At 41.6% G+C, this 115,343-nt stretch carries 90 protein-coding genes, 2 tRNA genes, 2 rRNA genes and 2 riboswitches (2 of these 96 cut by a window edge); of the genes, 30 read left to right on the top strand and 64 right to left on the bottom strand.

Annotation, left to right across the window (positions count from 1 at the left end; genetic code table 11):
• From ACP2AF_RS00485 to metK, 18 genes are all read right to left on the bottom strand, one after another.
• Positions 1-337 carry the 5' portion of a head GIN domain-containing protein gene (locus ACP2AF_RS00485; protein WP_425234284.1) on the bottom strand. Its footprint begins 464 nt before the window's first position, so only the first 337 of its 801 coding nucleotides appear in the window; its start codon is at positions 335-337; its stop codon lies off the left edge, out of view.
• Between the two features lie 40 nt (positions 338-377).
• Positions 378-1,475 carry an acyloxyacyl hydrolase gene (locus ACP2AF_RS00480; RefSeq protein WP_425234283.1) on the bottom strand — a complete coding sequence of 366 codons (1,098 nt, stop codon included), beginning with the start codon at positions 1,473-1,475 and terminating at the stop codon, positions 378-380.
• 218 nt (positions 1,476-1,693) lie between these two features.
• Positions 1,694-2,647: a methylenetetrahydrofolate reductase [NAD(P)H] gene (metF, locus tag ACP2AF_RS00475; protein WP_425234282.1), complete on the bottom strand. Its 954-nt coding sequence runs from the start codon at positions 2,645-2,647 to the stop codon at positions 1,694-1,696.
• A 167-nt stretch (positions 2,648-2,814) separates the two neighbouring features.
• Complete coding sequence (gene metH / locus ACP2AF_RS00470; protein ID WP_425234281.1) at positions 2,815-5,505, bottom strand: methionine synthase; 2,691 nt, start codon at positions 5,503-5,505, stop codon at positions 2,815-2,817.
• On the bottom strand, positions 5,505-5,786 hold the full coding sequence (locus ACP2AF_RS00465; protein ID WP_425234280.1) for an antibiotic biosynthesis monooxygenase family protein: 282 nt from the start codon (positions 5,784-5,786) through the stop codon (positions 5,505-5,507). Before ACP2AF_RS00465 ends, metH begins: the two co-directional genes overlap by 1 nt.
• Entirely contained in the window at positions 5,783-6,793 is a 1,011-nt protein-coding gene (locus tag ACP2AF_RS00460; protein WP_425234279.1) for a homocysteine S-methyltransferase family protein, read from the bottom strand. Before ACP2AF_RS00460 ends, ACP2AF_RS00465 begins: the two co-directional genes overlap by 4 nt.
• Positions 6,794-6,876: 83 nt before the next feature.
• A riboswitch (SAM riboswitch) is annotated at positions 6,877-6,984 on the bottom strand.
• Positions 6,985-7,136: 152 nt separating this feature from the next.
• The gene (locus ACP2AF_RS00455; RefSeq protein WP_425234278.1) at positions 7,137-8,198 is read right to left on the bottom strand and encodes an NAD(P)/FAD-dependent oxidoreductase; all 1,062 of its coding nucleotides are present in this window, start codon (positions 8,196-8,198) and stop codon (positions 7,137-7,139) included.
• Positions 8,195-9,019 carry a uroporphyrinogen-III C-methyltransferase gene (gene cobA / locus ACP2AF_RS00450; RefSeq protein WP_425234277.1) on the bottom strand — a complete coding sequence of 275 codons (825 nt, stop codon included), beginning with the start codon at positions 9,017-9,019 and terminating at the stop codon, positions 8,195-8,197. Before cobA ends, ACP2AF_RS00455 begins: the two co-directional genes overlap by 4 nt.
• A gap of 7 nt (positions 9,020-9,026) precedes the next feature.
• Positions 9,027-11,117: a HEPN domain-containing protein gene (locus ACP2AF_RS00445; RefSeq protein ID WP_425234276.1), complete on the bottom strand. Its 2,091-nt coding sequence runs from the start codon at positions 11,115-11,117 to the stop codon at positions 9,027-9,029.
• A 150-nt stretch (positions 11,118-11,267) separates the two neighbouring features.
• The gene (locus ACP2AF_RS00440) at positions 11,268-12,515 is read right to left on the bottom strand and encodes a sulfate adenylyltransferase subunit 1 (RefSeq protein ID WP_425234275.1); all 1,248 of its coding nucleotides are present in this window, start codon (positions 12,513-12,515) and stop codon (positions 11,268-11,270) included.
• Between the two features lie 57 nt (positions 12,516-12,572).
• The gene (gene cysD / locus ACP2AF_RS00435) at positions 12,573-13,499 is read right to left on the bottom strand and encodes a sulfate adenylyltransferase subunit CysD (protein ID WP_425234482.1); all 927 of its coding nucleotides are present in this window, start codon (positions 13,497-13,499) and stop codon (positions 12,573-12,575) included.
• 77 nt (positions 13,500-13,576) lie between these two features.
• Complete coding sequence (locus tag ACP2AF_RS00430; RefSeq protein WP_425234274.1) at positions 13,577-14,200, bottom strand: phosphoadenosine phosphosulfate reductase family protein; 624 nt, start codon at positions 14,198-14,200, stop codon at positions 13,577-13,579.
• Positions 14,201-14,212: 12 nt separating this feature from the next.
• Entirely contained in the window at positions 14,213-14,476 is a 264-nt protein-coding gene (locus tag ACP2AF_RS00425) for a DUF2061 domain-containing protein (protein ID WP_120713504.1), read from the bottom strand.
• Positions 14,477-14,684: 208 nt separating this feature from the next.
• Positions 14,685-15,098, bottom strand: a complete 414-nt coding sequence (locus ACP2AF_RS00420; RefSeq protein WP_425234273.1) for an RrF2 family transcriptional regulator — start codon at positions 15,096-15,098, stop codon at positions 14,685-14,687.
• Between the two features lie 87 nt (positions 15,099-15,185).
• Positions 15,186-16,352, bottom strand: a complete 1,167-nt coding sequence (locus ACP2AF_RS00415) for a trans-sulfuration enzyme family protein (RefSeq protein ID WP_425234481.1) — start codon at positions 16,350-16,352, stop codon at positions 15,186-15,188.
• 23 nt (positions 16,353-16,375) lie between these two features.
• The gene (gene thrA / locus ACP2AF_RS00410; RefSeq protein WP_425234480.1) at positions 16,376-19,762 is read right to left on the bottom strand and encodes a bifunctional aspartate kinase/homoserine dehydrogenase I; all 3,387 of its coding nucleotides are present in this window, start codon (positions 19,760-19,762) and stop codon (positions 16,376-16,378) included.
• Positions 19,763-19,876: 114 nt separating this feature from the next.
• Complete coding sequence (locus ACP2AF_RS00405) at positions 19,877-21,169, bottom strand: O-acetylhomoserine aminocarboxypropyltransferase/cysteine synthase family protein (RefSeq protein ID WP_425234272.1); 1,293 nt, start codon at positions 21,167-21,169, stop codon at positions 19,877-19,879.
• A 119-nt stretch (positions 21,170-21,288) separates the two neighbouring features.
• A riboswitch (SAM riboswitch) is annotated at positions 21,289-21,424 on the bottom strand.
• 75 nt (positions 21,425-21,499) lie between these two features.
• Entirely contained in the window at positions 21,500-22,756 is a 1,257-nt protein-coding gene (gene metK, locus ACP2AF_RS00400; protein WP_425234271.1) for a methionine adenosyltransferase, read from the bottom strand.
• 377 nt (positions 22,757-23,133) lie between these two features.
• On the opposite strand from metK, the gene ACP2AF_RS00395 reads away from it, so the two are divergent.
• Positions 23,134-23,748, top strand: coding sequence for a deoxynucleoside kinase (locus tag ACP2AF_RS00395; protein WP_282162596.1), 615 nt, complete (start codon positions 23,134-23,136; stop codon positions 23,746-23,748).
• 6 nt (positions 23,749-23,754) lie between these two features.
• On the opposite strand, the gene ACP2AF_RS00390 is transcribed toward ACP2AF_RS00395, so the two are convergent.
• The gene (locus ACP2AF_RS00390; RefSeq protein WP_425234270.1) at positions 23,755-24,762 is read right to left on the bottom strand and encodes an App1 family protein; all 1,008 of its coding nucleotides are present in this window, start codon (positions 24,760-24,762) and stop codon (positions 23,755-23,757) included.
• Between the two features lie 200 nt (positions 24,763-24,962).
• Here ACP2AF_RS00390 and ACP2AF_RS00385 point away from each other — a divergent pair, with 200 nt between their 5' ends.
• The gene (locus ACP2AF_RS00385; protein WP_425234269.1) at positions 24,963-25,670 is read left to right on the top strand and encodes an energy transducer TonB; all 708 of its coding nucleotides are present in this window, start codon (positions 24,963-24,965) and stop codon (positions 25,668-25,670) included.
• A 61-nt stretch (positions 25,671-25,731) separates the two neighbouring features.
• Here ACP2AF_RS00385 and ACP2AF_RS00380 read toward each other — a convergent pair whose 3' ends face one another.
• From ACP2AF_RS00380 to ACP2AF_RS00365, 4 genes are all read right to left on the bottom strand, one after another.
• Positions 25,732-28,119 carry a sodium-translocating pyrophosphatase gene (locus tag ACP2AF_RS00380; RefSeq protein WP_425234268.1) on the bottom strand — a complete coding sequence of 796 codons (2,388 nt, stop codon included), beginning with the start codon at positions 28,117-28,119 and terminating at the stop codon, positions 25,732-25,734.
• Positions 28,120-28,239: 120 nt separating this feature from the next.
• On the bottom strand, positions 28,240-28,767 hold the full coding sequence (locus ACP2AF_RS00375; protein ID WP_425234267.1) for an inorganic diphosphatase: 528 nt from the start codon (positions 28,765-28,767) through the stop codon (positions 28,240-28,242).
• A 73-nt stretch (positions 28,768-28,840) separates the two neighbouring features.
• Positions 28,841-31,336: a DUF5686 family protein gene (locus ACP2AF_RS00370; RefSeq protein ID WP_425234266.1), complete on the bottom strand. Its 2,496-nt coding sequence runs from the start codon at positions 31,334-31,336 to the stop codon at positions 28,841-28,843.
• Between the two features lie 106 nt (positions 31,337-31,442).
• Complete coding sequence (locus tag ACP2AF_RS00365; RefSeq protein ID WP_425234265.1) at positions 31,443-32,420, bottom strand: pyruvate dehydrogenase complex E1 component subunit beta; 978 nt, start codon at positions 32,418-32,420, stop codon at positions 31,443-31,445.
• A 155-nt stretch (positions 32,421-32,575) separates the two neighbouring features.
• Between ACP2AF_RS00365 and ACP2AF_RS00360 the strand changes: the two genes are divergently transcribed.
• From ACP2AF_RS00360 to ACP2AF_RS00320, 9 genes are all read left to right on the top strand, one after another.
• Positions 32,576-33,322, top strand: coding sequence for an electron transfer flavoprotein subunit beta/FixA family protein (locus tag ACP2AF_RS00360; RefSeq protein ID WP_425234264.1), 747 nt, complete (start codon positions 32,576-32,578; stop codon positions 33,320-33,322).
• A gap of 53 nt (positions 33,323-33,375) precedes the next feature.
• Complete coding sequence (locus ACP2AF_RS00355) at positions 33,376-34,344, top strand: electron transfer flavoprotein subunit alpha/FixB family protein (RefSeq protein ID WP_425234263.1); 969 nt, start codon at positions 33,376-33,378, stop codon at positions 34,342-34,344.
• Positions 34,345-34,430: 86 nt separating this feature from the next.
• On the top strand, positions 34,431-35,063 hold the full coding sequence (locus ACP2AF_RS00350; protein ID WP_425234262.1) for a bifunctional nuclease domain-containing protein: 633 nt from the start codon (positions 34,431-34,433) through the stop codon (positions 35,061-35,063).
• A 9-nt stretch (positions 35,064-35,072) separates the two neighbouring features.
• On the top strand, positions 35,073-36,533 hold the full coding sequence (locus tag ACP2AF_RS00345; RefSeq protein ID WP_425234261.1) for a NupC/NupG family nucleoside CNT transporter: 1,461 nt from the start codon (positions 35,073-35,075) through the stop codon (positions 36,531-36,533).
• Between the two features lie 12 nt (positions 36,534-36,545).
• Positions 36,546-36,740 carry a four helix bundle protein gene (locus tag ACP2AF_RS00340; RefSeq protein ID WP_425234260.1) on the top strand — a complete coding sequence of 65 codons (195 nt, stop codon included), beginning with the start codon at positions 36,546-36,548 and terminating at the stop codon, positions 36,738-36,740.
• Positions 36,741-36,788: 48 nt separating this feature from the next.
• On the top strand, positions 36,789-37,613 hold the full coding sequence (locus tag ACP2AF_RS00335) for a thymidylate synthase (protein WP_425234259.1): 825 nt from the start codon (positions 36,789-36,791) through the stop codon (positions 37,611-37,613).
• A 71-nt stretch (positions 37,614-37,684) separates the two neighbouring features.
• Positions 37,685-38,845, top strand: a complete 1,161-nt coding sequence (gene egtB / locus ACP2AF_RS00330; protein ID WP_425234258.1) for an ergothioneine biosynthesis protein EgtB — start codon at positions 37,685-37,687, stop codon at positions 38,843-38,845.
• Positions 38,846-38,894: 49 nt separating this feature from the next.
• Positions 38,895-39,866 carry an L-histidine N(alpha)-methyltransferase gene (locus ACP2AF_RS00325; protein WP_425234257.1) on the top strand — a complete coding sequence of 324 codons (972 nt, stop codon included), beginning with the start codon at positions 38,895-38,897 and terminating at the stop codon, positions 39,864-39,866.
• A gap of 2 nt (positions 39,867-39,868) precedes the next feature.
• Positions 39,869-40,150 carry a DUF427 domain-containing protein gene (locus tag ACP2AF_RS00320; RefSeq protein WP_425234256.1) on the top strand — a complete coding sequence of 94 codons (282 nt, stop codon included), beginning with the start codon at positions 39,869-39,871 and terminating at the stop codon, positions 40,148-40,150.
• Positions 40,151-40,201: 51 nt separating this feature from the next.
• Here the strand turns inward: ACP2AF_RS00320 and ACP2AF_RS00315 are convergent, their stop codons facing one another.
• Together ACP2AF_RS00315 and ACP2AF_RS00310 are read right to left on the bottom strand one after the other, a co-directional pair.
• A complete protein-coding gene (locus tag ACP2AF_RS00315) occupies positions 40,202-40,498 on the bottom strand; it encodes an isoamylase early set domain-containing protein (RefSeq protein WP_120713523.1) in 297 nt (98 codons plus the stop codon).
• A gap of 149 nt (positions 40,499-40,647) precedes the next feature.
• Complete coding sequence (locus ACP2AF_RS00310) at positions 40,648-41,736, bottom strand: aminotransferase class V-fold PLP-dependent enzyme (protein ID WP_425234255.1); 1,089 nt, start codon at positions 41,734-41,736, stop codon at positions 40,648-40,650.
• A gap of 62 nt (positions 41,737-41,798) precedes the next feature.
• On the opposite strand from ACP2AF_RS00310, the gene ACP2AF_RS00305 reads away from it, so the two are divergent.
• Together ACP2AF_RS00305 and ACP2AF_RS00300 are read left to right on the top strand one after the other, a co-directional pair.
• On the top strand, positions 41,799-42,188 hold the full coding sequence (locus ACP2AF_RS00305; protein ID WP_425234254.1) for a 2TM domain-containing protein: 390 nt from the start codon (positions 41,799-41,801) through the stop codon (positions 42,186-42,188).
• Positions 42,185-42,685 (top strand): dihydrofolate reductase, encoded by a 501-nt coding sequence (locus ACP2AF_RS00300; protein ID WP_425234253.1) that lies wholly within the window; start codon positions 42,185-42,187, stop codon positions 42,683-42,685. Before ACP2AF_RS00305 ends, ACP2AF_RS00300 begins: the two co-directional genes overlap by 4 nt.
• Before the next feature lie 113 nt (positions 42,686-42,798).
• On the opposite strand, the gene murI is transcribed toward ACP2AF_RS00300, so the two are convergent.
• Together murI and pafA are read right to left on the bottom strand one after the other, a co-directional pair.
• On the bottom strand, positions 42,799-43,587 hold the full coding sequence (murI, locus tag ACP2AF_RS00295; protein ID WP_425234252.1) for a glutamate racemase: 789 nt from the start codon (positions 43,585-43,587) through the stop codon (positions 42,799-42,801).
• 11 nt (positions 43,588-43,598) lie between these two features.
• The gene (pafA, locus tag ACP2AF_RS00290; RefSeq protein WP_425234251.1) at positions 43,599-45,281 is read right to left on the bottom strand and encodes an alkaline phosphatase PafA; all 1,683 of its coding nucleotides are present in this window, start codon (positions 45,279-45,281) and stop codon (positions 43,599-43,601) included.
• A 112-nt stretch (positions 45,282-45,393) separates the two neighbouring features.
• On the opposite strand from pafA, the gene ACP2AF_RS00285 reads away from it, so the two are divergent.
• Both ACP2AF_RS00285 and ACP2AF_RS00280 read left to right on the top strand, forming a co-directional pair.
• Positions 45,394-46,131: an MlaE family ABC transporter permease gene (locus tag ACP2AF_RS00285; protein ID WP_425234250.1), complete on the top strand. Its 738-nt coding sequence runs from the start codon at positions 45,394-45,396 to the stop codon at positions 46,129-46,131.
• On the top strand, positions 46,131-46,898 hold the full coding sequence (locus tag ACP2AF_RS00280; protein ID WP_425234249.1) for an ABC transporter ATP-binding protein: 768 nt from the start codon (positions 46,131-46,133) through the stop codon (positions 46,896-46,898). Before ACP2AF_RS00285 ends, ACP2AF_RS00280 begins: the two co-directional genes overlap by 1 nt.
• Before the next feature lie 105 nt (positions 46,899-47,003).
• Here the strand turns inward: ACP2AF_RS00280 and ACP2AF_RS00275 are convergent, their stop codons facing one another.
• The 3 genes from ACP2AF_RS00275 to ACP2AF_RS00265 are packed head-to-tail and all read right to left on the bottom strand — an operon-like array spanning position 47,004 to position 50,159.
• Entirely contained in the window at positions 47,004-48,470 is a 1,467-nt protein-coding gene (locus ACP2AF_RS00275; RefSeq protein ID WP_425234248.1) for a DUF389 domain-containing protein, read from the bottom strand.
• Positions 48,471-48,472: 2 nt separating this feature from the next.
• A complete protein-coding gene (locus ACP2AF_RS00270) occupies positions 48,473-49,552 on the bottom strand; it encodes a mannose-1-phosphate guanylyltransferase (RefSeq protein ID WP_425234247.1) in 1,080 nt (359 codons plus the stop codon).
• A 4-nt stretch (positions 49,553-49,556) separates the two neighbouring features.
• Positions 49,557-50,159, bottom strand: a complete 603-nt coding sequence (locus tag ACP2AF_RS00265) for a SprT-like domain-containing protein (RefSeq protein WP_425234246.1) — start codon at positions 50,157-50,159, stop codon at positions 49,557-49,559.
• A gap of 163 nt (positions 50,160-50,322) precedes the next feature.
• Between ACP2AF_RS00265 and ACP2AF_RS00260 the strand changes: the two genes are divergently transcribed.
• Complete coding sequence (locus ACP2AF_RS00260; RefSeq protein WP_425234245.1) at positions 50,323-52,053, top strand: tetratricopeptide repeat protein; 1,731 nt, start codon at positions 50,323-50,325, stop codon at positions 52,051-52,053.
• A 10-nt stretch (positions 52,054-52,063) separates the two neighbouring features.
• Here the strand turns inward: ACP2AF_RS00260 and ACP2AF_RS00255 are convergent, their stop codons facing one another.
• From ACP2AF_RS00255 to porV, 6 genes are all read right to left on the bottom strand, one after another.
• Complete coding sequence (locus tag ACP2AF_RS00255; RefSeq protein WP_425234244.1) at positions 52,064-52,741, bottom strand: SDR family NAD(P)-dependent oxidoreductase; 678 nt, start codon at positions 52,739-52,741, stop codon at positions 52,064-52,066.
• Complete coding sequence (locus ACP2AF_RS00250; protein ID WP_425234243.1) at positions 52,741-53,811, bottom strand: M28 family metallopeptidase; 1,071 nt, start codon at positions 53,809-53,811, stop codon at positions 52,741-52,743. Before ACP2AF_RS00250 ends, ACP2AF_RS00255 begins: the two co-directional genes overlap by 1 nt.
• A 96-nt stretch (positions 53,812-53,907) precedes the next feature.
• Positions 53,908-55,587, bottom strand: a complete 1,680-nt coding sequence (locus ACP2AF_RS00245; RefSeq protein WP_425234242.1) for a pyruvate dehydrogenase complex dihydrolipoamide acetyltransferase — start codon at positions 55,585-55,587, stop codon at positions 53,908-53,910.
• Between the two features lie 4 nt (positions 55,588-55,591).
• On the bottom strand, positions 55,592-56,590 hold the full coding sequence (gene pdhA, locus ACP2AF_RS00240; protein ID WP_425234241.1) for a pyruvate dehydrogenase (acetyl-transferring) E1 component subunit alpha: 999 nt from the start codon (positions 56,588-56,590) through the stop codon (positions 55,592-55,594).
• Between the two features lie 191 nt (positions 56,591-56,781).
• Positions 56,782-57,264, bottom strand: a complete 483-nt coding sequence (gene cdd, locus ACP2AF_RS00235) for a cytidine deaminase (protein WP_425234240.1) — start codon at positions 57,262-57,264, stop codon at positions 56,782-56,784.
• 93 nt (positions 57,265-57,357) lie between these two features.
• Positions 57,358-58,506 (bottom strand): type IX secretion system outer membrane channel protein PorV, encoded by a 1,149-nt coding sequence (porV, locus tag ACP2AF_RS00230; protein WP_425234239.1) that lies wholly within the window; start codon positions 58,504-58,506, stop codon positions 57,358-57,360.
• 422 nt (positions 58,507-58,928) lie between these two features.
• Between porV and gldJ the strand changes: the two genes are divergently transcribed.
• Together gldJ and ACP2AF_RS00220 are read left to right on the top strand one after the other, a co-directional pair.
• Positions 58,929-60,599: a gliding motility lipoprotein GldJ gene (gldJ, locus tag ACP2AF_RS00225; RefSeq protein WP_425234479.1), complete on the top strand. Its 1,671-nt coding sequence runs from the start codon at positions 58,929-58,931 to the stop codon at positions 60,597-60,599.
• Between the two features lie 71 nt (positions 60,600-60,670).
• Entirely contained in the window at positions 60,671-61,948 is a 1,278-nt protein-coding gene (locus ACP2AF_RS00220; RefSeq protein ID WP_425234238.1) for a UDP-N-acetylmuramoyl-tripeptide--D-alanyl-D-alanine ligase, read from the top strand.
• Positions 61,949-61,991: 43 nt separating this feature from the next.
• Here ACP2AF_RS00220 and ACP2AF_RS00215 read toward each other — a convergent pair.
• Positions 61,992-62,066, bottom strand: a tRNA-Val gene (locus tag ACP2AF_RS00215).
• A gap of 208 nt (positions 62,067-62,274) precedes the next feature.
• On the opposite strand from ACP2AF_RS00215, the gene ACP2AF_RS00210 reads away from it, so the two are divergent.
• From ACP2AF_RS00210 to ACP2AF_RS00175, 8 genes are all read left to right on the top strand, one after another.
• Positions 62,275-65,490 carry a DUF1553 domain-containing protein gene (locus ACP2AF_RS00210; RefSeq protein ID WP_425234237.1) on the top strand — a complete coding sequence of 1,072 codons (3,216 nt, stop codon included), beginning with the start codon at positions 62,275-62,277 and terminating at the stop codon, positions 65,488-65,490.
• Positions 65,491-65,580: 90 nt separating this feature from the next.
• The gene (locus ACP2AF_RS00205; protein WP_425234236.1) at positions 65,581-67,044 is read left to right on the top strand and encodes a DUF1501 domain-containing protein; all 1,464 of its coding nucleotides are present in this window, start codon (positions 65,581-65,583) and stop codon (positions 67,042-67,044) included.
• 25 nt (positions 67,045-67,069) lie between these two features.
• Positions 67,070-68,131, top strand: a complete 1,062-nt coding sequence (locus tag ACP2AF_RS00200; protein WP_425234235.1) for a twin-arginine translocation signal domain-containing protein — start codon at positions 67,070-67,072, stop codon at positions 68,129-68,131.
• Between the two features lie 30 nt (positions 68,132-68,161).
• The gene (locus ACP2AF_RS00195) at positions 68,162-69,532 is read left to right on the top strand and encodes a c-type cytochrome domain-containing protein (RefSeq protein WP_425234234.1); all 1,371 of its coding nucleotides are present in this window, start codon (positions 68,162-68,164) and stop codon (positions 69,530-69,532) included.
• Positions 69,533-69,544: 12 nt separating this feature from the next.
• On the top strand, positions 69,545-70,714 hold the full coding sequence (locus ACP2AF_RS00190) for an alpha-hydroxy acid oxidase (protein WP_425234233.1): 1,170 nt from the start codon (positions 69,545-69,547) through the stop codon (positions 70,712-70,714).
• 87 nt (positions 70,715-70,801) lie between these two features.
• Complete coding sequence (locus ACP2AF_RS00185) at positions 70,802-71,785, top strand: carbohydrate kinase family protein (RefSeq protein WP_425234232.1); 984 nt, start codon at positions 70,802-70,804, stop codon at positions 71,783-71,785.
• A gap of 600 nt (positions 71,786-72,385) precedes the next feature.
• Complete coding sequence (locus ACP2AF_RS00180; RefSeq protein ID WP_425234231.1) at positions 72,386-75,520, top strand: SusC/RagA family TonB-linked outer membrane protein; 3,135 nt, start codon at positions 72,386-72,388, stop codon at positions 75,518-75,520.
• Positions 75,521-75,555: 35 nt separating this feature from the next.
• Positions 75,556-77,193, top strand: coding sequence for a RagB/SusD family nutrient uptake outer membrane protein (locus tag ACP2AF_RS00175; RefSeq protein ID WP_425234230.1), 1,638 nt, complete (start codon positions 75,556-75,558; stop codon positions 77,191-77,193).
• A 120-nt stretch (positions 77,194-77,313) separates the two neighbouring features.
• Here ACP2AF_RS00175 and ACP2AF_RS00170 read toward each other — a convergent pair whose 3' ends face one another.
• The 10 genes from ACP2AF_RS00170 to ACP2AF_RS00125 form a co-directional block, all read right to left on the bottom strand.
• Positions 77,314-78,342 (bottom strand): substrate-binding domain-containing protein, encoded by a 1,029-nt coding sequence (locus tag ACP2AF_RS00170; protein ID WP_425234229.1) that lies wholly within the window; start codon positions 78,340-78,342, stop codon positions 77,314-77,316.
• A gap of 76 nt (positions 78,343-78,418) precedes the next feature.
• Positions 78,419-79,024 carry a 3-keto-disaccharide hydrolase gene (locus ACP2AF_RS00165; protein ID WP_425234228.1) on the bottom strand — a complete coding sequence of 202 codons (606 nt, stop codon included), beginning with the start codon at positions 79,022-79,024 and terminating at the stop codon, positions 78,419-78,421.
• 25 nt (positions 79,025-79,049) lie between these two features.
• Entirely contained in the window at positions 79,050-80,105 is a 1,056-nt protein-coding gene (locus ACP2AF_RS00160; RefSeq protein WP_425234227.1) for a PmoA family protein, read from the bottom strand.
• A 44-nt stretch (positions 80,106-80,149) separates the two neighbouring features.
• Positions 80,150-81,508, bottom strand: coding sequence for a Gfo/Idh/MocA family protein (locus ACP2AF_RS00155; protein WP_425234226.1), 1,359 nt, complete (start codon positions 81,506-81,508; stop codon positions 80,150-80,152).
• A 19-nt stretch (positions 81,509-81,527) separates the two neighbouring features.
• Positions 81,528-82,901, bottom strand: a complete 1,374-nt coding sequence (locus ACP2AF_RS00150; RefSeq protein WP_425234225.1) for a 3-keto-disaccharide hydrolase — start codon at positions 82,899-82,901, stop codon at positions 81,528-81,530.
• Positions 82,902-83,209: 308 nt separating this feature from the next.
• Positions 83,210-85,036 (bottom strand): pyruvate kinase, encoded by a 1,827-nt coding sequence (locus ACP2AF_RS00145; protein WP_425234224.1) that lies wholly within the window; start codon positions 85,034-85,036, stop codon positions 83,210-83,212.
• A gap of 413 nt (positions 85,037-85,449) precedes the next feature.
• Positions 85,450-86,865, bottom strand: a complete 1,416-nt coding sequence (locus tag ACP2AF_RS00140; RefSeq protein ID WP_425234223.1) for a purine-cytosine permease family protein — start codon at positions 86,863-86,865, stop codon at positions 85,450-85,452.
• Positions 86,866-87,225: 360 nt separating this feature from the next.
• Positions 87,226-88,593 (bottom strand): FGGY-family carbohydrate kinase, encoded by a 1,368-nt coding sequence (locus ACP2AF_RS00135; protein ID WP_425234222.1) that lies wholly within the window; start codon positions 88,591-88,593, stop codon positions 87,226-87,228.
• Positions 88,594-88,599: 6 nt separating this feature from the next.
• Complete coding sequence (locus tag ACP2AF_RS00130) at positions 88,600-89,880, bottom strand: sugar isomerase (RefSeq protein ID WP_425234221.1); 1,281 nt, start codon at positions 89,878-89,880, stop codon at positions 88,600-88,602.
• A gap of 83 nt (positions 89,881-89,963) precedes the next feature.
• Positions 89,964-92,069 carry a bifunctional aldolase/short-chain dehydrogenase gene (locus ACP2AF_RS00125; protein ID WP_425234220.1) on the bottom strand — a complete coding sequence of 702 codons (2,106 nt, stop codon included), beginning with the start codon at positions 92,067-92,069 and terminating at the stop codon, positions 89,964-89,966.
• A gap of 449 nt (positions 92,070-92,518) precedes the next feature.
• On the opposite strand from ACP2AF_RS00125, the gene ACP2AF_RS00120 reads away from it, so the two are divergent.
• Positions 92,519-93,955: a sulfatase family protein gene (locus ACP2AF_RS00120; RefSeq protein WP_425234219.1), complete on the top strand. Its 1,437-nt coding sequence runs from the start codon at positions 92,519-92,521 to the stop codon at positions 93,953-93,955.
• Positions 93,956-94,022: 67 nt separating this feature from the next.
• Here ACP2AF_RS00120 and ACP2AF_RS00115 read toward each other — a convergent pair.
• From ACP2AF_RS00115 to ACP2AF_RS00085, 7 genes are all read right to left on the bottom strand, one after another.
• Positions 94,023-94,097: transfer RNA gene (locus ACP2AF_RS00115), tRNA-Val, on the bottom strand.
• A gap of 97 nt (positions 94,098-94,194) precedes the next feature.
• Entirely contained in the window at positions 94,195-95,406 is a 1,212-nt protein-coding gene (locus ACP2AF_RS00110) for a bifunctional folylpolyglutamate synthase/dihydrofolate synthase (RefSeq protein WP_425234218.1), read from the bottom strand.
• On the bottom strand, positions 95,407-96,309 hold the full coding sequence (locus tag ACP2AF_RS00105; RefSeq protein ID WP_425234217.1) for an energy transducer TonB: 903 nt from the start codon (positions 96,307-96,309) through the stop codon (positions 95,407-95,409).
• The gene (locus ACP2AF_RS00100; protein WP_120713659.1) at positions 96,309-96,695 is read right to left on the bottom strand and encodes an ExbD/TolR family protein; all 387 of its coding nucleotides are present in this window, start codon (positions 96,693-96,695) and stop codon (positions 96,309-96,311) included. The genes ACP2AF_RS00105 and ACP2AF_RS00100 overlap by 1 nt, the downstream gene beginning before the upstream one ends.
• Positions 96,696-96,704: 9 nt before the next feature.
• Positions 96,705-97,397 carry a MotA/TolQ/ExbB proton channel family protein gene (locus ACP2AF_RS00095; protein ID WP_120713660.1) on the bottom strand — a complete coding sequence of 231 codons (693 nt, stop codon included), beginning with the start codon at positions 97,395-97,397 and terminating at the stop codon, positions 96,705-96,707.
• A gap of 52 nt (positions 97,398-97,449) precedes the next feature.
• Positions 97,450-98,787, bottom strand: a complete 1,338-nt coding sequence (gene nhaD / locus ACP2AF_RS00090; RefSeq protein WP_425234216.1) for a sodium:proton antiporter NhaD — start codon at positions 98,785-98,787, stop codon at positions 97,450-97,452.
• Between the two features lie 16 nt (positions 98,788-98,803).
• Positions 98,804-100,036, bottom strand: coding sequence for a Glu/Leu/Phe/Val dehydrogenase dimerization domain-containing protein (locus tag ACP2AF_RS00085; RefSeq protein WP_425234215.1), 1,233 nt, complete (start codon positions 100,034-100,036; stop codon positions 98,804-98,806).
• A 281-nt stretch (positions 100,037-100,317) separates the two neighbouring features.
• On the opposite strand from ACP2AF_RS00085, the gene ACP2AF_RS00080 reads away from it, so the two are divergent.
• The 3 genes from ACP2AF_RS00080 to ACP2AF_RS00070 all read left to right on the top strand — a co-directional run bounded on the left by ACP2AF_RS00080 (position 100,318) and on the right by ACP2AF_RS00070 (position 107,859).
• Positions 100,318-101,460 carry an acyl-CoA dehydrogenase family protein gene (locus ACP2AF_RS00080; protein WP_425234214.1) on the top strand — a complete coding sequence of 381 codons (1,143 nt, stop codon included), beginning with the start codon at positions 100,318-100,320 and terminating at the stop codon, positions 101,458-101,460.
• A 415-nt stretch (positions 101,461-101,875) separates the two neighbouring features.
• Complete coding sequence (gene gltB / locus ACP2AF_RS00075; RefSeq protein ID WP_425234213.1) at positions 101,876-106,384, top strand: glutamate synthase large subunit; 4,509 nt, start codon at positions 101,876-101,878, stop codon at positions 106,382-106,384.
• 8 nt (positions 106,385-106,392) lie between these two features.
• Positions 106,393-107,859 (top strand): glutamate synthase subunit beta, encoded by a 1,467-nt coding sequence (locus ACP2AF_RS00070; RefSeq protein ID WP_425234212.1) that lies wholly within the window; start codon positions 106,393-106,395, stop codon positions 107,857-107,859.
• Between the two features lie 131 nt (positions 107,860-107,990).
• Here ACP2AF_RS00070 and ACP2AF_RS00065 read toward each other — a convergent pair whose 3' ends face one another.
• From ACP2AF_RS00065 to ACP2AF_RS00020, 10 genes are all read right to left on the bottom strand, one after another.
• Positions 107,991-108,128, bottom strand: a complete 138-nt coding sequence (locus ACP2AF_RS00065; protein ID WP_425234211.1) for a hypothetical protein — start codon at positions 108,126-108,128, stop codon at positions 107,991-107,993.
• A 1-nt stretch (position 108,129) separates the two neighbouring features.
• A complete protein-coding gene (locus ACP2AF_RS00060; protein ID WP_425234210.1) occupies positions 108,130-109,605 on the bottom strand; it encodes a sodium:solute symporter family protein in 1,476 nt (491 codons plus the stop codon).
• Positions 109,602-110,360, bottom strand: a complete 759-nt coding sequence (locus ACP2AF_RS00055; RefSeq protein WP_425234209.1) for a creatininase family protein — start codon at positions 110,358-110,360, stop codon at positions 109,602-109,604. Before ACP2AF_RS00055 ends, ACP2AF_RS00060 begins: the two co-directional genes overlap by 4 nt.
• 4 nt (positions 110,361-110,364) lie before the next feature.
• Positions 110,365-111,243 carry a RidA family protein gene (locus ACP2AF_RS00050; RefSeq protein ID WP_425234208.1) on the bottom strand — a complete coding sequence of 293 codons (879 nt, stop codon included), beginning with the start codon at positions 111,241-111,243 and terminating at the stop codon, positions 110,365-110,367.
• Entirely contained in the window at positions 111,240-112,373 is a 1,134-nt protein-coding gene (locus tag ACP2AF_RS00045; protein WP_425234207.1) for a mandelate racemase/muconate lactonizing enzyme family protein, read from the bottom strand. Before ACP2AF_RS00045 ends, ACP2AF_RS00050 begins: the two co-directional genes overlap by 4 nt.
• Before the next feature lie 2 nt (positions 112,374-112,375).
• Positions 112,376-113,179, bottom strand: a complete 804-nt coding sequence (locus ACP2AF_RS00040) for an SDR family NAD(P)-dependent oxidoreductase (RefSeq protein ID WP_425234206.1) — start codon at positions 113,177-113,179, stop codon at positions 112,376-112,378.
• A 45-nt stretch (positions 113,180-113,224) separates the two neighbouring features.
• A complete protein-coding gene (locus ACP2AF_RS00035; protein ID WP_425234205.1) occupies positions 113,225-113,965 on the bottom strand; it encodes an SDR family NAD(P)-dependent oxidoreductase in 741 nt (246 codons plus the stop codon).
• A 21-nt stretch (positions 113,966-113,986) separates the two neighbouring features.
• Positions 113,987-114,676, bottom strand: coding sequence for an RraA family protein (locus ACP2AF_RS00030; RefSeq protein ID WP_425234204.1), 690 nt, complete (start codon positions 114,674-114,676; stop codon positions 113,987-113,989).
• 249 nt (positions 114,677-114,925) lie between these two features.
• A 5S ribosomal RNA gene (gene rrf, locus ACP2AF_RS00025) occupies positions 114,926-115,037 on the bottom strand.
• A 125-nt stretch (positions 115,038-115,162) separates the two neighbouring features.
• Positions 115,163-115,343, bottom strand: a 23S ribosomal RNA gene (locus tag ACP2AF_RS00020); it runs 2,663 nt beyond the window's last position.

The following is a 115,343-nucleotide window of genomic DNA, read 5'->3' as shown; positions in this document are numbered from 1 at the left end:
CTCGAAAAAAGTTACATCCGTTTTCATTGCGCAATAGTAATCGGTCGCCTTCCAAGGTGGCCGTCACCTCTTCCCTAAGAAATTCACCGGTTTCTATTTCTACCTTTTGGGTATCACCTTGCTTTACTACCACATTTACATTTTCAAAAACGGTAATTTTAGAAAAGTTGGGAAGCATAACTTCTTCTCGGATAATATCACCAGCATTTTGAAGACAATCTGGAACGTTTTCCGAATTACAGGCAGATTGAAATGCACAGAATACCAAAACTGGCAATAGCCTCAAACGGTATTTTATACTACCTAAAAATCCCAGATTCCAAATTTTTAATTTCAAAACTTTGGTTTTTGCATCTCTTTATTCTGCACTTCGCACTTTACAATCTAATCCCTACTCCAAATTCCAATGCTTCGGCCTTGGCTCCATGGGATTTTAGGGTTAATGCGCCAAAAACTTTTCTTCCAAAATAACGTTTTAGGCCTATTCGATTGTACATACGTCCCTCAAAATCGAAAGGATAATATATATAATATCCCAATTGGGCTACAACGGACATTTTATTGATAAAAAGCTCATGTCCCAAAAACAATCCTGCCCTTTTATAATCCGTATTTTCCTCTACTCCCATTTCTGGAAAGGAAGTACTCTGGAATCGAATCAATTCCTTAAGGAAATTGGAAAAGAAGATATCCGCCCCGAATTGGACGGCACTCTTTCTCCCAAGTCGTTTATCCGCATAACCAGAAAAAATAAGGAATCCATATTGGCCCAAATCGATAACATCGCTTTCATTAAGTCCCATACGAAATGCAACATTATAGCGAATAGGTTCCGTAACTTTCTCTTTTTCCCTTCTGATGTACTCTACTTCTCCATCATCACCCAAGGTATATGTAAGTCCGGCATTAAAGGCCAAGGTATTGGTGGAGGTATTAGGTGCCCTAAAATTGGCATTGGAATAATGTACAAGGGAAATCCCTGCCTTAAAACCCAACCGCTTAAATATGTTTTCCTTATTATAATTCAACATTAGGTACGTGGAGCTTAACAAGTGGGATCCGTAGGCATTGTTGCGAAAGTTTTGATTTTTATCGTAGGGGTTGGTATTGTAGACAATACCCTGTCCTATCCGAAGCTGTAAATTCCGCTTGAAAAAATAGAAGTTATAGTGGGCATATAAGCCAAAATTCTCACCCAAAGTACTATTGTTCATATTTTGGTACACGAAGGAGTACCCGATGTCCGGATAGTTGTACAGTTGCTGCCATTCTTTATCGCCAAAGGTTTTTTGATTGAATCCGACAATAAAGCCCGTGGGATGCTCGGTTATTAAATGGGTAATATCAGGATTATGTAGGAGGATAGAACCATAAAACGGGTCAATATCCAAAGTAAATCTTTTAGGACTATCCGTATCTTGGGCGAACGAAAATGAGGCCAAAATCAAAAAAATGGGGATTAACCTTTGGTTCATGGAATGTAAAGGTAACCACGAAATAGGAAATACGAAATTAGAAGTGGGAAATACACTCCACAAAAGGCGAAGTGCGAAGTTGGAAGTACTAAAACAAATTTAAAACTGGCACGAAACTAAAGAAGTAGGCGGTGAGCAGTTGCAATAGTAAATTTCAAAACCTCAGGATCAAATCTAACATCCAACATCCAACATCTAACATCCAACATCTAACAGACCTAAAACACCGCCTTTGCGATTGCTTTTATATTGTCCGATTTTCCCATGGAGTAATAATGTAATACCGGAACGCCCGCCGCTTTTAGTTCCTTGGACTGTTCTATAGCCCATTCTATGCCAACTTGCCGTACCGCCTTATTGTCCTTACAGGCCTCCACGGCATCAATAAGATCCTGTGGCAAATCTATTCGGAATATTGGTGGTAATAGCTGCAAATGCCTTTTTACCGCAATGGGTTTAATTCCGGGAATTATTGGGACATCAATACCTATTGCCCTAGCTTGCTTAACAAATTCAAAATACTTTTTGTTGTCAAAAAACATCTGGGTTACCACATAATCCGCCCCGGCATCCACTTTTTCCTTTAAACGTTTCAAATCGGTTTTTAGGGATGGGGCTTCCAAATGTTTTTCAGGATAACCGGCTGCACCAATGCAGAAATCGGCGCAATGATCCGTTTCCACAACTTCATGGAGGTATTCCCCACAGTTTAGGTTTTGAATCTGTCTAATCAGATCAATCGCATAGGGATGACCACCTTTGGTAGGCTCAAAATATTTTTCCTCTTTCATGGCATCTCCTCGCAATGCCATTACATTATCTATCCCCAGATAGTGACAATCTACCAAAAGGTATTCCGTTTCCTCTTTGGTAAACCCTCCACAAAGCACATGAGGAACCGTATCCACGTCGTATTTATGTTTTATTGAGGCACAAATACCAACGGTACCTGGACGCATGCGGGTAAGTTTTTTATCCAACAGTCCATCACGATCAATGTATACATATTCTTCTCTAGAAGTGGTTACGTCTATAAATGGGGGTTCAAATTCCATTAATGGATCAATGTTGTTGTATAGTTCTTGAATGCTCCTCCCTTTTACCGGGGGTATGATTTCAAATGAAAATAGAGTGTTTCCATTTGCTTTTTTGATATGATCTGTGACTTTCATTCTATTTGGTTGTCTCCCTTAACGCTCGGTTACATGACTTTTTTGGGGCAGCGAGTAAAGGGTTGTTAATTCTATTTAGTTTCTGCTATATTTGGTTTTGGAGCTCCGCTGTCCCAAGACAGGGCAAAGATTCCGCTACAAGCTTACAGTGCAATATTATTTTTATATCAATCATCTGCTATGTTAGGTGCTAGCCATTTGCTTGCTTCTTCAAATGATATCTCCTTTCGTTCGGCAAAATCCTTAACTTGATCCTCCTTTATTTTTCCAAGTCCAAAATATCTTGCTTCTGAATGCCCAAAATAATATCCGCTGACCGATGCCGCCGGCCACATGGCCAAGCTTTCCGTTAACTTTACGCCGATATTTTTCTCAACTTCCAATAATTTCCAAATCGTTAATTTTTCCAGATGATCCGGACAGGCCGGATAACCCGGTGCAGGGCGTATCCCCTTATACGATTCTTTAATCAATTCCTCGTTGCTCAAATTTTCGTCATTTGCATAACCCCAATATTGGGTTCTTACTTCCTTGTGCAAGTATTCCGCAAAAGCCTCCGCCAAACGATCGGCTAGTGCTTTCACCATTATTGAACTATAATCGTCATGCTCTTTTTCATATGCAGCAGCCAGTTCCGAAGTACCGAATCCGGTACTTACACAAAAACAACCCATGTAATCTTGTTTACCGATTTCTTTAGGAGCAATAAAATCGGATAAAGCAAAATTAGGGACACCGGCCCGCTTTTTTAATTGTTGCCGCAATGTTCTAAAAATAAATTTTCCGTCCTTGGCCAATACTTCAATATCATCAGTATTGATGGTATTCGCAGGAAACAATCCGAAAATCGCTTTTGCTTTTAACAACTTTTCGTTTACAATTTTTCCCAACATTTCCTGGGCATCTTCAAATAACTCAGTTGCTTGTTGACCAACAACATCGTCAGTTAAAATATTTGGATACTTTCCGTGTAAATCCCAACTTCTGAAAAATGGTGTCCAATCGATATAATCTATTAAAAGGGACAAATCCAAGTTCTCGATAGTCTGTGTGCCCTTATGGTTAGGTTCAATCAATTCGGTTTCCGTCCAATCAATTTGGAACTTATTGTCCCGTGCTCCCTTTAGGGTCAAATACTCTTTTTGCTTGGTGCGTTTTAGAAATTTATCCCGGAATTCCTCATAATCTTCCTTAATACCATTCTTATAGGTTTGCGAAGTTTCCTTTTGAAGCAAATCACCCACAACAGTAACGGCACGTGATGCGTCGTTGACGTGTACCACTGCATTCTTGTATTGCGGATCTATTTTTACAGCCGTATGTGCTTTGCTGGTTGTGGCTCCTCCAATCAACAAAGGAACCTTAAAATCCTGACGTTCCATTTCCTTGGCAAGATGAACCATTTCATCCAGTGACGGCGTAATCAATCCACTTAATCCTATTACATCGACCCTTTCTTCAATAGCAGTCTTAATTATCTTCTCCGGAGGTACCATTACCCCTAAATCCACTATTTCATAGTTGTTACAGGCCAAAACTACACTTACAATATTCTTCCCGATATCGTGCACATCGCCTTTGACTGTCGCCATTAATATTTTTCCGGCTGAATTGGAATTCCCAACTTGAGGGTTTTTTAATTTCTCTTCCTCAATAAATGGAAGAAGGTAAGCAACAGCCTTTTTCATAACCCTTGCCGATTTTACCACCTGAGGCAAGAACATTTTTCCGCTCCCGAAAAGATCGCCGACCACGTTCATTCCAGTCATCAAATGACCTTCAATGACTTCAATAGGTTTATTGACACTTTGCCGTGCAGCTTCCACGTCTGCTTCAATATATTGGTCAATTCCCTTTACCAAGGCACGTGTAATCCTTTCCTGTAAGGGCTCCTCCCGCCATGATAGGTCTACCTTGCTTTCCTTGGCCTTGCCAACAACAGTTTCGGCAAAATCCAACAAACGTTCCGTGGCATCATCCCTTCGGTTCAAAATGACATCTTCCACGTGCTCCAATAAGTCTTTGGGAATATCATCATAGACCTCCAACATGGTGGGATTTACAATACCCATGTTCATCCCGGATTTTATGGCATGGTATAGGAACACAGAGTGCATGGCCTCTCTAACCGGGTTATTGCCTCGAAACGAAAACGAAACGTTGCTCACTCCTCCGCTAACGCTGCAATGGGGTAGGTTTTCCCGAACCCATTTGGTAGCTTCGATGAAATCCAATGCATTACGTTTGTGTTCGTCCATTCCCGTAGCGACTGGGAATATATTGAGGTCAAAAATGATATCTTCCGGGGGAAAAGCCACCTCATTTACTAAAATATCGTACGATCGCTTGGAAATCTCGATACGGCGGTCATAATTATCGGCCTGTCCTACTTCATCAAAAGCCATTACGATAACAGCCGCTCCATAACGTTTTATCAACTTTGCATGCTGAATAAACTCAGCCTCGCCTTCCTTTAGGCTAATGGAATTCACCACGCATTTTCCCTGAACTACCTGTAGGCCAGCTTCTATGATATCCCATTTAGAACTATCTATCATAATGGGTACGCGAGCAATATCAGGTTCGGCAACTATCAGATTGAGGAACTTAACCATGGCCTCCTTCCCATCGATAAGTCCGTCATCCATATTGATGTCTATAATCTGGGCACCGCCTTCCACCTGATCTCGAGCCACATCCAAGGCTTCTTCAAACTTCTCCTCTTTTATCAATCGAAGAAACTTCTTGGAACCAGCCACATTGGTTCGCTCCCCCACATTAATGAAATTGCTTTCCGGAGTTACTACTAGTGGTTCAAGACCTGATAGTTTAAGATATTTTGGTTTTGTTTCTGTCATTAATAATAATGTAATACTTCTGGAAAAGGTTCATAAAAATGATGCAAAAGTTTACTCCATTCTTGATAATCCGAAGATTGCCGAAAGTCAACCTCATGATTTTTTAAAGTTTCCCAATTCACCAATAATATATATTGATCTTCTATTTCAATACATTTTTTAAGCTCATGCGAGCCATACCCTTTTGTTTTGGCAATTAGCCGAGCGGCTTGAGCAAAACTTTGTTCAAATTCTTCAGACAAACCTTGCCTAATATTCAAAACAGCCACTTCTAAAATCATAGGGTCACGGATTCTACTTTCAGCTTTCTAGGGCTATACTCTTTTACCAACTCGGCAATTGCCGATATGTGCTCCGGGGTGGTTCCACAACATCCGCCCACAATATTTACAAGTCTTTTTTCCACATATTCCTTAATCTGGGCGGCCATTTGTTCCGGGGATTCATCATACTCACCAAAAGCATTGGGTAGACCAGCATTGGGATGAGCGGAAATAAAGTGTTCCGATCTATTAGAAACAACTTCAAGGTGAGGCACCAATTGACTGGCTCCCAAGGCACAATTGAACCCAACGGATAAGATTGGAATGTGCGAAACGGAGATTAAAAAAGCTTCGGCAGTCTGTCCGGATAATGTTCTTCCGGAAGCATCGGTAATAGTTCCGCTTACCATAATGGGAACTTCTATCTTTCGTTCTTCCTTTACTTCTTCTATGGCAAACAGAGCTGCCTTGGCATTGAGCGTATCAAAAATAGTCTCCACCAAAAGAATATCCGATCCACCGTCCAACAATGCCTCCACTTGTTCTTTATAGGCAAGTCGAAGTTCGTCAAAGGAAATCGCTCGAAATCCGGGATCATTTACGTCCGGGGACATACTGGCCGTTTTGTTCGTAGGACCAATACTCCCTGCAACGAAACGAGGCTTATGTGGTTCTGAACTGGTAAATTCTTCGGCTACTTTTTTCGCAATTTTGGCCGACTCATAGTTGAGCTCATAGACCAAATCTTCCATATGGTAATCAGCCATGGCAATAGTAGTACCGGAAAACGTATTGGTCTCCACAATATCGGCTCCAGCTGCAAAGTATTTTCGATGAACTTCGGCAATGGCTTCAGGCTGGGTCAAGGACAATAAATCATTATTGCCTTGTAATGGATGTTTCCAATCCTTAAAACGCTGTCCCCGAAAATCCGGTTCGGTAAACTTATAACGTTGGAGCATTGTACCCATAGCCCCGTCCAATACCAGAATGCGCTCCTTAAGTATGTCTTGAATTTTTTTCATATCGACTCTTATGTGCAATACTAAAAAATCGCACAGATTTAATGTTAGCAAGGAAAGGGAATGTTAGGCGAAAACTTTGATCCTTGTTATCTGTCACTTCGTGATAGAGTGATAGAATGTAGCACCTTCTTTACAGGAAAGGGTTGCTAAGGTTTCATAGGGTCTAGTCCCTCCACCTTTCTTGATAACGACTTCAATTTTTTAATGAACTGATACAAAGTAACGTCAAGGGACCCTTAAATGCAAACAATCCCGTGTTTTTTTAACATAAAGCCTTAACGAAAAACCCTCGAACAAATTTTGTCAGAGGGTCGGAAATTCATTTATGAACAGAAAATCGGTATTACAGTATACTCTGCACTACTTCTCTTTTGGCCTCCTTTTTGGTACCATCAAAACCTTGAACTCCACCTACAGTGGTATACTTCATTACATAACGTTTATCTGGATTTACAATCTGATAAGCGTATTGGCACATGACGGCAGCCTCATGAAAGCCAGATAGGATCAGTTTTAATTTGCCCTCATAGGTATTGACATCACCGATCGCAAATACCCCCGGAATGTTGGTCTGGTAGTCCTTAGCGTTATTTACTTTAATAGCATTTTTCTCAATTTCAAGGCCCCAATCTCCTATGGGCCCTAACTTTGGTGAAAGGCCGAACAAAGGGATAAAATTATCAGTCTCCACGTAGGTTTCGCCCTTGGCCACATCATTATGTTTTATGACTACAGCTTCTAAGTGCTCATCTCCGTACAGTTTTTTTACTTCGGCTTCCGTATAGAGTTTTATTTTTCCCAATTTGGCTAACTCCGAAGCCTTTTCGACGGAATCCAGAGCTCCTCGGAATTCATTCCTGCGGTGTACCAATGAAACTTCAGAGGCTACATCGGCCAAGAAAATGGCCCAATCCAATGCAGAATCACCACCACCGGCAATGACTACTTTTTTATTGCGATATACTTCAGGATCCTTAACCATGTAGGCAACGCCCTTGTCCTCAAAATCCAAAATGTTCTCAATTGGGGGTTTGCGGGGCTCAAAAGATCCCAATCCACCCGCAATAACAACTACCGGCGCCTGATGTTTTGTTCCTTTGTTAGTGGTTACAATAAAGGAACCATCCTCTTGTTTATCCAAAGTCTCCGCTCGTTCCCCCAGAGTAAATCCGGGAGCAAAGGGTTTAACTTGTTCCATAAGGTTATCCACCAATTGTCCAGCCAAAATTTCCGGAAAAGCCGGAATATCGTAAATGGGTTTTTTTGGATAAATTTCCGAACACTGGCCCCCTGGTTGTGGCAACGCATCGATTAGATGCGTCTTAAGCTTCAACAATCCGGCTTCGAATACCGTGAATAGTCCTGTGGGACCTGCTCCTATAATAATAATATCTGTTTTGATCATACTTCTAAACTTAATTCGTTTACATTACTTAGGACAACTTTTTGAATGGATGTCCTATGATTTACAACTTCACCAATGATAATAATGGCGGGATTGGCCAATTTCTCTTCACGAACTACGTCTTCAATAGTATCGATTGTTCCTATGCCAATTTTTTCATCTTTTCGTGTTCCATTTTGGATAATTGCTACAGGAGTTTCCGATTTTCCCTCCTTTTTAAAAAGTGTAACGATTTCAGGGAGTTTGGACATCCCCATTAAAATAACTACCGTTGCACTGGATTTTGCAGCCAGATGTACATCTTGGGACAGTTTATGTTCTTTAGTGGTCCCAGTGATTACCCAAAAACTTTCAGCTGAATTTCGCTTTGTAACCGGTATATCCTGCGCTGCCGGCACGGAAATACAGGAGGAAATTCCAGGTATCATAGCTGTTTGTATACCATGGTTTGTAGCATATTCCATCTCCTCCGCACCCCGACCAAAAACAAAAGGGTCGCCTCCTTTTAATCGTACCACATGCCCATAGGTTCTGGCCCGAGTAACGATCAATTCATTTATCTGTTCCTGTTGATAGGCATAACATCCCTTGCGTTTTCCTACAAAAATATGTTCTGCCTTTGGGGCATATTCCAATAATTCAGGATTTACCAATGCGTCGTATAGAACTACATCCGCCGTACCCAAAGCTTTAACTGCTTTTAAAGTGATAAGCTCCGAGTCCCCGGGACCCGCACCTATCACAGTGAAAAAGGGCTGTCCTTTCCTAAAGGAAGAAATTTTGGTATAGCCCTTTTTTGATATGTTGTTTTCCAAATTCATTTTTTTGCTATACTTCGGCAAGTTCCAATTCCCTAAACTTCTCTACCGCTTTCAAAAATCCTTTGGCATCTTCCAAATAACTTTTGGCAAAGGCTTTGGAAGGCTCCTTTTGATTCAATTGTAAAACTAGTTCCTCAAATCCCTTGCCCAAATCAATTCTTCCGGATGCTACAAATTTTTCATCAAAATCCTTAATGATACCAGCATGGGTATTGACCTTGACATTCTCAGCCGTAAGCAGAGCTTTTGCTGAATTGACCATGGAGGAATAAGAATAGTAGATACTTGCCGCCCATTTCCCCTCATTAAAAGTGTCTCCAGCACTTTGGATTTTCTCTTCACTCTCAAAAAGTAAAGTAGCGATCAAATCAATGACTACTCCTGCACATTCTCCAATGCCGATAGCCTTTTTGTAACGCTCCGTTGTTCCCCAATCGATGAAATCCTCCGGGGCAAGGTTATCTATCTCGGTCAAGGGTTTTAGAAAGTCATAGAAATATATTTGTCCCTTCTCTTCATAATAATCGGCATACGCAGCCCCATTGCCATTGGTGTTATAATCATCTAGAATCAACCTGAGCGCCTGTGGGCCTCTTTTGCTGGGTATTTTAATCACTTTGTCCGCAAAACGGGCATTGCCATTACCGTCATTTCCACCGCCTAACAACACTTGCAAAGCAGGTGCAACCAATTTATCCTTGGTACGGATGCTCATGCCTTGAAATCCGATGTTTGCCATATTATGTTGTCCACAGGCATTCATACAGCCACTGATCTTAATGACCACATCCGGATTCTGAATATAATTGGGATACTCTTTTTTTATTACTCTTTCCAGCTCTTCGGCTATACCCGTACTGCTTGCAATGCCTAAATTACAGGTATCCGTTCCGGGGCAAGCCGTGATATCCGCAGCCTTATTGTAACCAGCTTCCGTAAACCCTAATTTTTCCAACTCAGAGTAGAAAAATGGTATTGATTCTTCCTTTACATAAGGAATCAGAATATTTTGACGAAGTGATAACCGTATTTCGCCAGCAGCATAATTTTCAACCAAATCTGCCAACAACCTTGCTTTATCCGTATAAAAATCACCTAACAATACCTTAATACCAATAGCCACATGGCCTTCTTGTTTTTGAGGAACCAAATTGGTAGACTTCCATTTTTCAAAGGCTTCTTTATCTTTAATCGCTGCCTCTGGAACCGATTTTTCCGAAACTACGATCTTTGGGTAAGATTCCGCATCAATAGGATACAATATATGGGGAACAGCTTTTTGTTCCGATTGCAGCAACTTCTTAAATCCGTCCAGGCCGATATCCTTTAATAAGAATTTCATCCGTGCCTTGGCCCTACTTTTACGTTCACCGTAACGATCAAAAACCCGGATTACACCATCCATTAGCGGGATGATTTTATCAGATGGAAGAAACTCGAACAATACATCACCATGTCTTGGCTGAGAGCCCAATCCACCGCCAATCAAAACTTTGAAACCTCGAACCCCGTCTTGAATTTTTGCAATAAAACCAAGGTCGTGCATATAGGAAAGCCCTGTATCGGCATCACTAGCCGAAAAGGAAACCTTGAACTTACGTCCCATTTCCTGACCTATGGGGTTCCTAAGAAAATACTCGAACAGGGCATGGGCGTATGGAGAAACATCAAATGGTTCGTCAACATCTATTCCTGCAGTTTCACTAGCCGTAACATTCCGTACCGTATTCCCACAGGCCTCTCGTAGTGTAACATCATCTCTTTCTAGCTCCGCCCATAGCTCAGGCGTACGTTCCAAATCCACATAGTGTATTTGAATATCCTGCCGGGTCGTAATATGCAAACGACCTCTGGAATACTCATCCGAAACATCGGATATCCTACGCAATTGATCGGAAGTTACCTTTCCATAGGGCAGTTTAATACGTACCATCTGGACGCCCTGCTGCCTTTGGCCATAAACTCCCCGTGCCAATCGGAGACTTCGGAACTTCTCTTCATCCAGGTTCCCTTCCTTGAACTCCCGAATCTTTCTTTCCAGTTCTATAATATCCTTTTCTACTACTGGATTCTCTATTTCAGTTCTAAAGCTTTGCATATTTTCGAATTCTGATGTTTATCTATTCTAATTTGAATTTATTTCTATTTTGCCTATAGGATTTATAGGAATTAAAACTGCTTTCATTAAGATTTCACAATAAACCCCTCCCATAGAAATTTCCTTTCTAATCAGGAAAAAATCAGCTTTTTAATTAATAAACCCTACCCCGGCGGTATTATTGGTCCGGGTATCTAGCAAGATAAACGAACCGTTGGTCCTATGTGCCTTGAAAGCATCATAAAATATTGGTCTGTTCAATCTAAACTTTACTCGGGCAATGTCATTCATCCCCAGTGCTGTCACTCCTTCTTCTATCCCGGAATAGTCCGGAAGAATTTTGTGTTCGATACTGTCCACTTTTGCCAGCACCTTGTTTATACCATGCTGAACAATATATTTACCCCCGGCCGATAACTTCTCGGAATCCATCCATGAAACCGTTGCGGTAAATTGCTTATCAATAGTAGGTAAATCACCGACCTTTACCAACATATCTCCTCTGCTTACGTTTACTTCATCTTCCAATGTAATGGTCACCGAGGAACGTCTTGGCGCAGTTTTGTATTTCTTATCATAAAAATAAATGCCCTTGATTCTGGATTTGGTCATCGAGGGCAAAATGACTACCTCATCACCAACACTTAGTTCCCCTCCGTAAACTTTACCCGCAAATCCTCGAAAATCATGGAAATCATCCGTTTTGGGCCGAATAACATATTGCACCGGAAAACGTGGTGTCCCTATGTTATAAATATCCTGCAAGTCCAACTCCTCCAAATGCTCCAAAAGTGTCTGTCCGTCATACCACGGGGTATTCTCGGAATGATTCACAACATTATCACCTTTAAGGGCACTTACTGGAATAAAAGTTATTTTCTGATCTGCATAATCCCTTTTTTCCATCAGTTGCTCAAAATCGGACTTAATCTGATTGTATCTTTCTTCCGAAAAATCGACCAAATCCATTTTGTTTATAGCGACTACAACATCTTTTACCCGCAACAAATTGTTGATGAAGAAGTGTCGATTGGTCTGCTCTATAACTCCTTTACGAGCATCGATCAAAATAATGGCTGCTTGTGAAGTGGAAGCACCCGTTACCATGTTCCGTGTATACTCCACATGCCCAGGTGTATCCGCAATGATGTAGCTTTTAGATGCCGTGGAAAAATAGATATGAGCCACATCTATGGTTATGCCCTGCTCACGTTCCGCTACGAGGCCGTCCGTTGCCAGGGAAAAATCCAGATAATCATAACCTTTTAGCTTACTGGTCTTTTCTATGGCTTCCAGCTTATCGTCCGTTAATGATTTGGTGTCGTACAACAATCTTCCGATCAAGGTACTCTTACCGTCATCTACACTTCCTGCTGTTGCTATTTTTAGTACTTCCATTTTATAGTTAATAGTCTATAGTTACCTATATATGAATACAATGAACTAAAGACAATTTTAAAAATATCCTTGTTGTTTTCTCTTTTCCATTGCTGCTTCGGATCTCTTATCATCTATACGAGCTCCTCTTTCGGAAATCTTGGAATCCCGTATTTCCGATACCACTTTATCGATGGTGTCCGCATATGATTCCACGGCCGCCGTACAACTCATGTCTCCAACAGTCCTAAAACGAACCATCCGTTCCTCTACCATTTCATCCTCGGCACGAAAGACCACATCATCCTCGGCAGACCAAATAAGTCCATCCCTTAAAAAAGTATTGCGCTTATGCGCAAAATAAATGGATGGAATTTCGATGTTCTCCTTTTGGATATAGCTCCAAACATCCAGTTCGGTCCAGTTACTTATAGGAAACACCCGAACGTTCTGCCCCATTTCAATCTGACCATTTAGCATGTCGAACAATTCTGGGCGCTGGTTTTTTTCGTCCCATTGGCCAAAATCGTCGCGAACGGAGAAAATACGTTCTTTGGCGCGTGCTTTTTCCTCATCCCTTCGGGCACCACCAATACAGGCATCGAACTTAAATTCCTCAATGGCGTCTAAAAGTGTTGTGGTCTGTAAAATATTGCGACTTGCGTACTTCCCGGTCTCCTCTACCACTTTACCTTGATCAATGGAGTCCTGCACATTACGTACTATCAATTCCACCCCCAATTCCTTGACCAATCTATCACGAAATTCAATAGTTTCCGGGAAATTGTGTCCTGTGTCTATGTGCATTAATGGAAAAGGAATCTTTGCGGGCCAGAAAGCTTTCTGTGCCAAGCGCACCAAAGTAATGGAGTCCTTTCCACCTGAAAACAACAATACGGGGCGTTCAAATTGGGCGGCCACTTCCCGCATAATGTATATGGCCTCATGTTCCAGGGCATTTGCATTGGGCCTATCCCCATTCTCAAATGTTCCCGTAGATTGTATTTCTTCTAGTACTGTTTCCAAATTATTTTTTTTAGAGACCTCTTGATTGTGACAGAGGTAGCATTTACATATTTTAGTTAGGTATGCAATCCACATTCTCGGTTTTCCAAAACCTTGGTAGGATCAAAATATTTATGTTCGTTGGGTAAATTTCTTTCCTCCAAATAGGCATCTAGTTGGGTATCGCTCCAATAATGAAAGGGACTGACCTTCAAGACCCCGTCCTTACTTAAACTTAGAATATCCAGACTATCCCTAAGTGCCGTTTGTCCCTTTCTCAAATTCGTAAACCACACATCAGGTTTATGTGCCTCCATAGCCCTGCGGAAAGGTTCCAATTTTACTTGCTCGGTGAATTCATGGTGTTTTGGATCGTCTATTTGAGGAATTCCCATAATAACGTCCCGATGTGCCGAAGTCTGTTTTGGAACGTATAAATCAATATGAAGTTTAAGTCTATCTATCAATTCCACCGCATGTTTATAGGTATTTGGCGTGTTATACCCAGTATCGCACCAGATTACGGGAATGTTATCCTTTACCTCGGAAACGGCATTAAGAATGGCAACTTCATAAGGACGAAAATTGGTGGTCACCACTGGCCTCTCGGCATTTTTAATGGCCCAGGAAATAATTTCTTCTGGGGGAATGCCTTTAAATTGCACATTAAGATTCTTTATTTGTTGTTGCGTAAAAGCCATAATTCTTTAAAATTACTTACCCCAACCGATCCGGTTCCAAATCCTTTCATGAAAAAAGTACAAAAACATTTTGGTCACAAAGTCAATAGAGGCAATAGATGCCGCCAATACTACCTTTCCTGTGAACAGGTATGAGACCAAAAGGGTATCTAAAGTACCAATCACACGCCAACTTATAGCCTTTGCAATACTTCGAATCGGTTTCTCCGATTTTTTGTCCTCCTTATAGTTGCTTTTGGTGGACTTTTTATCTAATATCAATTGATCTGCAATCATGAAAAAAACTGTTTTCGAATTAGTCTAGTGATTTAATAGGAATTCAAAAATAAGATTATTTCCTTAACTAAGACGTTAAAAGTTGCTAAATATTACTTTTACCCTATCGATTTAGTAGATTATTTGTTATTTACTTCATATATTGAAGATATTCAGATCATTTTATGGAAGTTTTGAGAATTTAAAATGAAGAGATACTGGTTTTCCTTTATTCTAAAAGAATATCTGCAAGGGTATTGTTTCGGTATACTTCCAGATTGGCATCCCTTACCTGCAACATCAGTTTATTTACAGAGCAAGCATTCTCATCCGGGCAATCCGAACATTTTTCATAAAAATTAAGGCTAACACAAGGAACCATGGCAATGGGGCCTTCTAGAATTCGCATTACATCGGTCATCAGAATTTCAGAAGGCTTTTTAATCAAATAATAACCTCCTCCTTTGCCTTTTTTAGAACCCAAAAACCCTGTCTTTCGCAAAGTGAGCAAAATACTTTCCAAAAACTTCTGTGAAATGTTCTCCTGTTTCGCTATTTCGGCAATCTGAACCGGATTATTGTCCCGTTGGGATGCCAAATATGCCAATGCTTTTAGTCCGTATTTGGTTTTTTTGGAGAGCATTGTACGAAGATAGGGAAAATTAACATTTTGGAATTTCCTGGGTCTAACTGGGTTAAGGCCAAAGAAGAAGTCAATTTATCCTTAGTTTTATCCCAATGCTTGATCAATATCGGAAATGATATCGTCTATGTGCTCCAATCCAACGGATATTCGGACCATACCATCCGTAATCCCTGTTTCCAATCGCTCTTCACTAGAGAGTTTGCTATGGGTGGTAGAAGCTGGATGGGTAATTATACTTCTAGAATCTCCCAGATTAGCGGACAACGATAGTAATTCAATAGCATCAAAAAACTTTCGACCTGCTCTTAATCCTCCATTAACTTCAAAGGCCACAACACACCCCCCTGCTTTCATCTGCTTTTTTGCCAATTCATGATTAGGATGCGATTTTAGAAAGGGATACTTCACCCAATTCACTTTTTCGTGTCCTTCCAAAAATTCCGCTAGTTGCAATGCATTGGAACAATGCCGATCTACCCTTACCGCCAAGGTTTCCAAACTTTTAGACAATACCCACGCATTGAAAGGGGAAAGGGCCGGACCGGTTATTCTTGAGAATTGATAAATCCTATCTATAAATTCCTTTTTTCCAACCGTTATCCCGGCCATCACCCTTCCCTGACCGTCCATAAGTTTGGTGCCGGAATGAATGACCAAATCCGCCCCAAATTGAATGGGGCGCTGTAAATAAGGTGTAGCAAAGCAATTATCTATAACAAATATGAGATTATGTTTTTTGGCAATATCCCCCAATACTTCCAAATCCAAAATATCCACCCCTGGATTCGTCGGTGATTCGGCATATATCAGTTTAGTCCTTGGGGTAATCAATTTTTCAACCTGATCCAATTCATCAAACTTGAAATAGCTATGGTCTATGTTCCATCTTGGGAAAAAATTAGTGAAGAGGGAATGGGTTGATCCAAAAATACTTCGAGCAGAAAGAATATGGTCTCCACTATTCAGCAAAGCGGCAAAAGTAGAAAAGACGGCTGCCATACCGGATGCAAAAGCAAAACCGTCCTCGGCCCCTTCCATCTGGCATACTTTATCTATAAACTCCGATGAATTTGGATTGGAATATCTAGAGTAGATATTCCTATCCTTTTCCTCCGCAAAGGAGGCCCTCATGTCCTCTGCATCCTCAAAAACAAAACTTGAGGTCAAGTATATAGGATTGGAATGCTCCAGAAATTGTGAACGCTCTATCTGTGTTCGGATAGCAGTGGTCTCAAATTTTTTTCCCTTCATTTTAGCAACTCTCATTCATTGGTTCATCCTTTTTCGGCAATGCGCAAAATATCTCCAAAAACCCCCCTTGCCGTAACCGCGGCACCAGCTCCGGCACCTTGTATCACCAGCGGGTGTTTCCCATAGGACTCCGTATAGATTTCTATGATGGAATCGGAACCTTTAACCTGGCCCAGGGCGCTCTCCTTGGGAACGGAAATCAGTTTTACATCCAAAATGCCTTTTTCTTTCTGCAAGTCTCCGTGCAAATCCCCAACATAACGAAGTACGTGGCCTGGTTTCTGATTTTTCTTTATTTCATTGAATTTATCATCCAACACATCCAAATTCTTTAGAAACTCTTCTACAGTTCCTTTTTGCAATACCGTAGGAATTAGATTTTGGATCTTGATATCCGAGAACTCATTGCTCAATTCCAGTTCCCGTGCCAAAATCAGGAGTTTTCTACCAACATCGTTGCCTGAAAGGTCCTCCCTTGGATCAGGTTCAGTAAAGCCCTTATGAATGGCGTCTTTTAGGATTTTCGAAAATGGGGCTTTAACATCAGAAAATGTATTAAAAATATAACTCAAGGAACCCGAAAAAACTCCTTTGATCCTGGTAATGTTTTCCCCGGATAAGTGCAGTAATTTTATGGTGTCAATGAGCGGGAGGCCGGCACCTACATTGGTCTCATATAAATACTGTTTTTGATTTTTATCCAGTTCTTCACGCAACAATTGATAATAATCGAATCCGAGCGTATTTGCTATTTTGTTGGATGAAACCAAATCGAATCCATTGTCCACAAAATCGAAATAATTCGCTACAAAATCCTCACTTGCCGTATTGTCAATAGCAATCAAATTTTCTAAATGGTTTTTTTTGGCGAATTCGAAAACATCGGACAGTACATATTTTTGACCTTTTTCCTTAACTGTTGTCTTCCAATTTTTTGGCGTACCACTTTTGCTTAATAGAATCTTTCTGGAATTGGCTACGGCAAAGACATTTAAATCAATCCCTTTTCGTTCCTCGATTTTTTTGGCAGATTTCAGAATCTGATCGATCAAGGTTCCCCCGACATTGCCATGTCCAAAAATGGCCAGATTAACTTTTTTACTGATTCCAAAAACTTGACCATGCATTACATTTAGGGCTTTGTTCAAGTCCTGTTTTTTCACAACCAGGCTTACATTCTTTCCAGAAACAGTATTGTTGAACAGAAGCGGGACAATTTGGTTTTTTATCAGTGCATTGTAAGGCTTGTGGAATGTACTTAGATCCTGCCCCACAATGGAGACAACGGAAACATCATCAACCACGGTAATCGTATTGATATCCTTGGACTTGTAATCGCTCTTGAACTCTTCATCCAAAGCCTTCTTGGCCCTTTGCGCCTTATTCCTTTTAACCACTAGACCAATACCTCTTTCTGAAGATCCCTGGGAAATGATACTTACATTAACATTATGCTGTTCCAAGGTTTTGAAGATACGTGCATCTATCCCTATTTTTCCCAAAAGACCCCTACCTTCTAAATTGATAAGTGAAACATCCTCTATTACGGAAAGCGATTTAATCCCTTCCTTGCTAGATTTGGCACTGATCAGCGTTCCCTCATTATCATCGTTGTACGTATTGAGAATACGTAGCGGGATATTTTTTTCAATTAATGGAATAATAGTTTTGGCGTGCAAAATTGTAGCTCCAAAATTGGCCAATTCATTGGCCTCGGAATAGGAAAGGTTGGCAATTCGTCTGGCTTCCGGAACCAAATCCGGGTTGGCGGTAAAAATTCCGTCAACATGTGTATAATTCTGAAGTTCCTCCGCATCCAAAAAATTGGCAAGCAATGCAGCGGTATAATTACTTCCGTTCCTTCCTAAAGTGGTAGTCTCGCCATCAACAGTTGATGCGATAAAACCTGTAATAATAGGTACACTCCCGTAATCCAATTCAGAAAACCGAAGAAGCACGTTTTCCCTTGAGACATCTTCCAATAATTTAGCGTCACCAAAGGTGTCATCTGTCTTTATTAAAGATCTGGAATCAAGCAATTGTGCATCCACTCCCTTGCCAATGAGCAACTTAGTTATCAATTTGGCGGATATTAATTCTCCATACGCCAATACCTCATCTTTAATTTTGGCACTATAGTCCCCCAGAAGTGAAACTCCTTCGAACAATTTGGCCAATTCCTTAAATTCAGAGGATAAATTTACATTGGCAAATGTGTGTTTTTGGTATTTCTCAAAAGCTTCAAAATCCTTATGGTAATCTATATTGTTGGCAGCCTTCTCCAAAATAGTTTCTAATTGATCCGTGGCTTTTTCCCTTGCGGAGAGTACCACGGCGACGTTTTCACCGGCTTTTACTTTAGAGGAGATAATTTCCAATACACGTCCCAAACCTTCACCATTACTCAGGGACTTACCGCCAAACTTGAGGATTTTGATTTTTTTTGATTTGCCATTCTTGCTAAAGATTCCATGGAGCAGTTTTTGCATCTGTTCGAACTCTATCAAAAAAGCATCATGTCCGTGAAGCGATTGTACTTCTCCATAGGTAACATTACTATTAGCCTGGGCCAAACGCTTAAACGTCTCCTTATTCTCCTTGGCCGTAAAGAACAGATCGGAATCCACCCCGATGATATGGATGTTGGTCTCACTGTTCTCCAATTCTTTGAAGGCCTTCTCATCGTTACGGGTAATATCTATGGTCTTCAACAACTGGTTCATCAACTTATAGGCCGATAATTGAAATCGTTCCTGTAGTTTTTTTCCGTGGTGCATTAACCAGCTCTCCACATTAAAGACCTGAAGCTCTTCATTCGTACTTCGTTGAAACCGCTCTTTGAAGGACTCTGGAGTACGGTAGCAAAGCATAGCGTGCATACGTGCGTCATGCACGGGTTGCTTGGAGTTCACCAAAAACTGCTCTTGAATCTGGCAATTGGCAATAAGCCAGTCCGTAGATTTCCAATCGGAAGCAACAGGGATTAGATGCTCAGTAATGCTAGGGTCTATGGCAGCCATTTCCCAAGCGATACCGCCACCCAATGAACCACCGATAATTGCATACAGTTTCTTTATTTTGAGCTGCTCAAGGCCCATTAGGAACATTTGGGCAACATCCCCAGCCACGAAGTCCTTGTAATTGTCAATTACAAATCCGTCATAACCGTTTCCCGGAATGTTGAATGAAAGTATGGTATAGGTGAGCGTGTCAATACATTTTCCTTCCCCTATAAGAGCGGACCACCAACCACCATCGCCGGTTACATTGGAATTGCCCGTAAGTGCATGGTTGACCAAAACAACCGGTGCCTCGTGCAATGGCTTTCCAAACACCTGATAGGATAGTTGAATCTCCTGGGAGACACCGCTGAGGGTAGTGAATGTATTTAACTTTAAATGCTTTAGCATAGGAGATCTGGTAGTTACTATTTGGGTATCCATTTTAGAAATTTAGGAACCTCAGTCCCAATAAATTGTAGCACCTTCCATTTTATCAGGAAGATGCTACAATCCGTTCAATATTTAAGCTAAGACCGATTCATCAATAGCCGTAAAGGCCTGTTCCAAATCTGCTTTTAAATCATCCAAATCTTCTAATCCAACGGACAATCGAATCAAATCCTTGGTAACTCCGGTAGATTCTTGTGCAGTATCATCCAGCTGTTGATGGGTTGTACTGGCCGGATGGATAATGAGGGACTTTGTATCCCCGATATTGGCCAATAGGGAGAACAATTTTGTTTCATCAACAACTTTTTTGGCCGATTCGAATCCCCCCTTTACTCCAAAAGTTAGGATTCCACTTTTGCCCTTGGGAAGATATTCCTCGGCCAAGGAATTATACTTGCTCGATTTAAGTCCAGGATAATTTACCCAACTCACTTCTTTTCTATCCTCTAACCATTGGGCCAAAGCCAAGGCATTTTCACTATGTTGTTTCATTCGAACCGATAAGGTTTCCAGCCCTTGAAGAATCTGAAAGGCATTAAATGGGCTTAATGCCCCACCATAATCACGCAATCCCTCTATTCTAGCCTTGATAATGAATGCTATAGGGCCAACGGCATCATGATAAATTAAACCGTGATATCCCGCGGAAGGTTCCGTAAATTCCGGAAAATTTCCATTGGCCCAATCAAATGTCCCGGCGTCGATAATTGCACCGCCCAGGGCCGTTCCGTTTCCGTTTATATATTTTGTCAATGAATGGATTACGATATTTGCTCCGTGTTCAATAGGTTTCAATAATGCCGGAGTCGCCACGGTATTATCAACAATAAAAGGGATTTTGGCTTTCTTTGCTTCAGCAGAAATTGCCTTTAGATCCAACACGTCCAATTTTGGGTTTCCAAGTGATTCCACAAAAATGGCCCTTGTATTATCTTGTATTGCTTTCCCAAAGTTAGTGGGGTCCGAGGGATCAACGAAGGTTGTTGTTATTCCCAATCGGGGCAAGGTAACGCTTAAAAGGTTATAGGTACCTCCGTATAAACTGTTGGAAGCCACAATATGATTTCCGGTTTTCAACAACACGAGAAGCGTATTGGCAATAGCTGCCGTACCCGAAGCCGTTACCAAACCCGCCACACCACCTTCCAAAGCTGCTAGACGTTGCTCCAAAATATCATTGGTCGGATTATTTATCCTTGTATAAATATTTCCAAATTCCGCCAAGCCAAAAAGATTTGCCGCATGGTCGGAATCATTGAATACGTAGGCTGTACTCTGATAAATGGGAACAGCCCTTGTACCGCCGTTAATTGTTGTGTCATGTCCAGCATGTAATGCATTGGTCGAAAACTTTTGATCGCTCATGATTTTAATTTTTTTAGTTATTATTAGGTCAAATTACAACACTAAAATCCATTGCCAATTTTGCAATTGGATGCCATCAAAGAGTTAAGAAGAAAGAAAAATTACGGAAGTAATTATTCGAGTTATCTGCCAAGATGCCGAAACATGTTCTGCACAGGTAGAATTTAGCACCTTCTTTGTTGCGAATAGTATTTGGGGAACAAAGGGTTGCTAAGGCTTCAAAGGGTCTATTCCCTCCACCTTTCTTGATAACTTTTCAATACGTGTTTGAACTTTTGAAACACAAATATAAGGAGGGACGTTTGGATTTTCCTAATATTTAAATAAAAATTATAAATCGAAAGCCAATTTTATCTCTTCAATCTTATCCAATTTTTCCCATGTAAACAGTTCTACCTCCTTTTCTACCCTACCACTATAGGGCGATTCGAAGATTTTGGTTACCGTTTTAGGCTGTTTACCCATATGCCCATAGGCTGCGGATTCCAAATAAATCGGGTTCCTTAGCTTTAGCCTATCCTCTATGGCAAATGGACGCATGTCAAACAAATGGGATACTTTTTCCGCGATTTCCCCGTCCGTTAAATCAATGTTGGCGGTGCCATAGGTTTCCACGAATATTGAGGTAGGTTCTACTACCCCAATGGCATAGCTTACTTGTACCAAAATTTCATCCGCAACACCGGCAGCCACCAAGTTCTTTGCGGCATGTCTAGCGGCATAGGCTGCACTTCGATCCACTTTGCTAGGGTCTTTACCACTAAATGCACCACCTCCATGGGCGCCTTTTCCACCATAGGTATCCACAATAATCTTTCTTCCCGTTAATCCAGTGTCACCATGTGGTCCTCCAATGACAAACTTTCCGGTCGGGTTTATGTGATATTGTATTTGTCCATCGAACAGTGTCTGTATTTCCTTTGGTAATTGACCTTTTACCTCCGGTATTACAATTTGGATGATATCCTCCTTTATTTTCGCTAACATTTTATCATCATCTCCATCAAAAGCGTCATGTTGCGTGGAAACAACAATGGTATCTATCCGTTGTGGTACATTTTCATCCGAATATTCAATAGTCACCTGTGCTTTAGCATCCGGGCGTAAATAGGAAATCTCTTTACCTTCCCTTCTGAAATCAGCCAGCACTTGCAATATTTTATGAGAAATGTCCAATGCAAGGGGCATATAGTTTTCAGTTTCCTTGGTTGCATAGCCAAACATCATTCCTTGATCCCCCGCACCCTGCTCTTCCTTTGTCTCCCTATCAACACCTTGATTAATATCCTGTGATTGTTCATGAATAAGGGAAATTACTCCACATGAATCCCCACTAAATTGGTATTCTCCTTTGGTATAACCAATTGTATTGATAACCTCTCGTGCAATATTCTGCACGTCCAAATAAGTATGACTTTTAACTTCTCCCGCCAAAACTACTTGGCCTGTGGTGACCAAAGTTTCACAAGCTACCTTGCTTTCTGGATCAAAAGCCAAAAAATTATCCAACAATGCATCACTAATTTGATCCGCAACCTTATCGGGGTGCCCTTCACTAACGGACTCCGAAGTAAATAAATATGACATGTATATAATCTTAAGTAAGAGGAGAGATGATTGTAACCATGCCAGAAGACATAAAAACCTATACTAAGGTATTTTTCTGTTTTAGCATTTTTACCCCTAAAACAAGTTTAGGATCTGGAGGTTGCAATCAGTCAAATCTTTCCTCATTGTTTGCGAATGCGAAAATAGTAAAATTGTTTTGTCCGAATGACAATCGACTAAGGAATTGCAAAAAAAAACGTTAAACTGCAAGTTGTAAGCTTAATATGAAACAACGGCACCAATTGGGTTGTTAATTTCAAAGGGCATTTCAACAACGATTTCTTTTTCAAACCTTTTATACTTTGTATATTGTGAGGCGTTACCCTTTAAAAAGCCTAACCGAAATCGCGATCTAAATGCACATTGCAGTAGCAGGAAACATAGGTGCCGGAAAGACTACCTTAACCAAATTATTAGCCAAACACTACAAATGGGAAGCCCATTTTGAAGATGTAGTGGACAATCCCTATCTGGACGATTTTTACACCCAAATGGAAAGATGGAGCTTCAACCTCCAAATTTATTTCCTAAACCACAGGTATAGGCAAATTTTAAAAATCAGGGAAAGTGGCAAAAAAGTAATCCAAGACCGTACCATTTATGAGGATGCTTATATTTTTGCACCCAACCTACACGCAATGGGCTTGATGACAAATCGCGATTTCACCAATTATCAGAGTCTTTTCGAGTTGATGGAAAGCTTAGTGCAGCCCCCAGAGCTCCTTATTTACCTCCGTAGCTCCATTCCTAATTTGGTAGAACAGATACACAAACGCGGACGTGAATATGAAAACTCAATTTCCATTGACTACCTCAGCAGACTCAATGAAAGATACGAGGCTTGGGTACATGGCTATGAGAAGGGAAACCTACTTATTATTAATGTTGACCAGCTTAATTTTGTGGATAATCCAGAAGATCTAGGACACGTAATCAATAAAATTGATGCGGAAATCAACGGATTGTTCTAGAGTTCATTATTTAATGAATCCTTTCTGACGCGCGTGCGTCACGGCCTCCTCACTTTTACGGACTACAAGTGCGGGTGTATCCTTGTAATTTTCAAGTAATTCGCCAATACGTTGCATTCTCTTTTTATCGGGTACACTTTGAAGGTAGATAGCCATAATACGGTTAGGATAGCTCTGGGCGATATTAATATAGATATCAGCATCACGCTCACCGCTATCACCAATTAAGATAAATCTAAGATTCGGATATGTCTCAAGAATATTTGTAATCTCTTTTTGCTTTTGGGGCATACGGGATTTCGATTTCCGATAACCAAAACTGGACATCCTTCGTAAAATAATTGGGCCCTTGGGAAAATTGTTGGCCCTAAGAAATAATTCCAAGTACCTGTACAAATTCCATGGACTATGGCTCACATAAAAAATAGGATTCGCGTTTTTTCCCGATTCTCCCCGATGTAGAAGATGATAAAAGCCGGCAGCACCTTCCAGAGGCTTTCTATGGATGGCATTCCTAAAAACTGTATTCAAAACAACACGCCATTTTAAAGATGAAACCACACCTGTGTGAAGAATGGTATCATCAATATCACTGACAACCCCAAAATCAGCATTTTTGGAAGGAATCAACATTTCCCCCGGAAACTGGTTCTGATGCAATATTTCTCTTTTCAGGTCAGTATCGGAATAGGATATCCTATAGCTGAGCCACCCCTCATCATTGGCCAAATGTCTTAAATTTTCCAAGGTTTCGTCAATAAGGTAATAGCCCTCATTATCTGTCCTTCCACTAATTATTCTTTTATCAGTAAGCGTTATGGTCATTGACGTATTACGGATTTCATCAGTCTCAAAGCGCTTGTAAGTGTTCCACAATAGGCTTAGGAATCCTTTTTCAGAAAGATCTATTTCCTCATCTTCCAACGCCCTGCCCCTTGTGTATAGATGCTCGTTAGTACCATAGGTCTGGAAGGTGATAATCTGAAGCTTGTCCTTTTTTATGAACGGGACCATAGCTCAAAAATAAGTAATATCCGTTCGGCTTAAAACTTATTCACAAGCAAATATGAGGGATGAGCACTATTCTCTGGGATTGAATTCTTACAAAGTCTGGAAACAAAAGTTCATTTCACTCGATCAAAGGTAGCTTTCACGCATTGGTCCTTTTAAAGGTAATGTCAGGGAAGTAGATTTAGGGAAACTTAAAATGGAATATGATGAAGCCAAAAAAGAACCCAAAAATTGATTTAAACAAAGACAGGGCAATGTATTTTGTAGCCGGTCTCACCCTAATTTTATTATTAACCTACATAGCTTTGGAATGGAAGAGTTATGATAAAATTGACTATGGCTTGGAAGCAATGAACATAGAAGATGAACTTATGGAAGAAGTACCCTTAACGATACACTTTACACCTCCACCCCCTCCAACCGCTGTGACTCCAGATATTATAGAGATTGTCAAAAATGATAAACCAATTGAAGATATCATCATCGAGTCAACAGAAAGCAATGAATATAAAGAAATCATTGAAGTCAAAGATGTGCCGTATGAAGAAATAGAAGAGGATATTCCCATTCCCATATCAGTCGTCGAAGTTGTTCCCATCTTTCCAGGTTGCGAACAAGAAAAAGACAAAAGAGCATGCTTTAATAGAATGATTCTAAAACATGTTAGAAAGACTTTTCGATATCCTGAAATCTCCCAAGAAATGGGAGTACAAGGAAAGGTATATATGAACTTTGTTATTCAAAAAGATGGAAGTATAGGAGAAGTAAAAATTGCGAGAAGTCCGGATAAAAACTTAGGCATGGAAGCCACACGAATTATTGATAAATTGCCAAAGATGACCCCTGGAAAACAAGCTGGAAGAGCAGTAAGAGTGCCTTTTAGTATTCCTATTACTTTTAAATTGCAATAGTAGCCAACAAAAAGGGCAAACCGTTAAGGTTTGCCCTTTTTGTTTTAATATGGGGTAAGTGTTATTTCTCTGCGTCTACCTTTTCAACCGTAATCTTGGTGCTTTTCCCATCTGATTCGACAGTTCCATTTTCCAAATCTTCCAATTGGGCTTCTACCTCGGCCTGAGTTCCTGTAAATGCTTTTTCCTCAGTAACCTTTTCGCCATTTACCACAGTAGTATAGGCAATGGTTGCTTCCGCTAAATCCGCACGTTCTGCGCTCATTTCCAATTTTATTTCCTTGGTATCCGTCTGGGCCGCCATTCCACTAACATTGAGTGCAATACTTGGTGCAATGACCAAGGCCACAACGGACATTAACTTCAAAAGAATGTTCAAAGACGGTCCTGAAGTATCCTTAAAAGGGTCACCGACCGTATCTCCGACAACAGCTGCTTTGTGGGCGTCGGTCCCCTTACGTCCTTGCTCTTCGATCATTTTTTTGGCGTTATCCCAAGCACCACCGGCGTTGGATTGAAAAATCGCCATCAATACCCCGGCCGTGGTTACTCCTGCTAAAAGGCCACCCAACATTTCCGCTCCGCCAATAAATCCAACAGCAACGGGAACAGCTATAGCCAAAAGACCTGGTAATACCATTTCCTTAATGGAAGCTGTCGTAGAAATAGCGACACACTTTTCATATTCGGCAAGGCCATCGGCCTTATCGAAAATAGCACGTTGCTCCGGAGTAGCTTTGGACATATCGGAATTCACGGCGCGCATTACTTCCAAGGCTGCCTTTAATTGAGGAATATCCCTAAACTGACGACGTACCTCTTCTATCATCGCCATGGCGGCGCGACCGACCGCATTCATGGAAAGGGCCGAGAATACAAAAGGAAGCATTCCTCCTACTAGGAGGCCTGCCATTACCGTAGGCTTTGAAACATCAATGGCCGTTACGTTGGCTGTTTGCATAAAGGCCGCGAACAGCGCTAGTGCCGTCAACGCAGCTGATGCAATGGCAAAACCCTTACCTATGGCAGCTGTAGTATTTCCAACAGCATCCAACTTATCTGTACGTTCACGGACCTCCCCTGGCAATTCGGCCATTTCTGCTATTCCACCTGCATTATCGGAAATTGGCCCATAAGCGTCAACGGCCAACTGGATTCCCGTATTGGCCAACATCCCAACCGCGGCTATGGCAATACCATATAAACCCGCAAAATGATGTGATACCAAAATAGCACCGGCAATCAACAAAATAGGGAACATTGTGGACATCATCCCTACGCCCAAGCCAGAAATTATATTGGTGGCCGCCCCAGTCTCGGATTGTCTTACAATAGCATTAACCGGTTTTGTTCCAGTCCCGGTGTAATATTCCGTGACCTTCCCTACGGCAAGGCCAGCAATTAATCCTGCAAGGACTGCCAAGAAAACACCCATCGATGTATATTCACTTCCTCCAAAAGTCCAACTTTCGGGAAGCATTTGTGTAATAATAAAATAAGAAGCTACCAACATAAGACCAGCAGAGCCAAATTCCCCTATGTTCAAAGCCGTCTGCGGATTTCCTCCGTCCTTTACCTTGACAAAGAAAGTACCAATAATGGACATTATGATTCCTACCGCTGCCAAAACCAATGGAAGATAAACAGCGCCCAAACCGTCAAAAGCACCAGCAAACGCCGGAATTTGGGTAAATGCCGCACCCAATACCATAGTACCGATAATTGAACCTACATATGATTCAAAAAGGTCAGCTCCCATACCCGCAACATCACCTACGTTATCACCTACATTATCCGCAATAGTAGCCGGATTAAGAGGATGATCTTCTGGAATTCCGGCTTCAACTTTTCCTACCAAATCAGCGCCAACATCGGCGGCCTTTGTATAAATACCTCCGCCTACACGAGCAAACAGGGCAATTGAGGACGCTCCCAAGGAGAACCCCGAAAGTACGTTCAGAACTTCACCGATCTCCCATCCTTGTCCACTATAAGCCATAAAAAGGGCACTTAGACCCAGAACACCCAAACCTACAACTCCCAATCCCATAACGGCTCCACCGGCAAAAGCAACCTCAAGGGCCTTCCCCAACGAAGTTCGGGCGGCCTGTGTAGTTCTTACATTTGCTTTTGTTGCGACTCGCATCCCTATGAATCCCGCTAAAGCGGAACAGATGGCACCAACTATAAAGGAAATGGCGACCATTCCATTAGAACCTTCCTCACTGCTTCCCTTAAAGAAAAGAAGTACGGCGACCGCAGCTACAAAAATCGCAAGAATTTTGTATTCAGCCTTAAGGAATGACATAGCTCCATCCGCTATATTTTTAGCGATTCGTGCCATTTTGGCGTCGCCAACCTCTTGTTTGGAGACCCACATATTTTTAATAAACACAAATAATAAGGCCAACACGCCAAAAACAGGCAAAAACTTTACGATTAATTCCATCTTGTTTAGTTGTTTATAATTTTTTAGAACGGGGGCAAAAGTAGTAAAATAGAACAGAATAAAAAAGCAATATCTTCTAACGGATATTGCTATTATTTAAGGAGTTATAAAGTGTAGTTTTCATTTAATGCTGACCTCCTTGGTAGGAACATCACTTTTTGTAAATCTGTTGATGCATTTGGCCACGATGTCCTTAGCTTGATCCACATTACCCCAACCGCCTACATCTACTTTTTTCTTCTCTAAATCTTTATAGACCTTAAAAAAATGTTCAATTTCCTTTATTAAGTGGGGATTTAAGTCGCTCAAGTCTTTGGTTTTGTTCCCAATGGGATCGGAAATGGGAACACAAATAACTTTTTCATCAGGGCCCTTTTCATCGGCCATATGGAATACACCAATGGGTTTGACCTCCATCACACATCCTGGAAAAGTAGGTTCTGTAACCAAAACCAGGACATCCAAGGGATCCCCGTCCAAAGCCAAGGTTTCTGGTATGAAGCCATAATCCGCAGGATACATCATTGAGGAAAATATCATTCTGTCATATCGGATTTTTTTAAGCTCAAAATCATATTCATATTTGTTGCGGCTTCCCTTGGGAATTTCAATCAATACATCAAAAGAAGATACTTCTTCGGCTTTCATAACAATATTAGTTTTAGACTTACAAAATTAAGCAAATGGATTTCCTCTGGGAGTGTTAAAGATCAAAGGAATTTTAGAAATTAAACCCAAAAGTCCCGGTAACGCTAAAAGGTCGTGCATTGGGACTGTCCAAATAATTTCCTCGAAAATTAAAATCGATCCTAAAAATCTTAAAGATATTCCCTATTCCTACGGAATACTCATAGTATATTTTTTCGCTGGGCGCCCGTAATGGGATATTCGTCGGGGCGCTAAGGGCTATATTTTCATCGGACAGCTCTCCCCAGACTCCGCGTAAGCCCACAATCTCCCTTAGGTTCCATTTTCGTAACAAGGGTATTCTAGAAAACAAGCGTCCATTAAAATTATGCTCCAAATGAACCGATGCATAGGTATCGGTCACAAATTCATAAAAATCCAAATTGGGAAAAGTATTATATATGGAGAACAAAGTTTGATTACCGGGTACAACGTTTAGCAATCCCAAGGGAACCTCTCCAAATGTCTTCCCTATTTCAATAGTACTGAACAATCTTCCAAACCCTCCCAATTGCCAAGGCTGGGTATACGAAAATTGAATTTTACTATAATTGAAATCGCTCTCCAAAAAACCATCGATTCCTCGAGTATAGTTCAGGAGCAAAGTGCTATAGTTATCGTTGATGTCCTTACGTTCCACCCCATAACCTATGGTTCTTTTCCCCGGAGTGTAAATAAGCAAGGTGCTCAAATCAAACTGTTTGATTTCCGATGAAATTCCTGTTGGGGATTCGATATCCACGTATTCCAAACTAAAGGCGTCCGGCAATGCCGAGCTCAATGTTCGGAAAGAACTGCCTAGGCGTATCCTAAAATTGGTCAAAGGTTCTATTTCCAGATTAAACGTACTCAGATTAATATTCGTTAACCTGTCGTTGGCACCTACCGTAAAAATAGCGGACGATGCCACGCTTCTGCCCAATACATCGTTGGTGGAGGTAAGACTGATGCCCAGTTGTTCAATATCCCTTCTATTTCCGCCCGAAATTATCAACCTACTTTTCTTGTCCAATAAAAACTTGGCCGAGAATCCGTGCTTTACTTTTTTGTCCGAGAAACCATAGGCCATATATCCTTCCAAGCGCCATGGGTCGTTCTGACCAAAATAGGTACGCGCACCTCCCCTTAATCTAAAACCTTCCGCATCGTTAAAACCAAAAATGCTGTATACATCCCCAATATCAAGATTCCATTTATCAATTTCGATATATCCAGATCCCAATACACTCACCAGATTATAGTAGGTCTTAAACTTGGGAACCGTTTTCAAGGTGTCCAATAGTTGATAAATGCCTTTTTCATCCTTATTAAGGGCCTCTAGCCTGCTATTTTTCCAAAATACACTGTCGCGGTCCAAAATTTGTGGGTCAAAAGGATTGCCCTCAGCTCTGTAAAAACTCTTTGGCTTTGAAATATCAAATACATAATTGTCGTAAACCGTCGTTCGCTTTCCATAAATTCCACGGGATTCCTCTTTTTTCTGAAAACTAAAATCACTTAGCATATAATCCCGTTTTAATAAGAATACGGAATCGTTTACAACATCAAAATCCTGTTCAATGTAGATTTCCTTTACCCAATTGATATTGGCGCTTTTGGTGACCTCCAGATTTATATTTTTTATGGCATAGGTAGAATCGTTTACCCAAAAATCTCCCTTAAAGGTAAGCTCGTTCTTCCTTCTGGGATAGTATACAATATTGTAACACCATTTATCTTCTATAAAGGCACTATCCCGAAGGACATAGTTATAAGTGTCCACACCTGTTCTTGATAGAGGACTGGTGAAGCTCTTATCAAAGAACTTTAGGTAATTGTCGTAAATATCATAGTTCTGATAGAGATCCTTTACAAATGCGATGATGGCCTGATTGTTATCAAAGCCCGAATTTTTATTTCCCAGGACCACTTCCTTTTCTTCGTCCAATAGATTATCACCATGGACCTTGGAAAATGTTTCGTTCAAAAAAATAGGAAGATAGGTCTTACCTGTAATGCGGGAGGTATCCAAATCCTTAAAAACAAATTCCAACCCTCTAAAAATCTTGCTTTGCATAAGGGTACTGTCTATGGTGTTGAGGTCAAATTCTACCTTTTCGTATTTATCATATTGGTATTGCTTGAATTTTCGAACACCATTTTCCCGTTTCTTGGCCCAAATCTTTTTCAGTATCTCTACGGCGGGATTGTTCTTTTTTGACTGTTTCCCGGAATACACCACTACCTCATCCAATTGTTCCGTGGATTCCTTTAAAACAACTTCCATATTGTAACTGACCTTAGAAGTCAAAGGAATCTCCTGTGTGTCATACCCGATAAAGGATACAATTAAAACATCATGATCATTATCGGACTCCATATAAAAACGACCATTGTCATTGGTAATGGTTCCTTCGGAAGAGTTCTTGAACAGCACATTGGCAAATGCTACAGGTTTTCCGGAATCGTCTAGGACAACACCCCCGACTTTGGTTTGTGAAATAACGACAAAGGAAAAAAGAAAGAGTAGTAGGAAAAGGTTTTTTTTCATGCAGTGAAGTATTCTCAACTGTTCCGTAAGCAAATAGCGTACCAATAAAAAAGCTTCGCCGGCCTTTGGTCGGAGAAGCTAATATACCTTTACATTATGGTTTACCTTATTTATATAACACTTTTTTAACGGCCTCGATGACGTCCTGGTGATTGGGTATCCATTCTTCCAACAAAACTGGTGAGTATGGTGCCGGAGTATCTGCAGTATTAATTTTTACAATTGGGGCGTCCAAGTAATCAAAAATGTTGGACTGCACTTGATAGGTAATCTCCGTGGCCACATTGCCAAAAGGCCAGGCCTCTTCAAGTACGACCAATCTATTGGTTTTTTTCACAGATTTAAAAATGGCTTCGGAATCCATGGGCTTAACCGTTCTCAAATCGATGATTTCACAGCTGATATTCTCTTTAGCAAGTTCATCGGCGGCTTTATCCGCTTCCTTTATGATTTTTCCAAACGAAACTATAGTTACATCAGTTCCTTCCCTTCTAATATCAGCCACTCCTAACGGAATGGTATATTCACCCTCCGGCACTTCTCCTTTATCCCCATACATCTGTTCGGACTCCATAAAAATAACAGGGTCATCGTCTCGTATTGCCGATTTCAGTAACCCCTTTGCATCATTTGGATTGGAAGGCACTACAACCTTAAGACCAGGACAGTTCGCGTACCAGCTTTCAAAAGCCTGGGAATGCGTAGCTGCCAATTGCCCAGCGGAAGCCGTAGGTCCCCGAAAAACAATTGGGCAACTGAATTGACCTCCCGACATTTGCCTGATTTTCGCAGCGTTATTGATTATTTGATCTATCCCCACCAGCGCAAAATTAAACGTCATGAATTCAATAATGGGCCTGTTTCCATTCATGGCAGATCCTACTCCTACCCCTGCAAAGCCAAGCTCCGAAATAGGTGTATCTATAACCCGATCAGGACCAAACTCATCCAGCATGCCTTTAGATGCCTTGTAAGCACCATTGTATTCTGCAACTTCTTCGCCCATTAAATAAATAGATTCGTCCCTGCGCATCTCCTCGGACATGGCTTCTGCTATAGCTTGCCTAAACTGTAATGTTTTCATTAAGTCAAATTTCAAATGCAAGCAAAAATAGGAAAATATATGGCAAACAAGGGAACTAAGGAATCAAAAAAAGAAGTAAATATTTACTATGCGCGCATAGTAAATTAGGAAATTAATATGTATCTTCGTCCCCACATTTAAAATGCTCTTTGCGAATGAAAATTTTAGTCTGTATTAGTAATGTTCCGGACACTACTTCCAAGATAAACTTTACGGAAGATGACACCAAATTCGATACCAATGGGGTCCAGTTTGTAATTAATCCGAATGATGAATTTGGGTTAACACGAGCCATGTGGTTCAAGGAAAAGCAAGGAGCCACAATTCATGTTGTGACTGTCGGGGAGGTTTCTGTGGAACCTACACTAAGAAAGGCATTGGCCATAGGAGCGGATGAAGCTATACGTATAAATACAATTCCTACGGATGGCCTGTTCGTTGCCCAACAATTGACAGAGGTAGTTAAAAATGGGCAGTATGACTTGATTATAGCCGGTAGGGAATCCATCGATTATAATGGGGGGATGGTACCGGGTATCCTTGCCACTTTATTGGATATAAACTTTGTAAACACCTGTATAGGTTTGGAAATTGAAGGAGAAGCCGTCACCGCTATTCGGGAAATAGATGGTGGCAAAGAAACATTGGCCACGACCCTGCCCTTGGTAGTGGGAGGACAAAAGGGATTGGTTGAGGAAAGTGAACTTAGAATCCCCAACATGCGAGGAATTATGATGGCCAGAAAAAAGGTTTTAAATGTGGTAGAACCTATAGATGCCATAAGAGGCACTGAAGATGCTAAATTTGAAAAACCTGCTCCCAAAGGTGCCGTAAAGCTTGTAGATTCAGATAAAATTGAAGAGTTGATAGATTTATTGCATAATGAGGCCAAGGTAATCTAAATGGTATATCCGTCATTGGAAATGGAGTTTAAGAATTGAAATTTGAAGAAAATATGTCAGTTTTAGTATATACCGAATCAGAGAACGGAAAGTTCAAAAAAAATGCCTTTGAGGTAGCTTCTTACGCAAAAGAGATAGCAAGTCAACTAGGCACTACGGCAATAGCCCTAACATTTAATGTACAGGATGATGAAATTTTGGGCGAATACGGAATTTCCAAAGCGTTGAAGGTCTCTAAAGATCAGCTCACTACATTCAATGCAAGGGCATTTGCGGATACTATTTCCCAAGCCGTGGAAAAGGAAAAGGCCAAAGTTGTAATTGTTAGTTCCAGTGCGGACACCAAGTTTATGGCTCCTATATTGGCCGCCGAGCTCAAGGCCGGATATGTGCCTAACGTAGTTGCATCCCCAGAAAATACGGAGCCCTTTACGGTAAGGAGGACGGCCTTTAGTAATAAGGGCTTTGCCCATACACAAATCAATACGGATATTAAAATTGTAGGCGTATCCAACAACGCATTTGGACAGCATGAAAACAAAGTGGCTATTGAAATAGAGGATTTCAATCCCAATATAGATGATTCAAGCTTTTTGGTGAAATCCATTGAGGTGGATAAGGTAGTAGGGAAGGCAACCATTGCAGATGCAGACATTGTGGTTTCCGGTGGCAGAGGGCTAAAAGGTCCTGAAAATTGGGGAATGATAGAGGAGCTGGCCGAAGTTCTCGGCGCCGCTACGGCGTGTTCCAAACCCGTATCCGATATGGGATGGAGACCCCATGGAGAACATGTAGGCCAAACCGGCAAGCCAGTGGCCAGCAATTTATATCTTGCCATTGGAATTTCAGGGGCCATACAACATTTGGCCGGAGTTAGTGCTTCCAAGACCAAAGTGGTTATCAATACAGACCCTGAAGCTCCATTTTTTAGGGCAGCGGACTATGGAATAGTCGGGGACGCCTTTGAAGTAGTTCCCAAACTCATCGAAAAATTAAAGGATTTTAAGGCGCAAAACACTTAATTTTTGTTAATTTGTGACCCTTAAAGGGCTGTTCAAAACTAGGTTGCCCCTTTGTTTGAACAGCCTTTTATGGCTTAATGACCATTATGAGTCTAGTTCGGTTAAAAATAAAGGGAATATCATATAGCCAGACACAAAATGGGGCTTACGCCCTAATTTTGAATGAAGTTGAAGGTGATCGTAAACTGCCCATTGTTATTGGTGCCTTCGAGGCACAATCCATTGCCATAGCTTTGGAAAAGGAAATAAAACCTCCAAGGCCCCTAACACATGATCTTTTTAAAAATTTTGCCGATCGGTTTGATATTGTAGTAAAACAGGTCATTATCCACAAGTTGGTAGATGGTGTATTCTATTCCAGTATTATTTGCGAGCGAGATAAAATAGAGGAGATTATAGATGCACGTACCAGTGATGCCATTGCGCTCGCACTGCGATTTAATGCGCCAATATTCACCTACAAGACCATTTTGGACAAGGCAGGTATTTTCCTGAAATTCTCGTCCAAGGATAAGGAAAAGGACGAGAATGATGATAGTATTATGGTGGATGAAATCCTACAGGAAGGGGAAACTGTGGAAATAGATACTAGTGCTTCCGAGGCCTACAAAGAACTTAGCTTGGAAGAACTGCACAAGGAGCTAGATAAAGCTGTAGCCAATGAAGATTACGAGAAGGCGGCCAAGCTACGGGATGAAATTTCCAAAAGGAACCGATAAAACCCTTCCATGAGAAAAAGTTGTTGGGTACTTCTGTTGGTCTGTCTCTACACTTTCCCTTCATTTGCCCAACACTTTGCTAACCAAGATACAATAACTACGGTTTTGGACATCACTCTTGTGAATGATGTTGTGTCTAAGAAAACCGTTGATATCATATCCAATCAGGGATTCACTTTACATAGTCTTTGGCGGGGCATATTAGGAATGTCCGTTGTAATCCTTATTGCTTTTGTTTTTAGTGCCAACAGAAGGGCCATTAAATGGAAAACCGTCGGAATCGGCATCTCATTGCAATTATTAATCGCCGTAGGTGTATTAAAAGTACCTTTTATTCAAATTGTATTTGAACAAATTGGAAAGGTTTTCATAAAGATATTGGAATTCACCAAAGTAGGTAGCAAATTCCTTTTTGAAGGTCTAGTGGTGGATACCAATACCTTTGGCTATATTTTCGCGTTCCAGGTTTTGCCCACTATTATCTTCTTTTCCGCATTGACTTCATTGCTGTTTTACCTAGGCATTATTCAGAGAATTGTTCAAGCCTTGGCTTGGCTATTGACCAAAAGCTTCGGGATTTCGGGAGCAGAAAGTTTAAGTGTTGCCGGCAACATTTTCTTGGGCCAGACAGAAGCTCCATTATTGATTAAGGCCTATTTGGATCGAATGAACAAATCGGAGATACTTTTGGTCATGATTGGTGGCATGGCAACAGTGGCCGGAGCCGTATTAGGGGCTTATATTGACTTCTTGGGAGGTGAAAGCGAGGTTTTAAAGCTCTTGTTCGCCAAACATTTACTAGCCGCCTCGGTCATGGCCGCACCCGGGGCCATAGTGGTTTCCAAAATACTCTATCCGCAGACCGAAGCCGTAAATACGGATGTTAGAGTCTCATCTGAAAGAATTGGCTCCAATCTGTTGGACGCTATAGCGAATGGAACTACGGAAGGTCTTAGGCTAGCAGTAAATGTCGGAGCCATGTTATTGGTTTTCTTGGCTGTAATAGCAATGATAAATGGTATTTTGGCGTGGACCGGTCAAATTGGTTCGCTTAATAGCTGGATAGCCCTAAATACGATATATGAAAAGCTTTCCTTGGAAGCCATACTAGGAACCATATTTGCACCTCTTATGTGGCTTATCGGCGTAGCGAAAGAAGATATTATGCTAATGGGGCAACTTTTAGGCATAAAATTGGCGGCGAGTGAATTTGTAGGTTATGCCCAATTGACCGAACTAAAGGATATGGCCAACAGCACACACTTCACGTTTAACAAATCTGTGATAATGGCGACCTATATGCTATGTGGGTTTGCCAATTTTGCATCCATTGGTATCCAAATCGGGGGAATCGGTTCTCTTGCGCCAGGACAACGCAAAACACTTTCTGAATTTGGGTTACGGGCCGTTCTGGGGGGCACTTTGGCCTCCCTTCTATCAGCGACTATGGCCGGAATGATTTTGGGATAGAGAAAGTGAAGGATGTGCCAACTATTCCCAAAAAGATTTCATCATTTTCTACAAATAAGCTTAGGTTCTTTATTCGAATTAGAAACTCACATAATCCTTTGTAGGGATTTACAATTTGTAGGAGAAAAGGAATCGACCCAGATTATTAAAAAAGTTCAAACGTTACAGAAACGAGTAGCATCGTTAATAAAATATAATAAAACCTAAACCTCTGCACTTGACCCTTTTTCCTTTACCCTTTATCTTTACCCCACTATGAAACAATACCACGATTTACTAGAATACGTTCTGGAAAACGGAAATGAAAAGCAGGATAGGACAGGAACCGGAACCCTAAGTGTGTTTGGTTACCAGATGCGATTTGACTTGACCGAGGGTTTCCCCATGGTCACTACCAAAAAATTACATTTGAAATCCATTGTACACGAGCTCCTTTGGTTTCTTAAGGGCGATACCAATATTGGATATCTTCAAGAAAACGGGGTTCGCATCTGGAACGAATGGGCCGATGAAAATGGAGATTTGGGTCCGGTCTATGGCCACCAGTGGCGCAATTGGAACAACGAGGAAATAGACCAAATAAAGGAAGTTGTCCACTCGTTAAAAAATAACCCGGATAGTCGGCGTATGCTGGTCTCTGCCTGGAACCCCAGTGTATTGCCGGATACGTCAAAATCATTTTCAGAAAATGTGGCCCATGGCAAGGCGGCCTTGCCCCCATGTCATGCTTTCTTTCAATTCTATGTGGCCAACGGAAAATTGTCCTGCCAGCTCTACCAACGCAGTGCAGACATTTTTTTGGGGGTACCTTTTAACATAGCATCCTACGCCTTGTTTACCCTTATGATTGCCCAAGTTTGTGGTTATGAACCCGGTGAATTTGTCCATACTTTTGGAGACGCCCATATTTACACCAATCATATGGAACAGGTATCGCTCCAATTAAGCCGGGAACCGCGTCCCTTGCCTAAAATGCTTTTGAACCCAGAGGTTAAGGACCTCTTCAATTTTACCTTTGAGGACTTTACCTTACTGGATTATAATCCACATCCACATATTAGGGGAGCGGTAGCCGTTTAGAAGTGATTTTTATCTGAATGACGGCAAAGGCAAAACATCTTATTTTGTATCTTTAGCCTTATTCATTTACTATGCTACTCACCGATTCGCTTCTGGATTTTTTTCTAGAAACCCGAAAATATACAGAAACTCTTTGTGCACCTCTTGAAATCGAGGATTATGTGGTACAACCCATAGTGGATGTTTCCCCGCCCAAATGGCATTTGGGCCATTCTACTTGGTTCTTTGAGGAATTTATCCTAAAGCCTTATGCAAAGGACTACCAAATTTTTGATGACGATTTTGCTTTCGTCTTCAATAGCTATTATGAAACCGTGGGAAAACGGGTGATTCGTTCAGATAGAGGCAATCTCTCAAGGCCATCTGTAGAAAAAGTGTATGCCTATCGCACTTATGTGACCCAAGCCATAAAGGATTTGTTTGAAGAACATGAGGATTCGAAATTGTATGGTTTACTTGAAATCGGTATCCATCATGAAAAGCAACATCAGGAACTCCTATTGACCGATATCAAATACATTTTAGGAAATAACCCATTACTTCCGGTATATTCGGCCCATTTGGAAGAGCATAAGACAGCAGTGCATACAAAGGAATGGATTCCTATTGAAGAGGGCATTTATGAAATAGGCCATAACACCAATGGCTTCTGTTATGATAACGAATTGGGAAGGCATAAGGTTTACTTGCATCCTTACCAAATATCCAATGTATTGACCACTAATTCTGAGTACTTGGAATTCATGGAGGCCGGGGGATATAAAAAATTTGACCTTTGGCATGCCGAGGGCTGGGACTGGGTAAACCAAAATACTATTTTCGCTCCCCTTTATTGGCATAAAGTAGATGGTGAATGGCATCAGTATACCCTTAACGGGCTACAAAAAGTAGATTTAAATGCGCCCGTGACCCATATCTCCTATTTCGAAGCCTTTGCTTTTGCCCAATTTAAAGGCTGTAGACTACCAACAGAATTTGAATGGGAAGTTGCCCAGGAGTGTTTTCCCTGGGGAAACCGTTGGGAATGGACAGAAAGTGCCTATCTGCCCTATCCAAATTACCAAAAGGCGGACGGTGCACTAGGCGAGTATAATGGGAAATTCATGGTAAACCAAAAGGTGCTTCGCGGAGGTTCGGTCGCTACACCCAAAAACCATACACGGCCTACGTATCGTAATTTTTTCCATCCCCAACTGCGATGGCAATTCACGGGTCTGCGATTGGCAAAATAATCTTCTAACTTCAATGTAGGGTATCCCCTCTAATTTCGACTTAGGCTACATGCAACATCAAACAAATACTATTTTCGAAACACTATTCGAGGAGGAGGTCTATCAAGGCTTAACCGATTTTCCAAAGCATTTGTCCTCCAAATATTTTTATGATGCCCAGGGAGACAAACTGTTCCAGGACATCATGAACATGCCCGAATATTATTTGACGGACTCCGAATTTGAAATTCTTGACACCCACAAGGATAGAATTGCCGAATGGTTTTCTTCGGAAAAAGGTAGATTTAACCTCATAGAACTGGGTGCGGGTGATGGCAAAAAGACTAAAATCCTATTGAAGCATTTGGTCAAGAACAACGTTAGTTTCACTTACAAACCGATCGACATCAGTCAAAATGTTTTGAATCAGCTAGAAAAATCTTTACATGAGGAACTGCCCGGGCTTAACATAGAGCCCAGACAAGGTACCTATTTTGAAACTTTAGCGGACATCAATTCCGATAACGGAGCAAGAAAGGTCATTCTTTTTTTAGGCTCCAATATTGGTAATCTCCTACATCCGCAAGCCATTGATTTTTTAAAAAGTGTTCAGAATTTGATGAATGAGGATGATCTTTTTTTTGTTGGTTTTGACCAAAAAAAGAATCCTCAAACCATCTTGGACGCTTATAATGACAAGGCCGGAATTACCGAAGCCTTTAACAAGAATGTTTTAGCCCGAATAAACCGGGAATTAAGGGCCAATTTCGATTTGGAGAAGTTTTTGCATTGGGAAGTGTATGACCCTGAGACGGGAACGGCCAAAAGTTATTTGGTTTCCAAGGAACAACAATCCGTATGTATTGATAAATTAAATTTAAAAATTGATTTTAAGCCTTGGGAAACCATTCATACGGAGATATCACAAAAATATGATGACGAGGTCGTTAATTGGCTGGCGGAAAAGGCCGGGTTACAAATTGTGACGCAATTCAGCGACCAAGGCAATCTTTATAAAGACTACTTATTTAAAAAGGAATAATCGTGAAAGCTATTTGGAATAACATCGTAATTGCGGAAAGTGACGAAACCATAGTGGTAGAGAATAATCATTATTTCCCTCCACAAAGCATAAAAAAGGAATTCTTTAAGGAAAGTGAAACCCACACCACTTGCCCTTGGAAAGGGGAAGCTTCGTACTATACTATAAATGTTGACGGCTCGGAAAACAAGGACGCGGCTTGGTACTACCCAGAAGTAAGCGAACTGGCGAAATCTATAAAAGGGCATGTGGCCTTTTGGAAAGGTGTGGCCATTACAAAATAAAAAAGGCAGGGAAACATAACGTTTTCCTGCCTTTCATAAATCAGTTTTTTACTAGACCTCCAAAACAGGATTCTCCGATCCGGCAAAATCGTTCCATTGGAAACGATCAGCCTCTGTTTCGTTTACGTAGTTGCCATCTACCAAGTACTTAAATTCATAAGCATTTTCCTTTGGCAAATCAAAAGTACCTTTAAAGGTACCGTTCTTTAATTTTTTTAATGTACTTCCCTTAGGATTCCAGTTGTTGAAATCTCCAACAACGGCTACTTTTTTAGCATCTTCTGCCGGTACGGTAAAGGTCACTTTACAAATCGGCTTGGTCTTTAGGTATTGTTTTGCAATTGCCATGATATTCTGTTTTTAAATTTGGCGCAAAACTAATGCAATAAAATGCTCATTTACAATGATTAAAATCATTTTTATCATTTTCGTAATATTTTAATAACATTTAATCGAGTTCTACAAAAAAGAGATAATAATTTTTAGAAGAACAAATCCTATACCCTTGTTTTTAAGACATTTATGACTGCGTCTATATCGTTTTCGTTGTTGTAGAAGTGAAAACTCAACCGTATTCCACCCCCTCTTTGGGAGCAAATGATATTGTTATTCGCCAATTCTTGAAAGCATTTTTCGTCCCCTGGAATGTTAAGGATGTTTCCATGGCTTTTCCTCTGAGGCATAAATGCCTTTAACAAGCCTAGGTTATTAAGTTTCTGCATTGCCTTTTTTCGAAGTTGTCGATTCCGGTCTTCAATAGTATTCATCCCAACTCTTTTCATGAATTCCAGGGAAAACTTTAAACTCCCAAAATTGAAGGTATCCAAGTGGCCCGGTTCCAGATGTTTTACAAATTCAATATTTTCTTTTTTGGACATATCGCCATTTACGGAATTAAACCCTGCAGATCTCAATGAAAATAATTCCTTCGCCTTATCCTTGAACAGGAAAAAACCGTTTCCATATCCGGATAATAGCCATTTATATGTGCTTGCACCGAGGATATCGATTGCGGACGCCTCAAAATCAAAATCTGTTGTGCCCAAGAATTGTGTGCCATCGGCAATTATATAGAGATTGGGGAATTCCTTTTTTAGGTTTTTCAAAAAATCCAAATCAATTTGAATTCCATTTAACCATTGTACTACACTTAAAGCCAGTATGGAAACCTTTCCGGACTTTACCTTTTTATAGATTTCCTCTTCCAAATACTGATTTATCTTTACATAATCTACGGTAAATCCCCTTTGTTCAAAGGGCCAGTTTACGGATGGGTAGTCTTCCTCTAACAGCAGCACCCCATGCTTTTTGTCCAATCCATCCAATAAGAGGTTCATACCCAATGAGAAATTTGGTGTCAGCGCCACATTGTTTGTCTTACAATTAAAAAAGCGTGCGACCGTTTGGCGTGTTTCTGGGATAAGGCTGAGCATAGCCCTGGTTTTCATTTCACTTCCCCTCTGAAAAAAAGCACGGTCATGTGCCTGTCGCCAATATACCAGACTTTGGGACAATAGTCCTGAGGAGGCTGTATTTAAATAAACACAGGTGTCCAATAAAGGGAATTCTTTGCGTATATTCTCCATAACCTAAACACTTCGGATACACCACAATTACTGTATCTTTGTGGTTAAAGATAGCCATTCGCATGTTTTCCAAGAATAAAAATGATACACATTTGAATCCGGAACAACACGAACTTTTGGAAACGGCACAGAACCGGATAAAACAAAAGAAACGCTTGTATACGCATTTTGTGGTTTTTTTGATCGGCAGTGTTTTTTTGGTCTTGATCAATAAAATCCTAAAATATTGGGAGGAATACGACTGGTTTGTATGGGCTATCACCTTTTGGGCATTTTTGTTTGTCCTGCATCTCTTCAATGTTTTTGTGACCCAAAGATTTATGGGACGGGATTGGGAGCGAAGACAACGTGAAAAATTGGTCGTTAAACAGAAGGAACGGATTGCCGAATTACAAAAGGAAATAGAGACGGATTTTCCACTTGCCAAAATCAATAAAAAAAAAGAACCGTGAATACCATCGCAATGATAGCCGCTATGGGTGAGGACAGGTCTTTGGGGAAGGACAATGACCTATTGTGGCATCTTCCGGATGACTTTAAACGTTTTAAAAATCTTACCTCGGGACATAGTATAATTATGGGTCGAAAGACTTTTGAGAGTTTCCCCAAACCTTTGCCCAACCGATTGCATATTATTGTTACCAGGGATAAAAATTATGAGGTAGCTCACAAAGATTGTACTACGGTTCACAGCATGGAAGAGGCCATTGATTTGGTTAAAAAAGACCGGCTTTCCTTTATTATTGGTGGAGGTGAAGTATATAAACAAGGTGAAGAGTTCGCCAACAAATTGGAATTAACGCTAATCCACGCTGCATTTAATGATGCGGACACTTTTTTCCCAGAAATAGATGAAAGCATCTGGAAATTGACCGCTGAGGAATACCATCCCAAAGACGCCAAACACAAGTTTGATTTTACGTATTTGACTTATGTTAGGAATCAGTAGTTTATAGTTTTCCCAAATCGCAAAATGACCCCAGATTTATCGAGCATATTGCTTACAGTTCCGTAGAACAAGTGTTTTTTTAATCCACTATTAACAAAAGAGCCCAAGTCATTCTAAAAATCCATATAGGAAACCTCGATTTCAGCATCCGTATTATGGAGCAAGTTCCTAAGGACAGTGTTATCGATATTACTGTAAAATTGATGTTTTACCTGGCTGCTGTGAGGGTTCAGCAAATCACGTTCCAATAAAATCGCTTTGGTTTGTCGGGCCACCGCCTCCCCGGAATCGATTATCCTAACCTGCTCTGGGAGCAATTCCCTTAATAGGGGAATCAGATAAGGGTAGTGGCTACAACCGAGCACCAAATAATCGATTCCCTTATCCAACATGGGGTCAAGGTATTTCTTAAGCAAACTTCTGGCTTTTGGCGTCTGGAGCTCCCCTTTTTCTATGAGTTCCACTAATCCCGTACCCTCTTGTTCCAATACCTGAATGCCATAGGCATGGTTCTCCGAAGTACTATGGAAAAGACTGCTGGCCAATGTCCCCTTTGTAGCCAAAACACCCACCGTTTTGGATTTTGAGTTCAAGGCGGCCGGCTTTATGGCGGGTTCAATACCTATGAACGGAACATCATAGTGACCCCTTAAATGGGTAATAGCATTTGTAGTTGCCGTATTGCACGCCACAACAATTAATTTACACCCTTTTTGCAACAAGAATTCCGTATTCTTTCGGCTCAACAGGACGATTTCCTTGCTGGGTTTTTCGCCATAGGGTGCATTTTTACTATCGGCGAGATACAAGGTATCTTCATTAGGAAGCAGTTTTTGAATTTCCTTCCAAATGGAAGTCCCCCCCACTCCGGAATCAAAAATACCTATTGGATTATCCTTCATTTTACGACTGATTACTCCAAGACCTTTGCAATGGGCTTTCCCGTACTCCCATTGGGAAAGGCAATTCCAAGCATAACGGCCAAAGTGGGGGCTATATCAGAAATTTCGGTCCGTTTTACGGTGCTTCCATTTTTAATCCCTTTACCGTAAAACAATAGTGGTACATGGGTATCATAAATCTGGGGAGAGCCATGTGTAGAGCCTTTTCTCGGAGAACCAATGTGACCTGGTTTCAATACAATAAGGATATCTCCCGATCGCTTCTGATGATACCCATTTTGCAGTATATAGGGAATTCCTCGGGAATACTCGTTCTGCCACATTTGATAAGCTGTGTATACACGATCAACAGGTCCATAACCCAATAATTCCTGGGCAATGGTCTCTTGAACTTCTTTGAGATCCAAATCCAAATTTGCAATAATCTTATGGTCTAAAAAAAACTGGTTGTTGGAAAAGTTTTTGACTATGTCACTTGTTCCGTAGGTAAACTCCAAAAATCGCTCAAAATCGGCTTTTAAATTGTCCCATCCCAAATAACCCGCCGGAATTTTTTGATCTATTAAATAGGAAGGCACGTCTATAGCGCCATGATCAGCTGTTAAAAAAACAGTATATTCCCCTTTTCCAACATTCTCGTCCAAAGCCTTAAAAATTCGAATCAAATCCTGGTCCAATCTTAAATAGGTATCCTGTACCTCCTTGGAATTCACTCCATATTTATGTCCGACATAATCTGTACTGGAAAAACTGACTGCCAAAAAATCCGTGATGATATCCCCCCCCAGATTTTCTTGTTCCAATGCCTCTATGGCAAAATCGGCCGTAATGCTATTCCCGTAGGGAGTGGATTTTATAATCTCAAAGTCTTTGTTCTTATCCAATAGGTTCGGTGTACTATGAGGAAAAATGGGAGCGGTTTCATCCTCAAATAAGCCTTCATGGTTCGTATTATCCAGACCACTTTCCATGTAAAGATTCATATCCTTTAAAGCAGTCCATGGTTTTTTATAGCTTTGAGCCTTACCGGATGCATTGAAATCATTCACCCATTTTGGAAGTTGTGCCATATAATAAGAGCTACTGATCCATTTGCCCTCATCGCCACCGTAAAACCAATACGCGGCATTTGCCGTATGGCCGCCGGGGAGGACGGCTCCCCTATCCTTTAAGGCAATGGCAATGGTCTTTCCCCGCATTTGGGTATGTAAGCGCAATTCATCCGTTATTGTACTGACATTCATCCGGTGAGGAGACATTTGTCCGGCATCTGACGTTGTGCCAACGGAGATATAATTTGCGTCACCGGCACAATACACATTTGTTCCAGATTCCTTATCGTACCATTCATTCCCAATAATACCATGTGTTGCTGGGGTAGTTCCCGTATAAACCGATGTATGACCCGGCCCGGTACTAGTTGGTGCATAATTAAAATGATTGTTCTTACAATTGAACCCTTCTTCTATCATCCGCTTAAAACCACCTTCCTCAAAATGGTTCCAAAATCGGGTAAGGTAATCATAACGCATTTGATCTACCACTATGCCTACAACAAGCCTTGGTGCGGTTCGCAGCTCTACCTGTTGCTTCTGCTTGGGAGGCACTTTGGATTTTCTTTGACCAAGAGCCGAAGCGGATATAAAAACAACCCAAAGAATACATAAAATTAGAAGGTTTTTTTTCAGAAGCATACCCATATTTTTCAGAAAACAAAAGTATGTAAAATACATTTTAAAACTTTAAATGCAGGTTAAATGAATTCCTTTATTGTTATTTTTACCGTAGGAAGTCTATTTTTAATCCATGAATTATATAGCATCGATCGGCAGTTATGCGATTATGGTAAAGGAGGTTTTTAAGAAACCAACAAAGTGGAGCATAATGAAGTCGTTGATCTTAAAGGAAATAGACGAACTTATCTATGGATCTCTGGGTATTCTCATTTTTATCTCGTTTTTTATAGGTGGGGTGGTGGCCATACAGACGGCCTTGAACATTACCAGTGAAATTATTCCCAAATACCTAGTAGGTTTTGCTACTCGGCAATCCATTATATTGGAATTTGCCCCCACTTTTTGTTCGATAATCATGGCCGGAAAGGTGGGTTCCTATATTACCTCTAGTATCGGCACCATGCGAGTAACCGAGCAAATTGATGCACTTGAAGTCATGGGTGTCAATGCACTAAATTATCTGGTATTCCCGAAGATTATTGCTATGTTATTTTACCCTTTTATTATAGCCATATCTATGTATGTCGGAATTTTGGGCGGTTGGGTAGCCGGAGTATTTGGGGGGTTTAGCACTAGTGCGGATTTTGTCGAAGGCCTACAGTTGGATTTTAATTCCTTCCATGTTACCTACTCCTTTATTAAAACCCTAGTTTTCGCATTTATATTGGCTACTATACCTTCCTTTCACGGATTTTACATGAAAGGCGGTGCCTTGGAAGTAGGTAAAGCGGCCACAACCTCCTTCGTTTGGACGAGTGTGGTAATCATCATACTAAATTACATCCTAACTCAACTCCTACTGGGCTAATGATCGAAGTGGACAACATACACAAATCTTTTGGCGATGCCAATGTCCTTAAGGGTATAACTACTTGTTTTGACAAGGGAAAGACCAACCTTATTATAGGCCAAAGTGGCTCCGGAAAGACTGTTTTCATAAAGTGCCTATTGGGGCTCTTTGCCCCGGAGAAAGGTACCATAAGTTATGATGGCAAGATATATTCCGAATTATCGGGTAGTGAACAGCGAAATCTTAGACAGGAAATGGGCATGGTATTCCAGGGAAGCGCCCTCTTTGATTCCATGACCGTGGAAGGTAATGTACGGTTCCCTTTGGAAATGTTTACGAAACAGTCCGTTTCCGAAATGCAAGATCGTGTGGATTTTGTGTTGAAGCGGGTAAATCTAATTGATGCCCATCATAAATATCCTTCCGAAATTTCCGGTGGAATGCAAAAAAGAGTGGCCATTGCCCGGGCCATTGTCATGAATCCTAAATATCTGTTCTGTGATGAGCCTAATTCCGGGCTTGATCCAAAAACAGCCATATTAATAGATAATCTTATCCAAGAAATCACCCAAGAATACAATATCACCACGGTAATAAACTCACATGATATGAATTCCGTTATGGAAATCGGGGAGAAAATCATTTTCCTGAAAAATGGTTTCAAAGAATGGGAAGGCACCAACAAGGAAATTTTTAAGACGGATAATGAGGCCGTTACCAATTTTGTGTACTCCTCAGAGCTTTTTAAAAAGGTACGGCAAATGTATATTGAGGAACGAAACTAGCCCACACTAGTTTTCGCAAAAAAGTGAATTCAACTTCCTGAAAATCCTAAAATTCTTGGTTTATCTCGATGACGGTATCCTAGAAGCACCGCTGTCCTGTTGAAATCAATCTTGTGTCTCCTTCAAACGAATGTTTTTATTTTTCAAACGCAACTTCAACCAATCCGTAAGTTTTTTGGTATCCTTTGTCTTTTGATTGGAAGAAATACCTTGTTTCCATTTCACCTCAAAAACAGGAATCGTATCCGTTTTGTTGAAGTCCGTTGTTATCAAGTACGAAAATCCCATTGCGGAAAGGTTTTCATAGTTGGTCTTTGCTTCCGTACTAATTTCGCGAAAGGGTATTTGTTGGGTTGCGGACTGTTTTAAACGATTTACTTCCGATTCCAATAATTGTATTTTCTCGTCCTTACCCAATAAAGCCTCTTTTTGGGATTCGTACAGTTCGTTTACATATTTTAACTGATCGAAGTCATCATTTTTGGAACCTTGAATAATTCGTAGTTCACAGTTTTGCAATTTTGAAAATTCGTTCTTTTGGGAATTCCAGGTAGCTATTATATTGTCCGGCACGGTCTCGTTGCCCATAAATACCAACTCAATGGAAGGGTTTTCTCCATGATTGAATTCTATATCGGAGAAATCCTCCAAAAAACGACCTTCGCCTGAAAATTGGTAAGGCGCTATTTTTTCACTGATAAATTGATTGGCTTGATTTCGAAATAATGACTCTTGAAAGACATCGTAAAATGTGAATCCTGCCGGTACCATAACCAAAATGGCGATGATGGAGGCAACTCGGGAAACCAATCTACGCCTTTTGGAATTTACATACCGAACCATTGGAAAACGTAGTAGTTTCAATACTAGAAAAGTGGCCAATGCAATAAAAATCGTATTAATTATAAAAAGATACATAGCACCCCAGGCGTATTGCCAGTTGCCAATGGCCAAGCCAAAACCAACGGTACATAAAGGAGGCATAAGGGCCGTGGCTATGGCTACCCCAAAAATTACAGAAGCAATGGTCCCTTTCTTTGCACGGGCGATAACCAATGCAAGACCACCAAAAAAAGCGATCAATACGTCCCTAATATCAGGAGCGGTCCTAGCCAAAAGTTCCGATGATTCGTCTCGAAGTGGAAAAAATCTAAAAAACAAATATGCCGTGAGTACACTTAGGACCACCATAACGGCAAAATTCTTGAGCGAACGCCTTAATGTATCTATATCATTAATGGCAACGGACATACCAATCCCTAAAATAGGTCCCATTAAAGGGGAAATTAACATGGCTCCGATAACTACTGCCGTAGAATTGGCATTAAGGCCTACGGAAGCAATAAAAATAGAACAGATCAAAATCCATGAGGTGTGTCCTTTAAAAGGAATGTCGGCAATAATAGCTTCCTTGGTAGCACCTTGATCCGTATTGCTACGGATATCCAACAATTCAAAAAGGAATTTTTTGGTACTGCCCAATAATCCTTGAAAATCCTTTCTTACATCCTCACCACTGTCATGCGGTTTTTCCGCGGAGTTGCTATTTTCTTGGTTGAGATTATTATTCATTCTTATGCATATTTATCCCCGAAAGTATCCTTTACCTTAGATAACACTTTTTTGATATCTTGTTCTTTGGATTTGGGATAAATCAACAGTACTTCTTTTTTATCTACAACAATATAATCCTTTAATCCGTCTACCACAACAATCTTTCCTTTTGGAGAGCGGATCATATTCCCCGAGGCATCTTCGCATACCACTTGACAATTCACAAGCGCATTGTTATTGTCATCCTTATCTAGCTTGTCGAATAGCGAACCCCAAGTACCCAAGTCGTTCCAATCAAAGGAGGCCGGTAGTACATAAATTGCATTGGAACGCTCTAAAATAGCATAATCAATGGAGATATTTTCGGCTTTTATGTAATTATTGGCAATAAAACTTTTTTCATCAGCAGTATTATAACAATGCATTCCCTCAAAAAACAGTTCATACTGCGAAGGTTGGTGCTCCTGAAAAGCATTGATTATGGTATTCACACTCCAAATAAAAATTCCCGCGTTCCACAGAAAATTCCCTTGGGCCAGAAATTCCTTAGCGGTTTCATAATCCGGTTTTTCACGGAATTGATGGACTTTTTTTAATTTCCCCTCGGCCTCTTTTTCATACTCTATATAACCAAATCCCGTATTTGGAAAAGTAGGTATAATTCCCAATGTACAGAGCACGGCTTCTTTTTCGCACTTATCAAAACATGCAATGACATCCTCGGCAAAGGCTTCATCATCCTCTATCCAATGGTCACTGGGAGCTACTATCATAACAGCATTGGGATTCATCTTTTGAATCTTTAAGGCGGCATATAATATGCAAGGGGCGGTATTGCGCATGGCCGGTTCCAATACCACTTGTTCCTGTTTTACCATGGGCAGTTGCTCCAACACCAGATTATTATACCGTTCATTGGTGAGAACAAGTATATTCTCCGTTGGCACAAATGTGTTGAGACGTTTAAAGGTTTTTTGGATAAGGGTATCCCCTGTACCCAACATATCATGGAATTGTTTGGGATAGGAAGATGTGCTAATCGGCCAAAACCGAGACCCCACTCCTCCCGCCATTAAGACGGCATAATAGTTTGTATTCATAGTATCAATCTGTAATCAATTCTACCTCGGCATTAGGTTGAAATAAATATAATTTGCCAGTATCTATTTCCACACATTCATAACGTTTTACACGTTTATTCCCTTTTTTAAACAATTTGCCGTTATAGATGCGAAAAATGCTCCCTAAAGGTAATTGAAAAATGTAGGTTTTATCTGCATGTCCAATATCGAATTGTTTTAGTGCCAAAGATAAATGGGCATCCGTATCGCTACTTGCCTTGGGATTCTTAAAATGTTTGGCCAATATGGGCAATAACTTGGAAGGGAAAATCTCAGGACGAATAAAGGGCAACATCAAATATTGGAAAGTTCGCTTCCACTCCAGCCCATGAGGTTTTATTCGTCTGCCATACTTTTCAAAAGCTACCAAATGGGCAATCTCATGAATCAAGGTAATCAAGAAGCGGTAAGGGTTTAAGGTAGCATTTATGGTGATTTGGTGCAATCCATTGGGCAGTCTCCTATAATCACCATGCCGGGTAACCCTATGGTTTGTAATCTTGAGGTGAACCCCAGTTTTCTGGATAAGCTGCAGACAAGGGGTTACGGCCCGTTCCGGCAGATATTTTTTAAGGGTTTTATCCATTGGGACAAAAATAGGAATTTTCTATTGACATCTCTTCAAAACAAAAATTCAACAAATTTTTCCTATCTTTAAAAGCCTGAGATACAGAGCTTTTAAAGCAGTTCTCCCCGGAAAGGATTATACATCCAATTTATTACAGCAATTTAAATATACTACCATTACCATGAAAAAAAGACAGATCATGTTTTTGGGTGCAATGGGCGTTTTAGCAATTGCCACTTTCATTTTTTCAGAAACAAAGCAGGAAAACGAACCGGTTCCACAAATGGCTTCGATGAACTTTATAAAGTGTACCGTTGCCAAATTTATGTTGAGTGCCGTAGACACTACCCAACAGATTGCCCCACTTTTTGAAAATTTGGGAAATCACAGTTTTGACATTTCCACCTCTGTAGCCCAGGCACAGGAATTTTTTGATCAGGGGCTGCGCCTAACCTATGCCTTTAACCATGCCGAGGCCCATCGTTCCTTCATGGAAGCTGCACGTTTGGATCCCAACGCGGCCATGGCCTTTTGGGGACAGGCTTATGCACTTGGCCCTAATATCAATGATGCCCTGCCTGATGATGAGCGAAAAACGAAGGCCTTTGAGGCGTTGCTCCATGCACAAAAATTAGCCAGCAGGGTAAGCTCAAAAGAACAGGAACTCATTTCAGCTTTGGCCTCCCGTTACAGTGCCGATTTAATGGAAGATATCGTCGGATTGAACAAGGACTATATGAACGCCATGGCCAAGGTAGCCGAGAGGTTTCCCCAAGATGCCGATATCCAAACCTTATATGCAGCCTCCATTATGAACACCATGCCCTGGAACTATTGGGATGTCGATGGAAATCCCGCCCCAAATACCCTAAGGGGAAAAGCCGCTTTGGAAAAGGCCATCAACATTAATGCTGATCATCCTGGAGCACATCATTATTATATCCATATGGTAGAGCTGCCCAAACCTGATCTGGCAATTCCTAGTGCGGACAAATTGGGTGGACTCATGCCGGCGGCAGGGCACCTCGTACATATGCCCTCACATATTTACATTCGTGTTGGTCGGTATCTCGATGCGGTAAAATCAAACCAAAAAGCTATACTTGCAGATGAGGATTATATCTCCCAATGTTATTCACAAGGGATGTATCCTTTGGGATATTATCCACACAACCTACATTTTTTATGGTCCGCTGCCAGTTTACTTGGGAACAGCAAAATGGCCATCGAAGCCGCCCAAAAAACTGCAGAGAAGGTTCCTATTTCCGAATTACGGACCTTACCTTTCCTACAGGATTTTGCATCGACCCCACTTTTGGCCTATACCCGATTTGGGAAATGGAATGAGGTATTAACCATTCCCAATCAAGGGGACGATTACAAACATCTAAAATTGATATGGCATTACGCCCGTGGAATAGCTTTTCTGAGAAAGAACAACTTAAAAGAGGCCAAAGAGGAGTTACAGGCCATTGCGATTATGAAGGAAGACCCTGAACTTGAGAATGTAATCGCGAATTACACCAACCCAACTTCAAGTATTGCCAAGGTAGCCCATGCAGTAGTAGCCGGTGAAGTTGCCTTGTACGAGGGAAACGTTTCAAAGGCCATTGAACAGCTTGAAAAGGCTGTAGTACTGGAAGACCAGCTGATATATAGTGAACCTTCCCCGTGGCATATTCCATCGCGTCAGACCTTGGGGGCCGCTTTGATTAAGGCAGAAAAGTATAAAGAGGCCGAGAAAATCTACAAAGAAGACCTGAAGGAACTCAGGCAAAATGGGTGGTCATTGATGGGGCTATATCAAAGTCTAAAGGCCCAAGGCGAAATGGATGAGGCAGGCAAAATAAAAGAAGAATTTGAAAATGCCTGGAAACATGCCGATTTGGAAATTGAGAACTCCATTTTATAAAGTAAAAAACTTATGGGGTACTATTGCTCACCTGCAGCAATTTCCCATTATAGAGCTTATGCCCCATCAAGGCAAATTCTTTAATATAGGTAGCCATTTCAAGAGCAGTAGTCGGGGCTTGATACCCTGGAAAAGCTTCTTCCAACATTTCCGTTTGTACAGCACCCAATGCTAAAACATTAAAGGAGGGGCCCGTTTCCTTATATTCCTCTGCCCAAAGTTCGGTCAAGGTAATCAATGCTCCTTTACTGGAACTATAGGCAGACAATCCAGGAAATTTTACACTACCCTGTACGCCACCCATGGAACTGATGTTTATCACATGCCCATTTTTAGGCATCATGGGGAGAACGATTTTCACAATTTCCGCTACTCCAAAGACATTCACCTTGTATACCTCCCTAAATTCCTGAACCGTGGTCTCCAAAAATGGTTTGTTCAACAGCATCCCGGCGTTGTTGACGAGAAGATCAACAGTATCCCATTCTTTTAAAAAATTATTTAATTTTTTCAAGTCGCTCTCCTGGCAAAGATCAAAAGGGAATGCAGAAATATTGGGATGAGCCAAATCAAGGATAGGCTTTGCATTTCGGGAAAGAGCCAAAACCTGATGCCCTTCATCTGCAAATAATCGGGCCAGTTCAAAACCAATACCCCGACTACATCCGGTAATGATAACATTTGCCATTAGTTGTATTTTATTTCCTTCAAAGGTGTATTGGCCACTCCCTCCACAACCGGTATAAACTGATTTACCAAATAGGCCATGTGTTCAAAATCCATAAGATCAGCCTCGTCCCCAACTTTATGATACTGATCAAAATTGGTAAAATCAAAAGTACAAAAGGTATGTGCGGGTACATTGAACGCTTCATAAAAAGGATAGTTGTCGGACCGTTGGAACAAACCGAATTTTTGGGCAGTAGGCAAAAACCCGACCAATTCCTGTCCCGCATAGGCATTGCATACTTGGGCAAGATTGGATTTTTCATACCCGCTGGCATAGGTCAGATATTCCTTATCCAACAAGGGAACACCAACCATTTCATAATTAAGGACCAGATAGAGATTTAAGTTTTGTGCCTTCAGCTTTTCGGCCAGATGTTTTGACCCCAAAAGTCCCTTTTCCTCGGCACTGAAAAGCACAAACATAATACTTCGTTTATTGGTTCTGGCATTTCCAAAATAACGGGCCAATTCCAAAACCGTAGTGGTCCCAGAAGCATTGTCGTTCGCACCATTGGCTATAGAATCACCACCCTCCGGTTCAATTCTTCCTATGTGATCATAATGTGCTCCGATAAGGATAAATTCATTTTTCAGCGCGGTATCGTTCCCTTCTAACCAGCCCACTATATTATATGATGGTTTACTGAAATTGGACAAGGTATCCCTATACGAATCAAAATAAGGAGCAATTTTGTTTTGGGTAAATATGCCTTCAATAAATTGTGCTGCCTTTTCTATTCCCTCGCTTCCCGAATCCCGTCCTTCCAGTTCATCCGAGGCTAAAAAATTTAATATCCCCTTTACCCGGGTATCATCCGAAAATTGAAGTTTTGAGGTGGATGATTTGGAATTTGTTCTTTTAGTCGATTCCGTTGCGGAAGTAGATTTGATGTCAGTTGGTGAAACGGCTACACTTTCATTTGAAACTTCTGATGTTTTTGGAATGTTATCGGCATCGATCTGTTTGAGTTTTGTAGCACCACAACCCATTAAAATCGACAAGATAAGTATTCGGAAGAAATATTTCATAACAACTAATTTTGTTCCTAAAGATAAAAAAGCACCCGCAAAAAAGGGGTGCTTTAATTATTTTAAAAAATCTCCTTCAAAAAGAAGGTTTTCAAATTATGCCAACATCGTGACCGGATTCTCCAAATAGGAACGTAGGGTTAACAAATATTGTGCCCCCGTAGCACCATCTACCGTCCTATGATCACAGGCCAAAGTGACCTTCATCGTGTTCCCTACTACTATTTCCCCATTTTTGACCACCGGTTTTTGAACTATGGCACCAACGGAAAGAATCGCCGAATTGGGTTGATTGATAATGGAGGTAAATTCCACAATTCCAAACATTCCCAAATTGGAAACTGTAAAAGTACTTCCTTCCATTTCTGCCGGAGTCAATTTTTTGTTTCTGGCCCTGCCCGCCAAATCCTTAACTGATGCCCCAATTTGGGTGAGGCTCATTTGATCGGTAAATTTGAGCACAGGGACAACCAAGCCTTCATCCACCGCAACGGCTACGCCAATATGCACATGATGTTTGTAGATTATAGTATCCCCTCCCCATGTTGTATTGACCTGTGGGTGCTTTTTCAGTGCCATGGCGCAGGCCTTGACCACCATATCATTGAAAGAGACCTTAGTATCCGGTAAATCATTGATTTGTTTTCTTGAGGCTATCGCATTGTCCATATCCACCTCAATAGTCAAATAGTAATGGGGCGCCGAAAATTTGGACTCCCCTAAGCGCTTGGCAATAACCTTACGCATCTGTGAGTTTTTGACTTCTTCGCTACTTTCCTCCCCTACTGGAAGATTAATAGGTGTTATGGCCTGTTTCACCGGAACTTCTTCGGACGTACTTGTTGTTGGTTGGGTGGCAGGCTTTGGAGCTTCTGAAGGTTTGTAATTTTCAATGTCCCGCTTAACTATTCGCCCATGATCTCCACTTCCATTTACATCGTTTAGGTTTATTCCTTTTTCCTGAGCCATTTTTTTGGCCAAAGGTGACACAAAAATACGCTGACCATCAGCAACGGTTTTTGTTTCTGTGGTGGTCTCTACCTTTGATTCCGAAACCGTTTCTTCTTTTTTATCCGACTTTGACTCATCGTTTGCAACTGCAATGGAAGGCTTGGCATTTAAAACTGCATCTACATTAGTCCCTTCAGGACCAATAACGGCCAATACCTCATCAACAGGGGCGGAACCTCCTTCTTCAATCCCAATATGCAACAGCGTACCGGAGTAAAACGATTCAAATTCCATAGTGGCCTTGTCCGTTTCAATTTCGGCCAAAATATCGCCTTCTTCCACGGTGTCACCTACTTTTTTCAACCAAGTAGCAACAGTACCTTCCTCCATGGTATCACTCAAACGGGGCATTTTAATAATTTCGACCCCCTCCGGTATTTCCGCAGAAACCTCCGTAGTAGAGCTGGCTTGTCCATCATCTTCTGAAATTTCATCCGTTGCGGCACCCTTGGAAGCCTCGCCAGAAGAGGAGCTTTCCTCCACAGCGGCGGGGGAAGCGCCGTTCAAAAGTCCTGAAATGTCCTCACCATCATCACCAATAATGGCCAAAAGGGTATCCACGGGAGCTCCATCTCCTTCTTGGATACCTATATGCAATAATGTCCCCTCGTGAAACGACTCGAATTCCATAGTAGCCTTGTCCGTCTCTATCTCGGCAAGTATGTCACCTTCCTCTACTTTGTCACCAACCTTTTTTAACCATTTGGCCACGGTACCTTCTTCCATGGTATCGCTCAAACGGGGCATATTTATTACTTCTGCCATTTAACTATAGTTTATGTTGTACAAATGGATAGTCTTCCTGTTCGTAGACCATATCATATAATTGATTTACAGGCGGGTATTCCGATTCCTCTGCAAATTTTTCACATTCCTTAACCTTGTCCTTTACCCGCTTATCAATCTCCTTGATCTGATCTTCCGAAGCATAGTTTTTTTCCTTGATAACATCCAGAACTTGGGTAATGGGATCTATCTTTTTATATTCCTCAACCTCATCTTTGGTTCGATAGTGTTGTGCATCGGACATGGAATGTCCTCTATACCTATAGGTCTTCATTTCCAAAAAGGTAGGCCCACCTCCACTTCTGGCCCTTTCGATGGCCTTGTTCATTTCCTTAGCCACCGTAACGGGGTCCATTCCATCAACGGGACCACAGGGCATCTCATAACCCAATCCAAGCTTCCATATTTCCGTACTATGGGATGTGCGTGCCACCGAAGTACCCATGGCATAACCGTTGTTCTCGCAAACGAAGACCACCGGAAGTTGCCATAGCATGGCCAAATTAAAACTTTCGTGCAAAGAGCCCTGCCTTACTGCGCCATCGCCCATGTAGCACAAGGTTACGGCATCTCGTTTAAAATACTTATCAGCAAAGGCCAATCCCGCTCCTAGAGGTATTTGTCCTCCCACAATTCCATGACCGCCATAAAACCGATGCTCTTTGGAGAAAATATGCATTGACCCCCCCATTCCTTTTGACGTACCGGTAACTTTTCCATAGAGTTCGGCCATGACTTTTTTAGGGTCAACGCCCATGCCAATAGGCTGCACATGGTTTCGATAGGCCGTAATCATCTTATCCTTGGTAAGATCCATAGCGTGTAAAGCTCCAGCCAATACCGCCTCTTGCCCATTGTACAAATGAAGAAACCCCCTGACCTTTTGTTGGATATAAACAGCTGCAAGTTTATCCTCAAATTTCCTCCAAAAAAGCATGTCCTCATACCATTTCAGATAGGTTTCCTTAGTTATTTTTTCCATCAACTGATTTTTTTATTGAAATTCCAATCAATCAAATCCCAATTTTTTAGAAAATAATTGGAGTATTGAAAGAAAAACAAAAATACACATATAAATGAATGGATAAAAAAAATTGAAGTAAAAGGCAATTGCTATTGGATACCTAGAAATTTCCATGACCCAGACTTCAATTTATCGGAAAAAATGAATTCTTATAAAAAGGAAGTATCGAAAGCCAGGGGAAGAATATCAGCGATAGAGGCGCACCTTATAATTTGTCCTACTTCACCCATTAAAAAAAGTTCAATTGGGCTCTTCTGTCGTACTTCATATTCCGATATGGATTGTCTACAATTTCCACATGGAGCCACAGGTTTATCCACGGTGTGTCTTTTTGAGGCTGCCGATATGGCTATGGACCTGATGGTCTCCCCGGGGTATTTGGCCCCAGCTTGAAATACCGCAACCCTTTCTGCACATAGGCCGGAAGGAAAAGAGGCATTTTCTTGATTATTGCCAATCACCACTTTTCCATTCTCCAATAGAACCGCTGCACCGACCTGAAAATTGGAATAAGGTGCGTAGGCATTTTTCCGAGCCTCTACCGCCTTTTTTATCAATTCTTTACGCTCTGGGGAAAGTTCATTAAGGGAGTTGAACACCTGCAATTCAAAACACACTTTTTGCTTTTTCATAGGTAAGGGTTGATATGGACTTCCAATAAAATTAACAAAACCCGCACAAAGGCAGGTTTTGTCATATTACTTTTATGTAATGAAAACTAATTTTTAATCGTTAAGGTACTCCTCGCCTAAGTTGAAGGTAAGTGAAAACCGCAAGGTGTTTTCCAATGGATTTCGTACTTGGGAAGTGGAGAATAGATAAGACAAATCTATCTGGGCAGCTTTAAACCGGAATCCCGCACCCAATGTAAAGAACTTTCTAGAACCTTTCTCCTCGCTTTCGTTAAAGTATCCCGTTCGTACCATAAACGCATTCTGATATACGTATTCGGCACCCAAGGCCCACGTAAACTCTTTAAGTTCCTCGCTAAAACCGTCCGGAGCATCACCAAACGATTCAAAAACGCCATTAAAAAACCCGATATTCTGGTACTCGTCGTTATCGTCCGAATCTACATCGCCATCGCCATCAAAATCCCGAGGTGTAGGAACCAAAAGTTTGTTGAATTCTGAAGTAAGCCCTATTACATTATCCTGATCTAGGATGAAGTCAAATCCAAAACCAAACTTTAGATTGGTAGGCAAAAAGTTTTCCTGTCCACCCTCATCGTATTGTATCTTGCCTCCCAAATTGGAAATATTGAAACCAGCTCTCCAACGTCCATCAAACTTATCATATGCAATTTCCCTTGATCGATAAAACCCCGCAATATCAACTGCAAATGAGCTAGCCGCTTGCGAGTCCACGTCTCCTTGTTGGGGCAGTCTTAGATTGGAACGTATAAATCTACCGCCCACTGCCATGGAAAACGTAGGGCTCAGTTTTAAGGAATATGATCCATCCAAAGCCAGTTCATTGGGTTTGGCCAAAGTTCCAGGGTCATTGGCAAACTGCCTTAGTTCTATCTCGCCAAGAGTGAAATAGCGCAAACTAAGGGCAAAGGCACTTTGGTCACTTATTTTGTTATAAAAACTAGCGTTCAAAAGGGATATGTCGGTTATTATACTTTCCAAGTAAGGAGTATAACTTAAACCAATACCCATTTTACGTTCTGCAAAGGCAAATTTTGCAGGGTTCCATTGCTGGGAAAAAGCGTCCGTAGAAGTGGCCACCCCAATATCCCCCATACCTGCTGACCGAGCATCTGCAGCAATGGTCAAAAAAGGAACCGCAGTGGTAATAACCCTTTGGTCTTGCTGGGCCCACGTTTTACAAACAATTGCAAACATTACTAGTAAGGCTAATTTTTTCATCTCTTAACAATCTGATTTTATTAATAATTTGCCCCTGACCTAAATAAACTTTCACATCGTATTCACATTTAAACGGGGTTTTTAAAAATATCTTGTATGGAAAGGAAAGAATTTTAGGTTTGATTTATACTATCCCCTCAGTTTTCCCAAAGGGCATCAATGGTTTCCATCAAACCTATCAGAATATCCCGTATCACGAAAAAGAATAACAAAGTCCATACTATAACAAACATTACTTCGTTATGGTTTTAGAAAATGCTTGCGGCTCGTGGGTCACACTTTCGAAAATATTTTTTTAGTGATAAAATATTATGTGCAAAACCTCGTTTTATTAGCCAAAAAGCAACCATTTTAATAAATCAAAAGACCTGTTGATATTGCTTTACGGCGATTTAACAAATTGAACTCAAGTCCTAATTATGATGAAAAAACAGTTTTTAAAAATTGTACTTTCCTTTGCGGTAATCGCAGGAGGCTTTACGGCTACTAGTTGTAAAAAATCCTCGTCCTCCTCCAAAAATGTATCAAGAGCTACAGGCTGGAAGATAAACGCCAAGGAAGGCGGTTTCCAATACAATACGGATTTTAAGGAGCAAGAAACCGCTCCAGGTCTTGTTTTTGTTGAAGGAGGTACTTTTACCAAAGGAAAAGTTCAGGATGATGTAATGCATGATTGGAACAATACACCTACTTCCCAGCATGTTCAATCCTTTTATATGGATGAGACCGAAGTAACCAATGTTATGTACTTGGAATATCTGGATTATTTAAAGAGTGTCTATCCTCCGGAGAATCCAAAATATTCCAATATTTATACCGGAGCACTTCCAGATACCTTGGTATGGAGAAATAGGTTGGGATTCAATGAGACGATGACGAACAACTATTTGCGACACCCCGCTTATGCGGAATACCCTGTTGTAGGTGTAAATTGGATACAGGCCACGCAATTTGCAGAGTGGCGAACAGACCGTGTTAATGAAATCATGCTGGAAAGGGAAGGCTATTTGGCAAAGGATGCAAAATATCAAGCTGTAACCGGCGAAGTGGAAGGTACTTTTAGCACCGAAGCTTACCTCAACAGGCCAGAATCCGTTTACAATGGACAAATTGATTCGTTACAGGGCAATAAGAAAAAAGATAGTGTTGCAAACTACGCTAAAAGAAGTAGCGGTGTAATCATGCCCGAATATCGTTTGCCAACAGAAACAGAATGGGAATATGCCGCCCAGGCGAACCAAGGTTCCAGGGAATATAACAACTACCGAGGAAGAAAAAAATATCCTTGGGAAGGTGACTATACGCGAAATGGACAACGAGTTGGTCGTGGCGATCAATTGGCCAATTTCAAACAAGGTAAGGGCGATTACGGCGGAATTGCCGGATGGTCCGATGATGGTGCCGACATCACTGCAGAAGTGAAGTCTTACAAGCCCAATGACCTTGGTCTATATGACATGGCCGGTAATGTAGCCGAATGGGTATCCGATGTATATAGACCTATTGTGGATGACGAAGTGAGCGACTTTAACTATTACAGGGGGAACATCTACATGAAAACAGCTATTGGTGAGGATGGAAAAGTAAACATATTAAGAGATTCCATTGTTTATGATACGTTGCCTAACGGTAAAATAGTAGCCGTAAACCTACCTGGAGAGATTGCCATGGTTCCTGTTGATGAAAAAGAAACCTATCTAAGAACCAATTTCTCGAAGAGTGATAACAGAGGGTACCGAGATGGAGACCCAGGTTCTTCCCGATTCTTTGATCGATTTAGTGATGAAGAGCAGGAAGAAGATGGCAAAAAAATGTACAACTCTCCCAAGCACAAAGTAGAAAGGGATTCTAGTGGAAATCTTATCCGCCAGTATGATACGTCCAATAACAGAACTACATTGATCAATGACGAGGTTCGTGTATACAAAGGGGGTTCCTGGAGAGATCGGGCCTATTGGTTAGATCCAGCCCAGCGAAGGTATTTGCCACAATATATGGCCACGGATTACATCGGTTTTAGATGTGCGATGTCCAGAGTTGGATCAAAGTCCAAAACAAAGAACAAGACCCCAAGAGGCAAAAAAGTGAAGTAAAACAGCATAGAAGCATAAAATTCATATAAAAGTCCCGGCAATTGTGCCGGGACTTTTTTTATCTTCGATTTATGCAAATAAAAGACCTACACCAACACTTTCTTGATTTTCCCAGTGTATCAACAGATACGCGAAAAATAAGTGAAGATTGTATCTTCTTCGCCTTAAAAGGAGATAATTTCAATGGTAATACATATGCGGAAGAGGCCCTTGAAAAAGGAGCTGCATTCGTTGTAGTCGATGAAAAGGAATACGCAGTATCCAATAGATATATTTTGGTAGATGAGGTCTTGAAAACGTTGCAAGACCTGGCCACATATCATCGAAACTACTGTTCGGCCAAGGTTATAGGTTTAACAGGGAGCAACGGCAAGACCACGACCAAGGAATTGATACATGCCGTGCTTTCCAAAAAATATAGGACCATAGCTACGCAAGGCAACCTTAATAACCATATTGGAGTGCCATTGACTTTACTTTCCATACAAGAAGACACTGAAATTGCCATTGTGGAGATGGGTGCCAACCATCAAAAAGAAATTGCTTTTTTGAGCGGGATAGCCCAACCGGATTTTGGGTATATCACAAATTTTGGAAAGGCGCACCTAGAAGGTTTTGGTGGTGTGGAAGGTGTCATAAAAGGAAAAAGTGAATTATACGATTACTTGCTGGCGAACCATAAATCGATTTTCCTGAATGCCGACGATCCTATTCAACTGGAAAAACTGGGAGGTTATATCCAAAAATATGGCTTTAGTACGGAGAAGCAAGCATATTATAAAATTGAATTCTTAGGTGCCGACCCCTTTGTACAATTGAAGGTAGAGGATATGGTAATCAATTCACGGTTGATAGGAAGCTACAACTTTACCAATTGTGCCATTGCCATTTGTATGGGCAAATACTTTAATGTAGGCCTTCCGGCCATAAAGGTGGCTATTGAAGCCTACATCCCACAAAATAATCGCTCCCAGATTATAGAAAAACAAGGATCGACCATTATTTTGGATGCCTACAATGCCAATCCCACGAGCATGAAGGCGGCCCTTGAAAGTTTTGAAGCGACGAACAAGAGTCCAAAAATTGTCCTTTTAGGAGATATGTTCGAATTGGGAGAAGCAGCTGATGAGGAACATCAAAAAATTGTAGATATCGTTTTGGAAATGGACTTAGAACATGCCTATTTTATTGGGGAGCATTTTCGAACTACCCAAACCCCCTTTCAGAAATTCAATTCGGTCGATGAAATAACCGGGTTCCTAAAAAGCAATCCATTGCCCAAAAATAGTACGCTTCTCATTAAAGGGTCAAGAGGAATGGCATTAGAACGTTTGTTGGATTTCATTTAATAAAAAGATAGCTACTCTCCAAGTATGCAGAACTACCACTATGTGGGTCATATTGGATTCGAACCAATGACCTCTGCCCTGTCAAGGCAGCGCTCTAAACCAACTGAGCTAATGACCCTTTTAACGCCCGCCAAAGGTAAAACATATTTCGAATACGCAAAACCTAAAAACAGTGCATATTCTGTACTAAATCTTAGTATAAATCACATTTCTATACATACAGCACAATATTTGCTCAAAATGACAAAAGATATGATCAACTCATGGTAAATACGCAAGAATTCAATTAAAATAATGTATTTTTAGTGGTTGATATGAGAGGTGTTATGTTGATTTTTAGAATTTTCCCCCTGTGTTTTATATTGATTCTAACGTCTTGTTCCATTGACGTTCCAGAAGACGTGGAAGAAGCATACGCCAAGCTCCCCGAGACTATTGATTTTAACTTTCACGTTAGACCAATTTTATCCGATCGCTGTTACGCCTGCCATGGTCCGGATGAGGCTTCTAGAAAGGCCGATCTCAGGTTGGATTTGGAAGAGGAGGCGTTCCATAAACTCAATAGTGGCAACTACGCATTTGTTTCCGGAAAACCGGGGAAAAGCGAAAGTATTGAAAGGATATTGAGTAATGACCCAGAAATTACAATGCCACCTCCGGAATCCCATTTGTCCCTTTCGGCCAGTGAAAAGGCAATGATTATCAAATGGATAGAACAAGGTGCGGAGTGGAAACCGCACTGGGCATTCGCCAAACCCGAAAAGCCCAATTTACCCAATACCAATGGTGTTTCTTGGCCCGCCCATAATGCCATTGACGCATTTGTGCAGCAAAAATTACAGCTTGAAGGTTTTGATCCATCCCCAGAAACCGAAAAGGAACGTTTGCTACGCAGGGTTACTATGGACCTTACTGGATTACCTCCTACAATTGAAGAAATCGATGCTTTCCTTAAAGATACTGATCCAAATGCCTATGAAAAAATAGTCGATCGATTGCTCGCCTCCGATGCCAATGCCGAACGTCTTGCCCTGGATTGGATGGATATTTCCCGTTATGCCGATTCCCATGGACTACATGCCGATGGTTGGCGGTTGATGTGGCCTTGGCGCGATTGGGTCATCAATGCCTTCAAGGAAAATATGCCCTATGACCAGTTTGTTACCTGGCAATTGGCCGGTGACCTATTCCCTAATGCAACCAGGGAACAAAAATTGGCAACCGCTTTTAACCGTAATCATCCGATGACCGCCGAAGGCGGGGCTATTGAAGAGGAATTTCGTCTCAACTATGTCTGGGATCGTACAGAAACCGTAGGCACAGCACTCTTGGGACTCACTGTGGCCTGTGCCCGTTGCCATGACCATAAATTCGATCCCATTTCTCAAAAGGATTATTTTCAAATGACCGCCTTTTTCAATAATGTAAAGGAATTGGGAATGACCGGTGATGATGGTAACTATGGACCTATGCTCTCACTACCTGATGCCGAGACGGAAAAAAAATTGGCTTCCCTTGAAAAATCCATAAGGGAAAAAGAAGACGAGTTAAAGCTGACTAAAAAGGAGTTGGCGGATTTGGATACCTACATGAAAAAATTACCCAAGAATTTCAAACAAAAAGGAATTCTCGGATATTTTCCCTTCGAAAAATTGACAAAGAACGGGGGAAACAAAAAAGGATATATCGTTGATGGAAATCCTAAGGTGACCTCCCGAGAAGCACCCAAAATCACAAAAGGCAAAAAAGGAAAAGCGTTTGAATTTACAGGCGAATATGACGAAGTACATTTAAATAACATTCCCAATTTTGAGTGGACCGATGAATTCTCGATGGGTCTTTGGCTCAACACTACCAAAAGGGAAACAGGGAAAACCCAGACTCTATTGGGCACTTCCGGTGAAAAGAACAGTTTTTGGCGCGGTTGGGATTTTTATCTGGATAGCCTTAATCACCTTAACGTCAGATTAATACATTCTCTTCCACACAACTATATTCATGTTAGGTCCAAAGATTCAATTTTGAAAAATGAATGGCGACATGTGGTTTTCACCTATGACGGTTCTGGCAAGGCAAAAGGATTGCAGTTGTTCATGGATGGAAAAAAAGTAGAGACCACGGCACCCTATAATCGATTATACAAATCCATCAAAACTGTGCAATCCGCTACTCATGTTGTTTTCAATAGACCGGTACGGGTGGCCAAGAGCTATCGGTCTTTTACGGGGGAAAACGGAATCTTTAAAGGTAGATTGGATGATGTTTATGTATACTCCAGGCAACTCACGCCTCCGGAAATAGCCCAATTGGCCATGGAGGATGGCACTTCCGGAACGCCGGATAAGGAATGGGCAGCTGCATATTGGATTGATCAGACGCCCCAAGTCGAGAAAATTGAAAAACAGCTCAAAACGCTTAGAGGGCAATGGCTTTCACATATGATACCTGTAATGGAGGTAATGGTAATGGAGGAAATGCCCAAAGAAAGGCCAGCTTTTGTGTATAACCGTGGCGATTATACACAACCTATTTATCCGGTGGTAGCTACCACTCCGGAAGTTTTGCCCGAATTTTCCAAGGATTATCCAAAAAATCGATTGGGATTGGCCCAATGGATTTTTTCCGAGGACAATCCGCTAACGGCCAGGGTAACGGTAAATCGATATTGGCAAATGTTATTTGGGAAAGGACTGGTGAGTACTCCGGAGGATTTTGGGGTTCAGGGAGCCTTGCCCTCGCATCCCCAATTATTGGATTGGTTAGCGACCACTTTCGTAGAAAACAATTGGGACGTGAAAGCGTTACTCAAAACCATGGTCATGTCCCATACGTATAGACAATCCTCAGAGGTTTCGCCTGAAATGCGGGAAAAAGACCCAAATAATATTTATCTGGCTCGGACAAATAGTTACCGACTACCCGCAGAAATGATCAGGGACAATGCTTTGGCCGCCAGTGGACTTTTGGTCCAACAAGTGGGTGGCAAAAGTGTTAAGCCTTATCAACCAAAAGGTCTTTGGATCGAAAAGAACAGTTTTTCGCATATTTTATTGAACTACAAGGAGTCCGATGGGGACAGTCTTTATCGTAGAGGCTTGTATACCTTTATTAGAAGGACTGCACCACATCCTGCAATGACCGCTTTTGATGCCCCATCCAGGGAAGTCTGCACGGTGAAACGTGAAAACACGAATACTCCTTTGCAAGCTTTGGTTTTGATGAACGATACACAATTTGTAGAAGCTTCAAAAGTATTGGCAGCGCGAATGCAAAAGGAAGGTGGGGTTTCCTTGGAGGATCAAATTGCCTATGGATTTCGGTTGGCCGTAAGTCGCCCTCCAAAAAAGCGAGAGACCGCAATTTTAAAGGAATTATTTGAGGCCCAATCCAAAAAATATAAAGCCCATCCGAAAGAGGCCCTTGAGCTTTTATCCGTGGGAAGAAAAAAATTGGACGATTCATTGGATAAAAATAAGACGGCAGCTTTGACCATGGTAGCCAATACCATTCTTAATCATGACGAGGCCTATATGAAGCGATAAAATACCAAGTTTAAATGTTGATTTTAAGCCTTATTGCTTTTTTAGACTTGACACTTGAGTTTGAAACTTGATTTAAAAAATTTGTAAAATATGTGTACCCATAATCATAATAAAAACTATACACGACGAGATTTTTTGACCAAGACTACTCTGGGAATGGGGGCACTTTCAATGGCCTCCATGTTGGATCCCATGGGAATGTTCGCAAAAGACAAACCTTTGGAACATCTTTCCGGAAATGGTGGAGGCGTTCTCGGTCAGCCACATTTCCCTCCCAAGGTGAAACGGGTCATTTATCTTTTTCAAAGTGGTGCACCCTCACAGTTGGACTTATTTGACTATAAACCTCTGTTGAATAAAATGAACGGGCAAGATCTGCCCGAAAGTGTACAACAAGGGCAACGGCTTACCGGAATGTCTTCAGGCCAGGCCTCCTTACCCATTGCAGGTACTATTTTTGATTTTAAACAACATGGGCAAAGTGGAGCGTGGATGAGCAATTTAATGCCACATACCTCAAAAGTGGTAGACGATCTCTGTTTTATCAAATCGATGTATACCGAAGCCATAAACCATGATCCGGCCATTACTTTCTTGCAAACGGGATCACAATTGCCAGGAAGGCCCTCCATCGGTTCTTGGGTGAGCTATGGCCTTGGATCGGATAACAAAAACCTCCCTGAATTTGTGGTGCTTGTTACCAAAGATAAATATGGGCAACCTTTATATTCCAGATTATGGGGAAACGGGTTTTTACCTTCTCAGCATCAAGGGGTTCAGTTTAGGGCCGGAAAAGATCCTGTTCTTTATTTGACAAACCCTCCCGGAATTGATGGGAAAAGTAGGCGTGAACAATTGGATCATCTCCAGAAACTAGAAAAAATAAACCATGAGGATGTTGGTGATCCAGAGATTCTAGCACGTATGGCACAATATGAAATGGCCTTCCGCATGCAGACATCCGTTCCGGAAATCATGGATACCAAGGACGAACCGGATTACATTTATGATATGTATGGCGAGGATAGTCGTAAACCCGGTACTTTCGCCGCCAATTGTATTTTAGCGAGACGATTGGCCGAACGCGATGTAAAGTTCATCCAATTATATCACCAAGGATGGGATCAGCATGGCAATCTGCCCAGTGCCATTAAGGTACAGTGCAAGGATACCGATCAGGCTACCGCGGCCCTGATTACCGATTTAAAGCAACGCGGTATGTTGGAGGACACCTTGGTTATCTGGGGCGGAGAATTTGGCCGAACCAATTATTCCCAAGGGCAGTTGACGGCAACCAACTTTGGTCGGGACCATCATCCAAAATGCTTTACTATTTTTATGGCAGGTGCCGGAATAAAAAAAGGGATTACCTTAGGGGCAACTGATGATTTCGGTTACAATGTGGTACAACGACCCGTTCATGTGCATGACTTTCAGGCCACCTTAATGCATTTGTTAGGAGTAAATCATGAAAAATTGACCTTTAAGTTTCAAGGAAGAAGATATCGATTGACCGACGTACATGGCGAGGTCGTCAATGAAATACTGGCATAAAGACAAGGATACTAAACAGAAGAAAATGAAAACAAGCAATACCAAGCGAAGGGACTTTTTAAAAAAAACGGCACTTGCCACAGGTGCTGGTATAGTGGCCCCTAGTTTTACTTTTGGGATTACCCATTCGACCAAGAATTTAGGAGATACCGTAGGGCACGGAAAATTTAAATATCGTGTAGATAAGGAATGGGGCGTTCAAGACCCTTCCAAAATACCGGTAAACGATTGCCATGAAATGGCAATGGACAGCAAGGGACGCATTTTTATGACCACTACCGGCGCTAACAATAATAACATCTTAATCTACGATACTTCTGGTAAAGTACTGGATTCATGGGGGACGGACTTTCCAGGTGCTCACGGATTATCCATAGCGGGCGAAGGGAGCGATCAGTTCCTGCTTATTACCGATCCGGAAACCCATAGTGTTCATAAAACGGATTTAAACGGTAAAATTCTCATGACCTTGAAACGACCCAAAGAAGTTTCCGGGTATACCCAAGACGACCAATTTAAACCTACTGAGACTACCGTATTGCCCAATGGGGATTTTTATGTCGCTGACGGCTATGGCGAAAACTACATCATTCAATATAACGCCGATGGGGAGTATATTAGACATTTTGGTGGAAAGGGAGAAGGGGATTTAAAATTCAATTGCTGTCACGGTATTACCGTAGATTCCAGACAGGCCAATAACCCTACTTTGTTGATTACTTCGCGTGCCAGTCAGGAATTCAAACGATTCTCTATGGAAGGTCAACATTTGGAGACCATTTCATTACCGGGATGCTCCATTTGCCGACCGGTTATCCATGGTGAAAATATTTATTTTGCGGTAATCGTTACGAAAACTTGGGATAACTATGACGGCATGATTGCGGTATTGGATAGGAACAATAGAGTAGTATCGTTTCCGGGGGGAAGCTTACCCCAATATAATGGCGACACCTTAGTGGAACCGGAATATGATGGCAAGACCTTCCGAAATCCACATGATGTTTTAGTGGATAGTGATGGTAATCTCTATGTACCCCAATGGGCCTCGGGAAAAACCTATCCCGTAAAGCTTCATCGTGTGTAATCGTTTATTGCCAACATTAATTATTTCTTTATGATCGCATTGGAATTTTCTACGTTTTTAGGTCGTTTTCATCCCTTATTCGTGCATTTGCCTATCGGTTTTTTGTTCTTGGCCATTGTATTGGAATGGTATGAGAAGTTCAAAAAAACTGAAAAACAAAGTCGCCTTGTACCCATCGCCTGGTTTTTAGGGGGAGTAAGTGCCGCAGGAGCCGCTTTAAGCGGATGGCTCCTTGCGGATACCGGATTATACGAAGAAGATCAACTGTTTGCACATAGATGGTTGGGCATTGCCCTCGTAGTTGTTTCCTTCGTAGGCTGGTGGATTAAAAGCAGGCCCGAAAAGCATACCAAGCTTATCCATAATGGTTTCAACATTTTGTTACTGGCCCTACTTTTCATAGAAGGCCATAAAGGAGGAAACCTTACGCATGGGGATGAGTATTTGGTAGAATACGCCCCGGAATCCATTCAAGGAATACTGGGTGTTTCCAAAGCAAAGGACTCCCTTCCGGAATTGAGCAATCCCGATTCCGTATTGGTGTATCATGATTTAATAGCCCCTATTTTCGAATCAAAGTGTGTTGCCTGTCATAGTGATGAGGTACGAAGAGGCGGCCTCAACATGGCATCCGCCGATTCATTACAGATCGGTGGTGACGATGGGCCGGTAATCTCCCAGGGTAATCCAGGTGAAAGCGAGCTCTTTAGAAGAATTACACTTCCTCAGAAGAATATAAAATTCATGCCTCCTACCAAAAATGTATTGACATATGATGAAATAAAGACAGTGGAATGGTGGATTGAACAGGGAGCTTCTTTTGAAGATCCGGTATCAGCCTTGGAGGTAGCCGAAAATATGAAACCTGTGTTGCTTCGGCGCTATGGTCTCAATACGGAACCTAGGCCTTGGTATGAAACTGTACAGCTGCCCCCTTTGGATAGTACACAAATATCGGCTCTTCGAGAAAGTGGGTTCACCGTAAAATCCTTGGGAGCGGAGAACCAGTTATTGGATATCAAATTCTCCGGTACGGATTTGACCCAAGGCCAATTGGCAGAACTTGAAAAAGTAAAAGATTATATTACTTGGCTTTCCTTGGCTCGGACCAATGTAAAAAACGATTGGCTGTCCATAGTATCCCAATTTCCAAACCTCACCCGACTCCAGCTGGAAAAGACAACTATTTCTGATGAAGGTGTGGCACATCTCTCGGGTCTAAAACATTTGGAGGCACTTAATCTCTATGGCACCAATGTAACTGATTCCTGTTTGGCCGACATTCAAAAATTGGAAGGCCTCAAAAGGGTTTACTTATGGGGAACCAAGGTCACTCAAGCCAATGCCAAATCTTTGCAAGAGGGCAAAGAAACCTTGGAGGTGATAATTGGCGAAAGCTAGATTTTTCAATTCATGACAAAGAATAAAAAGGAAATACAATACCACTCACAATATCCTTCGGTAGAGGATTTACGGGCAAAAGCCCAAAAAAGAATTCCCCGCTTCGCTTTTGAGTATCTGGATGGTGGTTGCAATGAGGATATTAATCTACATAAAAATACATCGGACATTCGGGATGTTGAGCTCCTTCCCTATTACCTCACCGCCCATACCGAATCCAAAATGAAAACTGAGCTTTTTGGTCATATCTATGATGCGCCTTTTGGTGTAGCACCTGTTGGCTTGCAGGGCCTTATGTGGCCAAACTCCCCTGAAATATTAGCCAAGGCCGCCTTTGAACATAATATTCCTTTTATATTGAGTACCGTTAGTACCAGCAGCATAGAACGAATTTCAGAGCTCACCGAAGGACAGGCCTGGTTTCAATTATACCATCCTGCGGAAACCTCGGTCCGTAATGATATCTTAAAAAGAGCTGAAGCTGCCGGATGTCCTGTCTTGGTAATTTTATGCGATGTTCCCACCTTTGGTTTTCGTCCAAGGGATATACGGAATGGTCTGGCCATGCCTCCTAAAATGTCCGTCAATAATATTCTCCAAATATTGGGTAAGCCACAATGGGCCTATAATACCTTACGTTACGGGCAGCCCAATTTTGAAACCTTGAGGCCCTATATGCCAAAAAACCTGAATTTAAAGCAATTAGGAAAGTTTATGGACCAAACCTTTTCGGGAAGGTTGAATGAAGAGCGTATCAAACCTATTCGAGATATGTGGAAGGGCAAATTGGTACTGAAAGGTGTTGCCAATGAAGCCGATGCCGAAAAAGCGGTGGGACTGGGATTGGATGGAATTATTGTTTCCAACCATGGTGGAAGACAACTGGATGCGGGAGAATCCACGATAAAACCATTGACCCGCATTGCGAAAGGTTATGGAGATAAAATTAAAGTAATGATGGACAGCGGCCTTCGCTCAGGTCCGGATATTGCACGTACCATGGCCTGTGGTGCGGAATTTACCTTTATGGGCCGTTCCTTTATGTACGGTGTCGCCGCGTTGGGCAAACAGGGAGGGGACCATACTATTTCACTTCTCAAAACTCAGTTACAACAAGTTATGGAACAAATTTGTTGTGAAGATGTAAAGGATTTTCCAAAGCACTTGATTTCGAAATCCTAACCTATTCGTAGATACCATGAAGTAGACACGCAATTCATCAAGATTTTCATTATATTTAGATATCTCGCTTTTATTTAAAATCTGTATATGTCCAAGTATAATGTTGCTGTTTTAGGTCCAATTCCAAGAGATCACATTACCACACATCATGGAGAGGTTATTGAAAAATATGGTTGTGCTACCCATACGGCCATTGGCCTCTCCAAATTATTAGGTGATAGCGGCACGGTATTCCCCGTTTCGCATGTACGTAAAAAAGATGAAAAAGCGATAAAGGAAATATTGGCGGAATACCCAAATATCAATACGGATCATATCACTTCCGATCAGGACCAAGGCGATGTCATAAGCTTAAAATTCGTAGACCAAAATAATCGCTTGGAAAGACAAACCGGGTTTATGAACCCGATAATTCCTGAAGATGTTGAGCACCTTTTGCATTGTGATGTTTTTGTCTGTGTGCCCATTACTGACTATGAGGTTCCTTTGGAGACTTTAAAATATATCAAGGAAAATAGTAAGAGCACTTTAATATTTGATGCCCATGGTCCTACTAATACGGTAACCATTACTGGGGACAGATTGATCAAATTTTGGGTAGATCGTGATCAATGGCTTCCTTACATAGATGTACTTAAAATGAATCTGGAAGAATCAAAATGTTGTTGGTTCGAAAAAGAGTATGCCCCAGAAAGTCTCGTCCACATCAATGACGAGAATACGGATCACCTTCCAGGCTTTGCCCGGCATGCGCTAAACCACGGCATAAAATCATTGATAGTGACACTGGATTCCAAAGGTGGCGCCGTATTCTTTAAAGAGGATGGGGAAGTAAAACAAGAAATCGTCAAATCTATACGTGTAGAACATGTTGTGGATACCACCGGTTGTGGCGATTCCTTTGCCGGCGGGCTTGGATTCGGTCTTCTGGAAAATCCTACAGATTATGCAAAAGCTGCCAAATATGCCAATGCGTTGGGTGCTCAACGTACCCAAGGAAGGGATTTCAGTGTCTTTAAGTCCAAAAAGGAGACCGACCAAATGATTCTGGATAATTACGGCAATATTTGATTGGTTTTCTTAGTAGCTTTTGATTGATCTCAGATAAGAGTAGTCGCCCGCTAAAAGTTGATTTAGCCTCCAACACCAACCTAAAATTGTTCTAACAACAAGTAAAAAAGCTATAAACGACTATTCCTATTAATGTCCCGGTCTAAAACCCTGTAAAAAGCAATCTTCCAAAAGAGTATTTTCCAGAATTATCAAATAGCGGTTGGGTTCATTTGTAATTATGCAACAAACTGAATCAAATTTGACAATATTCTACTTTTTTTTGTCAATAATCTACGTGTTAATTTTTTTATAAAAAAATGAATCCCTATATTCGGTAACGTTAACGCAAAACATGTGTACGTTAACGATTGTGCGAAAAATCATATAATTATAACGTATTGACAATCGGCCGTTCTCATAAACGGACTTTGAAAAGAGGACACGTTTTAGTGCAAAAAAAACAACCGAACAACAATCACCATGGTATACAGAAACAAAAGCCCTTAAAATCCACCCACTTAAACAACTTTCCAACAGGAGGGTTTGATTTGAATAAATTCAAAAGAAAAAACTAAAATCTCTTCAACCAAAAAAGAAACAACTAACAATACATATGATATGAAAAAACTACTCTCAAAAAAACCATTGCTCCCGGCAAGAAGTTTTTTGTCCTTATTTATATGTTGCCTTATGGGCACATATTCAATGTTTGCCGACAACATCTCTGGCAAAATGAGCAATTCCATTGAAGTTCTCCAATCCACCGTAACGGGTGTTGTCTACGATGAAAATGGAAGCCCGTTACCTGGTGCAAGTGTTGTAATTAAGGGGACCACAACCGGTGTTGTAACCGGTTTTGATGGGGATTATTCCATTAATGCTGCTGCGGATGCAGTTTTGGTATTCGGTTATGTGGGATATAGTTCACAAGAAATAACTGTCAATGGAAGGTCTACCATAAACGTTAATATGGAAATCGACGCCTCTCAATTGGATGAAGTGGTCGTTGTTGGATATGGTACCCAAAAGAAAGGTGAAGTAACGGGTTCCATATCTACTATCGGGGCCGAATCCATCGAAAAAATTCAAACCGCCAGTAGTATTGATGCTATTAAAGGTCAGGTTGCCGGTGTTGATATTCAGGCTAATGGTGGACGGCCAGGTGAAAATTCAACAGTACGTATACGTGGTCGCCGATCTATTTCGGCCTCCAACGACCCATTATATGTTATTGATGGAATTCCCCAAATAAGTGGTAACGCAGCGGTGGCCGACATCAATCCACAGGATATTGAAACCATGAACGTACTTAAGGATGCAGCCGCAACGGCTATTTATGGCTCCAGGGGTGCCAACGGTGTTATCCTTATTACTACAAAAAGAGGGCGTGTAGGCGATACCAAAGTAAGTTATAGCAGTCACTATGGCATTACCTCCGCAACCCGTTTGGTCGATATGATGAACGGAGAAGAATTTGCCGCTCTAAAACGGGAATCCAGAAGAATAGGTGCAACGGATGCAGACCGATGGAACGGTCCTCTCGCACCGGACGAGGATGTTTTTGACGACCCCATTGAGTTGGAATCGTTAGCGCTAGGAAGGTCCACAGATTATTTGGACCTGGTACTTGATAATGGGTGGCAAACCAACCATCAAGTTAGTGTTAGTGGCGGTTCCGAAAAGACAACCTTCAATACATCGGTCGGTTATTTCAACGAGCAAGGAATCATTAGCAACATGGATTTTGAACGTTTTACGGGAAGGATCAATCTGGATCACAGAATCAATGATATCTTCAAAGTGGGGATGTCGTTTACAGTTTCCCATTCCATTCAAAATTTTGGATCCAATGCCGTTATGGGAGAAGCCCTGGCCAACAATCCGTTAGGCGTTCCATTTGATGAGAATGGAGATCCTATATTTCTGCCCACCAATGACGGTATTAGAACCAATCCATTGAGCGAATTGGTAGATGGGGCTTTTGTTGATGAACGAAAAGTCACCCGTATTTTTGCTCCGGTTTATTTGGATATTAACATTGCGAAAGGGTTAAAATGGACCACTAACTTCGGTCCTGATATTCGTTACAGAAGAAGAGGTGAGTTTAGGGGTAGTTTTACCAATGACAATCGCGGCGGCCCAGGAGATGCAGAAGTTGAAAACCTTCAAAACTTTGGGTATACCTTGGAGAATATTTTGAACTTCAATAAAACTTTCAATGAAAAGCATAATTTAGGAGTCACCCTACTACAAAGTATTCAGAGTTCTAGGGAAGAAACTTATAAAGGAGAGGTTGCGAATATACCCTATGAAGAGCAATTATTCTATAATATGTCTACGGCATCCGTCAGGGGTAATATCGACTCGGATCTGGAAGAATGGACTTTGGCCTCATTTATGGGAAGGGTAAACTACGATTATAAAGGAAAGTACCTCTTTCAAGCCTCACTCCGTGCTGACGGTTCTTCGCGTTTGGCTGAAGGTAGAAAATGGAATTACTTTCCAGGCGTCTCTGCTGGCTGGCGAATTTCCCAAGAAGATTTTTTAATAAATAGTAATACAATTTCAGATCTGAAGTTAAGGGTCTCTTACGGAGAGGTAGGGAATACTTCGGTTAACCCATATCAAACACAAGGTACATTATCTTCTACCGATTATGCCTATGGGGAAGCCTTGGCCTTAGGTTTCTCACTTAGTGATATCCCGAACAGCGACTTAGGTTGGGAGGTTTCAAAGACCATAAGTGCCGGTGTCGACTTCGGATTGCTGAACAATCGAATTACGGGTTCCTTGGATTATTACTCGACTAAGACAGAGGATCTTTTGTTGGATAGGACCCTACCCCCCTCCTCCGGATATTCGAGTGTGTTCCAGAATGTGGGCTCTACAGCCACAAAGGGATTTGAGTTCAGCGTTAATGGGGATGTCATCAATAATCCAGGTGGCTTCAACTGGAATGTTGGTTTCAATATTGCCACCTATACGGAAGAGATTACCGACCTCCCATTAAGGGATGAGAATGGTAATCCACTCGATGATATTGGTAACAAATGGTTCATTGGCCAACCGGTAAATGTCTTCTTTGATTACGAGAAAATAGGAATTTATCAAGCCAATGAAGTTGACCTTGCCGCCAATGCCGAGGGTAAGGTACCCGGGGAAATAAAGCTACGAGATCAAAATGGCGATGGGGTGATTACAGATGCCGACCGAATAATTTTGGGAACAGATATCCCCGATTACTATGGGGGAATCACCAATACCTTTAATTACAAAGGTTGGGATCTAAGTTTTTTCTTTTATTTCCGTCAGGGGCAAATGATCCGTTCCCGTTTTCATGATAGTAATAATGCATTATTTGGCCGCTATAATAACTTGGATGTTGACTTCTGGACTATAGATAACCCAACGAACGAGGCTCCTCGCCCGAATGAAAATCAAGAAAGACCTAAGAATGGTTCCACCTTGACCTATTTTGATGGTAGTTATCTTAAACTCAGAAACTTGACTCTGGGGTATAACTTCCCGAGTTCTTTGACCGAAAAGCTTAACATTTCCAACTTGAGGTTGTTCGTTGCAGGCCAAAATCTCTGGTTTCTGTCGGATTATGAAACCTTTGATCCAGAGGTCTCCGAAGAGGATGATTTGACGCGAAATGATGACGGCGAGATTACGGCAAGAGGTCAAGGTGTCTCAAGTAGCACCGTACCCAGTAACAGAATGTGGTCAATAGGACTAAATGTAACTTTTTGATAAAAAATGGTATGGTTAAAGAAGATAAATTTAATATGATGAAAAGAAAAAAATATACAATCTTGCTTTTAGCGCTGTTATTTGTAGCGCAGTCTTGCGATGATTATTTGGAAGAGGAACTGATATCGGATGTCTCCGCAGGAACCTATTATACTACCGAAGCCGGTTTGGAAGATGCCGTTGATGCTACCTACGCATGGCTGAAGGGGTTTTATGGCCCTGAACGAGGATTTACCATGACCACTTTTGGTACCGATATCTTTACCAACGGTGCCGATGGCGGTCATAAAAGGGTAAATTTCTATGACCAATCCTTTGATGCCACAGAAAGCTATGTGAACGATATGTGGCGAGATTGGTACCGGGGCATCAATCAAGCAAATGCAGTAATTGAACGATCTGCCGAGGTAGAAATGGACGAGACCCAAAAAACCATTTGGATAGCAGAAACCAGATGGTTACGTGCCTTTTATTACTATGATGTAGTAAGAACTTATGGTGACGCTCATTTGAGCTTGGAAGAAACCGTTGGTGTGGAAGTTGAGGCCAACAAGACAGCCGCTTCCGAGATATATGCACAGGCCATTATACCTGACCTTGAATTTGCCATCGCCAACTTGCCCGATACACAAGATGAATACGGTAGGGCCACAAAACCTGCTGCGGAATTTTTGTTGGGCAAAGTATTGTTAAGACGCGCCCAAACATCCTTTGCCGCTGGCGATGATTCAAGCAGGGCAGAAACATTATTTAGCAATGTTATCAATAATTATGGCTTTGAACTACTGCCCGATTATGCCGATCTATGGGATATCAACAATCAGGAGAATTCGGAAATTGTCTGGAATTTGACCATTGCCAAATCTTTGGTAGATGAAGGCATTGATAGTGAGGGGCATAGAGGACATCTCTACTTTTTGATGGAGTACGATGTACGTAGGGGAATGACCCGGGATATTGCCAATGGAAGGCCTTGGAAAAGGTTTAGGCCTACCCCATTTTTGTTGGGACTTTGGGATCGTACTGTGGATACACGATATGACAAAGGTTTTAAGCACGTTTGGTTCGCCAATAAGGAAGTTTCCGACGAAAGGGGAAATTTAGCAATCGGCGATACCGCCCTATTTATTCCCGGTCCCGGCAGGGATATAGAATGGCCACAGGCCAGAAAGGATGCGGCACCTTATGTTGTATATACTGCGGATGACTATACGGAACGTATTTTCCCTTCAATGAATAAATGGATTGACCCTACACGGCCCGATCGTCAAAAAACACAAGGACAACGTGATGTTGTACTTATGCGTTTGGCAGATGCCTATCTACTGCGGGCCGAGGCAAGGCTGCTTCAGAATAACATGGCCGGCGCAGCAGATGACATTAACGTTGTTCGAACAAGGGCAGCTGTTCCGGGGCAAGAGGCTGCAATGCAAATTACCGCCGGAGATGTAGATATGGATTTTCTGTTGGATGAGCGCGCTAGGGAACTTTTTGGCGAACACGCCCGTTGGTGGGATCTGACACGTACCGGAAAATTGGTGGAACGTGTACGGTTACATAATATTGAAGGTGGCCCGAACATACAAGACTACCATGTTTTAAGGCCGATTGGTCAAGATCAAATTGATAGAACCGTGGGTGGTTATCCGCAAAATCCCGGTTATCCACAATAACAATCTTACTTGTTTGGTTTAGTTTGAGTTAGTTTAGTTCACCCTCCTGTTTATCATAATTAAATGGGAGGGTTTTTTAGTATTTCTCTGCTGGATATCCAAGATAGGATAATGTCGGAATCAAAGGGTAGCATTCTCCTTGACAATGATTTCTACAGGAATATCAAGATTTAGCTCGGACCTATCCTGCTTAGTAATAAAGTTAAAAAGGCTTTTTATGGCAGCATAACCCTGGTATTTGGGTTGTTGGTTGATTAAGAAATTGATTTTATCTTCCTTTAAGTATTCCAAATTTTGTTTATTTAGATCGAAACCAACAATGAAGGTATTTTTAACTTGGTACTGTTCCAATATCTTGGGTAGCAAATGCGATTTTGAGTTTGTCACAAACATTCCCTTTGGGTTGTCCTTCCCGAACCAATCCTCCATTTCAGCCGTTACTTTAAATTCGTCGTTCAAGGAGTAGTTAATCGTATGAATCGTTACCCTCTCGTTAATGGTATTAAAAAATTCCCTAAACCCCTGTTCTCGCTGTATATTATTGGCATGAATACCCCTGTCATTTAACATATTGATTACGAAATAATCACCTTTAGCGCCTACAAGACCATGAAGCAATCTTCCGGCCACCCTACCCGCTTTATGCGAGTCCTGGCGAATGAAACAGGCAGGTCCTTTTAGTTCAATTTCGGTATCTAAGAAGACTATGGGAATCTCCCTTCCCTCAGCGCGTTTAAGCAACGAATTGCTTTCCTTTTTAAAGAATGGTACCGTTACTATGGCATCATAATCCTTTAGGAAAATCTGTTCGGCCAGATTATTGAAAGAAGACGAATCCAAGAACAAATAATTGTCCACCGCTACTCCTAATTCTTTCAATTCCTGAACTGCCAGCTCGATACCTTTTTTTGGGAGTTTCCAATAATTCCATTTATTTTTTGCCTCGGGAATCAATATGGCAAATTTTATCTTTTTAACCGAGGCTAATTTTAATCGACTGGCTGTTGTATTCTTTGTATAGCCGATTTCCTTGATAACCTTTCTTACTCTTTTTTCGGTCTCTTTGGAAACGCCTTTTCTATTGTGCAATACACGATCTACCGTCCCTATCGACACGTTTGCAAGTTCAGCAATTTTCTTTATTCCCATACTTCCCTAAGGAATTAGTTGGTTTGGTAATCTTTTGATATACAATGTTTTACATAAAATAGCAATATTAAAATAGTTACAATTCAGCTATTGAAATATTCTTGAATTGTATGGTCATATCACTTCCCGGATGCAGTTGAAGACCAACAGGACCTTTTAAATTGGCTTCTTCAAGAATGTAATTCATTACTTCTTCTCCATTGAGCCATACTTTATAGGAATTGCCAATAGTCATGGCTTTTATGGTATTCCAGCCATCCATTCTCAAAAGTTCCTTAATGCCGGCGGCCTCTACCGGATATCCTGATTTGGGTACGTAAGGGGAACCCGTCATATCTCTTTTCAAAGAGCCCGATATACCGATTTGAATTTGTACGTTCTTCTCATCGTCTCCTCTCATAAAAATACCCGAGTCAATAGTACCTTCTCCGAATTTAAAGTCCAATTGAACAACAAAATCCTCGTATTCCTTCTTCGTCCATAATATGGAACCTTTTTGATCAGGGTCACTTTTTGCCCAAAGCGCGTCGCCATCAATTGCCCACCACACATTATTGTCGGGTACTTGCCATTGCTTTAGATCCCTACCATCAAATAGGGTCTCCATTTTGTAGTCGGTACCTTGTCCGAAATTCATGACTACGAACATCAATGTGCAAATCAGGGAATACATGGACTTCATTTTTCTAAATTTTTAAAATTTAAGATTACTTGGTATTGAACTCATCAAATGAAGTATTTAAGGCATTGTTGGTCAACTTGGAACCATTATGAATTAAAATGCGATAATTAAAAGTTACCGATTCATTTTTGTCCAATTTGAAATTTAAGGTTTCCTTCCCCTCAGAAAAAATAGCCTGTCCCAAAGGATTGGCGGCAAAAAGTCCGTATCCTCTGGCATGCCAGTAGGTGGGGTATCCTATATTTCTCTTATGGTCCAGTATAGTGATGGATACGGTTTCGCCCTCGATCTCGCTTTCCAATTTAACCCATTTGTTACGCGTGCCCCAGACATCATTTCCTGTTAAACCTTCGCTGCTAAAATAGTTGCCATTTATACCTTCATTATTCAAGGCTTCTACTTCCGTTATGTTTCCCGAAGCATCCGTATAGAGTGCCGGTTTATCAGAAACCAATTCTAGTTCTCGTGCTACGCGAATGCCAATCATTCCTTCCTTGTTATCTTTAAAGGAAACATCCTTCAAGGCATTTAGGGTTGTAGAACGGTCTATGATTCTGGTGTTCTCTTTTTCGGAAAATGTAAACTCCGTTATCTCCTCCATCAAATCAATATCTTCTGGCGAACGCCAAATCGCTTTTATTTTCAAGATTCCCTTATCTTCATCACTTTGCAGAATTTCCTGATGGTAAATTGTACCATACTGGTGTTTTTTCTCCTCAGGAATTGCATAGGAATTGTTCCAAAAATCCAATCCGTTTACATCCCCATAGTTTAACCAGTGCCCTGCATGATGTGGATGGTCAACACGCTCATTGGGTCTTGGATCATAGGGAAAGCCCCGGGTAACCGTTTTGCCACTTTTGGTGATGAGCGGGTACAAAATCGGTTTGGGAGTTTGTCCGTCATAAATATAGCTCGTGAACGGCTTACCATTAATCGTAATATCTATTTTCCTGTTTGCATCATCCTTTGTAAATTTCACTTCAGATAATTCTTGTACCTCCTCTTCGGATATCGTGTTATTGGTAGTAGCTGTATTTTTTACCTCCTTACAAGAAATCAGCAAAAATATAAAGGGCATGTAATAACTAAATATTCGCTTAAATAGACTCAACATATCTTCTATTAATATTTGAACACCTTTCCACCGGCCAGAACATCCTGATTCTTTTCATCGAAAGTGGCCTTTAAACCGGTTCGCAAGGCGGCCGTGGTCATGATGTTGGCAATGGAATGATTGTAGCCTGCCTCCACCGGACCATTGGTCGTCTTACGGCTTCGGACACATTCCATCCAATTTAACATGTGCAACGAGGTCATATTATCAGCTCCGGTATTGGCAGATGTCACTACTTTTGGTGCATTCTCGGAAAGATTGAAGCCTTTTAGTTTGTTCGGCTTCATTCCCATAGCACTTGCGTGCCTTTGGGACAATCCTCCATTGTCACTCACTTTGTTTGTATCCAGATTCAATTCTCCTGCATTGGAATAATAGATCTCCTTGGTACCGCCGGCTGAATTCGTAAAGCGGGAGGAATAGGTAACCTGGAAGCCTGAACTTGAATCGTCGGAGGGACCATAATCGAAGACCGCCGACATCGTATCGAAGTTTTTCCGCCCATCCTTCCATAAGTAAATACCACCATTGGCGGCTACGCTTCTTGGATGGTCCAAACCAGAAAACCAATGCACCGTATCAATCTGGTGGGACATCCATTGACCAGGAATTCCCGAAGAATACGGCCAGAACAGACGATATTCCAAATATTTTCTCGGATCCCATTCCGCTGGAGGCCGATTCATTTGATAGCGTTTCCAATCCGTATCGGATTCCTTTATTTCGCTGGTTAATTTCGGCAAACGCCATCTACCTGGTTGATTTACGTTCCAGGTCATTTCGACCATTACGATATCCCCAAACTTACCGGATTTTATAAAATCCGAAGCAGCATGATAATTGGCACCGCTACGTCTCTGCGACCCGATTTGAAAAACGATTCCGGAATCCTTCACAGCCTTCATCCCTATACGGGCATCTTCCATGGTTTCTGCAAAGGGTTTTTCACAGTATACGTCCTTTTTAGCATTGGCCGCCTGTACCGTGTGAAGTGCATGTTGAAAATCAGCGGTAGAAATAATTGTTGCGTCGATTTTGTTCTTATCATACATTTCCTCATTATTCCGCCATTGCTCTACTTTGTTTCCTGTCTTCTCCTTTATATAGGCCGCTCCTTCGTCACGTCGTCTGTTCCATATGTCGGATACCCCTACAATTTCGAAATTCTGCGCCTTGCTGTGCCCGTCAAAAGCAGGTATCAAGGCACCCTTGGCCCTGTTCGAAAATCCCACAATACCCACACGGACACGGTCGTTGGCACCAATTATTCTTTTATAGCTCTTGGCACTTATAGAGCCGGCACCCAAAATGATTCCACTTGAAGCTAAAGTTGTTTTCTGTATAAAATTTCGTCTTGTCCTATTCATGATCGGTTGATTTTTTTTGTTAAAATTCTCGTATTTTGATGCTCCTAAAGGAAACCTCATCCCCATGGTCCTGTAGTAAAATAAGCCCTTCGGGAATGCGACCGAAATTATCCCATTTTTCATATTTACTTTTTTCCACCAGCGCCTTGAACATTTGACTAAAGCGATCGAACTCCACAACCTTAATCTGGTTCAACCAATGCTCAACATGGCCTCCCTTGACCACAATTCGGGCATTGTTCCATTTACCCACACCCTTAAAATTTTTGCCTCGGGAACTGTCGGTATTCTCGGCCCGTATTAAATCATATAGTGAACCTACCGTCCGGTTACCATTCTTTCCTTGTTTGGCGTCAGGGTGCGCTTTGTCATCCAGCACCTGAAATTCCATGCCGATTGCCGAACCTTCTCCCTTATTAAGCTCGGAATCCACAAAGTATTTGATGCCGCTATTGGCGCCTTCGGAAATCTTAAAATCAACACTCAGTTCAAAATCCTTAAAGGAATCTTCCGTCACAATATCACCGCCATTTCTAGATTCCGCTCCACCTGAGGCAAGTACAGTAAGAGCGCCGTTTTTTATTTCCCAGCCTTTTTCAGGAAATTTATCCAGCTTGGCTCCTCTCCATCCCTTGGTAGTTTTTCCGTCCCATAACAAACGCCAGCCCTTGCGTTTATCGCTATCAGTAAGTTGATTGACCAAGTAACTGATTTCGGGTACATCTGAATCAACTTCCTTTCTTGAGTCTTCCAGAGCAGTCGTCTTAATCTTTATGTTTTTCCACTTCACGATTTTACCTTCCAAGCTTTCGTCACGGATACTATGAACTTGAAAGGCGATAAAACCTTCAGCAGTAGTGTCGTCCACCAAATTGGCACATTGAATATCATTGACCCATGTACGAATGGTATTGCCAATAGCCTCTATCCTATAATGGTTCCATTGACCGGGGACAAAGGCATTCCGCCCTTTTGGATTTCTTGAGAGTGGATAAAGCCATCCACTTCTGGCCTCATCGTAAACCCCCCCTGCCCATTTTCTTGAGCTTGTTTCAATTTCGCATTGATAACCGTGTACCCTTCCTTTATTGTAATCCGGCAAACTTAAACTTCGGAATTGAACCCCGGAGTTCAATCCATTTTCAACAAATACGTCGAACTCCAATATGAAATCACCGTATGTTTTTTTCGTCGCCATAAAACTGTTGGGAGTATCCAGCTTGGAAGTTCCGATAAGCTGTCCGTCCTTAATTTCATATTTGGCATTTCCATTGAGCTGTTCGAAATTTTTTAGGTCTTTCCCATTAAATAACATTTCCCAATTGTCCTGGGCCGAAAGGGAAATTCCTGTAAAAAGAATAATTGATAGCAGTAGATTGTTTGCTTTTTTCATACGTGTTTCTTTTGTAAGCTTTTGATTATTTGTTATGTTGGTCTAAGGTTAAAAAACAACAACCGTTAACGTTAACGAATGTAAAAAATATTTTAGCTTTTAGCAAGATTAAACCGTATTCTTTAATCACTTAGAATCTCAGGAGCCTTTTTAAATGTATTTGCTCTAACTAAGATGATGCAAATTGTATCCTAACCTCCTTGCCAACTTTGACCGGTATGCTGGAATAAACTTGTGTATTAGAAGTCAAAGCCATTGCTCCTTAGGATATAAGGTCAACACCATGAGTCTTTACCTTCTTGTAAAGCCTAGATTTGCACAGTTCCGAGTTTCGGCAGCATCGACTCATTTTTGTGTTGTGAAGATTCCATCTTGGAGAGTATGACATTCAGTAAAGAAATGGCCTCGGTAATATAAGGTCCTTTGTTCAGCATTACACATTCCGCTTTAAGCGCTGTTGTGGCATCCGTTATTTCAGAACGTGAGGGCAAACCACTTTTAGCCAAATTTTCCAATACCTGTGTGGCCCAGATTACCGGAACGTGGGCAGCACCACAAATGGACAACATCTCCCATTGAATTTGGCCAATGTTCTCCCAGCCGGTCTCAATAGCCAAATCTCCCCGGGCTATCATCACCCCAATATTCTCCGTTTTCATGGCCTCCAAAAGAATGGGCACTAAATTCTCAAACCCAAATTGTGTTTCAATTTTCAAAATGACGCCTAATTTTTCCAACACACCCAGTTTATCCAATTCCATGTAGAGCTGTTCAACATCCCCTGGTCCATTGACGAACGAGAAATTTACGATGTCCGCATTTTTGGCTACAAAAACGAGGTCTTCCCTATCTTTAGCGGTTAACCCTGAAAATCCCAATCGGGTATCGGGAAAATTAATGCCCTTTTCAGCGCGAAGTTTAGACCCATTCTCTTTTGCCAAAGTAATTTTAACTTTAAAAAGGTTTTCATTCACCTCGGTTATGGTTCCCGCAATTTTGCCGTCATCAAAAAAAATGCGGTCTCCTTCATGGATATATTCAAATACTTCGGGCATTTGACATGAAATGGTAGCTGGCTTGGTCATTACTCCATCACTTGATAATTCCGCCGGACGACCCAATTTATGTTCTTTATGTATCCATAATTCATCTCCTATCCTTAGCGTAAGGGCATTTTCTTTGGGTGGTATCTCGCCAACTATCAATTCCAATGTTTCATCCAAAGTGCCAATAAGGACCAAATCAGGTTCAAAATAGATGGTTTGCATTGTTTCGACCTCTACTTTATCTCCGCTACAATCTGTTACTATCAGTTGTCGGCGCTTGGATCGAGCATCTACCAAAGAGAGTACCTGGTCAACTTTCAGCGTTTTCAAATCACCCGATTTGATAGGCAAAACATCTGGTGAGTACACGTATTCCGATTCTGGGACCAGTATCAATTTACCAGGCTCTATGACCTTCCCGAGGTTGTCTTTTTTTGGTTTACAGCGCAATACCCGCGGTCCTGGAAGAATTTTTCCCGTCCGTATTTTGGGCCCTGCCAAATCCATGGCAATTTTAACCTCTTTGTCTAGTTCTCCAGCAGCTTTTTTGATATTTAAAATTATTTTTGACCACACTTCCGGTGAGTCATGGGCACAATTGATTCGGGCGCAGTCCATGCCCTTTTCCAACATCCGTTTTACCATTTGGTAATTCTCGGCGGCCTCTTTGGGCTGGGTTACCATTATTCGCACCCTCCTGTCTTTACCTGCTATCCCCAATAAGTTTTTAGTATTTGATTTCAACAGTTTCTCCCCTTTTTTTATGGACCATTGTTTTTTTAGAGCATCTTTTTGATTTTCTTCAACTGCCAGTCCCAATAGATAGCGGATAGTAAGTACACTTGCCTTGATATGGCCTTCCGCATGGGCAAAACGGGTAAGGCCTAAATTCTTAAGTTGTTTTTGCATTGCCCTGACATCAAAACTTCTAAATGAGATATAGTTTATGAGGTTTTGCGCACTTTTTTCATGATAGGGGTGAACGTTTTCTACGGTTTCCTTTAAACGTTCTTCATCTTCTATCATTGAGCCGATTATAGCATCCAATTGCTCGATTATCCCAAATATGTTCTCTTTTTTTATTTTCATCCGCCGATGCTTTCAATAAAGATTAATGTCAAGCAAAAAATTTTAAATCAACAGGTCAAAAAACCGATAAGGTTTTAGGAATCCCAAAAGTTAATTAATCCATTTGAAAAATGGTTGTTTTATGTTAAAAATGGGAATTAAATTGTGATTGTCCCATGGAAGTGGGACTTAAATTACTGGGAAATAAATGTTCATGTTTTTTGGGAATATATAAGGCCACGAAGAACAAAAACATAGAACCGAAGGACTATAAACAAAACTGCCCAAAGCTAATCACCCAAATAAAAAGTACTGCCTTGTAATATTTGATATTCGCATCCTTATGCTATGCGCAGGCCCCATTATTCCAAGTATTCCAAATGTTACAAAAAAAATTCTCCCCTCTTTCTTTAGCATCGTTTTCCAAAATACCGCTAATTAATCTTCTTCTTAAACGATTTACTAAATACCAAAAACAACACGCCGCAAAGCAACCATGCCGGTAAGGTTACAAATGACAAAAAAACATCGAGCTGAAGGGATATAAAATAAAAAAGTCCAAAGCTGATCGCCCAAGAATAAAGAACAGCCTTGTTGTATTTCACATTCGCAACTTCTGCATAGTTTTTTACGATGCCGGCTTGTCTATGAAAGAAATGTTCAAAGACGATTACGGCACCGAAAGGAGCCAGAATGAAACCGTAAAGTGCTACAAAACCTAATAGTTTCATCGCAAATGCTGGAAATAGTCCCGCTACGGTAGCAACTGTGCCAGCGATAATGGTTACCCAGAAAGTTGAGACCTTGGGCATAATGGCCTGGAAGGCCAATCCGGCCCTATAGATGGTTGGGTTGGCCGTTGTCCAACCTGCAAGTACAACGGCTATGATACCAAAGATTCCAATAGCATTATGGGCCAACGGGCCTGGTGCTACTGGTGGAGCTTCTCCGTTGGACAATAAGGCTTGTGCTTCGGGAGATTTCAAATATACCGCATACAACAATGCTGCGGCTATCCATGCCATATAGTGGCCAACATACATTCCGGCTGCAGTCGTCCAACCTGAATTGGCATTTTTGGCAAACCGGAATACAGATAAGTCGGACATGCCTACATGCATTGCTGCATTGGCAAACCAAGACCAGATAACGACATGCCAAAAAGTATATTTTATTTGCCCAGGAAACGGCTCCGACCCTTCGCCCCAAATATTCCAAAAATCGGAAAAGCTTGTGACACCCAATTGGTTTAGGGCAACTACACCGCAAGCTACAAACGCCAAAACGATGGCCGGAGACATCCAATTCGCCGCTCTGGATACGGTATCATATCCTTTTGAGGCTATTAAAGAAATAACCGCTCCGATCAATATAACAATGATTACCCAGGTCATTCCATTTGGCATGGTGTCAGTCAACTTTGGCATTTCCATATCAAAGGGTATTCCTACGGCTGTCGCCGAAACCGTAATCATAGCTCCCGCAAGAAAGCAAAATAGGATTCCATTGGCCAAATTGTAACCGATTACCAATTTTTTCCCACAGATTCTTTCCAACTGGTAATAAAGTGTCAACCTGTTCTTAACAGCAATTTCAGCTGTTAAAAAGCGCCAGCTTAATACGGCCAAAAGATTGCCCAATAATAATCCAATAATCAAGTCAAAGGCACTTACCCCGGCGGTTAAAAACAACGGCCCGATCATAAATTCAGTTCCCGCTGCATGTTCTCCTGCATACATGCCCAAAAAACTCTTCCAACTTTTTAATTTTGAATGTGGTACCGGCTCTCTCTCAAATTCCCCTCCGGTTAGCTCTTCTGTAACTTCTTCCTCTACGCTTACTTGACTCATCTGCTTGGTTTTTGGCGGTTAGTATATTAAATGTTGGGGTAAATCGGTTACGCTTTCACAACACAGCTGTTCCATTGCCTGTTGCAATTGCGTTTTTAGTTTAGTTTGAACCTTTGTTCTCAAATCTTCGATTGAAGGATACCTTGTATCAAAATTTATAGCCATTTTATCTGTATTACGATAAAAACTTTTCTCTTAAAGCTTCAACTTCGTCTCGCCTATTGGAACCACATCTCCTAGGGTATTGCTTAGAACTAGCGATTTAGTACTAAATTTATTTTGGTTCCCATATGGCCCAATACATTTTTTTTGAAATCTATACTGTATGGTCAATCGGTACTATCATTGCAAACTATTCCATTAACTGAATGGCGCATGCTTTTTGAGTGCATAATTTTCTTTCAAAAAATTAGGTTTCAATTTTGAATTTGAAATTACAATGGCCGCACCCAAAGCAGAACCTAAGGAAGAATCCGTCGTACTAAGTTTCATGTTCCCCAATTGTTGCGATAGTAGTTGAATATAGACCTCATTATTGCTAAAGCCCCCGTCAATGTAAAGTCGTTCGATGATTTTATCTTCAAGAACCGCCTTGATACTTTTTACTTGCAAAAGGACCAATTCCAGAATCAATTGATGATAGGCATGTTCGAATTTATCGTACGGTATCGAGGTTTCTTCAGGCACATTTTCGGCAGTTATACTTGACCATTTGAACATAGGCACGAAGTCTTTGTTAATTTCAAAAAAAACGTGCTGGTCGAATTTCACTGTTTTGTGGTAATCATCGGAAACACCAAAATAGTCGGACAACACCTTTACTTTAATCTTATATTCATTCCCAAGGAACAGTCTAGAAACCTTAACCGGGCTTCCATCGATTCGCATATTAAACAAGTTGTCATTCTCAACATCCTTTAAAGTAAGCATTCCTTTGTTAAAGGGATTGATCGAGATGCTCCAAGTACCAGTTGATAGGAGTAAAAAAGGGTTGCTCAAACTTCGAATATAGGGTAGTAATGCCGAAGAACTGTCATGAATACCCACACCAATTTGAATGCTCTTACCCTTATAATTTATGGTTGTTGTTTTTCCAGATGAAACAATAGGGGGTAATTTCTCTTCTATCCCCTCTTGATAAACCCATGAATGATAGTCGTTCTTTTCATAATCCCAAAGTAGGGTATGGCAACCTATGCTTGTGTATTCGCTCACGGGGATTCCGGTAAAAAAATAACTTAGGTACTGCGGAAGATGAAGGGAATATTTTATTTTTTTGAAAACCTCTTTCTTTTCATATTTAAGCCAATACAAATGCATGCCGGTGTTCAACATGCCCAATTTGGGAGACCCGGTTACTCTTGAAAGTTCGTTCTCAGAACCATATGCTTTGTAAAAAGAATCATAAACTTCCCCTTTTAAAGGCTTCATGTAATTGTAAAGGGGAGTAAGTACTTTACCATCTTCGTCAATATGGACCAAACTTGCTCCATAACATGAAAAATTCAAAGCTGTTATATCATATTCCGCAGCATTGATTATTTTATCAAATACCATTCTTGACCAATTTTCTAATGCTTTCAGATTTTCAGTAGGATATCCATCCTCGTCCAAGATTTCTTCAAAACGAATATATTCACGATACACTTCTTGAAAATTCCTGTCAAAAAGAAAGAACTTCTTGTTGGTTCTTCCGATATCGAAAATTGCAGTAACTTTTTTTTTCATTAAATTTTATAATCCCGAAGCAACCGAGTTGGTCCCTCTTTCCTTTATAAGATTTTTTCGAATGTTCAACGAGCGATAGGATTCTAAAGGACGAAGGGCACCATAAAGATCGAGACGAGCCTTTTGTATCAAGGGTCTTACATCAGTTCTATACGCGTCTTGAAGTAGCTCCTGACACTTGACCACGTCATGATTTACTTGCGCTTCACGTAGCAAATTTTGGTCTACTAAAAGGGCCTTGGCATAAGCCTCTTGAATAGCTTCCAAAGACTGCATGAGGTCTTCAAGCGGGTCTTTGGTATTATGGCTGGCATCGATCATCCACGCAGGATATGGATTTTGAGGATTGTTTTCCATCCCATAGACCAATTCATTGAAAATGAGGAAAAGCGCATAAGGTTTTATACTGCCGACCGTTAGGTCGTCATCGCCGTATTTACTATCGTTAAAATGAAACCCGCCAAGTTTTCCCTTTAACATTAAGGTAGAAACTATCTGCTCAATATTGGTGTTGGGAAGATGATGGCCCAAATCCACCAAGGTATAGGCCTTATCGCCACATTCATTGGCCAGCATAAAAGAAGTACCCCAATCTTGGATAACCGTACTATAAAAATTGGGTTCATAAGGCTTGTATTCGATGAAAAGCTTCCAGTCATCAGGAAGTTCACCATAAATATCCTTTAGGCTATTTTGTATATTCGTTAAAGCAGTTTGAAAATTAGCTTGACCTGGGAAATTGGTCCCGTCTGCAAGCCATACCGTTAAACTCTTTGAACCCAGCTTATCCCCTATTTTTATTACATCTATGTTATGTGCAATAGCCTGTTCTCGAATTACTTTGCTTGTATTGCTCAAGGATCCGAACTTATAACTCTCCCTGGCATTTTCTTGATCTTGAAAGGTATTTGAGTTTACGGCATCGAAGGTAACCCCATGGGAGTTAGCCACTTCTTTGATAGCATTATAATCGTTGGGAACGTCCCAAGGAATGTGCAATGATATGGCCCCTGCAGTCCGCGTCAGTGCATGTAGAATGCCCACATCATCTATTTTTTGCTCAAGATTCGAAGGCTCTCCCTGAAAGCTAAAACGACCGAACCTTGTACCTCCGGCCCCTAATGCCCAACTGGGTATAGCGACCTGGAAATCCGACAATTTGTTGATTATTGAATCAATTTCATATCCCTTTCTTGAAAGTAGACTTGACAAAAAATCAAAATGCTTAGTATGTTCCGCAATATATTTTTGATTGGTATCCTGAATTTGATTTTTGTCTATTCTCATCGGACTGAACTTTTGGCTGTGAAATAAACTTCCACGGGCCTAGAGGTCCGTAGAAGTCCTGAAATAAAAACTAACTCAAACAACTATCGTACAAATGCATTGGCCATTCCGCCGTCCACATTGATTATATTTCCTGTAGTCTTGTTTAAAATCCCAACACAGGCAAAGACTCCGTTGGCGATATCCTCTGGATAAATAATTTCATTGAGCAGATTTCGTTTGGCATAATGTGCTGGAAGTTCCTCAACCGTAATTCCATAAGCTTTTGCACGGCCCTCTGCCCAATCACCTTCCCAAATCTTACTCCCGACGATAACCCCATCGGGATTCACGATATTCACACGAATTTTATCGCCTCCCAGCTCTGCGGCCAACAAACGGGCCATATGTTGCTGTGCGGCTTTGGCCGTACCGTAACCTACATTATTAGGGCCTGCTACCAGTCCATTTTTGCTAGCTATGCTTACAAAATTACCGCCCAAACCTTGTTTGCGCATAATAGCCACGGCCTGTTTGGCCAATTCAAATTGCCCTTTGACCAATACGTTTTGCAGAATTTCCCAATCCTTTTGGGTGGTCTCTTCCAGTGGTTTTGAAATTGCCAGTCCAGCACTGTGTACCACGATATCGACACCGCCAAATTCAACACATGCTTTCTTGTAGGCATCCACAATAGAATTGGCTTTGGTTACATCACATATGGCGTAACTCGCCGTGTCCCTAGAATAGGTGTCCATAGCTTCTTTAAGCCTATCTTCCGCTATATCGGTCAATACCACATTGGCACCTTCTTCCGCCAATTTATCGGCGATTGCCTTCCCTATGCCACCACCAGCCCCTGTAACCAATGCCACTTTTCTTGATAAAGGTCTTTCCTTGGGCATACGCTGCAATTTTGCTTCTTCCAAAAGCCAATATTCGATGTCAAAAGCTTCTTGCCTTGGCAATGACGTATATTCGGAAATGGCTTCCGCGCCCCGCATCACATTAATTGCATTTACGTAAAATTCATTTGCAACCCGGGTGGTCTGTTTATTCTTTGCAAAGCTGAACATTCCTACACCTGGATAGATAATAATAACGGGATTGGCATCACGGACCGAAGGACTATTGTCGCGTTTATGTTTATCATAGTATTCTTGATACTCCCTTCTATATGCCTTAAAAGCCGGTTCCAATTTTTTACGTATTTCCTCGATATTGGAAAGGTCTTCTTCGGCATCCAATTGAAGTACCAATGGTTGAATCTTGGTTCTTAAAAAGTGATCTGGACATGAAGTACCCATGGGTGCCAACCGCTCCAAATCGTGGCTGTTTATGTATTCAAGGACCACATCGTTATCGTTAAAATGACCTATCATTTTCTTTTCGGAAGAACATAGCCCTCTTAACATGGGCATCAACTGGGCAGCTTTTTCCATGCGCTCCTCCTTGGGAAGACTTTTGACCTTCTGCCCCCCAAAAACGTTACCTTTCTCCTTAATTTTAGTCTCTATATATTCAGAAGCCATTTCAATGACTTCCAAACTGTTTACATAACATTCGTAAGAAGTGTTGCCCCAAGTAAATAAACCATGGCTTCCCAAAACTATCCCACGGATACCGGGATTATCGTGCAAACATTTTTCCAATTGAAGCCCAAGATCAAAACCCGGTCTTTGCCAAGGTACCCACCCCATGGTATTGCCCCATATCTCCTTGGTAACTTTTTCGCTATCCTTTGCGGCAGCTACGGCAATAAGAGCATCCGGATGTAAATGGTCAATATGTTTAAATGGAAGCAATCCATGCAAGGGCGTATCGATTGAAGGGGCCTTGCTTTCCAAATCATATATGCAATGATTGAACAGACCTACCATACGATCTTCATCCGGAAGTCCCCCATATACATTTTTAAGATTTCTTAAACGCTCGGTATACAGCCCGGCAATTCCAGCCTTGGTCAATGTGCCAATATCACCTCCCGAACCTTTTATCCACATAACCTCAACCTCTTCGTCGGTCAGCGGGTCTTTTTCTATTGTTTTACAACTTGTATTTCCCCCACCATAGTTAGTAATTCTAAGGTCTGCCCCTAAAATATTAGATCGGTATAGGAAAAGTTCTACTTGGTCATCACCTAATAAATCAGCTTTCTTCTCGTCCCATAGATAGTCTACAAATTTGAAATCCTTGGTCAAGTTATTCATATATATTAAACGTTAATTTTTTAACTGCGGCTTAATTAAAATAGAGAATCAATGTTGCCATCCTGTACTGTACTGTTCTAAGTATACAAAACTGCTCGGTCTACAATATACTTTTAATTATCAATTTAAATGCCTTAATTTCATTCCCTAATTAATGCTAAAATAACCAAATGTAGAACTACACACTTTATGGATATGTTCAATTATATAAAGATTGATGAAAATTCTAGGGTTTCAAAATATAGACATATAGTAGATACCATTATCAATCATATTTCAAAGGGAATTTTAAAAATTGATGATAAATTTCCATCAATCATTAGTTTATTGAATAATATTTACTTTTTTGGAATATCGAAGAAAAGCCCATGAAAATGGACGGCTAATTATGGCCATTTAGTCGGTGACCTTATATACATGAGGACCATACAGCCAAAAAACCAAACTTTATGAAATATATTCCGTTCTATATCCTTTTAGGAATTGTTCTTTATGCTTGCAAACCAAACCATATTCCATCCGAAGAACCCGCTTCAAAAATTAGACCCAACGTCCTGATTTTGCTTACAGATCAATGGCGAGCACAGGCCACTGGCTATGCTGGGGACCCCAACGTGAAAACGCCCTACTTGGATAGTTTGGCCGCAATGAGCGTCAACTTCACTAATGCGGTCTCTGGGATGCCAGTCTGTTCGCCTTTTAGGGCTTCCCTATTGACTGGGCAAAGACCCCTGACCCATGGTGTATTTATGAATGATGTACAGTTGGATTCCAATGCCGTAACCATGGGCAAGATTTTTTCAAAGGCGGGATACATCACTGGATATATTGGTAAATGGCATTTGGACGGTCATGGCCGTTTACAGTTTATTCCGCCTGGAGCAAGAAGACAGGGCTTTGACTTTTGGAGGGGCAACGAGTGCACCCATGACTATAATAAATCATTGTATTATATGGGTAATAATCCTACTAGAAAGACTTGGCAGGGTTATGACGCTTTTAGTCAGACAGATGAAGCAATTCGCTACATGAAAGCCAAAGAGAAATCCGACAATCCTTTTTTGATGGTCGTTTCCTATGGAACTCCACATGCTCCTTATCATTCAGCACCGGAGGAATATAGAAATCGCTTTGACCCTGATAAAATCATCCTCCATGAAAATGTACCTGATAGCTTAAAAATGAAGGCAAAAAAAGATTTAGCAGGTTATTACGCTCATATTTCCGCATTGGACGATATGGTGGGAAAGGTAATAAAGAATTTAAAGGAATCCGGTCAGCTGGAAAATACGATACTAGTGTTTACTTCAGATCATGGAGATCTTTTAGGGTCTCATGGGGCCTATAAAAAACAACAACCTTATGAGGAATCCGCTCGTGTGCCTATGTTATTTCACATACCCAAGAATTTAGACATTACTACTGGCGAAAGGGAGGCCTTAATGAACTCGGAGGATATACTGCCCACGATTTTAGGTTTGTGCAATATCCCAATTCCCTACTCTGTGGAAGGCATCAACTATAGGCCCTATTTGGAAGGCAAAGCGCAGGTAGGGGATGCCACTTTGCTGACATGTGTACAACCGTTCGGTCAATGGAACAAAGTTGAACACGGCGGCAGGGAATATAGGGCCATCAAGACCAAACGGTACACCTTTGCCCGGGATTTGAAAGGTCCTTGGTTGCTATTCGACAATACGAGCGACCCTTATCAAATAGACAACCTTATTGGCAATGCCCAATTTGCTTCCCTACAAAACGATTTGGATAGACAACTTTCAGAACGATTAAGGGAAACCAGGGATGAATTTCTTCCCGGGATGGACTATATAAAAAAGTGGGGATATCCTGTTGATGAAACGGGTACTGTTCCCTACACGCATTAAATAAGGATATCTCAATTTCTAAAAACAAAAAAGCCTCCGATTTCTCGGAGGCCTTATGTTCACGGGGTGGGCCCTACTGGATTCGAACCAGTGACCCCCTGCTTGTAAGGCAGGTGCTCTGAACCAACTGAGCTAAGAGCCCTATAAAGATTTTTGCCATACCACTATAACAATAGCTTTCAGGCGGGTGCAAATATACTATAGTTTTTTTGTCGGCCAAAAGAAAAAATACGAAAAAATCAAACCACCTCGGCTACGGTAAATGTACTTCCCCCAACGAAGATAAAATCCATGTTAGAGGCATGGAGCAGTGCACTTTTTAAGGCTTCGGAAACAGAGCCATACATTTTACCCTTTAGCCCAAATCGAGAAGCTTGGTCCTTCAAAATAGAGGCATCCAATCCTCTGGGAATACTGGGTTTGGCAAAATAATATCTTGCATCATTGGGGAAAAGTGGAAGAACGGTTTCCAGATTCTTCTCCTTTACAAAGCCAAGCACAATATATAATTTATCAAAATTCTGTTGTTTTACTTGATCAAGAACAATGGAGAGTCCTTCACGATTATGTGCCGTGTCACATACTACCCTTGGGTTTTGTTGTAGCACTTGCCATCTCCCCAACAATCCGGTATTTTCTACGACATTTTCAAACCCTTTTTGAATATGTTTCTCCTCAATCTTAAAACCTTTAAGCTCCCTTAAAACGGCCACCACACCTTTGGCATTTTTAGATTGGTAATTGCCCGGAAGGGATGTCCCGTATTCTTCCTGTATTCTTTGATTCGCAAATACAACATTTGTATTACGTTCCAATGCGGTTAATTCAAATACAGAGGCTATTTCCTGTTGATATTCGCTAACAACCACCGGAACTCCTTCCTTAATGATTCCGGCCTTCTCCATAGCAATTTTTGTTAAGGTATCTCCAAGTATGTCCGCATGGTCCATCCCAATGTTGGTAATCAAAGAAACCTCCGGCACTATGATGTTAGTGGAATCCAACCGTCCTCCCAAACCTACTTCGATTATGGCAATATCCACCTTGTTTTGAGCAAAATATTGGAAAGCCATTCCAACGGACATTTCAAAAAACGAGAACTTGTGCTTTTCAAAAAAAAGTTTGTTCTCGTTTACAAAATCGACGACAAATCGTTTATGAATCGTTTCTCCATTGATTCTGATCCGTTCCCCAAAATCTTTGAGATGTGGTGATGTATACAATCCAACTTTATAGCCGGCCTCTTGTAGAATGGAAGCCAACATATGGCTACTACTACCTTTCCCATTGGTTCCGGCGATATGGATACTCTTGAATTTTTTTTCGGGATGATTTAGATGGGCCGCAAGGGCCTTGATATTATCCAATTTCCCATTGAAGGCCACTTTACCTTTTTGTTGGTACATGGGTAGTTGGGCGAACATCCAATCCAAGGTTTCCGCATAAGTCACTTATTCTCCTAATTTGAAGTTGACCACCACAAAACCGATTTGTTGGCTTGGAGCATTGGAATCCAGGTTCCATTTGTGTTTAAAAGCTGTCTTTCTGGCTGGATCCAATAGACAAGGGTCATTATTGGTAGTTCCTTTTACGCCTGGAGTAGCACTTACTACATTACCATTTCTATCCACAACAATTTTAACGACTACCCTCCCCTCCTGGTTACAGTTCTGTTTTTCCTTGCCCTTGCTGACCAGAGATCTTCCATTAAGTCCGTAACCTCCTGTGCCGCTACCAGAACCCGGACTTCCATAATAACTTGTAGCATAGGGATCACCATCCGGTGAGCCTTTGTCACCGGCTCTATTATCATCCCCTTCCGAGCCGGAAGCATTGCCATCGGATTTATTGATGCCGCCGATAAGCTCGTCCAATTTTTTCTTCTTGGCCTCACGTTCTTTCTGGGCCCTTTCCTCGGCCTCACGTTTCTCGCGGGCTATCCGCTCGGCTTCAGCCTTGGCTTTTTTAGCAGCTTCATCCGCCTTTCGCTTTGCTTCCTGTGCCTTTTTTATTTTGATGGATTCCTCATTTTCCTGGGTAAGGACCTTTTCGGCAACCGGCTCCTTTTCCACTACCTCTTCTTCCACTACCTCTTCCGGCACCGCGGTTTCTTGAACTTCTTCAGGCTCATTGGGAGGTTCCGGGATATCAACAGGTTCCGATCTGATTTTTTCTTTGGGTTGCTGGTTGCCCATTCCAAAATCCATTGTCCCGAAATTTACGGAAATACCATTTTCAATGGGAGGGTCCATGTAGGTTAGGCCTATATAGAACAATATAAGCAGTAACACACTTAACAACAAAGTGGTAAGCGTGAATGATTTTTTCTTGTGTCTCGTATCTAAAAATGACATTAATTGGGTCGCACGGCCAGAATAACTTTATAGTTATTTCGGTTCGCAATGTCCATAACGTTCACTGCCTCTCGAATAGCTACACTTTCTTCCGCCCTAAGGATGATAGTCGGTTTCTCCTGTCCTTCCAGTGCCTTTTTTAATTCAATTTCAATATATTCTCCGTTAATTCTTTCGTTGTTCACAAAATACTGCAGGTTTTTATCGATACTTACCGAAACGTTTTGTGTGTTTGTCGACTTCCCCTTGGCCTTGGGCAAAAGTAAATCCAGCGCATTGGGTGAATTGGCGGTAAGCATGAAAAAGATAAGCAAAAGGAAAACAATGTCCGTCATGGAGGACATGCTAAAATCAGGGCTTACCTTATTTCTTCCTTTCAATTTCATAGTCCCGGATTAAAGCGGTTCGTTCAACAAATCCAAAAATTCCACTGCATTGGCTTCCATTTTATGAACCACCTTATCCGTCCTGTTCACCAAATGGTTATACCCAATATAAGCTATAATCCCTACGATAAGTCCTGCTACGGTAGTTGTCATGGCCGTATAAATTCCTGAGGCCAAGGAGCCCATTTCAGCTTGACCCCCGCTGCTGGCCATTTCATGGAATGCCAAAATCATACCAATAACCGTTCCCAGGAAACCTATCATCGGTGCCGCACCGGCCACTGTGGCCAGAATACTTACATTCTTCTCTAGCTTGTAAACCTCCAAAGTACCTGCATTTTCAATAGCGGTGTTTATATCGTCCAAAGGTTTTCCGATACGGGAAACTCCCTTCTCGGTAAGTCTGGCAACCGGTGAATCGGTCTGGGCACATAAAATCTTGGCAGCTTCCAATTTACCGCTAGTGACATGGTCCCGAATCTGATTCATGAAGTTTTTGTCGATTTTGGATGCAGCCTTTATAGCGAACAGTCGTTCAAAATAAATGTAGCATGCTACAAATAGAAGTACAAATAGTACGGAGATAATGACGACACTACCTGTACCTCCGTTTAATATCAGATCCATTACGGAAAGTGTCTTCTCCTCGGATACCACCTCTCCCATTTCTGGATCCTGAGCAAGTTTCAGAAACAATAACATAAATTTCTTAAGTGTTTAGATTTGCCATAATAACGGCATTTTATCGATAAAATTATCCGTGAAGTACAAAATCACGCAATAAAATAAATACGACGGCTCCAGCCAAAAATCCAGCCAACGCCAACCATGCAATTTTTCTTAAATACCAGAAGAAATCTATTTTCTCCATACCCATGGCAACTACTCCCGCCGCGGAGCCAATAATTAACATACTACCGCCTGTTCCCGCGGAGTAGGCGATGAAATGCCAAAGTGGACTGTCCAACCCCTCAGAGAACATTCCCATACTGGCGGCCACCAAAGGTACATTATCGATTACTGCAGATCCTACGCCCAAGAGCATTACAACAATATCGGTATTGGGTATGGCCTGATTCATACTTTCAGCATAATGAAACAACAAACCTAGGGATTCCAAAGCGGCAACGGCCAACAATATTCCCAAAAAGAATAGGATACTGGGCAACTCTATTTTTGAAAGTGCCTTGTGGACCGGACTATGATGGGCCGCCTCATGATGTCCTTCATCCGTTGCAGAACTGATACTGAACTTGGCATTACTGTAGATTTCGGCAAAAGTAGCCACGACCGCCAATGAAAGCATCATACCCACATAGGGGGGCAAATGGGTAATTGTCTTAAAGAAAGGGACAAAAACTATGGAACCTAACCCTAAATATAACATGGTAGGGCCAAATTTTGATTTTGGTGTTTCCATTTGATTAATGTCAGTCTCAATATTACCCTGAAAGGCTTTGAATCTGCCCGCAATAAGTGTTGGCACAAGCATACAGATAATGGAGGGTAAAAGCACATGGATTACCAACTGCGCCGCGGAAACCTTGTCCGCTATCCACAACATGGTGGTAGTTACATCCCCAATGGGTGACCATGCCCCTCCTGCATTGGCATTTATGATTATTAAACCTGCGAACCAAAGGCGAGTTTCCCGATCCTTGATCACTTTTTGCAGAATGGTAACCAACACAATGGTTGCCGTTAGGTTGTCAATAATGGCTGACAGTATAAAAGCCAAAATGGAAAATAGCCATAATAGTTTGCGCTTGCTTCGAGTCTTTATATACCCCTTTATGGTGGCAAACCCATCAAAATAATCAATAATCTCAACAATGGTCATAGCGCCCAAAAGGAAGACCAGTATTTCAGCAGTTTTTCCCAGATGATGGAGCAACATCTCATCCAAGTGACTGGGCTCCAACTCCTTGAGCTCGGCATTTACCTCAAATACAGGCATATGTGTCAAAGCAATGATAGCCCATAATATGGCCATCATGGCCAAAGCCGGTATTAACTTATCAATTTTAAGGTTGTGTTCTAAGGTAATGGCAAGGTAGCCTACAAGAAATACGATAATAATTATGGTCTCCATACTCGGTCGGTTTTAGTTATACTAGCTGTTTCAATGCAATTTCAAATCCCGTTCTGCTCAAATTTATTTTTGAAGGATTCTGCTTAAAGATATTCAAAATTGCCTTTCTAATGGTATTGGAAGTATCATTAAATATCAATTCATCATTTATTCCCACTCTTTTCTCCATAAAGTAGGCAAAAACACGGGCCATACCGCAATTGGATATAAAATCCGGAATAAGGCTGACCCTGCCATCTGTATATTCCATTATGGGGCCAAAGAAAATCTCTTTGTCCGCAAAAGGAACATTGGCCCCGCAGGAAATGACCTCTAGACCAGTGTCCATCATTTTAGCAATCTGTGCTTTGGTGATCAACCGGGACGCCGCACATGGGGCAAATATTTCGGTGGGCAGCTCCCATATGCTTTCCTTTACCTCATCAAAAGGAATCATTTGGTTTGCAGGAGCCATGAGGTTATTCCCTTTTTTATTCAGAAAAAAATGTTTGATCTCGTCAAAAGTAAATCCCTTCTCGTTGATTATGCCTCCCGTCCTATCCAATATGCCCACAATCTTTGCGCCCATTTGGGAAAGATAGAAAGCCGCAGCTCCCCCAACATTGCCAAAGCCTTGCACCACAGCTCGTTTCCCCATAACATTCCCTCCAAAAATATCATAATAGTGACGAATGGCCTCGGCCACCCCAAAACCTGTGATCATATCCGCTACCGTATATTTTCGGGAGGTATCGGGAGAATATCTGTCACTTTCAAGGGGTTTTATGACCCCGAGCCGCAATTGTCCTATCCTATTGATCTTATCCGCCTCGGTAGGTCTAAAATGACCATTGAACACTCCCTCTTGTGGATGCCAAACTCCGGCATCTTCGGTTATTGGAATCACCTCGTGGGTTTCATCTACATTGAGGTCCCCACCTGTACCATAATAACTTTTAAGTAAAGGGGATACCGCATGGTACCATCTTTTCAACACCCCTTTTTTTCTCGGATCGTTCGGATTGAAATTTATGCCTGATTTTGCCCCACCTATCGGGGGACCTGAAATCGTGAATTTCACTTCCATGGTTTTGGCCAGGGAGAGGACTTCGTTCATATCAAGTCCCTCACGCATGCGCGTTCCCCCACCAGCGGCCCCACCCCTAAGTGAGTTTATGACCGTCCATCCTTCGGCCTCAGTTTCAGGGTCTTTCCAATTAAAAACGATTTCAGGCCGTTTATTTTCATATTCTTGAAGTAGTTCTTTCATTACTATTGATTTAAAATTGTATGTGACTTAGAATACATGTACTACGTAATACTTCTCATTATTCTGCTGTTCCCTTAGGATGTAGCTAATGTTGTCTCATACTATTTTGCTTAAATCAGTTTGAAAGATGACCGGTAACAAATATAAAAATTTGGCATCGGTTTTGACATGTTTTACAGTTCCTTATCACAAAAATTAACCGTATAGAAAATAGCTCGTAAACCTATTCTGCATTAAGCTCCGTAATCTTATCTTTGTTACAGAAAAATAAGTGACTTTTTATGGATTTTACCTTATCCGAGGAACAATTGATGATACGGCAGGCAGCCCGAGATTTTTCCCGGAACGAACTACTTCCTGGAGTAATTGAACGTGACGAAGCGCAAAAATTTCCGACAGCACAAATAAAAAAAATGGGGGAAATGGGGTTCATGGGTATGATGGTAGACCCTAAATATGGTGGCAGTGGATTGGACACCATATCCTATGCCATTGCCATGGAAGAATTTTCAAAAGTGGATTCGTCGGCATCCGTAGTGGTTTCCGTAAATAATTCCTTGGTCTGTTGGGGACTGGAAACCTTTGGCAACGAGTCCCAAAAAGAAAAGTATTTAAAGCGACTGGCAACGGGTGAGATTATTGGGGCATTTTGCCTTTCCGAACCAGAAGCGGGTAGCGATGCCACCTCACAAAGGACTACGGCTCTTGACCAGGGGGATCACTACATACTTAACGGCACCAAAAATTGGATTACCAACGGTAGCACAGCGGAAGTTTATTTGGTAATAGCGCAAACAGATAAAGAAAAAGGGCACAAAGGCATCAATGCCTTAATCGTGGAAAAGGGAATGAAGGGTTTTGAAATAGGGCCCAAGGAAAATAAATTGGGGATTCGAGGAAGTGATACCCACTCCCTTATTTTTAATGACGTAATTGTACCAAAAGAAAATCGAATCGGCGAAGATGGCTTTGGCTTCAAGTTTGCCATGAAAACTCTGGCCGGTGGTAGAATCGGAATCGCCGCACAGGCTTTGGGCATTGCTGCGGGTGCATATGAACTGGCACTAAAATACTCCAAGGAACGTAAAGCGTTTGGAACGGAGATATCCAATCATCAGGCCATCGCCTTTAAATTGGCGGACATGCATACACAAATAGAGGCGGCCCGACATTTGGTGTACAAGGCAGCATGGGACAAAGATCAAGGGAACAATTATGACCTTTCCGGTGCAATGGCCAAATTGTATGCCTCCCAAGTGGCTATGGAAACAACGGTTGAAGCGGTTCAAATACACGGAGGTAATGGTTTTGTAAAGGATTACCATGTAGAACGGTTAATGCGGGACGCAAAGATTACGCAGATTTATGAAGGCACTTCCGAAATTCAAAAAATTGTTATTTCAAGGGATATTGTAAGGAATTGAAATATAAACAAATCAGGCCATGCTTACCCACCTTAACGAATAAGGGGCTTATTTTGTTTTATTCCAACATTCAAAGTGTTGCCCCTCTAAAAACATAGGGGTCATTTGTTATAAATTCCCAAAACAGGATGACTTACCCTATAAAATCTTTTCAAAGCCTTTTTCGATTTCTTAAATTTGTCATTCTAATAAATTAAACCGACCAAAAATTCGTTTTTGAATATTTTTAAGCATTTTATTCTAATTGTTGAATTTTATTTTGTCTTTTTTTTGATTCAATACAAATAATTCATCAATAATGCTATTTTTGAATAAATGCCATAATGTTTGAAACCTGCCATTTCAAACAAGTACATCTACTAAAAGGTGTACTAAATTGTATAGGCCCCTTAACAAACAAACTAAATTGTACCAGATGAAATTGAAGAAACAAGGGTTATACCTACCGGAATTTGAACATGACAACTGTGGCGCGGGCTTCATCTGTAGCCTTAAGGGAAAGAAATCCAATGACATTATTCATAAGGCCCTTGAGATACTGGATAAATTGGAACATAGAGGTGCGGTAAGTGCCGATGGAAAGACAGGTGACGGAGCGGGTATCCTTATAGACATTCCCCATGATTTCTTTAAGGATGTTTGCAATTTTGATCTTCCTGAGCCTGGGGAATATGCCGTGAGTAATGTTTTTTTGCCCCAAAAAGAAAACCAGCGCAATTTCTGTATTTCGGTCCTAGAGGAAAACATCAAAAAACAAGGACTCAATTTGTTGGGTTGGCGCAACGTTCCGGTCAATAAGTCCGTACCCGGGCGCATTGCCATGGAAACAGAGCCTTTTGTAAAACAGATTTTTGTCGGAAAAGAAACTGCGGAGCAAACCTATTTTGACTTTAATATTAAGCTTTTCATTGCGCGTAAGGTCACCGAACATACCATCATTGAATCCAAACTTTCTGAGAGTAAATTCTTTTACATACCTAGTCTCTCCACAAAAATCATCATTTTTAAGGGACTATTGATGCCCAAAGACATCAGTTTGTATTACAAGGACCTAATGAATCCTAAAGTAGTAACCAGATTGGCCTTGGTACACCAAAGGTTTTCTACCAATACTTTCCCAACCTGGGATTTGGCACAACCTTTCCGTTATATGTGCCATAATGGTGAAATCAATACCCTACGCGGCAATGTTTCAAGGATGCGTTCAAGGGAGAGTCTACTTCAAAGTGATTTGTTCGGCCCGCAAATAAAGGAAATACTTCCTATAATCCTTCCGGGAAAATCGGATTCTGCGACCATGGATATGGTCGTTGAGCTTTTGCTCATGACAGGCAGGTCATTGCCAGAGGTAATGATGATGTTGGTTCCCGAAGCTTGGGAAAAAAATTCCGAAATGTCCGAGGCCAAACGTGCCTTTTATGAATACAATTCCTGTGTAATGGAACCTTGGGACGGACCTGCTTCCATTCCATTTACAGATGGAAATTACATCGGTGCAGTTTTGGATAGGAACGGATTGAGACCTTCTCGGTATTCAGTGACCAAGGATGGATATGTTGTGATGTCCTCGGAAACTGGAGTCGTCCAATTGGAGCCGGAAAATATAGAATATCACGGTAGGCTAGAGCCTGGTAAGATGTTCTTAGTGAACATGGAAGAGGGAAGAATAGTAAATGATGAAGAAATAAAGGAAGAAATTGCCCAAAGACATCCCTATAAGAAATGGTTGGACAATAATTTGGTGCATTTAAGGGATATCCCCTACAATGATTGCCCCTTATTCTTGGGCGAAGCAACTTTGGAAAAGCGGAAATCCGCCTTTGGATATACCTTGGAAGACATTAACACCATAATCCTACCTATGGGAAAGAATGCCAAGGAGCCCATTGGTTCCATGGGTTCGGATACTCCCATAGCGGTACTTTCGGAACGTCCCCAGTTGCTTTACAACTATTTTAAACAGCTTTTCGCACAGGTTACCAATCCTCCTTTGGATGGTATTCGTGAGGAATTGATTACGGATATCAGCCTCACCCTGGGCATGGACTACAACATTTTCGACATTACGGAATATCACTGCAGAAAACTAAAAATCCAGAACCCCGTGATTTCCAAGGAAGATCTGGACAAAATAAAGAATTACGATTCCAGTCCGGATTATAAAGTAGTTTCCATACCCATTTTGTATGAGGTTCAAAAAGGTCATAATGGTCTTGAGGATGCATTACAATCCATTTTGGAGCAGGCCTCCAAGGCCATAGATGAAGGGGCCAACATCATTATTCTTTCCGATAGGTATGTTAGTGCAGAAAATGCACCAATTCCCGCCTTACTTGCCTGTTCCTATGTAAATAGTGGACTCCAAAGGTTGGGCAAACGCTCTAAACTCAGTATTATCATCGAATCCGCAGAACCTAGGGAAGTGCATCACTTTTGTCTTTTGTTCGGATTTGGGGCAAGTGCAATAAACCCATATTTGGTAAATGAGATTATTGGGGAACAGATTGAAGAAAATGATATCACCGAATTCACTTTCGAAGAAGCCATTGCCAATTATAACAAGGCTATCGGCAAGGGAATCTTAAAAGTGATGAACAAAATAGGTATCTCTACTTTGAATTCATACCGGGGTTCGCAATTGTTTGAGTGCATTGGCATAAATACCAAAGTAGTTGACAAATATTTCCCCAATACGCCCACTCGAATTCAGGGTATCGGATTGTACGAGATTGAAAAAGAAATTGCGAAGAGGCATAATAAGGCATTTAGCAAAAAAGAAGTGGCAGCGACTCTAGACCTGGAAATTGGTGGGGAATATCGTTGGAGAAGGGATGGCGAGAAACATATGTTCAATCCATTATCCATTGCCAAGCTCCAAAAAGCAGTTCGTAACAACGAGGCCAATACGTATAAGGAATTCTCCGAAATGGTGAATGAGCAGTCAAAAAATCTAATGACCATTCGAGGGTTATTTGAATTTTCCAATTTTGACCCTATTCCCTTAGAGGAAGTTGAACCTTGGACGGAAATCGTTAAGCGTTTTAAGACCGGGGCCATGTCCTACGGGTCTATAAGCAAAGAAGCCCACGAAAACCTGGCCATAGCCATGAATCGCATCGGAGGGAAGAGCAATTCTGGCGAAGGTGGGGAAGACGCCGAACGGTTTTATAGAAACGCTACAGGGGATTGGCGTAACAGTGCCATAAAACAAGTAGCTTCCGGGAGGTTCGGGGTAACCTCCAACTACCTTACAAGCGCACAGGAAATACAGATTAAAATGGCTCAAGGTGCCAAGCCTGGCGAAGGCGGGCAACTTCCTGGCCCAAAAGTAAATCCTGCTATAGCAAAAACAAGGAACTCCACACCTTATGTTGGATTAATTTCACCTCCCCCGCATCACGATATTTATTCCATTGAAGATCTGTCTCAATTGATTTTCGACTTAAAATCCGCCAACAGAAAAGCACGGGTCAACGTAAAATTGGTTTCCGAAGTTGGTGTAGGAACCGTGGCAGCAGGCGTTTCAAAGGCAAAAGCTGATGTGGTACTTATTTCCGGGTTCGATGGAGGTACAGGAGCCTCGCCTTTGACTTCCTTGAAACATGCCGGACTCCCATGGGAGTTGGGAATAGCCGAAGCGCAACAGACTTTGGTTCTTAATGACCTTAGAAACCGGATCGTTCTTGAATGCGATGGACAGTTGAAAACGGGAAGGGATGTGGCGGTGGCCTGCCTTTTGGGTGCGGAGGAATTTGGTTTTGCCACCGCTCCCCTAGTAGCTTCGGGGTGTATTATGATGCGTGTTTGTCATTTAAACACTTGTCCGGTGGGTATCGCGACCCAAAACCCGGAATTGCGTAAGAAGTTCGAAGGCAAACCTGAGCATGTGGTCAATTACATGTATTTTGTGGCTCAAGAGCTTAGGGAAATTATGGCGCAATTGGGCTTTAGGACCGTAAATGAAATGGTTGGGCAAGTGCAAAAATTAGATAGAAAAAAAGCTATCGAACATTACAAGGCGGCAGGAATTGATCTTACCCCAATTTTGTACCAGGTAGATGTCCCTTCGGGAACCAAATTCTACAATACACAGAAACAACAGCATGATGTGGACAAGTCCATTGAATTTGACATTATAGCGCAAGCACATCCGGCCTTGTTCCGAAAAGAAAAATTGACTTTGGATTTCCCCATACATAACACGGATCGTGCGGTAGGAGCCATTATTAGTAATGAAATATCAAAAATATACGGTGCGGAAGGGCTCCCGGAAAATACGTTAAAGCTTAATTTTACGGGCTCAGCGGGACAAAGTTTCGGAGCTTTTGCCACGAAAGGATTGACTATGGTGGTCAATGGAAACACCAATGACTATCTGGGGAAAGGGTTATCCGGTGCCAAATTGGTCATTAAAGTTCCGTACAAATCCACCTTGCAACCTGAAGAAAATGTCATTACGGGCAACGTAACCCTTTACGGCGCAACGTCTGGCGAAGCCTACATAAATGGAAAGGCAGGGGAACGTTTCTGTGTCAGAAACTCCGGTGCTAAAGCAGTAGTTGAGGGAATCGGGGATCATGGTTGTGAATATATGACTGGTGGTATAGCTGTAATTCTCGGCGAAGTAGGAAGGAATTTTGGTGCTGGAATGAGCGGCGGTATTGCCTATGTTTTTGATGAGAAGAATACATTTAGGCAAAAATGCAATACGGAAACCCTAAACCTCTTGGAGGTAGATGAAGACAACGATATAAAACAGCTTAAGCAACTTATCGAAAATCACTACAACGCTACCCTTAGCCCGCTGGCTCAGCGTATTTTGGAAGATTGGGAGCAGAGTCTTCCCAAATTTGTAAAGGTCTTCCCTGAGGAATATAGGCAGGCTTTGATACGTTTGGAAAAAGAAAAGTTGGAAACCATATAAATCGAGAAATGGGAAAGATTACAGGATTTTTGGAATTCGATAGAAAAGTTGAAGAATATGCCCCGGTAGAGGAGCGTGTTAAAAACTTTAAGGAATTTACCCTTCCAATGAAGGAAAAGGAACTCAAGGACCAAGGAGCTCGCTGTATGGACTGTGGTATTCCTTTTTGTCATAGTGGATGTCCCTTGGGTAATTTAATCCCAGATTTTAATGACGCGGTGTATCGCGGTAAATGGGAAAAGGCAGCTGATATTTTGCATGCCACCAATAACTTTCCCGAGTTTACAGGCCGGCTCTGCCCGGCTCCCTGTGAAGAAGCCTGTGTTTTAGGTATCAATGAAGATCCAGTTTCCATTGAGAATATCGAAAAAAATATTGTGGAGACCGCCTTTAAAAAAGGATGGATAGAAGCCAAGCCTCCCAAGAATAGAACCGAAAAAAAGGTGGCAGTGGTTGGTTCAGGACCAGCAGGATTGGCTGCGGCACAACAATTGAACAGGGCCGGACACTGGGTTACGGTATTTGAACGCGATGAAAAACCTGGAGGGTTATTGCGGTACGGTATCCCCGACTTCAAAATGGAAAAACATATCATTGATCGAAGATTGGAGGTTCTGGAAGAGGAAGGCATAGAATTCGTATGTAATACAAATATTGGAAAGGACTTGGAAGCCTCTCAATTGAAACAGGATTTTGATGCTATTGTACTCTGTGGTGGTGCTACGGTCCGTAGAAATTTACCTATTAAAGGTTCGGACTTAAAAGGAGTGGTCCAAGCTATGGATTTTCTATCCCAAAATAACCGAAGGGTAGATGGCGTCAAAAAATTTGATGGGGAAATTTTGGCCACTGATAAGAACGTTATTGTTATCGGTGGAGGTGATACGGGTTCGGATTGTATAGGTACTTCTTTCCGTCAGGGGGCAAAATCAGTATCCAATTTTGAGATTATGCCCATGGCTACCACAGACAGACCAGAGGACCAACCTTGGCCATTTTGGCCCATGCGACTACGTACCAGTTCTTCCCACAAGGAAGGTGCCGAACGTTTTTTTAGTATTTCTACCAAAGAATTTATTGGGGATAAAGAGGGTAATCTAAAAGGTTTGATTACTTCAGAAGTCGAATGGATCAAACAACCTGGTAAACGTCCGGTTCTAAAGGAGGTAGAAGGAACCGAGAAAGAATGGGAATGCGAATTGGCCCTCCTAGCTTTAGGATTTACCGGATCCGAAATGACCATTGCAGAACAACTGGGACTAGAGGCGGATCAAAGAACCAACATAAAGGCAGAAGAGACAAACTACCAAACCAATGTACCGGGAGTCTTTGCAGCCGGTGACCAAAGAAGGGGACAATCCCTCATCGTTTGGGCTATTTCAGAAGGCAGACAAGCAGCGCATCATGTGGACACTTATCTTATGGGGAGTTCGGAACTGCCTTTAAAAGGTGATGGCGACTTGCCTAGGGTATAATGTTTGAGTAATATCAACCAATCCACTATGGATTAAAAATCCATACCCGCCCCATGTATTAGGTAGGATTTCTACTGAAGGTTGTGACCATGGAAGTTTGGCTCTGTGAGATTATAGAACCAAAAGCAATTTTATTCTTCCATTTCCTGTTTCCATTTGTCCAACATCTTTTTGATGTCCGTGCCCCCACGAAACGCTACAACAATGGTAACCACAAAGTACCATACCAGTACCAATGCGCAGAGTATTGTCCAAAACCAATGTTCCATATCAGTTTGTTTTTTTGGTCGATGGTTTAATTAAAGAGCCAATAATCATAGCTAGAGCAGCCGCAAAATAAGTAACAGCGCCAAATTTATATGGGCCTACCTCCAATATCCATTCCTGTGTAACCGGTACCTCTTGCAGGATCAAGTAACTTATAGGAATAGTACAACCAATAGCTATTGCAGCTATGGCCCCCCAATTATTAGCGGGTTTCCAATAACAAGCGGCTATCAATAGTACACTCATACTAGATAGATAAATGGTCCCAGTGACCTGGAGATACACCCAGAGATCTCCCTTTAGGGGGTACCACAATCCATAGAGCAACAAAAAAATCCCGATAAGTGCAATTAGAATACGATTCCAGCGAAGTCCTTTCGCATCGGACCACAGACCTTTGTGAATCGGTTTCATGATGTCATTGTAAATAACCGAGCTCCAGGCAATCATATAGGAAGAGTTTGTGGACATGTCCGCAGCTAACATGGCCGCAACCACAATGCCTATTAACCCTACAGGCAAAAGTTGAGCGAACATAGTGGGCATAGCCAGAATTGCTTCACTGTCGCCAAATTTATCCTGACCAAAATAATGAAGGGCCGCTATGCCCAATATGGCCGGAATCGCAAAACGAGCCAACATAAAAGGAGATGTCCCCATGAAGATACGTTTGGCGGTTTTGGTATCCTTTGCCGATAACACTCTTGAAATTATGGTCTGCCAGGTCAAAATAGAAGCAAAGGCCAACAAGACATCGAGAAGAATACGGTCCAAACCATAGGTGTCATCCTCAAAAGGATTGTAGGCCACTGGGCCTCTTATTTGATCTAAACTGGACAGCATGTCAATCCATCCAAACTGATACACAACCAAAAAAACAACAGCAATGAGACCAATACTCATTACTACAAATTGTATATAATCGGTTATAAAAACCGAAATCATCCCTCCCAGAATCGTGTATGCCGCCACTCCCAAAAGAATGAGGGTCATTACAATTTCCAGATAGGCCATATCAAAACCGCAAACAGCCGTTAAAAAGTTCCCGGCCTGCCGTAAAAAAACACCCATATTGAGCAACCCTCCCAAAACAATGACTACACCGCTGGCCCAACGTACTCTTGCACCAAATTTATCCTCAAAAAGTTCAGGCAAGGTAATGACTTGTTTATCCCGCAATGGCTTAACACAAAATCCGGTATAACCAACAACGAACATGGCAAAGGCCAAGGCTATCCCGGGAGTAATACCTGCAAAACCATATTTGAAGCCCAATTCTGCATTGGCCATGCAAGTGGCAATGCCAAACTCGGTTGCCGCCAGGGAAGCAATACCCAAATACAGGTCCACACTTCTCCCTGCGACCAAAAAATCGTTTACATTTCTTACATAACGCCGTACCCAAAGGCCTGCCGCTATTGTGCCTACAAGATATAGTACAACAATTCCCCCATCAATAAAAAAATCAAAGTTGGTCATTTCGTGTCCTTTAAATCAAGGACAATCCTTTGCAGGTTTTCCAATACCAATTCCGTAATTTCCAATCCTTTGGTTTTGGAAGCATGGGCGGGGTCACCAAATACCCCATTGGAAGTCATTTCCATCATAGAACGATAGAGCGCTATTTTTGGAGGATGCAACATGTCACCTTCGGCCCAAGGGTGGGTTTTGGAGTGTTTTCCCTTTTCATAGGTATCAGTCCGTACCAAATGCGGTGCTATCAATAACATCAAAGAAGTCTCAAACTCACCTGCGTGACCCGTACTCATGGCACCACCTTCATTTAGCATTCCCAATTCGGGGCTTCCTAACTTCCACCATGTGGCCATTACTATTTGAACACCCGGATAGGTATTCCCCAATTTTTCTACCAAAACCTGCCCCACTGCCTGATTTCCACCATGGCTGTTTAACAGTATAATATTGGTAAATCCATGATGTATCACAGATCTCACCGTATCCTCAACATGATTCATAAAGGTCATATGACTTAAAGTCAATGACCCCATGAAATCCATGTGGTGATCGGAACATCCAATAGACATTGCTGGCAAAACAATGACATCATTAGGTATTTTTTTATGCAACGAATGGGCAAAATGTTCCCCTATTAATCGGTCCGTGGCCAAAGGCAAATGAGGCCCATGTTGTTCGGTTGCAGACATAACTAGAAGAACCGGGACTTTCCGATCAATTACTTCAAAATCCAAGCTGGTCAATTCATCCCAAATCATAATACTAATTTTTTACCGCCCACATTTCTACTTCTACACGTAAGGTCATCAACAAACCTGACTCTACCGCCGTGCGTACTGGTTTCGGTTCTACAAAATAGTGCTTGTACACGGCATTAAAACGGGGCCATTCCTTTAAATCCTTAATATAAACGTTAACTTTAAAAACATCTTGAAGTGTACAACCAGCACTAGCCAATTGCAGCGCACAATTGTCCAAGGTATAGGCAGTCTGTTCCTCAATGGTGTCCCCAATTACGTTGCCCTCCTTATCGATTGCGGCTTGTCCGGAAATAACCACCAATTTTCCCGGATTCACTTCCAATACTGGCGCATAGGGCCCGGCAGTTTTATGCTGACTTGCATTTTTTGGCAAAGATTTACCTGGAGCCGTAGACATATCCACTGATTTTGCCTTTAAAGGCATATACCCCGTAAAACCCACTATTTTCCATTCATTCCCAACTTTTTTGCAGCGATATAGGGTTTGCCAGTCCGTCGCGATCCCGTCACCATCCTTTTTCCGCATCGGGCCAAAAAACTTTTTGTGTAAAAGCGCAAAATTACCTTGTATCTCTATATCCTGCAGTACAGTTACCCTATGGAAGGCATCTTCCTTATCCTCCACCAAGTCCACTTTGGCAAATTCCTCCGCTTGAGACAGCCACTCCGTTTTGTAAGATTCCAAGCTAGGATATTTTAGTTGCCATTTATCCACATCGTCTTGTTTTCCTGCATCGATACCCATAAAGCCTTCCGCAATAAAATCATCTTCTACCATGGACCAATCTTGGGAAACGAATGCCATGATATCTCGATTTACCAACATCTCCCATAAATATCTTCTGTCTAAATCGTTTTGCGGGAAAGGATTGTTTTTCATGCCTTATATTCTTTTTTACTTACCTGGTAATCCGTGATGACAGTGATATCTGGTTCTATGCCCAAACCCGTGCCTTCTGGTAGATACACAAACGGGGGTTCCATCTTAAGGGGTGCTTTAAGTAAATCGTGCTCCCTAATCAACCTACCAAATATATCGCTGGGCCAGACGCAGGATTCCGCTGCCGCTGCTGAATGGACATACATAGCCTCAAGAATTCCCAAATCAATTTCCGATCCGTGCCAACAAGGAAGTTCGGCGGCCGAAGCAATATGATCTAAACGTTGAAAATTGGCCAATCCGCAATTGAAATTGAACCCATCTACAGCTTGTTCTTGAATAGCCTGTATACTATCCTTAATTCGTTGTCCATGAAGTATATAAGGTAAGGCAACGTGCAAAGCAATAGGAACTGAACTATAGGCTCGTAATTTTGAAAACTCAGATAATTGCCATCTAGGAATGGGATCTTCAAGGCAAAGTACATTGCCGACTTCCCTTAGGCCATCCAGACGTTTTTTGGTCTCATACGCGCGTTCCCAACGTTCGTTGGGATCAAGAATGACCTTCATACCAGGAGCTGCCTCTGCAATGTTCTTACACCAACCTACTACGTCATCCTCCAAGTCTGTCTTAAATTTTAGGCAATCGTAACCTTGTTTTTGAAAATTGGAGGCCAATTCACCAATATCATCCAAATGCCGGTGGCTGGACCATGCTCCTATCTTAACTTTTTCCTTAATTGCACCTCCCAGCAAATCTACAACCCTTACATCTTTTAATCTCGCATAGGCATCCCAAAGAGCGCATTCAAATCCGTCATATTCCCGGCAAAAAACAAAAGGTAGTTTTTGAAGTACTAAATTTTCAATATCCATCCCGATGAGGATATCGCAAATATCATGAACCATTTTCCAATCATGACCTCTATACAACTCGCCCCAACCAATTGTACCATTGCTCAATTCCAATTGCACCAAGAGCTTGGAAATTTCGTCGAATTGTACGCTCCATCCTGCCTTGGCGCCAACAGGGAGTTTGTGTAAAGGTTTATCTATTCCTTTACTTGCAATGGTCCCAGGGTGTGTTGGCACTTTTACTTCATATAAATTGATATGGCTAATTCTCATAGTTATTGGGTATTGGGAATAAAACTATTGGCATATAATAAATTGGTAAAACCAGCATCAACGGTAAGTGTCTGCCCAGTTATGGAGTTGGCCATATGGGATAATAAAAAAACTACGGCGTTACCACAATCGCGGGCACTTATCATATGTCGTAGGCTTTGGTAATCGTTTTTTTGACCCTCGATCCAAGCCTTAGGTTTATCGGTCCAGGAAGCCACGGCATCCCTACTTTGTTCGGAATCCACATAACCTGGAGCCACTGCATTACAACGCACACCAAACTCGCCTAACTCAATTGACATTCCCCTGGTCAATCCCTCTACGGCCGCCTTCGCACCGGCATATAAAGCATACTTTGCTGTTGTTTCACGTGCATGAACCGATGAGATGTTAACGATATGACCTACTTCATTATCCTCCATTAATTGTCTTACAAAAGTCCGCGCCATTAACCAAACACCTTTGACATCAATATTATAAAGATTGTCAAACTCCGATTCATCGGCCAAATGGGCATTTTTGTGTAAACCTATTCCTGCATTATTAACTAGGCCATGTACTAGACCATATTCATTCTTTATTTCTTCAAAAATCCGTTCCACGTCCTTTGCATTGCTGATATCCCCCACTATGGCATGGGCATTTGGATATTTTTTAACTGCAGTTCTAGTCCTCACCGCATCGAGGTCATTGAGCAATAGGGTACCCCCACAATCCGAAATAGCCTCACAGATACCGGCACCCACACCAACACCGGCTCCTCCGGTTACCAAATAATTTTTCCCTGTAAAGTCTATTTGCATCATAGGTTTAAAACCTTACTAACTACGTGATGAATCATCTTAAAAGTATTAATAAGTAGCTCGACCACCTGAGAGGTCAAAAACATAGCCTGTATTAAAACTTGCCTCTTTTGATACAATCCAACAGGCCAATGCAGCAACTTCGTCTGTAGTCCCCAATCTTCCCATTGGAATCTTTGATGTCATATATTGTAACATCTCCGGTGCTGTATCCTCGTTCATCGGTGTTGCAATTACTGCCGGGGCTATTCCGTTAACGGTAATCCCGCTATCCGCATATTCCTTGCCAACTCCTTTTACAAGACCCATAAGTCCGGATTTGCTTGACGCATAACCTACCATTCCCGGATTTCCTTCCTTGCCCCCGATGGAGGTTAGATGAAGAATTCTCCCGTACTTCTGACCACACATTTGCGGTAGCACTGCCTTGGTGACAATAAAGGCTCCCGTAAGGTTTATATCCATAACCTTTCGAAAATCCTTTAGTTCGTATTCCATAATTTTTGTTGACGTTGGACCAATAATGCCCACGCTATTTACCAAGATATCCAGTCTGTCATGGGTATCTATTACATTTTTGACCGCTTCATTCAACGTTGCTTCATCCGTAATATCTACTATGGTAGTTTTAATTGTTCGATGGTTGTTTTCCAATTCCGTAAAATCTCCTTTTAATACATCAAAGACCGTGACTTCGGCACCTTCATTGAAAAGTCGTTTTGCTATAGCCTTGCCGATTCCTCTGGCGCCACCTACGATTATGGCTGTCTGATCCTTAAATCTGTTCATCTGAATATCCATGTTTTCAAACTACATAATTCCATATTTGGCAAACGCATCCGTGGCCGACATTCCATTCTGTATGGCTTTGAGCACCACTTTTTCTCCTCGCGCTTTTTCCAAAGCGGCCTTCACTACTTCTTTTTCTATTTTTCGGGGAATTACACATACGCCGTCCATATCTCCAAATATGATGTCGCCCGGATTTATATATACACCGTTAATTTCAATGGGCACCCTGTAATCTATGACCTTACCCCTTGGGCCTTGGTCTTGGGCATACCGCCCGTAGGAAAACATGGGGAAATCCAAATTTAGGATTCCAGAAGTATCTCTCGAATAGCCATCTACAACAGCTCCTGTGGCTCCACATTGTAAGGCTCTTGCACTCATTAGCTCGCCCCACAGGGCATATTCAGGCGAAGATCCGGTGCAGATATAAACTTCATTTTTTTTTAAATCGTCCAGAGCTTCAAGCATTAAACCGAAAGGTTTTGACATTACAGGGTTCTTTTCACTTGGCGAGATTTCCCCAAAACTATCTGCTTCAAGAACGGGCATAGCCCTTCCCACAACAACCATGTCGTCGCGTAATGGTACTATTTTAGGGGAAAGGAATTGGTGAAAATATCCCAATTTGTCCATAATATCACCGACCACTGCTGAAAACAATTCTGACCTTATCAGTTGGAATAGTTCATCATCATCTTTCCATATCATAAGCTAGTTTTTATCTCTGACAACTTCATTATACACTCGATATGAGCAAAAATATGGGATAAGATATGAGCTTTCTAATGAAAATACTATCAAAGTCGATAGGAATCGACCAAAATATAGGTGCTCTATTACCTATGTTGGTACATATGGAAACTTAAATGCGCTGCATTGTGATGCGGAAAAAAGTTTGTGGAAGTATTGAAAACAAAAAAAGGCCCCCCTCCACATAAAAGCGGAGGGGGGCCTTGAGGAAGGCGGCTCCCTACTCTCCCGCCCTTTCGGGCAGTACCATCGGCGCTGGCGGGCTTAACTTCCCTGTTCGGAATGGAAAGGGGTGGGCCCCGCCGCCATGGCCACCTAGGTCTTCGATATCCTTTTGACATTATAATGGGACGGGGAGGGAACGGGAATCCTTTTCAAGTGGACAAAGCGGGCCATCGGGCCAAAGGCCCTTTCGCGCACCCCTCCCTAAGGAGGGGGCGCACATTGCGCAAGCCATACGGGCAATTAGTACCGCTCGGCTGCATGCATCGCTGCACTTCCACCTGCGGCCTATCGACGTGGTCGTCTCCCACGGCCCTTTAAAGAGATCTCATCTCGCGGCGGGTTTCGCGCTTATATGCCTTCAGCGCTTATCCCGTCCCGACGTGGCTACCCGGCGATGCCC

The sequence above is a fragment of the Ulvibacterium sp. genome (assembly GCF_965248315.1).
Taxonomy (GTDB): Bacteria; Bacteroidota; Bacteroidia; order Flavobacteriales; family Flavobacteriaceae; genus Ulvibacterium.
This window is presented reverse-complemented; position numbering and strand designations above follow the sequence as displayed.

Excerpts from the sequence above, each read along its gene's own strand:
- ACP2AF_RS00145 (WP_425234224.1), bottom strand. The coding sequence starts at position 85,036 with ATGAAAATAAAAAAAGAGAACATATTTGGGATAATCGAGCAATTGGAT.
- ACP2AF_RS00205 (WP_425234236.1), top strand. The coding sequence starts at position 65,581 with ATGTGTACCCATAATCATAATAAAAACTATACACGACGAGATTTTTTG.
- ACP2AF_RS00210 (WP_425234237.1), top strand. The coding sequence starts at position 62,275 with ATGTTGATTTTTAGAATTTTCCCCCTGTGTTTTATATTGATTCTAACG.
- metF (WP_425234282.1), bottom strand. The coding sequence starts at position 2,647 with ATGAAAGTCACAGATCATATCAAAAAAGCAAATGGAAACACTCTATTT.
- ACP2AF_RS00430 (WP_425234274.1), bottom strand. The coding sequence starts at position 14,200 with ATGGCTTTTACGCAACAACAAATAAAGAATCTTAATGTGCAATTTAAA.
- ACP2AF_RS00370 (WP_425234266.1), bottom strand. The coding sequence starts at position 31,336 with ATGAAAAAAAACCTTTTCCTACTACTCTTTCTTTTTTCCTTTGTCGTT.
- ACP2AF_RS00390 (WP_425234270.1), bottom strand. The coding sequence starts at position 24,762 with ATGGTCCCGTTCATAAAAAAGGACAAGCTTCAGATTATCACCTTCCAG.
- ACP2AF_RS00245 (WP_425234242.1), bottom strand. The coding sequence starts at position 55,587 with ATGGCAGAAGTAATAAATATGCCCCGTTTGAGCGATACCATGGAAGAA.
- ACP2AF_RS00140 (WP_425234223.1), bottom strand. The coding sequence starts at position 86,865 with ATGAGTCAAGTAAGCGTAGAGGAAGAAGTTACAGAAGAGCTAACCGGA.
- ACP2AF_RS00065 (WP_425234211.1), bottom strand. The coding sequence starts at position 108,128 with ATGGAACATTGGTTTTGGACAATACTCTGCGCATTGGTACTGGTATGG.
- ACP2AF_RS00055 (WP_425234209.1), bottom strand. The coding sequence starts at position 110,360 with ATGATTTGGGATGAATTGACCAGCTTGGATTTTGAAGTAATTGATCGG.
- ACP2AF_RS00350 (WP_425234262.1), top strand. The coding sequence starts at position 34,431 with ATGAGTCTAGTTCGGTTAAAAATAAAGGGAATATCATATAGCCAGACA.
- metH (WP_425234281.1), bottom strand. The coding sequence starts at position 5,505 with ATGACAGAAACAAAACCAAAATATCTTAAACTATCAGGTCTTGAACCA.
- ACP2AF_RS00420 (WP_425234273.1), bottom strand. The coding sequence starts at position 15,098 with ATGCTCTCCAAAAAAACCAAATACGGACTAAAAGCATTGGCATATTTG.
- ACP2AF_RS00070 (WP_425234212.1), top strand. The coding sequence starts at position 106,393 with ATGGGAAAGATTACAGGATTTTTGGAATTCGATAGAAAAGTTGAAGAA.
- nhaD (WP_425234216.1), bottom strand. The coding sequence starts at position 98,787 with ATGGAGACCATAATTATTATCGTATTTCTTGTAGGCTACCTTGCCATT.
- ACP2AF_RS00105 (WP_425234217.1), bottom strand. The coding sequence starts at position 96,309 with ATGTCATTTTTAGATACGAGACACAAGAAAAAATCATTCACGCTTACC.
- ACP2AF_RS00375 (WP_425234267.1), bottom strand. The coding sequence starts at position 28,767 with ATGAAAGCCGAAGAAGTATCTTCTTTTGATGTATTGATTGAAATTCCC.
- ACP2AF_RS00130 (WP_425234221.1), bottom strand. The coding sequence starts at position 89,880 with ATGAGAATAGACAAAAATCAAATTCAGGATACCAATCAAAAATATATT.
- ACP2AF_RS00165 (WP_425234228.1), bottom strand. The coding sequence starts at position 79,024 with ATGAAGTCCATGTATTCCCTGATTTGCACATTGATGTTCGTAGTCATG.
- ACP2AF_RS00200 (WP_425234235.1), top strand. The coding sequence starts at position 67,070 with ATGAAAACAAGCAATACCAAGCGAAGGGACTTTTTAAAAAAAACGGCA.
- ACP2AF_RS00335 (WP_425234259.1), top strand. The coding sequence starts at position 36,789 with ATGAAACAATACCACGATTTACTAGAATACGTTCTGGAAAACGGAAAT.
- ACP2AF_RS00185 (WP_425234232.1), top strand. The coding sequence starts at position 70,802 with ATGTCCAAGTATAATGTTGCTGTTTTAGGTCCAATTCCAAGAGATCAC.
- ACP2AF_RS00380 (WP_425234268.1), bottom strand. The coding sequence starts at position 28,119 with ATGGAATTAATCGTAAAGTTTTTGCCTGTTTTTGGCGTGTTGGCCTTA.
- ACP2AF_RS00315 (WP_120713523.1), bottom strand. The coding sequence starts at position 40,498 with ATGGCAATTGCAAAACAATACCTAAAGACCAAGCCGATTTGTAAAGTG.
- ACP2AF_RS00310 (WP_425234255.1), bottom strand. The coding sequence starts at position 41,736 with ATGGAGAATATACGCAAAGAATTCCCTTTATTGGACACCTGTGTTTAT.
- ACP2AF_RS00305 (WP_425234254.1), top strand. The coding sequence starts at position 41,799 with ATGTTTTCCAAGAATAAAAATGATACACATTTGAATCCGGAACAACAC.
- ACP2AF_RS00135 (WP_425234222.1), bottom strand. The coding sequence starts at position 88,593 with ATGAAAAAAAAAGTTACTGCAATTTTCGATATCGGAAGAACCAACAAG.
- ACP2AF_RS00180 (WP_425234231.1), top strand. The coding sequence starts at position 72,386 with ATGAAAAAACTACTCTCAAAAAAACCATTGCTCCCGGCAAGAAGTTTT.
- ACP2AF_RS00455 (WP_425234278.1), bottom strand. The coding sequence starts at position 8,198 with ATGATCAAAACAGATATTATTATTATAGGAGCAGGTCCCACAGGACTA.
- ACP2AF_RS00275 (WP_425234248.1), bottom strand. The coding sequence starts at position 48,470 with ATGAATAATAATCTCAACCAAGAAAATAGCAACTCCGCGGAAAAACCG.
- cdd (WP_425234240.1), bottom strand. The coding sequence starts at position 57,264 with ATGAAAAAGCAAAAAGTGTGTTTTGAATTGCAGGTGTTCAACTCCCTT.
- ACP2AF_RS00365 (WP_425234265.1), bottom strand. The coding sequence starts at position 32,420 with ATGAAAACATTACAGTTTAGGCAAGCTATAGCAGAAGCCATGTCCGAG.
- ACP2AF_RS00415 (WP_425234481.1), bottom strand. The coding sequence starts at position 16,352 with ATGAAGGGAAAAAAATTTGAGACCACTGCTATCCGAACACAGATAGAG.
- cobA (WP_425234277.1), bottom strand. The coding sequence starts at position 9,019 with ATGAATTTGGAAAACAACATATCAAAAAAGGGCTATACCAAAATTTCT.
- ACP2AF_RS00255 (WP_425234244.1), bottom strand. The coding sequence starts at position 52,741 with ATGGCAAATGTTATCATTACCGGATGTAGTCGGGGTATTGGTTTTGAA.
- ACP2AF_RS00285 (WP_425234250.1), top strand. The coding sequence starts at position 45,394 with ATGAATTATATAGCATCGATCGGCAGTTATGCGATTATGGTAAAGGAG.
- ACP2AF_RS00440 (WP_425234275.1), bottom strand. The coding sequence starts at position 12,515 with ATGGAAGTACTAAAAATAGCAACAGCAGGAAGTGTAGATGACGGTAAG.
- ACP2AF_RS00080 (WP_425234214.1), top strand. The coding sequence starts at position 100,318 with ATGGATTTTACCTTATCCGAGGAACAATTGATGATACGGCAGGCAGCC.
- ACP2AF_RS00100 (WP_120713659.1), bottom strand. The coding sequence starts at position 96,695 with ATGAAATTGAAAGGAAGAAATAAGGTAAGCCCTGATTTTAGCATGTCC.
- ACP2AF_RS00395 (WP_282162596.1), top strand. The coding sequence starts at position 23,134 with ATGCACATTGCAGTAGCAGGAAACATAGGTGCCGGAAAGACTACCTTA.
- ACP2AF_RS00125 (WP_425234220.1), bottom strand. The coding sequence starts at position 92,069 with ATGAATAACTTGACCAAGGATTTCAAATTTGTAGACTATCTATGGGAC.
- ACP2AF_RS00050 (WP_425234208.1), bottom strand. The coding sequence starts at position 111,243 with ATGAAAAACAATCCTTTCCCGCAAAACGATTTAGACAGAAGATATTTA.
- ACP2AF_RS00425 (WP_120713504.1), bottom strand. The coding sequence starts at position 14,476 with ATGATTGCAGATCAATTGATATTAGATAAAAAGTCCACCAAAAGCAAC.
- ACP2AF_RS00345 (WP_425234261.1), top strand. The coding sequence starts at position 35,073 with ATGAGAAAAAGTTGTTGGGTACTTCTGTTGGTCTGTCTCTACACTTTC.
- ACP2AF_RS00460 (WP_425234279.1), bottom strand. The coding sequence starts at position 6,793 with ATGAAAAAAATTCAAGACATACTTAAGGAGCGCATTCTGGTATTGGAC.
- thrA (WP_425234480.1), bottom strand. The coding sequence starts at position 19,762 with ATGCTAAAGCATTTAAAGTTAAATACATTCACTACCCTCAGCGGTGTC.
- ACP2AF_RS00190 (WP_425234233.1), top strand. The coding sequence starts at position 69,545 with ATGACAAAGAATAAAAAGGAAATACAATACCACTCACAATATCCTTCG.
- metK (WP_425234271.1), bottom strand. The coding sequence starts at position 22,756 with ATGTCATATTTATTTACTTCGGAGTCCGTTAGTGAAGGGCACCCCGAT.
- gldJ (WP_425234479.1), top strand. The coding sequence starts at position 58,929 with ATGAAAAAACAGTTTTTAAAAATTGTACTTTCCTTTGCGGTAATCGCA.
- pafA (WP_425234251.1), bottom strand. The coding sequence starts at position 45,281 with ATGCTTCTGAAAAAAAACCTTCTAATTTTATGTATTCTTTGGGTTGTT.
- ACP2AF_RS00040 (WP_425234206.1), bottom strand. The coding sequence starts at position 113,179 with ATGATGCAAATAGACTTTACAGGGAAAAATTATTTGGTAACCGGAGGA.
- ACP2AF_RS00220 (WP_425234238.1), top strand. The coding sequence starts at position 60,671 with ATGCAAATAAAAGACCTACACCAACACTTTCTTGATTTTCCCAGTGTA.
- ACP2AF_RS00175 (WP_425234230.1), top strand. The coding sequence starts at position 75,556 with ATGATGAAAAGAAAAAAATATACAATCTTGCTTTTAGCGCTGTTATTT.
- ACP2AF_RS00355 (WP_425234263.1), top strand. The coding sequence starts at position 33,376 with ATGTCAGTTTTAGTATATACCGAATCAGAGAACGGAAAGTTCAAAAAA.
- ACP2AF_RS00445 (WP_425234276.1), bottom strand. The coding sequence starts at position 11,117 with ATGCAAAGCTTTAGAACTGAAATAGAGAATCCAGTAGTAGAAAAGGAT.
- ACP2AF_RS00155 (WP_425234226.1), bottom strand. The coding sequence starts at position 81,508 with ATGAATAGGACAAGACGAAATTTTATACAGAAAACAACTTTAGCTTCA.
- ACP2AF_RS00045 (WP_425234207.1), bottom strand. The coding sequence starts at position 112,373 with ATGAGAATTAGCCATATCAATTTATATGAAGTAAAAGTGCCAACACAC.
- ACP2AF_RS00085 (WP_425234215.1), bottom strand. The coding sequence starts at position 100,036 with ATGAAAGAACTACTTCAAGAATATGAAAATAAACGGCCTGAAATCGTT.
- ACP2AF_RS00265 (WP_425234246.1), bottom strand. The coding sequence starts at position 50,159 with ATGGATAAAACCCTTAAAAAATATCTGCCGGAACGGGCCGTAACCCCT.
- ACP2AF_RS00160 (WP_425234227.1), bottom strand. The coding sequence starts at position 80,105 with ATGCCCTTTATATTTTTGCTGATTTCTTGTAAGGAGGTAAAAAATACA.
- ACP2AF_RS00250 (WP_425234243.1), bottom strand. The coding sequence starts at position 53,811 with ATGAAATATTTCTTCCGAATACTTATCTTGTCGATTTTAATGGGTTGT.
- ACP2AF_RS00260 (WP_425234245.1), top strand. The coding sequence starts at position 50,323 with ATGAAAAAAAGACAGATCATGTTTTTGGGTGCAATGGGCGTTTTAGCA.
- ACP2AF_RS00150 (WP_425234225.1), bottom strand. The coding sequence starts at position 82,901 with ATGAAAAAAGCAAACAATCTACTGCTATCAATTATTCTTTTTACAGGA.
- ACP2AF_RS00480 (WP_425234283.1), bottom strand. The coding sequence starts at position 1,475 with ATGAACCAAAGGTTAATCCCCATTTTTTTGATTTTGGCCTCATTTTCG.
- porV (WP_425234239.1), bottom strand. The coding sequence starts at position 58,506 with ATGAAAAAATTAGCCTTACTAGTAATGTTTGCAATTGTTTGTAAAACG.
- ACP2AF_RS00340 (WP_425234260.1), top strand. The coding sequence starts at position 36,546 with ATGTGCCAACTATTCCCAAAAAGATTTCATCATTTTCTACAAATAAGC.
- ACP2AF_RS00465 (WP_425234280.1), bottom strand. The coding sequence starts at position 5,786 with ATGATTTTAGAAGTGGCTGTTTTGAATATTAGGCAAGGTTTGTCTGAA.
- egtB (WP_425234258.1), top strand. The coding sequence starts at position 37,685 with ATGCTACTCACCGATTCGCTTCTGGATTTTTTTCTAGAAACCCGAAAA.
- ACP2AF_RS00060 (WP_425234210.1), bottom strand. The coding sequence starts at position 109,605 with ATGACCAACTTTGATTTTTTTATTGATGGGGGAATTGTTGTACTATAT.
- ACP2AF_RS00035 (WP_425234205.1), bottom strand. The coding sequence starts at position 113,965 with ATGAACAGATTTAAGGATCAGACAGCCATAATCGTAGGTGGCGCCAGA.
- ACP2AF_RS00385 (WP_425234269.1), top strand. The coding sequence starts at position 24,963 with ATGATGAAGCCAAAAAAGAACCCAAAAATTGATTTAAACAAAGACAGG.
- ACP2AF_RS00360 (WP_425234264.1), top strand. The coding sequence starts at position 32,576 with ATGAAAATTTTAGTCTGTATTAGTAATGTTCCGGACACTACTTCCAAG.
- ACP2AF_RS00170 (WP_425234229.1), bottom strand. The coding sequence starts at position 78,342 with ATGGGAATAAAGAAAATTGCTGAACTTGCAAACGTGTCGATAGGGACG.
- murI (WP_425234252.1), bottom strand. The coding sequence starts at position 43,587 with ATGAAGGATAATCCAATAGGTATTTTTGATTCCGGAGTGGGGGGGACT.
- gltB (WP_425234213.1), top strand. The coding sequence starts at position 101,876 with ATGAAATTGAAGAAACAAGGGTTATACCTACCGGAATTTGAACATGAC.
- ACP2AF_RS00405 (WP_425234272.1), bottom strand. The coding sequence starts at position 21,169 with ATGAGCGATCAAAAGTTTTCGACCAATGCATTACATGCTGGACATGAC.
- ACP2AF_RS00095 (WP_120713660.1), bottom strand. The coding sequence starts at position 97,397 with ATGTTATTGTTTCTGAAACTTGCTCAGGATCCAGAAATGGGAGAGGTG.
- ACP2AF_RS00325 (WP_425234257.1), top strand. The coding sequence starts at position 38,895 with ATGCAACATCAAACAAATACTATTTTCGAAACACTATTCGAGGAGGAG.
- ACP2AF_RS00120 (WP_425234219.1), top strand. The coding sequence starts at position 92,519 with ATGAAATATATTCCGTTCTATATCCTTTTAGGAATTGTTCTTTATGCT.
- ACP2AF_RS00270 (WP_425234247.1), bottom strand. The coding sequence starts at position 49,552 with ATGAATACAAACTATTATGCCGTCTTAATGGCGGGAGGAGTGGGGTCT.
- pdhA (WP_425234241.1), bottom strand. The coding sequence starts at position 56,590 with ATGGAAAAAATAACTAAGGAAACCTATCTGAAATGGTATGAGGACATG.
- ACP2AF_RS00030 (WP_425234204.1), bottom strand. The coding sequence starts at position 114,676 with ATGATATGGAAAGATGATGATGAACTATTCCAACTGATAAGGTCAGAA.
- ACP2AF_RS00195 (WP_425234234.1), top strand. The coding sequence starts at position 68,162 with ATGATCGCATTGGAATTTTCTACGTTTTTAGGTCGTTTTCATCCCTTA.
- ACP2AF_RS00280 (WP_425234249.1), top strand. The coding sequence starts at position 46,131 with ATGATCGAAGTGGACAACATACACAAATCTTTTGGCGATGCCAATGTC.